Source organism: Hydrogenophaga sp., from assembly GCF_011772445.1.
Classification (GTDB): Bacteria; Pseudomonadota; Gammaproteobacteria; order Burkholderiales; family Burkholderiaceae_C; genus Hydrogenophaga.
In genome coordinates this window covers 1-98,765 of the sequence record NZ_WVZN01000008.1, presented here as the reverse complement: position 1 = coordinate 98,765, position 98,765 = coordinate 1, and the positions used below count along the sequence as shown (strand labels likewise).

Genomic DNA, 98,765 nt, shown 5'->3' with positions numbered 1-98,765 from the left:
TGCTCAAGGGCGGGGCGATCACCAGCACGCAGCTGGCCGTGGACGAGCAGCGCAATGACTTCGAGAGCGACGGCGGCCTGGAATTGGAAGACGTACACAACGAGGCGCGCTACAAGGCCAAGGCCAGCAGCGCAGGTGCGGGCGTGTACGTCTCCGACAAGAAGAACGGCGACGGCACAACGGCGCTGGGCCCGGATGGCCAGCCCTTGAAGGACATAAGCCGCCCCAGCGGCGTGGGCTTGGGCGACGACAAGGGCCATGCCAGCAGCACCACGCGTTCGGGCATCAGCGGCATCGCAGGCGACAAGGAGGCCCGAACGGGGGACGCCGAGACGGGGCTTGCGCCGATCTTCGATCAGAAGAAGGTCAAGGAAGACATCGGGGCCCAAGTGGTCATCACCAAGGGGTTCGGCCAACAGGGCAGCAAGGCGGTGGGTGACTTCGCCGCGCAGCAACTCCAAGACGCCCGCGAAAAACGCCAACAGGCCGAGCAGGCCGAAGCCGCGGGCGATGCGGCGCTTGCGGCCCAATTGCGTGGCGAAGCGCAGCAACTGCAGGACGAGTGGGGCGATCAGGGAACGATGCGCCTGCTGGCGCACACCGTCATCGGTGGGTTGACAGGCGGAGCCGCTGGCGCGGCGGGCTCCGCCATGGGCACGCTCAGCGCGCCCGTGGTGGCCGACGCGCTGCGAGACGCCGGCATCGATGGCGTGCTGGCCGATGGCCTGACGGCGCTGCTCATCACCGGCGTGGGCACAGCCGCCGGTGGTTCGGCGGGCGCTGCCGCTGCGTTCAACGAGGTCACGAACAACTACCTCAGCCATCAGGAGCGCGCGACCCTGAACAAGGCCGACAAGGCCTGCAAGACCTCAGGCCAGCAATGCGACACCGCAGCGGCGCTCAAATACAAGGACGAACTCAGCGATCGATTGCTGGCCAATGCCGTGGCCGCGTGTGAAGGCCAGGCGTGCAACGACGCGGTGAACTTCATCAACCAGCAGCTGGCGGCAGTGGGCTGCACCGCCCCGCAAGCCTGCCCCGACCAGACGACCCTGCTGGGTTACTGGAACGTCGCGCAACAAAAGGCGCAGGGGCTTGAAGGGGTCTACCCAGAGACCTGGCTGCTCGATGCCAAGGCCGTGCTGGACCTGGGCAAGCTCGGCATCCGGGTGTTGGCTGGCAGTGCCAAGGGTAGTCTGGATGCGCTCCATACGCTGAGCAAGGCGTCTGCCGATGATCTGGCCAAGGTCAACAACAATGCGCTTCGGGATGACTGGCAGCAGTTCGATCACTACCGGAAGCCCAGCTCGATGCGACCGGGGGGTGAGTGGGATTGGCAAAAGCAAGCACCCAACAACGGAGCCGTTCCGGGTACATCGAGAACATCAACCATCGAACAAGGCAGAACCCTCGATCGCTACGGCTCTCGAAGTGGCGAGTACTTATCCCCGGTCAACACGCCGCTTGAACAACGGGCATTGCCCCCAGGAAAGCAGGCCGATCCGTACGAACAGTACTCAGTGCTCAAGCCGTTCACAGTTGTGGAAGAGAAGATCGCGCCGGCATTCAATCAGCCGGGCGGCGGGGTGCAGATGCGCGCGAAAATTCCGGAAGTGCAGAACCGCTTTGCAACTATCGACGATCTAATTCGACACGGTTACTTTAAGGATCCAGCCAAATGAAAATTCAATGGAGCGAGGAATATGAGTTCGTGCAAACACCAGAGCCAACCCCTGACTGGGCGTTGCGCGAGTTGGCACTGGAGCTACAGCGCTTAAAGATCGATATCAATGTTCGCCTGCTGGGTGTCCCGGATGCATTCCCGGATGGCGGATGGTGCATCCACAAGGAGGACGACATCTGGCTCGTGTATCACAGTGAGCGGGGCCGACGTTCGGGGGCCGCCATATTCACCAGTTCGTTCGACGCTGCCAACTTCTATTTGTGGAGCCGAGTAGCGCACCCAAGGAATGACAACAGCGATGTGGGCATGTTGCCAAGGCTTAAAAAATGAAGGGCAAACGACAGATGCGAGGCATATGCCGACGGTGCAAGGTGGTCAGGAAATGATCAAGGACCTGATCTGGAACGGCTAAGTGAAGGACCCGTCAGATCGAAGTTGGCAAAGCCACCTACATCGAAGCCGACAACAACGCCTGGGTTGCATTCGCCCCACTCTACGCCAAGAGCAGCGGTGTGCTCGGCTTCAGCAGCACCGAGACACGCCGCCTGGACCGCCACACCTGCGCCCAGGTCAGCTCGCTCGGCGGGCGCCACGTGGCCGGGCCCTAAGCGCCGACGGCGACATCGAACTGCGCGGCTCCCACACCATCGCCGACGAAGACCTGAACATTTAAAGCAGTCAATGAACCTTCTACGAAATGACAGCCAGTCGCTTATGTTGGAGTTGGCAGAAACTGAACTACTTGTATTGAGGGTATGCCTTCGAGAGGCTTTTGCTACGCTGGATAAGCATGAATTTCCGCTTCGCGTCGGAGTTGTTTCGACTGAACCTCGCATTGGGGTGACGGGCGCTTCATCAACCAGCAGTTGGCCGCGCTGGGCTGCACCGCGTCGCAAGCCTGCCTCGACCAGAGCAGCGCGGCATTCCCGGTGCTGGCGGGCAGGGGCAAAGGGCAGCCCGGATGCGCTCATTGCGCTGAGCAAGGCGTCTGCCGTTGAACTGGACAAGGTCAACAACCATGCGCTTCGGGATGACTGGCGTCAGTTCGATCACCACAGAAACCCCGCCTCGACGCGTCTGGAGGGTGAGTGGGGTTGGCAGGATGAGCGCCCAACAGCGGTGCCGCGCCTAGTACATCAGGAGCCGCACCGGTCGAATCCGCCGCAGAGCGCAGGAGCTGGAGTACCTCGGAAGCAACGGCCATGTTCCAAGTCTCGATGGAACGCGACTAGTCAAACCGTAGTGCCATGATCAGCCTGATTGACATCGCTCCCGCATTTTTGTTCGTGCAGGGCAAGGATTTTTCTCCTGATTCCAAAACGGCGGACTACAGGCCAAATGAGTTTGGCAACGCAGTCCTTGTGATGGCGGGGCCGCAGTTTTCTCTTCGATTCGAGCGTGACCGAGGGCAAGTCTTTGTCGATGCAGGGAACGCAATCGCCGGATGGCACAAGCTCGAATATGTCTTGGAGTTCGTGAATCAATCGATCACGCAGCAACATCTTGGCGAGCCGCCAGATGCTGAGACCTTGGCCACTGTGCTTCTGCGGAACTGGGACGAAGTGACACGCGTGTTCTCCGATCGAAGGCTGGTGTCGCAGCTTCAGGACTTTTCCAAGGAGAGGACTGCCACCCTCCTGAGCAGGATATTCCGCACACCATGAGGCTTCGCGTCGAATCTCAAATCGCTGCGGAGAGGTGCAGGCCATGCAGGCGCGGTGGAGACGCTTGACGCCATCGGTCACACCGACAGCGCGCGCATGAAAGCCCTGGGCGCGGCCACGGCCGGGCTGCAGGTCCGCCAAGGCATCAACACCGTCGCCCAGGCGCAGCGCCAGGGCGACGCCAGCGGCGGCATGGCCATCAACTTCAGCATCGGCAGTTCCAGCAGCCGCAGCACCAGTGAGGCGAGCTCGGACAGCGCCCAGCGTCGGGGCAGGCACGTCGAGTTGAACCGGACGCAGCTTTGTTGACAGCGCTGACGAGCACGTGATGATTTTGTTACGCCTGCTTTGACGATCCCCCCGGAAATCGGATGGTCCCAGATACTTTGCCTCTTCACTGAATAGACCCCGCTGGCCGCTGCCGCCGAACCCTTCACGGGTCGTGCCGCAGTACCCAGCCGGCCTCATCCCTGCCAATCGGCAGCCCATGAAGCCATCGCCAGGTGACAGGCTTTCAGCCGCGCGCTGACGCCTCGCCCCTCGCGCTCCCTTCCCCCAGTTTGTTTGTCCAAGTGGCCGCCCGGCGGGGCCGGCTGCGGGGATGTTTCGTCTTGCCTCGCCGAAAAATCAAGAGAACTTGCACATGAACCCGTCCTATGCCTTGTTGGCCACTGCTTTCGCGTTGACGCTCACCGCCTGTGGTGGCGGTGGCGACGATGCCCCGCCGCCGGCTGCGGCGCCTGCCCAAACCTCCGTTTCACTCGCAGAATTCGAAGGCGTCTGGAAGCGCGACGCCGCGAACGACAGCTGCAACATTGATTTCGTCTACAACACGGCGTACGCGTCCCGCATACGCGACGTCACGTTGACGAATAAGGGCAATGGCGTCCTGGAAGTCGCCAACGCTGTGCTGGTCTACGGGGATGACACCTGCACCGTCAAGCAAGGCTTGGTGACGGAGAGGTACACCGTAAACGTTGCACAGGCGACTCGTGCTGGCCGGGACAACGTGATCAAAGGCGTGTTCACCCTGGTGGGTAGCACGATCTCAGGCGATGGGGGCTTGGGGGTCAACCTCAACGCAATGCCCGATGGCCGCATGAGCGGGATCATCACCAATACAAAGGTGATCGGCGATGTACACAACGCGCGCCTTCAGTTTGCAGATGCAGACGCTGGCGTGCCGGTCGACGCGGATGGCTATCCGAACGACTTCTACGCCGAAAACTACTTCGTTCGCTGAGTATTGCGCCGCTTCCGATTCATCCCATGTCCTTCATCCACCCCGTCGCCTTTCGCTGGGGCGCGGCGCTGCTGTGCGTCGCCTTCTTCCTGTCCGGCTGCGCCACAGGTCCTGCGCCCGGCATACCGCCCACACTGCCGGGTTCCGTCAAGGTGCAGTACTCGACGACTTTTGCTGACGGTTCCCGGCTCAAGGAGACGCCACAAGAAGTGCGCATGGTCAAACCGGAGACCACCGGCAAAGTGGTGGCCGCACAAGTGGCTCTCAACATTCTCATGCTGGCCACCGGCGTCGGTGGTGGGTTTCAAACGTTCAGCAAGAACGACTTGGTGGGCGACCGCATCGAATCGGCACAACGCGACAATCTGCGCAACCCCACTTCTACGGATTTCGTTCGGCGTCTGGATGACCGCGTGCAGGCGGCCATGAATGCCGACGAGACGCTGCGTCAGCGTGCATTCGAGCACCCACTGGTGGTGGCGGGCGGCAACGCCCGTCTGGTGTACGACGCCTTGGCAGGTACGGACGAGGAGAAGTTCGCGCTCAAGTCCAGGCTGCAGATATACAAGCGCAAGGAGGGCGCCAGTCTGTGGTCGCCCAGCGTCATCGTGGATTGCGCCGAGCCTTCAGGCGAGCCGCTGCCTCACGCCGAATGGGCCGCCGACGACTACGCTCTCGTGCGAACAAGCTTGCAGTCCATGCTCGACGCGTGCGAAGGCGCGGTCCTCGCGCGCTTACCGGAGCTGCTCAAGGAATAGTGAGGCTACGCGGGAACCGCATGGCGCAGGCGGCGCTTCTCTCCTTCGGCACCGTGGTTGCCATCAACCCAGGGTCGGACATGGGAGGGCCTTGGCCAGAAGAGGAAATGGGCTCGCGGCGAGAATCGCCGCCATCATGATGTCTTCTTCCTATTTGCGCATGGCCCTCATCCTGGGTCTGCTCTCGGCCATCGGGCCTTTCGCCATCGATATGTACCTGCCCGCGCTGCCGGCCATCGGCGCCGCGCTGGGGGCCGAGGTGGGCGCGGTGCAGTTGAGCCTGACGGCGTTTTTCCTGTCGCTGGGCGTGGGGCAGTTGTTGTACGGCCCGGTGTCCGACATGGTGGGCCGCAAGCCGCCGCTGTACTTCGGCCTGGTGCTGTTCACGCTGGCCAGCGTGGGCTGCGCGCTGGCCACCGATATCCAGACGCTGGTTGTCCTGCGTTTCCTGCAGGGGCTGGGCGCGGCGGCGGGGTCGGTCATTCCGCGCGCCGTGGTGCGCGACCTGCACACCGGCACCGAGGCCGCGCGCCTGATGTCGCTGTTGATGCTGGTGTTCAGCGTGTCGCCGATCCTCGCGCCGCTGGCGGGCAGTGGCGTGATCGCGCTGAGCGGCTGGCGCGGCGTGTTCTGGGCCGTGGGCCTGGCGGCGGTGGCGGGTCTGCTGCTGGTGCGCACCACCCTGAACGAGACGCGCCCGCCCGAGCAGCGGCTGGACAGCAGCGTAGGCAGCGCCCTGCGCGGCTACGGCGTGCTGCTGCGCGACTGGCACTACATGGGGCTGGTGGGCATCGGCAGCGCGGCGCTGGCGGGGTTTTTCGTGTTCCTGGCAGGCTCGCCTTTCGTGCTCATCAACCACTACGGCCTCAGCCCCACGCAATACAGCCTGGCCTTCGGCTTCAACGCCTTCGCCTTCATCGGCGCGTCGCAGTTCACCGCCCAGCTGGGCCGGCGCGTGGGCCTGGTGCCGATGGTGAAGTTCGCGGCCACGGCCTCGGGTCTGTTCATGGCGGCCTTGCTGGCCTACTACCTGCTCGGGGGCGACGACCTGCGCGTGCTGATCGCGCTGTTCTTCATCGCCAGCGCCTTCATGGGCCTGGTGATCCCCACCGTGTCGGTGCTGGCGCTGGAAGAGCACGGCCCCATCGCCGGTACGGCCTCGGCGCTGATGGGCACGCTGCAGATGCTGGTGGGCGCGGTGGCCATGGGGGTGGTGGGCCTGTTCGCCAACGGCCAGCCGCTGCCCATGGTGGCGGGCATGGCGATGGGTTCGCTCACCAGCGTGGCGCTCACCTGGCTCACCCTGGCGGGGCCGCCGCGCACGCGGCTCGCCACCTGAGCGTGCAGACAGTTGCCATTGGCAAGTAAAAACTTGACAATGGCAAGCATGTCGACCACCATTGATCCCTCGTCCGTGGCGCCCGCCGCCGTCAAGGCGGTGCGCCGCTTCAACCGCTTCTACACCCGCCGGGCGGGCGTGCTCTCGCCCTACCTGGGCGGCGATCTGTCGCTGACCGAGGTGCGCGTGCTCTATGAGCTGGCACACCACCAGGGCCTGGTGGCCGCCGAGCTCATCCGCGAGCTGGGCATGGACGGGGGCTATCTCAGCCGCATCCTCAAGCGCTTCGAAAACGCGGGCTGGCTGAGCCGCACGCCCAGCCCGACGGACGCGCGCCAGAGCCTCCTCACGCTCACCGAGGCCGGGTACGCCGCTTTCGCGCCCATGCAGCAGAAGTCGCGCGACGAGGCCGCTGCGCTGCTGGCCGCGCTGGCGCCGGGCGACCAGCAGGCGGTGGTGGAGGCGATGGCGCGCATCGAGCAACTGCTGGAGCCGGCTGCCGCGCCGCGCACGCGCGCGGCGGTGCTGCGCGACCCGCGCCCTGGTGACATGGGCTGGGTGGTGCAGCAGCACGGCGAGGTCTACGCACGCGAGTACGGCTGGAACATGGAATTCGAAGCCCTGGTGGCCGACATCGTGGCCAAGTACGTGCGCCACTTCCAGCCCGAGTGGGAGCGCTGCTGGATGGCCGAGCTCGATGGCGAGCGCGTGGGTTCGGTGTTCGTGGTGCGCAAGTCGGCCACCACGGCGCAACTGCGCATGCTGCTGCTGACGCCGGCCGCGCGTGGCCTGGGGCTGGGCGCGCGCCTCACGGACGAGTGCCTGGCCTTCGCGCGGGCCAAGGGGTACCGCAAGATGGTGCTGTGGACGAACAGTTGTCTGGGCGCCGCGCGCGACATCTACGCGCGGCGCGGCTTCGAGCTCGTGAAGTCGGAGCCGTACGAGGGCTTCGGGCAATCGCTGGTGGGCGAGACCTGGTCGCTCAAGCTCTGAGCATCCTCCGATCGGACCAGTGTTCCGCGGGCCCGTGGCGCATCGGCCTGTGATGGATCGCAGTAAGCATGCTGACTTCGATTCACCACCTCCGGTCTTGCCATGTTCGACATCCGTTCCGCCGCCACGCGGCGCTTCGTTCGCGCCGCGTCTTTCACTCTCGGCGCCATCGCCGCGGCCAGCGCGGTCCATGCCGCCTCGTCCAGCTTCGGCCTGGCCGTGCTGCCCGACACGCAGTTCTATTCGCGCTACTCCGTCGTGGGCAACCAGTTCATGCTGCGCTACGGCAGCGAGCCGTATGCGTCGCAGACGGCCTGGCTCGCGCAGCACGCGCGCTCGCTGAACATTCCCTTCGTGGTGCACCTGGGCGACGTGGTGGACCGGCCGGGCAATTCAGGCGAGTGGGGCGTGGCCGACCGCGCCATGAAGACGCTCGAAGACGCGGAGCTGCCGTACTCCATCCTCGCGGGCAACCACGACGTGACGGTGGGCTGCGGCTACGTGGGCCGCCAGGACGATTGCACCGACGCGCAACGCAACCCCGCCAACGAGCTTTACCTGCGCACCTTCCCCACCACGCGCGCGGCCACGCAGGCCACCTTCGGCGGGCGCGACCCTTCGGGCTTTCACGAGTACCACATCTTCGAAGCCGAAGGTCAGCGCTTCATGTCGCTGGCCATGTCCTGGCGCGCGTCCGACGCGGCCATCGCCTGGGCGCGCAACGTGATCGCCAGTCACCCCACGGTGCCGGTCATCCTGACCACGCACGACTACCTGGCCATCGACAGCGACGCCGTCACCGCCAAGGACACCCCGTACGGCGACTTCCTGTGGGAGCGCCTGATCAAGGACAACGACCAGATCTTCCTGGTGCTCAACGGCCACAACCACGGCTCGGCGCGCAAGTCCCGCGTCAACGACTTCGGCAACCGCGTGCACGAGGCCGTGTCCGACTACCAGATGGCCTACCAGGGCGGCAACGGCTACATGCGGATCTATGAGTTCGACCTGACGGAGAACAAGATCAAGGCGCTGACCTTCTCGCCCTGGGTGCCCATGAAGCCCAAGGCCACGCTCAACGCCTTCGACCGCGCGGTGCTCAACGAGCCCAACAACGAGTTCGAGATCGACATCGACTTCCGCGAGCGCTTCCGCCGCTTCGCGCCGGGCTTCGGCCCGGCCTCGCCCACGCGCGAGCAAGCCATCGTCGAGCAGGCGCGCGCCATGATCCTGGACGGCTACGAAGAGCCCACGCCGCCCGCGACCGCGCTGCCCTACGACAGCGAGGACTACCCCAGCCACCCCGACACCGTGGCCCACTGGCGCTTTCACCGCGGCGTGCCCGGCCAGCCGGTGGCGGCCGATGCGCAGGTGCGCGACGAGACCGGCGCCAACCCGCTGCGCCGTGGCCTGGCGGCCAGCGCGCCGCTCGACGGCGCCGTCTGGTCGGTCGAGCGCCACGCCCGCACCGCCGCCAATGGCAGCGTGTGCTTCACCTCACCGAACAACCCGAACGCGCACTACTTCGCCACGCTGGCTGGCGTGCCGATCAACAACGACTACCTCATGACGGGCTACACCGTCGAGGCCGTCATGAAGATCGACCGCAACTGGAGCGCGGCCAACAACGCCTGGATGAGCGTGATGACGCGCGGCGGCAAGCGCCTGTCGGTGCCCGGCTGGAGCGGCAGCTACGGCGATTCGAGCACCCTGCAGTTCGCCATCTCCAACCTGCGCGAGGTGCAGTGGGAGATCACCACGATGCCGTCGCCGGGACGCCTGCAGTCCAAGACCAACTGGTCGGGCGAGATCATGGCCGACCAGTGGGAGCACGTGGCCTTCGTGAACGACCCGCTCACGCACGACACCACCATGTACGTGGCCGGTGCGCCGGTGCTGCGCAACGTCACCAACGCCATCGGCATCGCGGGCGTGCCCGACCAGCCCTGGGTCGTGGGGGGCTCCATCAACGGCTCGGCCGGCAGCGGCTTCTTCGGTTGCATCAGCGAGATCCGCGTCACCCGCGCCGCGCTGACGCCCGCGCAGTGGTTGACGGCGCGCAAGCACCGCGTGGAGCCCACCGGCTCGCGCGTGGTGGTGCAAGGGACCGACGCCGACGACCAGATCTTCAGCACCGTGGGCGCCAACCGCGTCGTCGGTGGGGCGGGCAAGGACACCTTCGTCTACCGCAGCCTCCGCGAGGCGGGCGACACGATCGCCGACTTCTCGCCCGCGAACGACCACCTGAACCTGCAGGCCCTGCTGGCGTCGGTGGGCTACCGCGGCGGCAACCCCATGGCCGACGGCGTGGTGCGTGTCATCGACAGCCCCAACGGCGCCATCGTGCAGATCGACACCGACGGCTCGCAAGGCCCGGCCGTGGCACGCCCCTTGGTTACCCTGACGGGCGTGACCGCCCAGGACATGGGGGCCGAGCAGTTCCTGTTCTGAACCGATCCCGTCGCACCCCACTGATCAAAGCCGGGCTTCGCCCCGGCTGCCCTGGCGCGCCGCCGCCAGATCGCTCAGCGGATGAAGTACCCGATGACGCGCCAGGCGCCATCGGGTTCTTTCACGAGCGTGACCGTCTCGACCGCCGCGGCCTTGTTGGCGAAGGCGCTGTCATACGCCAGCACCGCGTACTGGCCATCGGGCAGGCCGGGCAGCGTCTGCTGCGCGTCGGCCGACTTGTCCTTGCGCTGGCGCAGGGCGCCGAGCGGGCCCCGCACCGCGCTGACCGAGCGGGTCCAGCGCTCGGCGTCCATCGCGCCCTTGAACAGGGCACCGGCCTGTTGCCAGCTGGCGGCGTAGTCGCCCACGTCCACCAGCGCCAGCCAGCGCTCGGCCGACAGGCGCGCTTCGGTCGTGGCGTCGGCCGCGTGGGATGCCGTCGCGCAGGCGAGGCTGGCCGCGCCGATCAGGAGTGTTCGTCGCAACATGGGTCGACCTAGAAGAGCAGGGCGATCAGGATGATCACCGGGATGGGAACGCCGAGAAAGAACAGCAGCAGTGAACGCATGGTGGGCTCCTGATCGGGTGGGAAGGTGCGGGGTCAGTCCGTGTCGCGTTGGCGCCCGCCAAACGTGGCGGCCAGACTGGCGAAGAACGCCCCCATCAGCAGCGAGACGAACAGCCAGAGCGCGCGGTGCGCCTGTTCGCTGTTGTCGGCGGCCACCGCGGCGGCGCTGGACGCCTCGCGCATGTCGGCGCCGAGGATGGTGCCGATCACCGTGGTCAGCAGGGCGGCCGTGGCCAGCGAGGCCACCGCCCACGCCAGAAAGCCGTGCGCGGTGTCGCGGAAGTAGACCTCGTCCCGCGGCGTGTCGGCCCAGCGCGTGCGCAGGCGGCCCGCCAGGTAGCCGCCCATGCCCGAGGCGATCACTTGCGTGAAGCAGATCCAGACCACCGCGGCGGTGCCGAACGGCCCTTCGTCCGGGCGGCCGACCACCCAGGGGGAGGCAGACGCCAGCCCCAGCCCGGTGCCGAGCACCAACAGAATGAGCGACAACGCGGCCGCGCCAGCGGCCCCGGCAAAGATGGCCGGCCAGGACACGGCGGGCGCGAAGGCCCCGTGAGCGGTGCTTGAGGGAAGGGCTTGCGCCATGGTGTGCCTCCTGTGTGGTTGTGCCGGGCCCATCTTGGGAATGAATGGTGCGCAAGGCTGTCGGCACACGGAGTGCCCGGCTGTAGGAGGCGTCCGGTACGGGTGCGTCGCGGCTGGCGTCGCGCAGTGGCGGGCACGCCGATTGCCGGAGCGTCCCTTGGCGTCCACCGCCAAGAGGAGGAGTCATGGTTCCGATCCGGCCTTTCCAGCGGGAGAACTGGTTGCGCTATGCCGTCTACTACGCGTCCCGCCTGCTGCCTCATCCCCGCCTGCGCAGCGGTGTCGTGGCCCTCATGAGGCGCTGGATCACGCTGCGGCACGGCCCGCCGAGCGCGCCGCACCTGGCCGAGACACCGCTTGTTCTGAAGTCCTTGCGTGAGCGGGGCGTGGCCCACCTGGGCAAGGCCTTCAGCCCGGCGCAGATCGATGACATCCTCGACTTCCTGGCCACCGCGCCCGTGGCCCGACCCGCGATGGCGGAGCCGGTGTCGGCAAGCACGCGCGGCCTGTCGTCCGCCGCCTACGGGCTGGCGACCATCCTGGCCTGTCCGCACCTGCTGGAGGTCATGAACCACCCCGGCCTGCTGGAGATCGCCGCCGGTTTCCTCGGCTGCAAGCCGACCATCTCGGGCGTGGGCCTGCGCTGGTCCTTCGCCTCGGACAGCCCGGCCAGCGAGGTGCAGAAGTTCCACCGGGACGCCGAAGACTGGAAGATTCTTCGCCTCTTCGTGTATCTGACCGACGTATTTGCCGACTGCGGCCCGCACCAGTTCGTGATGGGATCGCACCAGACCACCGGCCGCCTGCGCCTGCGGCCGTATTCGCCGGACGACATCGAGCGGCGCTTCGGCAGTGACCAGGTGTTGACCATCGGCGGCCCCAGGGGGACAGCCTTCGTGGGCGACATGTGGGGGATTCACCGCGGCGTGCCGCCCTCAGGGCGCGCGCGCCTGTTGTTCAGTTGCACCTACACGATGACCGCTACGCCGATCTACCGGTACGAGCCCGTCGAGCCCACGCCGGGCCGGGCGCACGACCGGTACATCAACCGCCTGCTGGTCCGTTGACGGCGGCCCCGGCCGAGGCCTCGTGCGACGGCCTACATCGGTGTCGGCCTCGTCCTACACGCCGTGCACGCCGATCGATGCGACAGTGGTGCCACGGCGCACGCCGAGCGGTCGCCGTTGAACAACTTTCACGAAGGAGGCTCCCCGCATGTCTTCAGAGTTTTCTCCCTGGTTCACCACCGACAGCAACGGCCCACCCGCGCGCGAAGGCGTGTACGAAACCACCGCCCTGGGCATTCCGGGCGAGAGCCACAGCGTGCTGCAACACGGCTTCCGCCACTGGGGCCGACACGCCGAAACGCGCGGCTGGGGCGACCTGGGTGCGACCCCGGACGCGGCCCTGGCCGCGAAGGACCATCGCCCGGTGTTCCCGTTCAACGTGCGGCACTGGCGGGGTCGCAGCGAGCCCGCCCAGTGAGGGCGCGCGCCGCAAATGGAAACGGGCCCGAAGGCCCGTTTGACTGATCGCTGGCGGAGAGGGCGGGATTCGAACCCGCGGTGGGGATTAACCCACACACGCTTTCCAGGCGTGCGACTTAAACCGCTCATCCACCTCTCCGCGAAGCGCGGGATTGTAGCCTACTCAGGGGCGCGCTCAGCCCGTGTGGCTGCCGTCTTCCGCCTTGCGCCACGCGTGGCGCTGCAGCACGTCCAGGCCCACGTGCTGCAGGGTGTTCTGGTGCGTGGCCTCCAGCACCACGGGCGGGGCCACGCCGGCTTCCAGGGCCTCCAGCCAGCGGTTCACGCAGAGGCACCAGCGATCACCGGCCTTCAGCCCCGCGAAGCGCAATTCCGGCCGGGGAGTGACGAGGTCGTTGCCGCGCTGCTCGGAGAAGTCGAGGAACTCGCGGGTGACGCGCGCACAGACCACGTGCGTGCCCTCGTCGTCGGCACCGGTGTGGCAGCAACCATCGCGGTAGAAGCCGGTCAGCGGGTCGAACGAGCAGGCTTGCAGCTCGCCACCCAGCACGTTGTGCGCGAGGTCGTCCATGTCAGGCTCCCGTCGTTTTCCCCGCCTGCACCATCTTCATGGCCGAGCCGATGAGGGCGGACACCTCGGTCATGTTGCTGGGCACGATGAGGGTGGTGGTGGCGTCGGCCGCCACGTTGCCGTAGGCCTCCACGGCTTTCTCGGCCACTTTCAGTTGCACCGCTTCCTGGCCGCCAGGCTGGCGGATGGCATCGGCGACCTGGCGGATGGCATTGGCCGTGGCCTCGGCGACCGCGATGATGGCCGCCGCCTCGCCCTGGGCCTTGTTGATCTCGGCCTGCTTCTCGCCCTCGGAGCGCGCAATGAAGGCCTCGCGTTCGCCGGTGGCGATGTTGATCTGCTCCTGGCGTCGGCCTTCGGAGGCGGCGATGAGCGCACGCTTCTCGCGCTCGGCCGTGATCTGGGCCTGCATGGCGCGCAGGATCTCGGCCGGCGGTGTCAGGTCCTTGATCTCGTAGCGCAGCACCTTCACGCCCCAGTTCAGCGCGGCCTCGTCGATGGCGGAGACCACCTGGGCGTTGATCATGTCGCGCTCTTCGAAGGTCTTGTCGAGCTCGAGCTTGCCGATGACCGAGCGCAGCGAGGTCTGCGCGAGCTGCGTGACGGCGACGATGTAGTTGGAGGAGCCGTAGCTGGCGCGCATCGGGTCGGTCACCTGGAAGTACAGGATGCCGTCCACCTGCAGCTGGGTGTTGTCGCGCGTGATGCAGACCTGGCTGGGCACGTCCAGCGGGATCTCCTTCAGGCTGTGCTTGTAGGCCACCTTGTCGATGAAGGGCACGAGGATGTTGAGGCCCGGCGCCAGCGAGGTGTGGTACTTGCCCAGTCGCTCCACGACCCAGGCACTTTGCTGGGGCACGATCTTGATGGCGCGCGTGACGAAGATGACCGCGACGACGATGAGCAGGATGGCGATTTCCATGGTCTTGAATTGTTCTGTTGGAGGGAGCTTGAGGGGCCAGGTTCAGGCTTTCTCGACGAGCAGCCGGTTGCCGACGAGTTCGGTGACGCGGTAGGCGCCCGGCGCGGGCGCATTGCCCGGGCGCTGGATCACCGTCCAGGCCGCGCCGCGGTATTTGACCGTGGCGGTGCCATCGTTGTTCCACTGGTCGATCTGGATGACCTCGCCGACGTCGAGGTTGACGCTGCGCAGGCTCCGTACGGAAGGGTCGCCCGGGCGGCGGCGCGAGTGCAGGTACCAGCCCGCCACGGCAGCCGCGCCGAGCACCGCCGCGGTGATGATCTGCCCGGTGAGCGGCAGCCCCAGGTGCGCTGCGATGGCGCCGGCGGCGGCGCCCAGCGCGAGCATGAGCAAATAGAACGTGCCGGTGAGCAGCTCGGCGCCCACGAGCGCGCCCGCCAGCAGCCACCACCAGGTCGAATCGGCCATGTGCCATGTCTCCGTGTGTCGATCCCCGGTCGGGACCGACTCGCATTCTGCGTCAAACCGGGTCCGACAAGACAGGACGGACATGTGTTTTCCGTACACTTGCGCGCTTCGCCAGGAGAGCCGCATGAAGTTCCGTTTCCCCATCGTCATCATCGACGAGGATTTCCGCTCCGAGAACACCTCGGGTCTGGGCATTCGCGCGCTGGCGCAGGCCATCGAGAGCGAGGGCATGGAGGTCGTGGGCGTCACGAGCTACGGCGACCTGTCGCAGTTCGCGCAGCAGCAAAGCCGCGCCAGCGCCTTCATCCTGTCGATCGACGACGAGGAGTTCAGCCACGGGCCCGACCTGGACCCCGCCGTGCTGAACCTGCGCACCTTCATCGAGGAAGTGCGCCGCAAGAACGCCGACGTGCCCATCTACATCTACGGCGAGACCAAGACCAGCCGGCACCTGCCCAACGATGTGCTGCGCGAACTGCACGGCTTCATCCACATGTTCGAGGACACGCCGGAGTTCGTGGCGCGCCACATCATCCGCGAGGCCAAGAGCTACCTCGAAGGCATTCAGCCGCCGTTCTTCAAGGCCCTGCTCGACTACGCGGAAGACGGCTCCTACTCCTGGCACTGCCCGGGGCATTCGGGCGGCGTGGCATTCCTCAAGAGCCCCGTCGGCCAGATGTTCCACCAGTTCTTCGGCGAGAACATGCTGCGCTCCGACGTGTGCAATGCGGTGGAGGAACTGGGCCAGCTGCTCGACCACAACGGCGCCATCGGCGCCAGCGAGCGCAACGCGGCGCGCATCTTCAACGCCGACCATTGCTTCTTCGTCACCAACGGCACCAGCACCAGCAACAAGATGGTGTGGCACCACACGGTGGCGCCGGGCGACGTGGTGGTGGTGGACCGCAACTGCCACAAGTCCATCCTGCACAGCATCATCATGACGGGCGCCGTGCCCGTCTTCCTCAAGCCCACGCGCAACCACTACGGCATCATCGGCCCGATCCCGCAGAGCGAGTTCGAGATCGAGTCCATCCAGGCCAAGATCCGCGCCAACCCGCTGCTCAAGGGGGTGGATGCCAAGGCCGTGAAGCCGCGCGTGCTCACGCTCACGCAGTCCACCTACGACGGGGTGCTCTACAACACGGAGGCCATCAAGCAGATGCTGGATGGCTACGTGGCCAACCTGCACTTCGACGAGGCCTGGCTGCCGCACGCGGCCTTCCACCCCTTCTATGGCAACTACCACGCCATGGGCAAGAAGCGCGCGCGGCCCATGGAGTCGGTGGTGTACGCCACGCAGTCCATCCACAAGCTGCTGGCCGGCATCAGCCAGGCCAGCCACGTGCTCGTGCAGGACTCGCAGAACGTCAAGCTCGACCGGCACCTGTTCAACGAGTCGTACCTGATGCACACCAGCACCAGCCCGCAGTACGCCATCATCGCCAGCTGCGATGTGGCCGCGGCCATGATGGAGCCGCCGGGCGGGCGCGCGCTGGTGGAGGAGAGCCTGCTGGAGGCGCTGGACTTCCGCCGCGCCATGCGCAAGGTGGAGGACGACTTCGGCACCGACGACTGGTGGTTCAAGGTCTGGGGCCCCGATCACCTGGCCGAGGAGGGCGTGGGCGAGGCCAAGGACTGGGTGCTCAACCGCCGCCGCGACGCCAATGCCGAGCAGCACACCGAGCGCGACTGGCACGGCTTCGGCGACATGGCGCCGGGCTTCAACATGCTGGACCCGATCAAGGCCACCATCGTCACGCCCGGTCTCAACATGGACGGCAGCTTCGGCGAGACGGGCATTCCCGCGTCCATCGTCACCAAGTTCCTGGCCGAGCACGGCGTGGTGGTCGAGAAGACCGGCCTCTACAGCTTCTTCATCATGTTCACCATCGGCATCACCAAGGGCCGCTGGAACACGCTGCTGACGGCACTGCAGCAGTTCAAGGACGACTACGAGAAGAACCAGCCGATGTGGCGGATCATGCCGGAGTTCTGCGCCAAGCAGCCGCGCTACGAGCAGATGGGCCTGCGCGATCTGTGCCAGCACGTGCACGCGCTCTACGCCAAGTACGACATCGCGCGCCTGACCACCGAGATGTACCTGAGCGACCTCACGCCCGCGATGAAGCCGACCGACGCCTTCGCGCACATCGCCCAGCGCACCACCGAGCGCGTGCCGATCGACGAGCTCGAAGGCCGTATCACCACCAGCCTCGTGACGCCGTACCCGCCGGGCATTCCGCTGCTGATCCCCGGCGAGGTGTTCAACCGCAAGATCGTGGACTACCTCAAGTTCAACCGCGAGTTTGCGCGGGAGTGCCCGGGCTTCGAGACCGATATCCACGGCCTGGTGGAAACGGCGGGCATCGACGGGCAGAAGGCGTATTTCGCGGACTGCGTGAAGGCCTGACAGGCCGGTGCGCCCCGCAAAAAAGGCCCCGCGTCGCGGGGCCTTTTGTATGGGCGGGTGCGGCGATCAGGCCTCGGCGTTCGCCGAATCGCCCACCACGTGGCTGAAGCCCCCGTCCACGTAGATGATCTCGCCCGTGATGCCCGAGGACAGGTCGGACAGGAGGAAGGCCGAGGCATTGCCCACGTCTTCGATGGTGACGTTGCGGCGCAGCGGCGACACCGTGGCCACCAGGTTCATGAGCTTGCCGAAGCCCTTGATGCCGCTGGCGGCCAGCGTCTTGATGGGGCCGGCGCTCACGCCGTTGACGCGCATGCCCTTGGGGCCCAGGGACTCGGCCAGGTAGCGCACCGAGGCCTCCAGGCTGGCCTTGGCCAGGCCCATGGTGTTGTAGTTGGGCACGCAGCGCTCGGCGCCCAGGTAGCTCAGGGTGAGCAGGGCGGCGCGCTCGTTCAGGTGGGGCAGGGCGGCCTTGGCCATGGCGGGGAAGCTGTACGCGCTGATGTCGTGCGCGATCTTGAAGGCTTCGCGCGACAACCCGTCGAGAAAGTCGCCCGCGATGGCCTCGCGCGGGGCGAAGCCGATGGCGTGCACGAAACCATCGAACTTGGGCCAGGTCCGGGAAAGGTCGCTGAACAGTTTCTCGATCTGGGCGTCGTCGCCCACGTCGCAGTCGAAGACCAGCGTGGAGCCGAAATCGGCGGCGAACTCGGTGATGCGGTCCTTGAAGCGCTCACCCACGTAGCTGAAGGCCAGTTCGGCGCCTTGTTCGTGGCAGGCCTTGGCGATGCCGTAGGCGATGGAACGGTTGGACAGCACCCCGGTGATGAGGAACTTCTTGCCAGCGAGAAAACCCATTGATCGGACTCCGGAAAAATATCACGCAGAATTGTCGCATGCACGTCATGAGCCGTCCGCACCCCCGCACGCTGCGCCGCTGGGCCGTGGCGGGCGCCTTGGCCCTGGCGGTACCGGCGCTGTGGGCCGCGCACGGCTACGCCATCTGGGGGGAGCTGAAGTACCCCGACGGCTTCACCCACTTCGATTACGTGAACCCGCAGGCTCCCAAGGGCGGCGAGCTTCGACTGGTGAGCAACCTGCGGGTCAGCACCTTCGACAAATACAACCCCTTCACGCTGCGCGGCAGCGCGCCGGCCTACCTCAGCGGCCTGATGTTCGACACCCTGCTGACGGGCGCGCTGGACGAGACCGGCGCCGGCTACGGCCTGCTGGCCGAGGACGTGCAGGCCGCGCCCGACGGCCTGTCGGTGGTGTTCCGCCTGCGCGACACGGCCAAATTCCACAACGGCGACCCGGTGCTGGCCGCCGATGTGAAGTTCAGCTTCGACACCCTGCTGGGGCCGCACACCTCGCCCGCCTACAAGACCATCCTGGCCGACGTGGCGGGCCTGGACGTGCTGGGCGAGCGCACCGTGCGCTTTCGCTTCAAGCTGCCCAACCGCGAGCTGCCGCTCACCGTGGGCGGCATTCCCATCTTCAGCCGCCAGTGGGGCAATGAGGTGGACCCCGCCACCGGCCAGCGCAAGACCTTCGACAAGGTGGTGATGGATCCCCCCATCGGCAGCGGTCCCTACAAGATCGGCCCGGTGAAGTTCGGCCGCGACATCACCTACGTGCGCGACCCGGGCTACTGGGCGCGCGACCTGCCGGTGCGCCGCGGCACGGCCAACTTCGACCGCATCACGGTCAAGATCTACAAGGACAGCACCGCGCGGCTGGAGGCGCTCAAGGCGGGCGAGTTCGACCTCATGCGCTTCTTCTCGGCCGGCGACTGGGCGCGCCGCGTCAATGGCCGCAAGTTCGACAGCGGCGAGCTGGTCAAGGGCGAGTTCACCCACAAGCTGCCCACGGGCTTCCAGAGCTACGTGCTCAACACGCGGCGCAAGCCGCTGGACGACATCCGTGTGCGCGAGGCCCTGGGCCTGGCGGTGGACTACGAGTGGATGAACCGCCAGATGTTCTACGGCGCCTACCAGCGCGTGCGCGGCCTGTTCGGCAACACCGAGTGCGCGGCCGACGGCCTGCCCTCGGCCGAGGAACTGGCCCTGCTGGAGCCCGGGCGTGCGCAGTTGCCGCCGGCCGTGTTCGGGCCCATGGTCTCGCCCCCGCGCACCGATGGCGAGAACTCGCTGCGCGGCAACCTGCGAAAGGCCCAGGCGCTGCTGCGCGAGGCGGGCTGGACGGTGCAGGACGGCGTGCTCAGGAACGCCGAAGGCAGGGCCCTGGAACTGGAGTACCTGGACAGCAACGAGACCGGCGCGCGCGTCGTCTCGCCCTGGATACGCAACCTGCAGAAGCTGGGCATCACGCTGCGCTTCCGACCGGCGGACTTCGCGCTCTACCAGCAGCGCCTGCGCACCTTCGACTTCGACATCATTTCGATCAACTTCCAGGGCACGCCCAATCCGGGCGCCGAGTACGCCGACCTGTTCGGCAGCCAGGCCGCCAAGACGTCCGATTCGGGCAACTTCTCCGGCATCGCCAACCCCGCGGTGGACCGCCTGCTGACGCGCATGGTGGGCGCCAGGACCAAGCCCGATTTCATCGCCGCCTGCCGCGCGCTGGACCGCGCCATCTCGCACAGCCACGTCCTCATTCCGCAGTGGTCGGCGTCCACGCACCGCATGGCCTACAACGCGTGGCGGCTGCAACACCCGCCGCAAATGCCACCGTATGCGCCTGGCGAAGCCTGGGCCATCGACAGCTGGTGGGCAGCCCCGCCCCGACAGGACTGACGCGCCATGTGGGCCTACATCCTCAAGCGCCTGCTGCTCATGCTGCCCACGCTGTTCGGCGTGCTGCTGATCACCTTCGTGGTGGTCCAGTTCGTGCCGGGTGGTCCGGTGGAGCAGTACCTGGCCGAGGCGCGCGCCGCTGGCGGCACGGGCGCCGAAGGCGGCTCGGTGTACCGCGGCGGGCAGGGCGTGGACCCGCAGCGCCTGGAGCAGATCAAGGCGCTCTATGGCTTCGACAAACCCGCGCACGAACGCTTCGTCGAGATGATCGGCCGCTTCGCGCGCTTCGACCTGGGCACCAGCTTCTTCCAGAACAAGCCGGTGGGCGATCTCATCCTCGAGAAGCTGCCGGTGTCCATCAGCCTGGGGCTGTGGACCTTCCTCATCAGCTACGGCGTGGCCGTGCCGCTGGGCGTGGCCAAGGCGGTGCGCGCGGGTACGCGCTTCGACCTGATCAGCACGCTGATCGTGCTGGCGGGCTACGCCATCCCCGGCTTCGTGCTCGGCGTGGCGCTGCTGGTGATCTTTGGCGGCCAGTTGCAGTGGTTCCCGCTGCGCGGCCTCACCTCGGCCAACTGGGACGAGCTGAGCTGGGGCGCGCGCATCGTCGACTACCTCTGGCACATCACGCTGCCGGTCACGGCCATGGTGCTGGGCAGCTTCGCCGTCACGGCCATGCTGACCAAGAACGCCTTCCTCGAAGAGATCCGCAAGCAGTACGTGATGACCGCGCGCGCCAAGGGCCTGGAGGAGCGCCAGGTGCTGTGGAAGCACGTGTTCCGCAACGCGCTGATCCCCATCGTCACGGGATTCCCGGCGGCCTTCATCGGCGCCTTCTTCACGGGCGCGCTGCTCATCGAAACCCTGTTCTCGCTCGACGGCCTGGGCCTGCTGAGCTACGAGAGCGTGATCCGCCGCGACTACCCGGTGGTGCTGGGCACGCTGTTCCTGTTCACCCTGATCGGGCTGGTCACCAAGCTGATCTCCGACCTCTGCTACGTGTGGGTCGACCCCCGCGTGAAGTTCGACTGATGGCCGCCGCATCCCTCAGCCCCGGGCGGCGCGCCTGGCTTCGCTTCAAACGCAACCGCCTGGGGTACTGGAGCCTGGTGCTGTTTTGCGCGATGGTGGTGGCCAGCCTGTTTGCCGAGGTGCTGTCCAACGACCGGCCACTGATCGTTCGCTACGAGGGCCAGACCTACTTCCCCATCGTCCACGAGTACCCCGAAACGGTGTTCGGCGGCGACTTCCAGACCGCTACCGACTACCTGGACCCCTTCATCCGCGAGCAGATCACCAAGGGCGACAACTGGGCCGTCTACGCGCCCAACCCCTACGGCTCGCAGACCATCAACTACTTCGCCGAAAAGCCCAACCCATCAGGCCCCAGCGCCGCCAACTGGTTCGGCACCGACGACCGCGGGCGCGACCTGCTGGCCCAGCTCATCTACGGCTTTCGGGTGAGCGTGCTGTTCGCGCTGGCGCTCACCGCCATCGGCGTGGTGCTGGGCATCGTCACCGGCGCCATCCAGGGCTTCTTCGGTGGCAAGACAGACCTGGCCTTCCAGCGCTTCATCGAGATCTGGGGCGCCATGCCCGAGCTCTACCTGCTCATCATCTTCTCGGCCGTGTTCGCGCCCAGCGTGGGGCTGCTGCTCATCCTGCTCAGCCTGTTCGGCTGGATGGGCCTGTCCGACTACGTGCGGGCCGAGTTCCTGCGCAACCGCCAGCTCGACTACGTGCGGGCCGCGCGCGCCATGGGCCTGTCCAGCGCCCAGATCATCTGGCGCCACATCCTGCCCAACAGCCTGACGCCGGTGGTGACCTTCCTGCCGTTTCGCATGAGCGCGGCCATCCTCGCGCTCACCTCGCTCGACTTCCTGGGCCTGGGCGTGCCGCCCGGCACCCCCTCGCTGGGCGAGCTGCTGAGCCAGGGCAAGAACAGCATCGACGCCTGGTGGATCTCGCTGTCCACCTTCGGCGTTCTGGTGCTCACGCTGCTGCTGCTCACCTTCATGGGCGACGCGCTGCGCGACGCGCTCGATCCGAGAAAGGCCGACCGATGAGCGACCAGGCCCTGCTCGAGGTCCGGGACCTGCGCGTCGTCTTCGGCGGGCAGGCGGTGGTGCACGGCATCGATTTCTCCATCGCCCCGGGCGAGAAGCTCGCGCTGGTGGGCGAATCGGGCTCGGGCAAGACGGTGTCGGCGCTGTCGCTGTTGCGCCTGGTGGTCAACGCCGAGGTCTCGGGCCGGGCCCTGCTGGGCGGGCGCGACCTGCTGGCGCTGAGCGAACGCGAACTGCGCGGCGTGCGCGGCGACGAGGTCGCGGTCATCTTCCAGGAGCCCATGACGGCGCTCAACCCCTTGTACAGCGTGGGCAACCAGATCGGCGAGGTGCTGCAGCTCAAGCGCGGCCTGACGCCGCGCCAGGCGCGCGCCGGGGCGGTGGAGCTGCTGGCGTCCACCGGCATCCCCGAGCCCGAGCGCCGCGTCGACGCCTTCCCGCACCAGTTGAGCGGCGGCCAGCGCCAGCGCGCCATGATTGCCATGGCCCTGGCCAGCCGGCCGAAACTGCTGATCGCCGACGAGCCCACCACCGCCCTGGACGTGAGCCTGCGCGGCCAGATCCTCGATCTGCTGTCCGACCTGCAGCGCCAGCACGGCATGGCGCTGCTGCTCATCACGCACGACCTGCCCCTGGTGCGGCGCGTCGCCGACCGCGTGGCCGTGATGGAGAAGGGCCACCTGGTGGAGCAGGGTGGCGTGGCGGAGGTGTTCGAGCGCCCGCAACACGCCTACACCCGCAAGCTGCTGGCCAGCGAGCCCGAGCGCGCCGTGGCCGAGCCCGCGACCGGCGGCGCGCCCGTGATGCGCGCCGAAGGCCTGCGCGTGAGCTACCCCGTTCCGCTGCCAGGCTTCAAGGGCTGGTTCCGCAAGGGGGCGTTCACGGCGGTGCAGGGCGCCGACCTGGCCGTGCCGGCCGGCGGCACCCTGGGGGTGATCGGCGAGTCCGGCTCGGGCAAGAGCACCCTGGCCCTGGCCGCGCTCGGCCTGCTGCCCTTCGAGGGGCGGCTGGACGTGGCCGGCAGCGGCTGGGCCGAGGCGAAGCGCGACAAGCGCCTGCGCGAATTGCGCCAACGCGTGCAGGTGGTGTTCCAGGACCCGTTCTCCTCACTTTCTCCGCGCCTGACCGTCGAGCAGATCGTGGGCGAGGGCCTGTCGGTGCACCGGCCAGACCTGCCCCCAGCCCAGCGCCGCGAGCGCGTGGTCGCGCTGCTGGCCGAGGTGGGCCTGGTGGACGACCCGCAGCGCGGTGCGGACTGGCTGCAGCGCTACCCACACGAATTCTCGGGCGGTCAGCGTCAGCGCCTGGCCATCGCACGCGCGCTCATCGTCGAGCCGCAACTGCTGGTGCTCGACGAGCCCACCAGCGCGCTCGACGTCACCGTGCAGAAGCAGGTGCTGGCGCTGCTGCAGCGCCTGCAGCGCGACCGGGGCCTGAGCTACCTGCTGATCACCCACGACGTGGGCGTAATCCGGGCCATGGCGCACGAGGTCATCGTCATGAAGGATGGCGCCATCGTCGAGCGCGGCCCCGCGCTGGCCGTGCTGGCCGCGCCCGAGCACCCCTACACGCGGCTGCTGGTGCAGGCGGCGGCCTGACGGCGCCCCGGGGCCGGCGGCGGCTTCGCCCTTGGGCACGAAAAGCTGGCTCGCGGCTTGCTAGGCCCCGTCGGGCGCGCTACAATGCGCGCTTCACGACCAATCGGGCGGGTAATTACCGGCCCTTTTTTTTTGGCCGGGCGGGAAACCGATGCCGGCCGGACGCACTTCATACATGGGCTGGCAAGACACCGTCGCGCAAATCGTTGCCGCACAAGGATTCGATCTGGTGGACCTGGAGCGGTCCGCCGGCGGCCTTCTGCGCGTGACGGTGGACTGGCCCTGGCAACCGCCGGCCGAAGGCCAGCCGCGGCCGCCCGAGCGCTTCGTCACGGTTGAGGATTGCGAGCGCATCACCCGCCAGTTGCAGTACGCGCTGGAAGTGGAAGGCATGGATTACCGGCGCCTGGAAGTCGGTTCGCCGGGCATCGACCGGCCGCTGCGGCAGGAAAACGATTTCCTGCGCTTCGAAGGGCAGGTGGTGGACATCACGCTCAAGGCCCCGCTGGGCGCCAACGGCGCGGTGGCGGCCAACCGCAAGAAATTCCGCGGCACGCTGGAGCGCGTGGCCGACGGGGGCTGGCAGATCGTCTGGAGCGACGCGCCCCCGGTGAAGCCCGGCCAACGCGTGAGCAAGAAGCGCGAGCCCGCGCCGCTGCAGGCGCTGGGCTTCACGCTCGACGAGATTTCACAGGCGCGGCTGGCGCCGATCGTGAATTTCAAAGGCCGGGGCGCCGCCAGCGAGGCGGGCGCCGAGGACGCCGACAGGACATAACAAACAGACCGTACTGGATTGGAAAGGTGGGCTGAACGATGAACCGCGAAATGTTGATGCTGATCGATGCCATCTCGCGCGAGAAGAACGTCGAGCGCGACGTGGTGCTGGGCGCGGTCGAGCAGGCGCTGGCCTCGGCCACCAAGAAGCTCTACAAGGGCGAGGTCGACATCCGCGTCGCCATGGACCCGGACACGGGCGCCTATGAAACCTTCCGCCGCTGGCTGGTGGTGCCCGACGAGGCCGGCCTGCAGAACCCTGACGCCGAGGAAATGCTCTCCGATGCGCGCGACGAGATCGCCGACATCGAAGAGGGCGACTACATCGAGAAGCCGGTGGAAAGCGTGCCCATCGGCCGCATCGGTGCCATGGCCGCCAAGCAGGTCATCCTGCAGAAGATCCGCGACGCCGAACGCGAGATGCTGCTCAACGACTTCATGTCGCGTGGCGACAAGATCTTCGTGGGCACCGTCAAGCGCATGGACAAGGGCGATCTGATCATCGAGAGCGGCCGTGTCGAAGGCCGCCTCAAGCGCAGCGAGATGATCCCCAAGGAGAACTTCCGCACCGGCGACCGCGTGCGCGCCATGATCATGGAAGTCGACCTGACGCTGCGCGGCGCGCCCATCCTGCTCTCGCGCTCGGCGCCCGAGTTCATGATCGAGCTGTTCCGCCAGGAAGTGCCCGAGATCGAGCAGGGCCTGCTGGAGATCAAGAAGTGCGCCCGCGACGCCGGCTCGCGCGCCAAGATCGCCGTGCACAGCTTCGACAAGCGCATCGACCCCATCGGCACCTGCGTGGGCGTGCGCGGCTCGCGCGTCAACGGCGTCACCAACGAGCTCGCGGGCGAACGCGTGGACATCGTGCTGTGGTCGGAAGACCCGGCGCAGTTCGTCATTGGCGCGCTGGCGCCGGCCAACGTGGTCTCCATCGTGGTCGACGAAGAGCGCCACGCCATGGACGTGGTGGTCGACGAGGAAAACCTCGCCATCGCCATCGGCCGCGGCGGTCAGAACGTGCGGCTGGCGAGCGAGCTCACCGGTTGGCGCATCAACATCATGACGGCCGACGAATCGGCCCAGAAGCAGGCCGAAGAGGCCGACTCGATCCGCTCGGTCTTCATGGCCAAGCTCGACGTCGACCAGGAGATCGCCGACATCCTGATCGAAGAAGGCTTTACCAGCCTCGAGGAAGTGGCCTATGTGCCGCTGCAGGAAATGCTGGAGATCGAGTCCTTCGACGAAGAGACCGTGAACGAGTTGCGCACCCGTGCCAAGGATGCGCTGCTGACCATGGAGATCGCCCGCGAAGAGAGCGTCGAGGAGGTGTCGCAGGACCTGCGCGACCTGAGCGGCCTCACGCCCGAGCTGATCGCCAAGCTGGCCGAGGCCGGCATCCACACCCGCGACGACCTGGCCGATCTCGCGACGGACGAACTCACCGAGATCACGGGCCAGTCGGAAGCGCAAGCCACCGAGCTGATCATGCAGGCGCGCGCGCACTGGTTCACCGGTGACGAAGCGCAGTCCCAGTCCTGATCACCCGGAGGCCCACGGAGCACAGAACACATGACCAGTAACACCGTCGCCGAATTCGCCGCCGAACTGAACAAACCCGCCGCCGTGCTGCTCGAGCAGCTGGCCGCCGCGGGCGTGCGCAAGGCCGCGCCGTCCGATCCCATCACCGAGCTGGACAAGCAGCAGTTGCTTGGCCACCTCAAGGCCGCGCACGGCAACACCGGCGGCGAGCGCAAGAAGATCACGCTGGTCAAGAAGTCCACGTCCGAGATCAAGCAGGCCGACGCCATGGGCCGTGCGCGCACCATCCAGGTCGAGGTGCGCAAGAAGCGCACCTTCATCAAGCGCGACGACGAACCCGTGGCCGCGCCCGCTGTGGCGGAAGAACCGGCCATGCCGGCCGCACCGGTGGTGGATGACGCCGAGCTCTCGCGCCGCGAGGAAGAGGCGCGCCGCCAGGCCGAGCTGATCCGCCGTCAGGAAGAAGAGCTGGCCGCCAAGCGCGCCGCGCGCGAGGCCGAGGAAGCCAAGGCCGCGGCCGCAGCGGCGGCCGCCGAAGCCGCCCGCCAGGAGCGCGAAGCCGCTGCGGCGGCGGCTTCGGCCGCCAGCGCCGCGCAGGAGCCCGCCGCCCCGGCGCCCGCCAAACCCCCGACCACGGCCGTGAAGGTCAAGGGTCCGGACAAGGAAGCCGCGGCGAAGGCCGCCGCCGACAAGGCCGCCGAGGAGCGCAAGGCCGAGGAGCAGCGCGCCGCCGAACTCCAGGAGCGCCGCCGCAAGGCCGAGGCCGAGGCCGCGAACATCCGCGCCATGATGGCCGCACCGGCCAAGACCCTCGTGGCCAAGAAGCCCGAGCCGCCGGCCGACGCCAAGGCGGGTCTCAAGGGCACGCTGCACAAGCCGGCGGGCACGCCCGCCAAGGCCCCCGCGGCAGCGCCGGGCAGCACCACCGCTGGCGCCGGCAAGAAAGAGGTCAAGTCCGAGAACCTGTCCTCCACCTGGAAGGACGACGCCGCCAAGAAGAAAGAGATCAAGACCCGCGGCGACACCAGCTCGGGCCGTGGCAACTGGCGCAGCGGCCCGCGCGGCGGCGGTGGCCGCCGCGGTGACCGTGACTCGCGCGACAGCCAGGGTTCGTTCCAGGCACCGGCCGAGTTCAAGCAGATCGAGGTGCACGTGCCCGAGACCATCACGGTCTCCGAGCTCGCGCACAAGATGTCGGTGAAGTCGTCCGAGCTGATCAAGCAGCTGATGAAACTGGGTCAGATGGTCACCATCAACCAGTCGCTGGACCAGGACACCGCGATGATCCTCGTCGAGGAACTGGGCCACAAGGCCGTGGTGGCCGCGCTGGACGACCCCGAGGCCTTCACCGCCGAAGAGGTGTCGCAACAGCAGGCCGAGGCCATGCCGCGCGCGCCCGTGGTCACCGTCATGGGCCACGTCGACCACGGCAAGACCTCGCTGCTCGACTACATCCGCCGCACCAAGGTGGCGGCCGGCGAGGCCGGCGGCATCACGCAGCACATCGGCGCCTACCACGTCGACACGCCGCGCGGCATGGTCACCTTCCTCGACACCCCGGGCCACGAGGCCTTCACGGCCATGCGCGCCCGCGGCGCACAAGCCACCGACATCGTCATCCTCGTCTGCGCGGCGGACGACGGGGTGATGCCGCAGACCAAGGAAGCCGTGAAGCACGCCAAGGCGGCGGGCGTTCCCATCGTGGTGGCCATGACCAAGGCCGACAAGCCCGAGGCCAACATCGAGCGCGTGAAGTCCGAGCTCGTGGCCGAGGAAGTCGTGCCCGAGGAGTTCGGTGGCGAATCGCCCTTCGTGGCGGTGTCGGCCAAGACCGGCATGGGCATCGACGACCTGCTCGAGCAGGTGCTGCTGCAGGCCGAGGTGCTGGAACTCAAGGCGCCCGTGGAAGCCATGGCCAAGGGCCTGGTGATCGAGGCGCGCCTGGACAAGGGCCGTGGCGCCGTGGCCACCGTGCTGGTGCAGAGCGGCACGCTCAAGGTGGGCGACGTGGTGCTGGCGGGCCAGACCTCGGGCCGCGTGCGCGCCATGCTCGACGAGAACGGCAAGGCCACCAAGGAAGCCGGTCCTTCCATCCCCGTGGAGATCCAGGGCCTGGCCGAAGTGCCGCAGGCCGGCGACGAGTTCATGGTCATGTCCGACGAGCGCCGTGCGCGCGAGATCGCGACCTACCGCGCGGGCAAGTACCGCAGCACCAAGCTGGCCAAGCAGCAGGCCGCCAAGCTGGAGAACATGTTCTCCGACATGGCCGCCGGCGAGGTCAAGACCCTGCCCATCATCCTCAAGGCGGACGTGCAGGGCTCGCAGGAAGCGCTCGCCGCCTCGCTGCTCAAGCTCTCCACCGACGAGGTGAAGGTGCAGCTCGTGTACGCGGGCGTGGGTGGCATCAGCGAAAGCGACGTCAACCTGGCCATCGCGGCCGGCGCCGTGGTCATCGGCTTCAACGTGCGGGCGGACGCCGGTGCGCGCAAGCTGGCCGAGGGCAACGAGGTCGACCTGCGCTACTACAACATCATCTACGACGCGGTGGACGACCTCAAGGCGGCCATGTCCGGCATGCTGGCGCCCGAGAAGCGCGAAGAGGTCATCGGCATGGCCGAGATCCGCACCGTGTTCGTGGCCTCCAAGATCGGCACGGTGGCCGGCTGCATGGTCACGCAGGGCTTCGTCACGCGCAACGCGCACTACCGCCTGCTGCGCGACAACGTGGTGGTGCACACCGGTGAGCTCGAGTCGCTCAAGCGCCTCAAGGACGACGTGCGCGAGGTCAAGGAAGGCTTCGAGTGCGGTATCAAGCTGCGCAACTACAACGACATCAAAGAGGGCGACCAGCTCGAATTCTTTGAGGTCAAGGAAGTCGCGCGCACGCTGTAAGCACCCAGGCAAGCGAGATCACCATGCCCCGCAAGGCGTCGTCCGTTCCCAACCGCGGTTTCCGCGTGGCCGACCAGATCCAGCGCGATCTGGCCGAGCTGATCGCGCGCGAGTTGAAGGACCCGCGTGTGGGCATGGTCACGATCAACGCGGTCGAGGTCACGCCCGACTACGCGCACGCCAAGGTGTTCTTCAGCCTGCTCACCGGTAACCCCGACGAAGCCACCGAAGGCCTCAACGCCGCGGCGGGCTTCCTGCGCAACGCGCTGTTCAAGCGCCTGCACATCCACACCGTGCCCACGCTGCACTTCGTGTTCGACCGCACCACCGAGCGCGCGGCCGACATGAACGCCTTGATTTCCAAGGCGGTGGCTTCGCGTTCCAAGAACGAGGACTGAGCATGGAGCGCCAACGCACGAGGGTGCAACGGCGCCCCGTGCACGGGGTGCTGCTGCTCGACAAGCCGCTGGGTCTCTCCAGCAATCAGGCCTTGCAGAAGGCCAAATGGCTGCTGCGCGCCGACAAGGCCGGCCACACCGGCACGCTGGACCCGCTGGCCACGGGCGTGCTGCCCCTGTGCTTCGGGGCCGCCACCAAGTTCAGCCAGTTGCACCTGGGCGCCGACAAGACCTACGAGACCACGGTGCGCCTGGGCGTGCGCACCAGCACGGCCGATGCCGAAGGCGAGGTCATCGACACCCGCCCGGTGAGCTGCACGGCCGGCCAGGTGGTGGAGGTGCTCGACCGCTTCATGGGCGAGATCGAGCAGGTGCCGCCCATGCACAGCGCGCTCAAGAAGGACGGCAAGGCCCTGTACGAGTACGCCCGCGACGGCGAAACCGTCGAGCGCGAACCGCGCCGCGTGAGGGTCCACGACATTGAGCTGCTCGACATGCGGTTGCAGGGCGAGGCACCGCAACTGCGCCTGCGCGTGGTCTGCAGCAAGGGCACCTACATCCGCACGCTCGGCGAAGACATCGGCGAAGCCCTGGGCTGCGGTGGCCACCTGATCGCACTGCGCCGCACGGCCACCGGCCCCTTCGACGTGAGCGATGCCGTCACCCTCGACGCGCTCGAGTCCATGTCCGAGGACGAGCGCCTGCAGGTCCTGCGGCCCGTGGAGGACTTGCTCGCAGGTCATGAGCGCGTCACGCTCGATGCGGAGCATGCCGGCCGGTTCCTGAGTGGTGTGCGCCGCCGCGGCGACTGGCCCAACCGCGAGCGCGTGGCCGTCTTCGGCCCGTCGCCCGCTGATCCGACACAGTCTGTTCTGCTGGGCACGGCCCACACGCAGGGCGGTGAACTCATTGCGGGGCGCCTGTTGAGCCCCACCGATATCCAGCAAATCCTCGAAGCCTGCGAGGCACAACCATGACCAGACCCATCCGCAACATCGCCATCATTGCCCACGTCGACCACGGCAAGACCACCCTGGTCGACCAGCTCCTGCGCCAGTCCGGCACCTTCGCCGAGCACGAGAAGGTCGTCGACACCGTGATGGACAACAACGCCATCGAACGCGAGCGCGGCATCACCATCCTGGCCAAGAACTGCGCCGTGAGCTGGAAGGGCACCCACATCAACATCGTCGATACCCCCGGCCACGCGGACTTCGGCGGCGAGGTCGAGCGCGTCCTGTCCATGGTGGACGGCGTGGTGCTGCTGGTCGACGCCCAGGAAGGCCCGATGCCGCAGACGCGCTTCGTCACCAAGAAGGCGCTCGCACTGGGCTTGAAGCCCATCGTGGTGGTGAACAAGGTGGACAAGCCCGGTGCCAACCCCGACAAGGTCATCAACGCCGCCTTCGACCTGTTCGACAAGCTCGGCGCCACCGACGAGCAACTCGACTTCCCCGTGGTCTACGCCTCGGGCATCAATGGCTGGTCCTCGCTCGAGGAAGGCCCGGCGGGCGAGCAGTGGGGCCCCGACATGTCGGCCCTGTTCGACACGGTGCTCAAGCATGTGCCCGTGCAGAAGGGCGACCCGAACGCGCCGCTGCAACTGCAGATCTCCGCGCTGGACTTCTCCACCTTCGTGGGCCGCATCGGCGTGGGCCGCATCAGCAACGGCACCCTGCGTCCCAATATGGACGTGCTGGTCATGGAAGGCCCGGACGGCAAGTCCTTCAAGGGCCGCGTCAACCAGGTGCTCACTTTCCAGGGCCTGGACCGCGTGCAGGCCACCGAGGCCGGTCCCGGCGACATCGTGCTGATCAACGGCATCGCCGACATCGGCATCGGCGTGACCGTGACCGATGTGCAGAACCCGCAGGCCCTGCCCATGCTCAAGGTGGACGAACCCACCCTGACCATGAACTTCTGCGTGAACACCAGCCCGCTGGCCGGGCGCGAGGGCAAGTTCGTCACCAGCCGCCAGATCTGGGACCGCCTGCAGAAAGAGCTGCAGAGCAACGTGGCCCTGCGCGTGAAGGAGACCGACGAAGACGGCGTCTTCGAGGTGTCCGGCCGTGGCGAACTGCACCTGACCATCCTGCTGGAGAACATGCGCCGCGAAGGCTACGAACTCGCGGTGTCCAAACCGCGCGTGGTCTTCAAGGAAGAGAACGGTGTGCGCCTGGAGCCGATCGAGATGGTCACCGCCGACATCGAGGAAGGCCATCAGGGCGCCGTGATGCAGGCCTTGGGCGAGCGCAAGGGCGAACTGGTCAACATGGACCCGGACGGCCGTGGCCGCGTGCGCCTGGAGTACCGCATCCCGGCGCGCGGGCTCATCGGCTTCACCAACGAGTTCCTCAACCTCACGCGCGGCTCGGGCCTGATCGCCAACATCTTCGACGGCTACGAGCCGCACAAGGGTGAGGTGGCCGGACGCAAGAACGGCGTGCTCATCAGCATGGACGACGGCGAGATCTTCAACTACGCCCTGGGCAAGCTCGACGACCGCGGCCGCATGTTCGTCAAGGCCAACGACCCGGTGTACGAGGGCATGATCGTCGGCATCCACAGCCGCGACAACGACCTGGTGGTGAACGCCACGCGCACCAAGCAGCTCACCAACTTCCGGGTCAGCGGCAAGGAAGACGCGATCAAGATCACGCCACCGATCCAGCTCACGCTGGAATACGGTGTCGAGTTCATCGAGGACGACGAGCTGGTCGAGATCACGCCCAAGAGCATCCGCCTGCGCAAGCGCTTCCTCAAAGAGCACGAGCGCAAGCGCGCCAGCCGAGACGCCTGATGCCTTTCCGCCTGCTGAGTCGCCTGACGCACACGCAGGCGGTTTTCCTGATGGTCGCGGTGACCCTGATGTGGTCCATCGCGGGCGTGGTCACGCGCCAGCTGGAATCGGCGGCGCGTTTCGAGGTGACCTTCTGGCGCAGCGCCTTCACCGCGCTGTCGCTGCTGCTCATCCTGCCCTTGTGGCGATCGGCCGACCGCGCGGCGGGTCGCCTCGCGGACGAATCGGGGCAGGGCCCGCTGCGGCGCCACTGGGGCGTGCTGGCCGGCTCGGCGGCTTTCTGGCTCAGCGGCGTGTGCTGGAGCGTGATGTTCACCGCCTTCATGCTGGCGCTGACCTTCACCACCGTGGCCAACGTGCTGATCATCATGGCGGTGGGGCCGCTGTTCACCGCGTTGCTGGCCCGCTTCACCATCGGACAGACGCTGGCGCCCCGCACCTGGGCCGCCATCGTGGCGGCGGGCCTGGGCATCGTCTACATGTATGGAAGCCAGTTCCTGCAGGCCTTCGCCACGCCCGACATCGACACCAGCGCGCTGGTGATCGGCTCGCTGGTGGCGCTTTGCGTGCCCATTGCCGGCGCCGTGAACTGGACGGTGGTGCAGCGCAGCCAGACCCAGGGCCAGAAGATCGACCTGGTGCCCTCGGTGCTGCTGGGCGGGCTGATCTCTTCCTTGCTGACGCTGCCCCTGGCCGTGCCTTTCCAGGCCACCGCCAGCGACATCGCCTGGCTCGCGCTGCTGGGCCTGGTGCAACTGGCCATTCCCTGCGCGCTGGCCGTCACCTGCGCGCGCTCGCTGAAAGCGCCCGAGGTGTCGCTGCTGGCGCTGCTGGAGGTGATCTTCGGCATCCTGCTGGCCTGGCTGGGCGCCGGCGAAAGGCCGGGCACCGAAGTGCTGATCGGTGGCACGCTGGTCATCGGTGCCCTGTTCGCCAACGAACTGCTGGGCTGGCGTTCGCGCAACGGCACCCCGCGCTTGCAGACCCTGGACGCCCGCGAATCGCGCGGGCGCTGAAGAAGATTCTCGAAGAACCGTCGCTGGAGGTAGTCGCATGTCATTGAACGAATCGCTCGTGATCGCCGAGGTGCAGGGCCGTGTGGGCCTGATCACGCTCAATCGGCCCAAGGCGCTCAACGCGCTGTCGCTCGGCATGATCCGTGACATCACGGCCGCCCTGCAGGCCTGGCGCGAGGACCCCGCCGTGTTCGCCGTGGCCATTCGCGGCATGGGCAAGGAAGGCCCCTTCGGTGCCTTCTGCGCGGGCGGCGACATCCGCTTCTTCCACCAGGCGGCGCTGGCGGGCGACCCCGCGCTCGAGGACTTCTTCACCGAGGAATACGCGCTCAACCACCTGATCCACACCTACCCCAAGCCCTACATCGCGTTCATGGACGGCATCTGCATGGGCGGTGGCATGGGCATCAGCCAGGGCGCCAGCCTGCGCGTGGTGACCGAGCGCAGCAAGCTCGCCATGCCCGAGACCAACATCGGTCTCTTCCCCGATGTGGGCGGCGGCTATTTCCTGAGCCGCTGCGCCGGGCACGTGGGCGAGTACCTGGGCCTCACCGGCCGCCTGCTGCAGGGGCGCGAGGCCCTGTCGGTCGGCCTGGCCGACGGCCACATCGAGGCCCAGCGCCTGCCCAAGCTGTGGGACAGCCTGGCCGCCACGCCCTTCGAGAACGGTGAGGCGGTGCAGCGCTGGGTCGAGAGTCACCTGCAGACCGCAGCGCCCGCAGCGCCCTGGCCCACGGCCGAGGTCAACGCGGTGTTCGGCCTGGACGACGTGAAGTCCATGGTCGCGGCGCTGGAAGCCAGTGGCAGCGACTGGGCGAAGGAGACGCTGCACACCCTGCGCCAGCGCTCACCGCTGATGCTGCACGTGGTGCTGGAGCAGATCCGCCGCGCGCGCGGCATGGGCCTGGCCGACGACCTGCGCATGGAACGCGACCTGGTGCACCACTGCTTCCACCTGCGCCCCGGCGCCGCGAGCGAAACCGTGGAAGGCGTGCGCGCCCTGGCCATCGACAAGGACCACGCACCGAAGTGGAACCCGGCGCGCATCGAGGACGTGACAGCCCAATCGGTGGCGGCGTTCTTCGAGTCGCCCTGGACGGCGCAGACGCACCCGCTGCGATCGCTGGGCTGACGGGCCAGACGTTCACGCGATCACGGCCCCATCTCGCCCAGGGACGTTGGCCGCGGACTGGAGCCGCCGGTGAAACGCTGAATGAACTCCAGGAAGCGCGGATCGGCCGCGTGCGCCACGTTGAAGCGCAGGTGGTGCTCGAACGCGCCGGTGGGGGAGAAGATGGAGCCGCGGGTGAGCAGGATACCTTCCTCATGCGCCTGCTGGTGCATCCGCTCCACGTCTACCGACGCCGGCACCTCGCCCCACAGGAACAGGCCTTGTGACGCGGTGGGATCAAAGCGCACACCGGCCCGGGACAGCGCCAGCCGCGACGCGTGATGCGATTTCGCCAACTTGCGTCGCAGACGATTGACGTGCATGCCGTAGCCACCCGAGCGCAGTGTGTGCGACACCACGCTTTCCTGCAGGGATGAACCCGTAAGCACCCCCAGGACCTTCTGTTCGATCAGGCCCTCCACATGACCGGGTGGGCCGACCACGAAGCCCACTCGCACAGCCGGGCTGAGCACCTTGGTGAAGCTGCCGACGTAGAACACGCGCCGGAAGGCGTCCAGAGCCGCCAGCCGAAGCGCCGTATCGGGCGCCAGATCGCCGAAGGCGTCGTCCTCCACCAGGAGGAAGTCGTGACGTTCTGCCAGTGATAGCAGGCCATAGCAATTGGCCGGGCTCGACGTCGTGCCCGTGGGGTTGTGCAGGGCACCTTGCGTGAACACCAGGCGCGGGCGGACCTCCCTTGCGATGCGTTCCAGTGCCTCCAGGTCGGGGCCGTCGTGCCGCCGCGGCACGGCGAACAGGCGCGCGCCCGCGTCGCGCAGCTGCGTCTGCTGCACCATGTAACTCGGGTCCTCGATGACCACGCTGTCGCCGGGCTTGAGCAAGTGCCGGCAGATGAGCTGGATGGCGTGCGTCACGCCGAAAGTGGTGACGATCTGCTCGGTGGGGGCATGGATGCCGGCCATCGACAGCTTGGTGCTCAGTTGCCGGCGCAGCTCCAACAGGCCGTGTGTGGGTGCCGGGGTGGTCATGAGCGGCTCGCGCAGCAGCCGGCCCACCACGGACGCGGGGATGGCCTTGTCCATCCAGCTTCGGGGAAGAAAGCCCGAGCCCACGGGCATGGCATGGCTGCCCGGGTCCACCGCGTTGCGAACGAAATTCACCGAGTTGACGGGCCGCAGCGGGCTGGAGTGCCTGGTCGGTGGGTCTTCGCCATCGCGCGAGCGCGCCGCCCGCGCGACGAAATAACCTGAGCCGGGCTGCGAGGTGATCACGCCCTGGGCCAGCAGGCGCTGGTAGGCCTCGCTCACCGTCCAGGCGCTGACCTGGATGGTGCTGGCGAGTTGCCGCACTGAAGGTAGCCGGTCACGCTCGAGCAGTCGCGAGCCGATCAGCTTGAGCAAACCCTCGCATACCTGGTCCGAAAGCGATTCGGTACGGCGTCTGTCGATCGTTATCACGTGATTTTCCCCGCCACTGTTCTGTAGATTTGCCGTGACAGTTTGGCAGCTAGTTGTTGAACTGTGCAGGGGTCATTTGTGATCCAGGTCTTATTGTTCGCGCCCAGTTGATCGCGTCGCTCATGCTGCGACGAGAAGGAGGCGCGATGGTGTTGAACGAGCAGCCCCGTACGGTGTGGGTCACCGGTGCCACGTCCGGCATCGGGCGGGCTTGTGTGCTCAAGCTGCTGGGCCTGGGCCATCGGGTGGTGGCGTTGGGGCGTCGCTGGGACAGGTTGCACCAGTTGAAGGAAAGTCTGCCCCACGCCCCCTTGTACGTGGCGGCCTGCGACGTGCAGGCGCACGAACAGGTGCGCCGCGTCTACCACGCCTTGCCGGTCGACTTCTGCGCCGTGGACACCCTGGTCAACAACGCGGGGCTGATGCTCGGTGCCGGCACCTTCGACACCCTGTCGGCCGATGCCATGCACACCATGGTGATGACCAACTGCCTGGGAGTGCTCAACAACACGTCGATCCTGCTGCCTTCCATCAAGGCCAGTACCCGGGGGCACATCGTGAACGTTACCTCGATCGCGGCGCGCTATCCCTATGTGACAGGGCATGTCTACGCCGCCACGAAGGCCTTCGTCGAACACTTCGGCGCCAACCTGCGCACGGAGCTGGCGGCCGAGCGAGTGCGCGTGACCAACGTGGCGCCCGGCCGGGCCGACACCGAGTTCCAGTCGGTCCGCATGGCCGGCAGCACCGGGACCGAGCCCGCGCCGGCGGCCATGGCCCAGGCGGTAACGCCACTGGCCGCAGAAGACGTGGCCGACACGATCTGCTGGGCACTGAGCCAGCCCTTGCACGCGAACATCAACGCGGTCGAGCTCGTGCCGTCGCGCCAGGCTTTGTCGTTTCGGTGACGCCGCCATGCATCTGAGTGCCTTCTCACGTCGAGGCAAGCTGACCGACCGGATGCTCAGCAAGGCCGTGCTCGCACCCATCGCCTGCGGCCATGCGCCGCCGGCGGCCCTGGTGGAGCACCTGGGCCTGCAGCACGACGTTCCGCGTTTCCTCGAGCTGTTTCACCTCCATGGTGGCGTGGCCATGGGGGGGCTGCCGAAGTACATGGCCTTCTACCAGGCCATCAAACCTCATTTCCCGGACAGTTTCGGTTGGCGCGTGACGCAAACCGGTGGGAAAACCCAGGTGCTGTTCGACAAGCCGTACATCAACTTCGTGCGGCCTTCGCTGCTCACGCTGCTGACCTGCTGCGTGCGCGGCCACACGCACACCACACCGGCCCTGATGGCTCGCTACCCCTCGCTGCGCGGCATGCCACAGGCGCTCGTTCGTGATCTGGAACGTCTGCTCGCGGCGTTGTCCTTCCATTTGCCCGACGACGAGTTCATCGCCGCCGTGGCCGATGTGCTGCTCAAGGGCCTGAACGGTGAGGAAGTCACCTTGGTATCGCCGGTGTGCCCGGACTACGGCTACGTGCCCTGCAAGGGCGGCTTTCGCTACACCTTTGATGGCCTGGGCGATGGCGTTGGGCTGGTCGCCGGGCGCGTCGTGGGGGTGCTGCCCCGCTTGCAGGACCTGCTCGCCCGGCACGGCATCCGCTCGCGCATTGTCATCGCGGCCGGCGATTTCGAGGGCATGGACGAAGCCACGGTGAGTCGGGTGGGCGAAACGCGCGGCTCGTTCCGCGACAAGCTCGAACGCAGCCAGCGGCGCGTCCTGCAGGCCCTGCAGCGGCCCGCGGCATCGGTGTTCATTGCCGAGCTCGCGGGCGGTGAAGCGGCCTGGAAGGCAATGGTCGACGCGGCCCACCACTCTCTGAGCGGCGATGATTTCGACGCGCTCATGCCCACCCGCGTGAACCTGGCCCAGGTGCTGGACGCGCGCATGCCGCTGTACCAGGCCTGGCACGAAGGCCGCTCGCGCAGCGAACTCGCCGACGTCCTGCTGCGCCAGGGCGCCGAATACGCGGCCATGGGGCGACTTTTTCATCGCCACTTTCCCCACGCGCTCGTGGTCGGCGGCGATCACAACCGGATGATGCCGTTCTACTGGCTGTACCAGCGCATCCCCGTGCTTTACCTCAAGAGGGTGTACTGAGGTGGGCGCGCGCGTGGTGTATTCGGCCTATGGTCCGCGCTTCAATGTGCGGCAGGACTATGACCGCCTGCTCGGCCAGCGTTTCTGGACCTGGCTCACCGGCAAGGGCCGGGTGCTCAATGCGTCGGAACGGGCGCATGCGATGCGGCCCCTCTCCAACGCACGCACGCTGGCCCACCTGTTCGGGTCCTGGGTGGCGATCGGTCTGGCGCTGTGGATCGGCGACCGCGCCGCGTCAAGCACATCCGCGATGCTTGCAGTGCTCGGCGTGGCGGCCTGCTGGCTGGTCGTGGTGAACCGGGGGCGCAGTCTGCAGGCCTGCTTTCACTACATGACGCATGGGGCCGCGATGCCCCATCGCGGGTTGGCGCAGCTTGTGGCCACGGTGCTCTTCACCGCACCGTTTCTTTACCAGAGCTGGCGCGCCTACAACGCCAGCCACGTGAAGACGCACCACCACTTGCGCGTGCTGTGCTCCGATGACGACCCCGACCAGTGTTTTATCGCGGCCAATGGCTTGCGCCCCGGCATGCCTGAATGGGCGTTCTGGCTTCGGGTCTGGCTTCGCCCCTTCGCGCCGTCCTTCATTCGAGGGCAACTGCGCGAAGGATTCCTCCATACGCTGATCGAGCCCGATTGGCCAGAGCGGCTCTGGCGCTTGCTGGTGCTGGCCGTGCCGCTGGGGCTGGCGTTGGCGCACGGCTGGTTGGACCGCTTCCTGCTGCTGTTCTGGCTGCCGGTGCTGTTGTTGCTGCCGCATTCCCTGTGGCTGCAACTGATCACCGAACACCTCTGGTTTGCGCCGCGCGACGCGCAGACCGGTACGGCCAGCGGCTACGGCCGCCTCACCTGGGGGCGCTTCCAGGGTCGACCCCTCCCGCGTGGTGGCTTGCTGGCCTGGGCCCGGTGGTGGGGCGCGGCGCTGGCGTTCGACGTGCCGGTGCGACTCTACGTCTATCCGCAGGACCTCCCCAACCACGACTTCCATCACCGCTTTCCCCTGGCGCCGTACCACGCGATCGCGGACCTGCGCCGCACCTGCGAACGCGAGGCGAGCCGTTTTGGTCCCGTCCGCGAGGTCTGGGGCTTCCTGGCGGGCCTGCGCATGCTCAGGGACCACCTGTGCCACGCCGATGCCGCCCCGTTCCGTTTTAGCGCTGTCACCCCTCCACTCCTTCGAAGAACCCACCATGAAAGACGTCATCCATACCGCCCGACACGATCTCGAGACCAAGGCCTACGCCCGACTGGATGGCAGGACACTGTTCTCGGAGCAGGACATCGCCTGCCTGCGCCAAGCCTGCGAAGCCGTCCCCAAAGAGCTGATACGGGTGGGCGACGTCGGTGAACACAACCACCTCGACGTCGGCCGCTTCATGGAAGACAAGAAGGAACAGACGCCCGTCTTCCGCAACGACCCGCTCGGCCGGGAGGTGATCGAGCGACTCAACCAGGGCCGTTGCCGGGAGCTGTTGTCGGCATTGATGGAGGGGGAGTTCTACATCCGCCGCTGCCAGGCCAACGTGTTGCGTGAAGGCGGCTTCATCGGCAAGCACATCGACACACACAGCAACCTGGACTATCGCTATTCGTGCGTCATCCAGTTCGGCGAGGCGTACGAGGGTGGAGAGTTCTTCATCGAGCACGAGGGCCGGGAGCATCAGATCCGAACTGGCTACGCCGACTTCCTCATCAACCGCTGCGAGATTCCCCATGGCGTTCGCACGGTGCGCGGCGGCAGTCGCACCTCACTTGTGTTCTTTCTGAGCAAGTCACCGCTGTCACAACCGAATCACCACCACAAGCAGATCTGATGCCATCGCGCGGGCGCCAAGGCCCGCGCGCCACGATGTTTTGCCAGAGAGCACACCCATGAACCAGTCCGCCTACGTTTCCGATTCAAGCCCCCATTCCACCGCTTCCGCAGAAGCCCAGGCCTACCTCCTGGGCATACTGTCGGTGGCGGCTTTCGCCCTGACCCTGCCGTGCGCGAAGATCCTGGCAGGGCACCTGAGCGCCATGCAGATCGGCCTGTTTCGTTCGGCGCTGGCCGCGCTGGCGGCGGTGCCTGTGGTGTGGCTGACCCGTTCGCCACTGCCCAACCTCTCCCAGATCAAGCGACTGCTGCTGATGTCCCTGGGGGTGGTGTACGGCTTCCCCGTGCTCACAGCGGTCGGCATGCAGCACGTGCCCGTGGGACATGGTGGGGTGGTGCTGGCGGCCTTACCCCTGTCCACTGCGGTCTTCGGCACGCTCATCACCAAGGACCGGCCGCCTTTGCTGTTCTGGGCGGCCTCCATGGCCGGCTTCGTGGCGGTGGCCGTGTTCGCCGCGCTGCGCAGCGACATGGGCGGTGGCTTTTACCTGGGTGACCTCGCCTTGTTTGGCGCCGTGGTGCTGGCCGGGTTCGGCTATGCCCAGGGCGGCGCCTTGTCCAAGGAGATGAAGGGCTGGGAGGTGATGTGCTGGGCGCTTGTACTGAACCTGCCGCTGCTGATGCCGCTGTCGCTGCTCAACTTCGACGCGGCCAGCTTCAGCGGCTTCGGTTCGGTGCAGTGGGGCGCGCTGGCCTTCCTGGCCTTCGTGAACTCGCTGCTGGGCTTCTTCTCCTGGAACCGCGCCCTCGCGCTCGGCGGCATCCAGCGCATCAGCCAGTTGCAGTTGCTGCAGCCCTTCTTCACCTACGCCTACTCCATCGTGTTGATGAACGAGGCCTTCGATCCACTGGCCATCGGCATCTGCGTGGCGGTGATCGGGCTGGTGCTGGTGTCCAAGCGCTCGCTCGCGCGGCGCTGAGCCCGCGCCGGTGGCAGACAAGGCCCATGGCGGGGGCCTTGTCCTGCCTCAGGCGCTCACCGCCATGCGCCCGAACCGACCGCTCTGGAAATCGTGGAAGGCCTGCACGATCTCCTCGCGCGTGTTCATCACGAACGGGCCGTGGCCCACCACGGGCTCCTCGATCGGCTCCCCGCCCAGGAACAGCAGCTTGGCGTCGCTGTTGGCTTCGATCTCCAGCGCCTCACCGTCGCGCTGGAACTGCACCAGTTGCGCCTCGCGCGCCACGGCCTCGCCGTTGACGAGCACGGTGCCCGCCAGCACCACCAGCGCGGCGGTGTGGCCTTTCACCAGCGGCAGGCGCACGGTCTTGCCCTGGGTCAGGCGCAGGTCCCACACGTCCATGGGCGTGTGCGTACGCGCCGGGCCCTTGTGGCCGTCGAAGGCGCCCGCGATCACGCGCACGCGGCCCGCGCCGCCAGGCAGGGCCACGCTCGGGATCTGCGCGTCGAGGATGTTCTGGTACCCGGGCGGCTCCATCTTGCTGCGCGCGGGCAGGTTCACCCACAACTGCACCATCTCCATGGCGCCACCGGTGCGCGTGAAGCCGGGCGAGTGGAATTCCTCGTGCAGGATGCCCGAGGCCGCCGTCATCCACTGCACGTCACCCGGGCCGATGAGGCCACCCGCGCCGGTGGAATCGCGGTGCGCCACCTCGCCCTCGTAGACGATGGTCACGGTTTCGAAGCCGCGGTGCGGGTGCACCCCGACGCCGCGCGGACGCTCGGCCGGCGGAAACTGCGCCGGGCCGGCGTAGTCGAGCAGCAGGAAAGGGCTGAGCTGGGCGCCGTGGTCGCCGTAGCTGAACAGGGAACGCACCGGAAAACCGTCGCCCACCCAGTGGGGGCGGGGGGCGCTGTAGACACCTTGGATCTGCTTGAGCATGGATTTCTCCTGAGGGGTCACCCCGGTGGGACGGGGAATGGCAGAAGCATATCCATGGAACAATCTCCCGAATAGACGGCAAAATCCGCCTTCACTGTTCTATAGGTGGAACAATGACCCTGCCCGATCTCAACGACCTGTCCTACTTCGCCCAAGTGGTCGAGCACGGTGGCTTTGCCCCGGCGAGCCGGGCCCTCGGCATTCCCAAGTCGCGCCTGAGCCGGCGCATCGCCCTGCTGGAAGAGCGCCTGGGCGCGCGGCTGATCCTGCGTTCCACGCGCAGCTTCTCCGTCACCGAGGCGGGGCGCGGCTACTACCAGCACTGCCGCGCCATGCTGACCGAGGCCGAAGCGGCGGAGGAGTCGATCGCCCTGGCGCGCGGCGAACCGCGCGGTGTGGTGCGCATGAGCTGTCCGGTGGCGCTGCTGGCCACGCGCATGGGCGCCATGCTCGGCGACTTTCTGGCGCGTTACCCGCGCGTCGACCTGCACCTGGAGGAAACCAATCGCCGCGTGGACGTGGTGGCCGAAGGATTCGACCTGGCGGTGCGCGTGCGCCCGCCGCCGCTGGAGGACAGCGATCTCGCGCTGCGCGTGCTGGCCGAGCGCAGCCAGTGCCTGGTGGCCAGCCCGGCGCTGATCGAACGCCTGGGCGCACCGCAAGGCCCCGGAGACCTGGGGCGCTTTCCCAGCATGGACCTGGGCCAGCCGCAGGAGGTGCACCAGTGGGTGCTGGAAGGCCCCAACGGCGCGCGCGCCGAGGTGCGGCACCGGCCGCGCTACGTCACGCGCGGCATGCTGGCGCTGCGTGCGGCGGCGGTGGCAGGCGTGGGCATCGTGCAGTTGCCGCGCATGATGCTCACGGCCGAGTTCGGGCCAGGCGAACTGGTGCCTGTGCTCGACGGCTGGGCGCCGCGCCGCGAGCTCATCCACGTGGTGTTCGCCTCGCGGCGCGGGCAGTTGCCGGCGGTGCGGCTGTTGATCGACCACCTGGTCGAGCGCTTCGCCGCGCTGCGCGAGGACTGAGCCCGGCGCCGCCTCAAGCGGTGGCGGTGGCCCGCGCCGCGGCCCAGGCCTGCACCGTGGTCGGCGCCAGCCAGGCGCCAGCGCCGGGCAGCAGCGAATCGGCCTGCAGCGGCGCGCCGAAGTAACCCGCGCTCTCGTCCGTCACCACCTCGCGCGCATCGCCGCGCTGCTGCAGCAGGCCGCGCAGCAGCTCGTCCATGCGGAAGGCCACGGGGCCGGCGATCTCGGTGAGGCCGTTCGCGGGCTCGGCGGTGGCGGCGCGCGCCACGCCCAGGGCCACGTCGGCCGAGGCGATCGGCTGAATGCCGGCCGAGGGCGCGTGCACGCGGCCCTCGCGCGTGGCGGCGTCGGCGATGGCACCGAGGAATTCGTGGAACTGCGTGGCGCGCACGATGGTGTGGGGCAGGGCGCTGGCGCGGATGAGCTGTTCCTGCGCCAGCTTGGCGAGGAAATAGCCGCTCTCCGGCAGCCGGTCGGTGCCCACGATCGACAGGGCCACGAGGTGGCGCACGCCGGCGGCCTGCGCGGCGTCGAGGATGTTGCGGGTGGAGGTCTGAAAGAAACCCATCACCGCCGCCGGCTCGAAGGAGGGCGAGTTGCTCACGTCCACCACCACCTGCGCGCCTTGCAGCGCCTGCGCCAGGCCTTCGCCCGTCAGGGTGTTCACGCCGGTGGACGGCGCGGCGGCCAGCACCTCGTGTCCGCCCGCGCGCAGCAGCGCGCCGACCTGTTGGCCAATGAGGCCGGTGCCTCCGATGATCACGACTTTCATGGGATGTCCTTCGTCAGATGGGGTTGGCGAGGACTCGCGGGATGCGACAGCGGCCGGTGGGCGCCCTCTTGCCTGACAAGACGCTGCACGCCCCCGATCTGTGACGCCACCCCGCGCGCGGCGACGAGCGGCGGCGCTACATCCACAACGCGCGCCACAGCAGCAAGGGCAGGTCGCCCTTGTCCACCGTGACGCGCTGCGCCCAACTGCGGTGCTGGATGGACTCGACGCGGTCGAGCACGCGCAGGCCGCCTTGCACCACCAGCCGCAATTCCCAGCCCGCGCGGCCATTCACCTGGTGCACCAGCGGCGCGCCCATCTGCATGAGGCCGCGCGCGTGCGCGCACAGCTCGGCCACCACCGCCTGGCGCGGGCGGTCGTGGGCGTCGGTGCCGGGGAAGAAGTCTTCCACCGCCACGCCGTGGCGGCGCAGCACGTCGGCGGGCAGGTACACGCGCTGGCGCGGCAGGTCGCGGCTCAGGTCCTGCCAGAAGTTGATGAGCTGCAGGGCGCTGCAGATGCGGTCGCTGCGCTCCAGCGCGGCGTGACCGTTCACGCCCCACAGGTGCAGCAGCAGCCGGCCCACGGGGTTGGCCGACAACTTGCAATAGCCGAGCAGCTCGGCCATGTCCGCGTAGCGGTGGCCACTGGCGGTGTACCGCACGTCCTGCTCGAAGGCGCTGATGAGCTCGTGCAGCAAGGCCACGGGCCAGGCGTGGCGGCGTTGGGCGGCGGCCAGGGGCGTGAAGACGGCCTGCCAGCGCGGCGGCACGGGCTGACCGGCGAAGGCGGCGTCCAGCGCGGCGCGGTAGGCGGCCAGTTCGGCCAGGCGCGTGGGCGCGTCGGCCTCGCCCTCGTCGGCGATGTCGTCGGCCGTGCGCGCGAAGCGGTAGAGCGCGGCCACAGCCGGGCGCAGCGGGGCGGGGCACAGCCAGCTGGCCACGGGGAAGTTCTCGTAGTGCGCCACCTCGGCACCGAAGGCCGCGGCTGCCTCGGGGCGAAGGCCCTCGCCGGGCGCGGCCGCCACGGCGGGCAGCGGTTTCTCCCCGTCCGTGGGATGGGTGGCGTCGGTACCGCTGGGGGTTTGCACTAGAATTTCTCTTACTAACCGGTCAGTCATTAATTTGCGGTGCCGCATCCGGCCCGAACGCGAGGGAATCCGATGAGAACGACGCTGATTGTCTGCGTACTCGCGAGTGCGGCCGCGCTGGCCGCCTGCGCGCGCCCCGAACCGGCGCCCGAGCCCGTGCGCTCGGTCAAGCTGCTCACCGTGGGGCCGTCGAGCCTGAACGCAGCCAGCGAGTACGCTGGCGAAGTTCGTGCCCGGGTCGAATCGCGCCTGGGTTTCCGCGTCGGCGGCAAGCTGGTGGAGCGTCCGGCCGAGGTGGGACAGCGCGTCAAAGCCGGCCAGTTGCTGGCGCGCCTGGACGCGCAGGACCTGGCGCTCTCCGGCCAGGCCGCACAGGCCGCCGCCACCGCCGCGCTCACCCAGCGCGATCTGGCGCGCGCCGACCTGGAGCGCTTCAAGGGCCTGCTGGCCCAGGGCTTCGTCAGCCAGGCCGAGATCGACCGTCGACAAGCCACGCTGGATGCCGCCGAGGCGACGCTGCGTCAGGCGCAGGCGCAAAGCGCCGTTCAGGGCAACCAGACAGGCTACGCGCGCCTCCTGGCCGACGCGCCCGGCGTGGTGACGGCGGTGCAGGCCGAGCCCGGCCAGGTGGTGCAGGCCGGCGGCCCCGTGGTGGTGCTGGCGCAGGACGGCGAACGCGACGTGGTGATCGCCGTGCCCGAGGACCGGCTCGCGCAGGTGCGGCCCGGCACCCCGGCCCGCGTGCGCCTCTGGGCCCAGGCCGATGGCCGCGCCGACCTCAAGGCCAGCGTGCGCGAGGTGGCGGCCAGCGCCGACCCGGCCACGCGCACCTACCAGGTGAAGCTGGCCCTGCCGGCCGACGCGAAGCTGCCCCTGGGCGCCACGGCCTACGTCACGCTGGACACGCCGCTCACCGGCCAGGCCGCGATCACCCTGCCCACCACGGCGGTGATGCAGTCCGCCGAGGGCGACCGCAGCGGCAGCGTGGTCTGGGTGTTCGACGAGGCCAGCGGCACCGTGCAACCGCGCCCTGTGCAGGTGGCGGGTGCCGACGGCAACCGCGTGGTGATCGCGGCTGGATTGAAGCCCGGTGACGAGGTGGTGGCGGCCGGTGGGCATGTGCTCAGCGCCGGTCAAAAGGTCACGCGCTTCGTCGCGCAGTGAGCCCGCCCATGCAGGACACCACCGACGCGAAGCCGGGCCCGTTCTCGCGCTTCAATCTCTCGCGCTGGGCGCTGGACCACCCCGCCTTCACGCGCTACCTCATGATCGTGCTGATGCTGTTCGGCATCGCCTCGTACTTCCAGCTCGGGCAGGACGAGGACCCGCCCTTCACCTTCCGCGCGATGGTGGTGCGTGTGTTCTGGCCCGGTGCCACCGCGCCCCAGGTGGCCGAGCAGGTGGTGGACCGCATCGAGCGCACCCTGCAGGAAGTGCCCTACGCCGACAAGATCCGCAGCTACGCCAAGCCCGGTGAAGCGCTGATCATCTTCCAGCTCGCGGATTCGTCACCGCCGGCCGAGGTGCAGGACATCTGGTACACGGTGCGCAAGAAGGTGGGCGACATGCGCGGCGAACTGCCGCAGGGCGTGGTGGGCCCCTTTTTCAACGACGAGTTCGGCGATGTCTACGGCGTCATCTACGCGCTGCAGGGCGAAGGCTTCTCCGACGCCGAACGCAAGGATGTGGCCGAGGCCGTGCGCCAGCAACTGCTGCGCGTGAACGACGTGGCCAAGGTCGAGCTCTTCGGTGTGCAGGACCAGAAGATCTATGTGGAGGTCTCGCAGAAGCGCCTGGCCACGCTGGGGCTGGACCTGAACGCCGTGCTCGACCAACTCGGCCAGCAGAACGCCGTGGCCTCGGCCGGCGCGGTGCAGACGCCGCTGGACGTGGTGCAGGTGCGCGTGGACGGCAGCTTCAACTCGGTGGACGACCTGCGCGCCATGCCCATCCGCTCCGCCGCCAGCGGGCGCACCATCCGCCTCGGCGACATCGCCGACATCGTGCGCGGCACCATCGACCCGCCCGAGATCCTGGTGCGCCACGACGCGCAGGACAGCATCGCGCTGGGCATCTCCATGGCCAAGGGGGGCGACATCATCGCGCTCGGCGAGGCCCTGAAGCTCGCGGTGGCCGGCATCGAGCGCACGCTGCCCGCCGGCATGAGGCTGGTGCAGGTGCAGGACCAGCCCTCTGCCGTGGCCGCCTCGGTCAACGAGTTCGTGAAGGTGCTGATCGAGGCCGTGGTGATCGTGCTCGCGGTGAGTTTCCTGGCCCTGGGCCTGCACCGGCGCCCCGGCGGCAAGGGCCTGCGCCGCTACGTGCTCGACATGCGCCCAGGTCTGGTGGTGTTCATCACCATCCCGCTGGTGCTGGCCATCACCTTCCTGGCGATGAACCATTACGGCATCGGCCTGCACAAGATCTCGCTGGGCTCGCTCATCATCGCCCTGGGCCTGCTGGTGGACGACGCCATCATCGCCGTCGAGATGATGGTGAGGAAGCTGGAGGAGGGCTACGACATGGTGCGCGCGGCCACCTTCACCTGGGACGCCACCGCCATGCCCATGCTCACGGGCACGCTCATCACGGCGGCGGGGTTTCTGCCCATCGGCCTGGCCAACTCCACCACCGGCGAATACACCTTCGCCATCTTCGCGGTCACCGTCATCGCGCTGCTCATCTCCTGGGTGGTGGCGGTGATGTTCGTGCCCTACCTGGGCGTGAAGCTGCTGAAGATCAAGCCCAGGGTGGAGGGTGAGCCGCACGAGGTCTTCGACGGGCCCTTCTACGTGCGCTTTCGCCGCACGGTGGACTGGTGCGTGCAGCACCGCTGGATCACCATCGGTGCCACCATCCTCACCTTCGTGCTCGGCCTGGCGGGCATGGGCAAGGTGCAGCAGCAGTTCTTCCCCGATTCGAGCCGGCCCGAGATCCTCGTGGACATCTGGCTGCCCGAAGGCAGCAGCATCCGCGCCATGGACGAGGTGGCGGGCCGCGTCGAGCAGCGCTTCATGAAAGAGCCCGGCGTGAAGGCCGTGTCCACCTGGGTGGGCTCGGGCGTGCCGCGCTTCTACCTGCCGCTCGACCAGATCTTTCCTCAGAGCAACGTGGCGCAGTTCATCGTGCTGCCCGGCAGCGTGAAGGAACGCGAGCGCATCCGCAAGGCACTGCCCGCCGTGCTGGCCACCGAATTTCCCGAGGTGCGCGGACGTGTGAAGCTGCTGCCCAACGGGCCTCCGGTGCCGTATCCGGTGCAGTTTCGCGTGGTGGGCGACGACCCCGTGGTGCTGCGCGGCCTGGCCGACGAGGTCAAGCGCACCATGGCGCAGAACCCCAACGCGCGCGGCGTGAACGACAACTGGAACGAGGCCGTCAAGCAGATCCGCCTGGAGGTGGACCAGGCCAAGGCGCGCGCGCTCGGCGTCACCAGCGCCAGCATCGCGCAGGCGGCGCGCACCATCCTGGTAGGCAGCACCGTGGGCCAGTACCGCGAGGGCGACGAACTCATCGACATCGTGCTGCGCCAGCCGCTGGACGAGCGCGACGCCATCACCGACCTGGCCAATGCGTACCTGCCCACGGCCAGCGGCCAGTCCATCCCGCTGCTGCAGGTGGTGCGCGTGAACTTCGGCTGGGAGCCGGGCGTGATGTGGCGCGAGAACCGCGAGTTCGCCATCACCGTGCAGAGCGACGTGGTGGAGGGCCTGCAGGGTGCCACCGTCACCGCCCAGTTGCAGCCGCAGCTCGATCAGATCCAGCGCCGCTGGCTGAGCGAAGGCCTCACCGGCTACCGCATCGAGGTGGCCGGCGCGGTGGAGGAGAGCAGCAAGGGCTCGGCCTCCATCGCGGTCGGCGTGCCGCTGATGCTGTTCATCGTGTTCACGCTGCTCATGGTGCAGCTGCAGAGCTTCAGCCGCTCGATGCTGGTGTTCCTGACCGGCCCCATGGGCATGGCCGGCGTGGCCGGCGCGCTGCTGCTGCTCGACCGGCCCTTCGGCTTCGTCGCGCTGCTGGGCGTCATCGCCCTCATGGGCATGATCCAGCGCAACTCGGTCATCCTCATCGACCAGATCGAGCAGGACCGCGCGCGCGGTGTGCCGGCCTGGGACGCCATCGTGGAAGCCGCCGTGCGCCGCATGCGGCCCATCGTGCTGACGGCCGCCGCGGCGGTGCTGGCGATGATCCCGCTGTCGCGCAGCGTCTTCTGGGGGCCGATGGCGGTGGCCATCATGGGCGGCCTGATCGTGGCGACGGTGCTGACGCTGCTGGCCTTGCCGGCGATGTACGCGGCGTGGTTCCGGGTGAAGCGGCCGCAGGGCAATTGAGGGCCGGGGTTCAGGCGGCGAGCCTTTGCTGCAATGCCTCCTGCGCCACCGTGTTGATGCTCTTGCCCTCGGCCTGCGCCACGATGGCCAGGCGCTCGTGCAGTTCGGCCGGTATGCGCAGGTTGAACCTGCCCGAGTAGCTGCGCCGGGGCTCGATGCCCTTCTCTCGGCACACTTCAAGGAACACGGCGAGGGATTTTCGGAACTCCGCCCGCAGTTCTTTCGGGTTGCGGCCAAAAAAGTCGGCGCCGCCGTTGAGCCCGAGGATCTCGCCGCGAAACTGGTCGGATTCAGCGTCGTACTCGATGCGGGCCTGATAGCCATCAACGGTCATGACGTTCATGCTTTGACTCCGTGTTGTTCCAGCCAGCGCCTGACGCTGGCAACCGCTCCCTTGTCTGTGTGCGGCGAAGGATGGGGCCGATGAAACACCTTCACTTCGCCAAAGAGCACCACGGCCACCCGGCTGCCTTCTCGTTCCGATACATCGGCACCCAAGGCTCGAAACAGCGCTTCGATGTCCTTCCACGCGAGGTTCGCGCTGACCGGATGGGCCCAAAGCTGCTTCAGCGTGCGTTCGTGGCTGCGCTTCACGTTGATCAAATGGTACCAAAAATTGGTACTTTATACGCCGCTCAGGCCCTGTACTCCGACAGGGTATTCGAAGCTGGCCGTGCTTGCCGCCAGGCCGCACGGCAGGTGTGAAGCGATCGCGCGCTACTTCACTCCCAGCCGCGCGCGCTGCAAATCCGCATCGAACACCAGGCTGGCGGGCCATTGCGGCCAGGCGGTGCCCAGGCCAGGGTGGTTCGGGTCGCCATGGTGGGCGAACGCGCCCACCGACTTCATCATCGCTGTCGACAGCGCCTCGCGCCCGGGCCGGTTGGCCCGGGTGAACGAGATGTTGGCGAACAGCGAGGGGCCGAAGTTGCCGAAGACGAAGGGCAGGTCGAAGGCGTGCGCCGCGCCGAAGATCCGGTCGAAAGGCACGGGCAACTCGTCCCAGTCGAAGCGGTAGTGCCACACCTGCGGCTGCTGCGAGCGCAGGGCGCCGAGCACGTCGTCGCGGATGGCGCCGAACCAGATGCGGTCCAGCTCGCGGCTGCGGGCGTCGAAGCCGGTGCCCGGCGCGTCCGTCGGCAGCAGGCTCTGCGGAATCCAGTCCTCGATGCGCGTGGTGGGCGCCGCCTCCGGGTCGTAGGTGTGGGCGATGCGAAAAACGGCCGCGTCGTCGATCAGGCGACCGCTCACGCCGCCGAGCGAATGGCGGATGGCCAGCAAGGTGGGAAAGAGCTTGGTTTCGTCGCGGGTGTTGCCCGCCAGTACCGGCCCCTTCACATAGCGCCCCGCGCGAATGGCCGCGATCGGGTCGGTCGCCACCACGTGGCCGTCGGGGATGGGGTTGGAGCCGGACAGCCGCGCGGGCACCAGGCGCTTCTGCACCGTCGTCAGGAGCTCGTCGGCCGATCGGGCGCGCAGGTATGTCGCCCAATCCTCGGGGCGGCGCGAGGACACTGCCGCCTTGGCCGCCGCCTCGTCCTTGGCGCTGCCGTCGGCGATCAGCGAATGCTCCAGCAAGCCCTGGCCGCGCTGCCGCCACACGGACCGTGGCAGAACGCCCGCGATCGAACCGGGCGGCAAGGTGGCGGCCGAGGAAATGCCGCCGCTCAAGGCGATCACGCGGTGGAACAGCTTGGGTTCGCGCTGGGCCAGCATGGGCGAGGCCAGCAGGGCATAGACGTTGACCGCGCCGGCGGACTCGCCCATCAGCGTCACCTGCGCCGGGTCGCCGCCGAACTGCGCGATGTTCGACTGCACGAAACCCAGGGCCTTCACGATGTCGAGCAGGGCGAAATTGCCCGAGTCCTCGTCGGCCTGGCCGGTCTTGAGCGCGTCCAGGTCGAGGAAGCCGAAGATGCCCAGCCGGTACTGCACGGACACCACCACCGCGTCGGCCGTGCGGGCCAGCGCCGCGCCGTCGTACACCGGGTCGGCCGCGTAGCCCGTGATGTTGCTGCCGCCATGCACCCACACGATGACGGGCCGCGGCCGGCTCGACGCGGCGGCGGGTTGCCAGATGTTGAGGTACAGGCAGTCCTCCGAGCCCAGCGTCTGGCCCAGGGTGCTGCCGATGGTGGCGTCGTAGCGGTTGTTCAGACCGGGGCCGTAGAGCCGGCCCGTCTGCACGCAGGCGGGGGCGAAGGCCGTCGCCGGACGCAGCGTGCGCCAGGCGACCGGGTCGGCCGGTGCCCGCCAGCGACGTTCGCCCACGGGGGGCGCGGCGAAGGGAATGCCTTTCCAGTGGTAGGTGCCCGTGGCCTGGCTGTCGTCGACACCGAGCACGGGGCCGTGGGTGGTGTTGCGCTGGGTGATGGTCGTGCCGCCCTGCATGGCGGCGCAGCCGGCAAGGCCGGCCAGCAACAGGCACAGCGCGGACGCGCGCAGTCTCGACATGGGTGTCTCCTCGTAGTGGATGGGCGCCCGCACCCGATCGCCGCGGGTGGCGGTGGGCGCACGATAGTGGGACTCACCCTATCGGACAAATGGCATTTTTCGAGCAACCTATCGCTTTTGCCGATAAGTCGCCCGAGCCATTGCCGAGGAGTCCGTCATGAGCATGCATGTCACGCTGCGCCAGCTGAACGCCTTCCTCGCGGTGGTGGACGCGGGCAGTTTTTCCGAGGCGGCCCGGGCGATGAACCTCTCGCAGGCCGCGCTCAGTGGACTGATCCGTGAGCTGGAGGACCGGGTGGGCGTGCGCCTGCTCGACCGCAACACGCGCAGCGTCTCGCTGTCCAGCGTGGGGCAGTCGTTCGAGCCGATGTCGCGGCGCGTGCTGGCCACCTTGGACGAAGCCCTCGACAGCCTGTCTGACCTCAAGGAGCTGCGCCGGGGTGTCGTGCGCGTGGCGGCGCCGGAGCCCTTGTCGTGCACGCTCATGCCCGAGCTCATCGCGCGCTACCAGGCGGCACAGCCCGGCATCGAGGTCTGCTTCGAAGACGTGCCCATCGAGCAGGTGCTGGCTGGCTTGCAGCAGGGCAGTGCCGATGTCGGGTTCGGGCCGGCTGGCGTCATGGGAGACGACCGGGTGCGGGAGCATCCCCTGTGGCCCGACCCGATGTGCGTGGCCCTGAACCCCGACGATCCCTTGAGCCGGCTGGAAGCGGTGAGCTGGAAGGCCCTGCGCGACGCGCCGCTGATCAACTACATGCCCAACTTCGCCACGCACGTGCTGAGCCACGTGCCGCCACGCCACCACCCGCGCCGCATCCAGCCCGTTCACCGGGTCAACACCGCGCTCTCCATGCTGCGGGTGGGCGCCGGCGCGGTGGTGAGCCCCGCCTTGACCGAACGCCTCGTGCAGGGCTTCGGCCTGGTGTTCCGGCCCTTGAAGCAACCGCAGGTGAACTGGCGGGCCGCGATGTTCGTGCGCGAGCGCCCGTCGGTGTCCCCGGCCGTGGAGAGCTTTGTGCGCTTCGCGCTTGGACACGCCAGGGCGTGGGCGGCGGCAGCGAACCGGAGAAATGCTCCATAATGAGAATAAATCTCATTTGCGACGAGGCCATCTCGCCCGCATCCTGTGGCCACCCACTACTACGCCGAACTGCTGAACTACTTCTCGCGCGCCTTGCAGAGTCGGGACGCCGCGGCCGACGTGGTGCAGGAGAGTTATGCCCGCGTGCTGGGCATGCAGACGCACGCGTTGGTGCAGGACATGCGCGCGCTGCTGTACCGCACGGGCAAGAACATCGTCATCGATGAGGCGCGCCGCCGCCGGGTGGAGGCCGGGATGCTGGACACGCTGGGTCTGTTGCTCCGCGACGAGGCGCCGGCGGCCGACCGCGTGGCCAGCGCGCGGCAGCAGCTTTCCCGATTGGCGTTGCGCCTGGCCCGGCTGCCCAGCCGCCGCCGCGAGGCCTTCATCCTCGTGCGCGTTTACGGCTACTCGCACGCCCAGGCGGCCGAGCACCAGGGCGTGAGCGTCGACGCGATCGAAAAGCACGTGGTGCGCGCGGTGTGCGACCTGATGGACCTGGCCAGCACCTACGCCGCCTGAACACGAGCCGACCATGCCGAACGCCCGCGCGCCCTCCACCGGCCCGATGCCAGCCTCGCCGCGCGCTCAGCTGGAACACGCGCTGCTGCTGATCGCGCGCATGAACGGCGGCGACGCCCACACCGCCGACACCGCCCGCGAGACCCTGGCCCGATGGCGCGCCGCCCACCCGGATCACGAGATCGCCTACGGCGCCGCGCGCGCCGGCTGGGACGCGACCTGCGCCGACGCCCTGCGCGGTGACGTGCCCGTGCCACCCCCGCAGCAGGAGCGCCTGCGCAATGGCCGGCGCAAGGCCTTGTCGGTGCTGGGCCTGGGCGCGCTGCTGGCGGGCACCGGCGTCCTGGCGCGCTGGCACTGGCGCCAGCCGCTGCACGAACTCGCGCTCGGCACCGAACGCGGGCAGATCCGCACCACCACGCTGCCCGACGGCAGTGGCCTGGCCGTGGACGCGCGCACGCGCCTGAGCATCGCCCTGTACCGCGACCGCCGCGAGGCCTGGCTGGACGAGGGCGAGGCGCGCTTCAGCGTGGCCAGCGACGCCAGCCGCCCCTTCGTGGTGGTGACGCCCTTCGGCCGCGTGCGCGTGCTGGGCACCGTGTTCACGGTGGAGGCGCGCCACGACCGCATGCGTGTGGCCGTCGCGGAGGGCCGGGTGGCGGTGTGGGCCGGTGCCCTGCCGGCGGGCGGCGTGCCCGCGACGCTGGGCGATCCGGCGCAGACCGTGCTGGAGGCTGGCCAGGCCGTACTCACGCAAGACGGCGCCCTGGCGCCCGTGCACGGCGTGCAGGCCGCCCAGGTGGGCGCCTGGCGCCAAGGCTGGCTGGTGTTCGACAACACCCCGCTGCCCGAGGCCGTGGCCCGCTGGAACGACTACCTGAACGCGCCGTTGCACCTGGCCGACGAGCCCGCGCTGCAGCGCCTGCGCCTCACGGGCAGCTTTCCGGTGCGCTCGCCCAAGGCTTTCGTCGAGGCCCTGCCGGGCATCCTGCCGGTGCGCACCGAGCGCGTGGCAGATGGCAGCGTGCGCATCCTCGCGCGCCGCTGAAAAATTTTTGTCCGGTGTTCGGGGCAGGCCGCGTCTTCACGGCAACCAAGCCGCTGAAAGGACGTTTCCCATGCCCCGTTCCCCCTCTGCTTCGCCCCGCCGCTGGCCCGCCACCGTGCTGGCCTGCGCCGCAGCGCTTGCCGCGCTGCAGGCTTCGCAGGCCTTCGCCCAGAGCGCCGCGCCCGACGCGGCCTTGTCCCGGCCTCAGGCCTTCTCGTTGAGCGCGCAGCCCCTGGGCCAGGCGCTCAACGCGCTGGCGCGTCAGGCCGGCGTGGCCATCTCGGTGAACGCCGACCTGGTGGCCGGCAAGACGGCGCCCGCGCTCAGCGGCACCATGAGCCTGCGCGAGGCCCTGCAGCGCCTGCTGGCCGGCAGCGGCCTCGCGGCCAGCGAGGAGGGCGGCGGCGTGGTCCTGCGCGCCGCGCCGCCCGCCTCCGCCGCACCGGCGTCCGATCGCACCCTGCGCGAGGTGAACGTGGTGGCCGAACACGACGCCCCCGGCACCTTCCGCCTCCGCGGTGAACCCGGGCCGGTGGAGCCCGGCATCGTCACCGCGCGCACCCTGGAGCGCACCGCCGCCAACGACCTGGAGGACATGTTCGCCGGCCAGGCCGAAATGGCCGTGGGCGGTGGCCATTCGGTGGCGCAGAAGATCTACCTGCGCGGCATCGAGGACACGCTGCTCAATGTCACCATCGACGGCGCCGGGCAGGCCGCGCAGGCCTTCCACCACACCGGTCGCGTGCAGCTCGAGCCCGAGCTCATCAAGCGAGTGGAGGTGCGCCCCGGCACGGGAGACGCCACCGCCGGCCCGGGTGCATTGGGCGGCGCGGTGCGCTTCGTCACCAAGGACCCGGAAGACCTGCTGCGCGATGGCCAGCGCGTGGGCGCCATGCTCAAGGGCAGCTATTTCAGCAACTCGGACGGCTTCAAGCTGCACAGCAGCGTCTACGGTCGTCTGACGGACGACTGGTCCGCCCTGGCCGCGCTCACCGACCAGGACTTCAAGGACTACGAAGACGGCGCCGGCCGCCGCGTGGCCACCACGGGCTCGGAACAGCAATTGGGCTTCTTCAAGCTCGTGGGCAGGCTCACCCCCGATCACACCGTGCGCCTGAGCTACGACCGCCACGAGGACGAAGGCGAGCGTTCGCAGCGCCCGCAGTGGGTGCCCAGCAGCTTCAACCGCGCCTACCCGCTGCAGAGCGAGCGCACCACCTGGAACCTGGGCTATGCCTGGCGCCCCGCCAACCCGCTGATCGACCTGACCTTCAACCTCTACCAGACCGACACCGATCTGGAGCAGAACGTCATCGGCCGCTGGGGCCGCTACCAGGGCAGCATCGCGTCCACCGGTGTCGACCTGCGCAACACCTTTCACACTGAGCGCCATCAGATCACCGTGGGTCTGGACCACCGCAAGGACCGCAGCACGGCCGGGCCCGCCACCGACCCGCGCTCGGAAGAGGAAAACGGCAAGGTCAGCGGCCTGTACGTGCAGGATCGCATCACGCTCACCCAGGCCCTCACCCTGGACGTGGGCGCGCGCCACGACCGCTACACGCTCAGGGACGCCAACGGCCTGTCGCTGGAGCACAGCGGCACCAGCCCCAACGCCAGCCTGCGCTACGCCGTGACGCCGCAATTCGCCCTGCTGGCCGGCCATTCCCGCGCCTTGCGCGGGCCCAAGATTCGCGACGCCTTCAAGCTCGATTCGATCACCAACGACCCCAATCTGCGCCCCGAGCGCGCGCGCACGTCCGAGATCGGCTTCGAGGCCGGGCAGGGCGCCTGGCGCCTGAACGGCAAGGTCTACGACACCACCATCCGCGACGCCATCGCCGACCCCATCGGCAACCCGGCCCGCTACCTCAACGTGGGCGAGTTGCGTTCGCGCGGCGCGCTGCTGCAGACCACCTACGACTGGAGGGCCGTGCAACTGGGCGCCAGCCTGCACCACAACCGCGCCATGCTCAACGGCGAGCGGCTCAACGTCTACGACCACAACGGCCTGGGCGCCAGCATCGGCAACACGCTCACCACCAGCGTGGACTGGCGGATCAACCCGCGCCTCGATGTCGGCTGGGCCGGCCGCTTCGTGCAGGGCATCGACTCGCTGGACACGCCCGTGGGCCGCGTGCGCAAGCCCGGCTACGCGGTGCACGACATCTACGCCACCTGGCGCCCCACGGGCAGCGAACGCTTCACGCTCAACTTCGTCATCGCCAACCTGTTCGACAAGGACTACCTGGACCACGCCAGCAACGAGGACTTTCAGCACATTCCCGGCTACGAAGGCATCGTCGGCTCGCGCGAGCCGGGGCGTGAGTTCCGCCTGACCGCCACGCTGCGCTTCTGATGCCCCCGCGCCTGCGCGCAGGCCTGGTGTGGCTGCACCGGTACGTGGGGCTGGTGATGGCGGCCTTCATCGTGCTGGCCGGCCTCACCGGCGCGGTGCTCGCCTGGTACCACGCCTTCGACGCCGCCATCAACCCGCAGTGGCTGCGCGTTCAGCCGCCGTCCGCCGACGCAAAGCCCTTGCCGGCGCTGACGCTGCGCGAACGCGTGCGCCAGCGGCACCCCGAGGCCGAGGTCAACTACGTGCCGCTCACGCACACGCCCGGCGCGCCGGCCGTGTTCTTCATCCTCGGCCCGGAAGACCCGGCCACCGGCGAGCACCTGCCCATCGAAGAGGACGAGGTCTTCGTCAACCCCTACACCGGGCAGGTGCTGGGCGGGCGCCGCTGGGGTGACATCACGCAGGGCTGGAGCAACCTCATGCCCTTCATCTACCGGCTGCACTACGAGGTGGCGCTGGGCGCGGTGGGCACCACCGTCTTCGGCGTGGTCGCGCTGCTGTGGACGCTGGACTGCTTCGTGGGTGCGGCGCTCACGTTGCCACGATCGGCAGCGCCCTCGTCGCCGGGCAAGGCCTCGTGGTGGCGCCGCTGGGTGCCGGCCTGGCGCTTGCGCTGGAGCCACGGCCGCTACAAGCGCTGGTTCGACCTGCACCGCGCGGGCGGCCTGTGGCTGTGGGCCTGGATGTTCGTCTTCGCCTGGTCCAGCGTGGCCTTCAACCTGGGCAGCGTTTACTACCCCGCCATGCACGCCATCGCCGGCACGCAGGAGCGCCCCGCCGCACCGGCCGTGAAGCCGGTGCCGCGCGACGAACCCGCCATGGGCTGGCCCGCCGGCCTTGAGCGCGGGCGCGAGCTGATGGCTGGCGTGGCGCGCGACAAGGGCTTCGAGGTGCTCAACGAGGAGCGCCTGTCTTACAGCCCGCACCGCGGCACGTTCCACTACCGCGTGCGCAGCGACCGCGACATCCGCGACCGCCGCGGCATCACCTCGCTGGACTTCGACGCCGCCACCGGCGCGCTGCTCGGCAGCTACGTGCCCACCGGCGAATCGGGCGGCGACACCTTCACCACCTGGCTGCTGGCCCTGCACATGGCCGACGTGTGGGGCCAGCCGTTCAAGGTGCTGGTCTTTCTGCTGGGCCTGGCCAGCGCGGGGCTCAGTGGCACGGGGGTGTACATCTGGTGGAAGAAGCGGGCGGGGCGGCGGGTGGCGGCGGCGCGGGGTCGCCGGGCCTGATGTCAATCTTTGACATTCCTTGATAGACTGCCTTTTCGCAGTAAAGGCGGGTTTGCCATGGGAATGAACGTCAATCTCACCCCTCAACTCGAGGAACTGGTGCGCTCCAAGGTCAGTTCGGGGCTCTACACGTCCGCGAGCGAAGTCGTTCGCGAGGCGCTTCGCCTCATGGAGGAGCATGACCGCCTTCGGCAGGCCAGGCTCGACGAGCTTCGCCGCGAAGTTCGCAAGGGCCTCGACAGTGGGCCCGCGAAAGCCTGGGACGCGAAAGCCGTCAAGAAGTCCGCTCGCGCGCGCCTCTCATCCAAGGCGGCCGGCCAGTAGATGCCGCGGGTCCTGTTGCGGCCACAGGCCGAGCTTGATGTCCAGGACATCTGGATGTTTATCGCCGAAGACAACGTGGTCGCCGCGGATGAATGGGTGGACCGACTCGACGGAAAGATGCGCCTTTGGGCGACGCAGCCCATGATGGGCCGTGCCAGGGACGAATTGGCGCCAGGCATTCGAAGCCTGGCGTTCGGACGGTATGCCGTCTTCTATCTGGCGCTGCCCGATGGCATTGATGTCGTGCGCGTGCTCCACGGTTCGCGCGACATCGACAGCTTGTTCGCGGAGTGAGGGTGGGCCCTGGGTGAGATCGCCCATGCCGCTGGGGTCGTCACGTGTCGTTCCTGGTTCTGTTGGCCTTGAGCACCGACAGCAAGGGAGGGTGGTCGGACGGGAAGGCCGGTCCCTTGTCGTGGTTGGCCAGCACGTACTGCCGCACCTGCTCGTTGTCTTCTTCGGCGCCTTGGGCGCCACTTCGGCGTGCCGCCGGGCGGTGTGCGCCAATTGCCGCCAGACTGGAGCCGGCCGCCAGCGGCGCAGACCCCCATCGAGGAGACCACATGAGCCAGGAAGCGTTTCAGCGTTCCGCCGCACCCGGTGGCGTGCACCACCAACTGGCGGCCATGGCCGGCGAATGGGAGGGCCGGTTTCGTCTGTGGTTCGAGCCCGGGCCACCGGCCGAGGACTCGGTGCAGCGCGGGCGCATCCGCCTGGTGGGCGGTGGCCGCTTCTTGCTGCACGAATACGAAGGCCGCTGCGGCGGCGAGCCCTTCGAAGGCGTCGCACTGTGGGCCTACCACCTCGACAACCAGGCCTTCGAATGCGCCTGGGGCGAAAGCTTCGGCACCGGCACGTCGATCATGTTCAGCACGGGCCCGGTGACCGATGGCCGATTCGCCGCGCTGGGCAGCTACCGAGACAGCGTCGGCGGCGAACGCTGGGGTTGGCGCACCGAGCTGTCGCAAGCCGACGCACAGCACCTGGACGTCCGCATGTTCAACGTCACGCCGGCCGGGGAAGAGGCGCTGGCCGTAGAGGTGAACTACCGCCGCGTATCCGCGTCGGCAGGGCAGGGCTGAACGGCCTTTACGTCGCCCGCGCGCCCGCCTTGCGGATCTCCCGCGCAAACGCCTGCAGCACCGGCGTTGCCTGGACCGCGCCTCGCCGCGTGAACAGGCCCAGCGGCGGCAACGGGATCTCGGGCAGCACCGACAGGCGCTTGACGCCGCCGCGCGCCACCTCGTCGCGCGCGTGTTCGAAGCGAACCGCGCAGAGCAGGGAAGGGTCCAGCCGCAGCACCGCGCCGATGGTGATGGAGGAGACCGCCTCGATCACGGGCACCGGTGGGTCCTGTCCTTCGTTCAGGAAGGCCGTCATGAAGGCCTGGCGCACCAGGGTCTGGCGCGGCGGCGCCACCCAGGCGGCTTCGCGCAAGGCCGTCCAGCGCAGGTGGCGGCGCCGCACCAGGGGGTTGTTGCTCGCGGCGAGCACGCACAGGCGGTCCTCCAGCAGCGCCTCGGATTGCAGCAGGCTCAGCCGCTCGCTCGTGAGCGTCTCGGTGGTGAGGGCGCCGAACACGCAGTCCAGGTCGCCATCGAGCAGGCGCTGGATCAGCTCGTTCACGCGGCCTTCGTGGAGATGAACCACCGCACCCGGCATTCGCTGGCGCAACTGCACCACCGCGGCGGGCACGGCCGCCGTCACCGAAAAGGCGCCCACGCGCAGCACCGCACTGGCGCCACGGTGGATGGCCTGCACCTCGTCGCGCGCGTGCGCGAGTTCGCCCAGCGCCACGCGCGCCCGGTGCACGGCGGCCGCGCCGGCCGGGGTCGGCAGCACGCCCTGAGGACTGCGTTCGAACAGGCGCGCGCCCAGCGCGTCCTCGGCCTCCGCCAGCATCTTGCTGATGGCGGGCTGGCTCAGGTGCAGGCGGCTGGCGGCGGCGCGCATGGTGCCCGCGTCGGCCAGGGCCAGCAGCAGCTCCAGGTGGCGCAGACGCAGGCGGCGAACGAGGTGGTCGACACCCTGGGTCATGGATCGGATCGCTTCAGAGAGGTGATCACCCGGCGTGATCACGGCATCAGCATTATTCAATTTTCAGGAATGCCGCTCTCACCTATCGTGCGGGCCACACAGGAGACAGGCACGACATGACCCAGACCGGCACATCCGCACCGGCCACCCCGCTTGCCGGCGTGCGCGTGGTGGACCTTGGCCAGTACATCGCCGGCCCCGGCGCCGCCATGGCCCTGGCCGAACTCGGGGCCAGCGTGATCAAGATCGAACCCATCGCCGGCGACCAGGCCCGCCACATCGGGCGCTACGGCGAATCCATGGTGCGGGCCTACAACCGGGGCAAGCGCTCGATCGCGCTCGACCTCAAGCGCGACGCGGGTCGCGAGGCCGCGCTGCGGCTCATCGCCCGCGCCGACGTGGTGATCCAGAACCTGCGCCCCGGCGCCATCGACAAGCTGGGCCTGGGCGCGCGCGAACTGCGCGAACACTTCCCACGCCTCATCTGCCTCGACATCTCGGGCTTCGGCCGGCGCGGCCCCTCCAGCGAACGGCCGGGCTACGACATCGCCGCCCAGGCCGAAAGCGGGCTCATGTCCGTCACCGGCGAGCCCGATCGTGCGCCGCAGAAGGTGGGCGTGCCCATCATCGACGCCGCCGCCGCGCACCTGGGCGCGCAGGCCGTGCTGGCGGCGCTGTATGGCCGCGAGAAAACCGGGCAGGGCGCCAGCATCGACACCTCGCTCTTCGACGTGGCCATGCACCTGCAGGCCGCCACCTGGGCCGACTACCTCGGCGGTGGCCCCGAGCCCACGCGCATCGGCGACGGCCAGCCCCACAACGCGCCCGCCGCCGAGGTGGTGCCCACGCGCGACGGCCACATCGTGCTCTCGGCCTACGCCGAGGAACACTGGCAACGCTTCTGCCGCGTCATCGGGCGGCACGAACTGGCCAGCGATCCGCGCTTCGCCAGCAACGAGCGGCGCGTGGCCCACCGCGCCGAGCTGCGCGCCGTGCTGCGCGAGTGCCTGTCCGAGCGCAGCAGCGAAGAGTGCGTGGCGCTGCTGTCGGGCCAGCAGATCGTGGCCGGCGCCGTGCGTGGCTACGCGCAGGTGCTGCACAGCCCGGACCTGGCGGCCAGCGGCCTCGTCGTGGACGCCGTGGGCGCCGACGGCACGCGCTACCAGGCCCTGGGCCTGCCCTACCGCATCGACGACGCGCCGCGCACGGCGCCTGCGGCCGCGCCCGCCTGCGGCGCCGACACCGACGCGCTGCTGGCCGAGGTGGGCTACAGCGCGCCCGACATTGCCGCGCTGCGCCGCGACGGTGTCATCGCCTGAGGCCCACCCCCATGACTTCAACCATCGACACCCCCGTGCGTCCAGCGCTGACCCGGGCCCTCATCCAGACCCTGCCGCTGTTCGAGATGATGCGCATGCGCGCCGCCACCACCGCGCGCCGCCACGCCACGCTGGGCTTCGCCAGCGAGGACCGCGACTCGGCCATGCGCTGGGTCAACCAGTTCACGCACACGCACCGCAAGCTCGGCCCCGACGACCGCGAGGTGGTGAGCCCCAACAACGACACGGTCTACAGCAACGCCTGGCTCGATCTCTCGCAAGGCCCCGTGCTCATCGACACGCCCGACATGGGTGAGCGCTACTGGACCCTGGGCCTGCTGGACGCCTGGACCAACCCCTTCGCCTACGTGGGCCGCCGCAGCACCGGCAACCGCGCCCAGCGCACGCTGGTGCACGGCCCGCGCTGGCGCGGCCCGGTGCCGGCCGGCGTGTCGCAGGTCATCGCCGCGCCGGGCGATGACGTGTGGCTCATCGGCCGCCTGCTGGTGGACGACACGCCCGGCGACATCGAGGCCGTGCGCGCGCTGCAGGCGCAACTGCGCATGACGCGCCTGGACGGCAGCGACGCCGCGCAGCGCTTCGACACGCGCCTGGACGGCCGGTCCACGGCCACGCCGTCGGCCGCGCTGTACCTGGACACCGTGAGCGCGGCGCTGGAACGCAACCCGCCGCCCGAGGGCGAATCGCTGGACTGGCCGCCGCCCGCCGACGAGGTGGCGAGCGAGTTGCCGCGCGTCTTCGAGATCCTTCGCGAGCGCGACCAGCCGCGCCAACTGGGCGGCGGCTGGTCCCTGCAACTGGAGGTGCGAACGCATTGGGGCGAGGACGTGCTGACCCGCGCGCGCGTGGCGCGCAACTTCATCGGCGCGCTCGGCATCGACGAGGCCATGTACCCCACGGCCGAAGTCGACTCGCAGGGGCGAACGCTCAGCGGCGCGCACGCCTACGAGCTGCGATTCGCGCCCGGCGCCGGGCCGAAGGTGGGTGCCTTCTGGTCGCTGACGATGTACCGCCGCAGCGACTGCCTCTTCGTCGCCAACCCCATCGGCCGCTACTCCATCGGCGACCGCACCCCCGGCCTGCGGCACGACGCCGACGGCAGCCTCGCCATCCGCCTGCAGGCCAGCGACCCCGGTCCCGGCCACAACTGGTTGCCCGCGCCCGAGGGCGAAGCGTTCTACGTGGTGCTGCGGCTCTATCAGCCGCAGGCCGAGCACCTGGAGCACCGCTACGCCTACCCCGCGCTGACGCGGCTCGACTGAAGACCCCGTTCCCTACCCACAACAGGAGACAAGCCATGAGCATCCAACGCCGCCACCTCATCGGTGCCAGCCTCGCTTCGCTGGGCCTCGCGCCCGTGGTGCACGCGCCCGCCTTCGCGCAGGCCTGGCCAGCCAAAGCCGTCCACCTCATCGCGCCCTACGGCGCGGGCGGCTCCAACGACATCTTCAGCCGCCTGCTCGGCGAGGCCCTGGCGCCGCGCCTGGGGCAGGCGCTGGTGATCGAGAACAAGGCGGGGGCGGGCACGCGCATTGCCAACGAGTACGTGGCGCGCGCCGCGCCCGACGGCTACACCGTGCTGCACGCGGCGGCGCCGATCGCCATTGGAGAAGCGCTATACCCCAAGCTGCCCTACGACGTGAAGAAGGACTTCGTGCCCGTGCTCAGCACGGCCATCGCGCCGCTGTTCCTCATCGTCAACGCCAGTGCCCCGTACAAGACGGTGGCCGAGTTCATCGCCTACGGAAAATCCAACCCCAAGGGCCTGACCTTCGGTTCGCCCGGCACGGGCTCCGCACCCCACCTCACGGCCGAACTGTTGATGCGAGCGGCCGGCGCTCAGGGCGTGGTGATCCAGTTCCGGGGCGACGCGCCGGCATACACCGAACTGCTGGGTGGCCGCATCGACGCGACGCTGACCGCCATCTCCACCGCGCTGCCGCACATCCAGAGCGGCAAGCTGCGCGTGCTGGCCGTGGCCAACGAAGAACGCACGCCCTTGTACCCGCAGGCGCCCACCTTCCGCGAATCGGGCCTGCCGACGGTGGTGGGTTACGGCTGGTACGGGCTGATGGTGCCGGCCGGCACGCCCGCGGCCGTGGTGCAGCGCCTCAACGCCGAGACCAACGCGGTGCTGGGCGACGCGGAGGTGCGCAAGAAGGTGGAGGCCGCGGGCCTGCAAGTGCGCGGCGGCACCTCGGCCGAGTTCGCGGCCTTCATCGCCAACGAGACGAAGAAGTGGTCGCAGGTGATCAAGGCGGCCAACATCACGCCGGAATAGCGCAAACACCCGACACAGACCGACACATCCGAGCCGGAACCCCGGGTTGGCCGGGGCCTCGTATCGGAATGTCGCGTCTGTTTCATCCCTCAGGCACCGGCCGCGCCCCTCGGCCTGTGACGCTCGCATGAACGGGCGGCGGCGTGGCCTTGTGTGGGCGGGCGCCGCGGTGGTGGCCTTGCTGGTGGGGCTCATGCTCGCCGAAATGAGTGGCTGGCCCTTCCTGCGCCAGCCCATCGAGAACGCGGCCTCGCGCAGCGCCGCGGTGCCCGTGCAACTGCAGGGCAGGTTTCGCGCTTACCTGCTGTGGCGCCCGCGCGTCGAAGTCGAGCGCCTCAACATCGCTTCCGCCGAACGCTTCGGCGCGCCCCACCTGCTGGACGCGCGCGGCGTGTCGCTGGCCTGGCGCTGGAGCGACGTGTGGCGCTGGCGCCGTGGCGAGCGCCTGCGCCTGCAGGCCTTGCGGGCCGACACCCTGGACGCGCGCCTGGTGCGCGTCGACGACGGCAGCGCCAACTGGCAACTGGGCGCGCGCGAACCCAAACCCGAAGAGGCCGAGGCCGAGCCGCTGGGTGGACTGCCGCGATTCGGTTCGCTGGTCATCGGCCAGGGGCGGATCGACTGGAAGGACCCCGTGGCCGACGTGGACCTGGACATCCGCCTGCGGGGCCGCGAAGGCGAGGCCGAGGTGGCCGCGAGCGCCGGCTACCAGGCCAGCGCCAACGGCCGCTACCGCGCCATGCCCTTGAAGCTGCAGGTGAATGCGGGCAGCACCTTGCCCTTGTTGCACGACCCGGACACCGCCACCGACGCGCCCTGGGTGCCGGTGCGCGTGGAAGGCACCGTGGCCTCGTCGCGCCTGCTGTTCGACGGCCAGGCGGCGGCCTTGCTCGGCACGCCCAGGCTGCAGGGCGGCCTGGAGTTGCAGGGCCGCTCGCTCGCCGCGGTGGGCGAGCCCCTGGGCATCACGCTGCCGCAGACACCGCCCTTCGATCTGCGTGGCACGCTGTCGCAAGACGGCGGGGTGTGGCGCCTGCAGGCCACGCGCGCCAACATCGGCACCAGCCATCTGGCCGGTGACCTGCGCTTCCACCAGCGCGAGCGACCGCGCCGCCTGACCGGCGAACTGACGGGAAAGAAGCTCGCCCTTGCCGACCTGGGCCCCGCCATCGGCGCGCGTGCCGGCGCGGGTGGCCAGGCGACTGGCGACGCGAAAGCCGAAGCGAAGCAAGCAGCGAAAGCCGCGGGCGCCGAACCCGCCGCCTCGCCGCGCCGCGTGCTGCCCCAGCGCCGCTTCGACCTGCCATCGCTCACCGTGATGGACGCCGACGTGCGCGTCGCCATCGAAACGCTCGACTTCGGCACGCCCGCGATGGCGCCTCTGCGCGACCTGTTGACCCGCGTGCGCCTGAACGCGGGCGTGCTGCGCCTGGACGAGCTGGAGGCCAAGGTGGCCGGTGGCCGCATCCGCGGCATGACCCGCCTCGACGCCAATGAGCGGCCCGCCCAATGGCAAGCCAGGCTCGACATCGCCGGCGTGGACGTGGCGAACTGGGTGCGCGGCCTGCGGCGCGAGCAGGCCTCGCCCTATCTCACCGGGGTGCTGCAGGCCAGGCTGGATGTGCGCGGCGCGGGCCAGTCGACGGCGGACATCCTCGCCTCGCTCGACGGCCCCATCGATGTCCGGCTGAGGGATGGCACCTTGTCGTACCTCGTCACCGAGGCCATGGGCCTGGACCTGGCGCAGGCACTGGGCGTGGTGATCGCCGGCGACAAGCCGCTGCCGCTGCGCTGCGCGCGTTTCGACCTGCTCGCCCGCAACGGCGTGGTCGAGCCCCGGCTGGCGGTGCTCGACAACCGCGACAGCACCGTGCGCATCAGCGGCCAGGTCGACCTCAAGGACGAGTCCCTGGCCTTGCGCGTGGTCACGCAGCCCAAGGACTGGTCGCCCCTGTCGCTGCGCACGCCTGTCACGGTCGCCGGCACGCTGGGCGATCCGGACATCGGCATCGAAGGCCGCAAGCTCGCCGGGCGCGTCATTGGCGCCATTGCCCTGGGCGCAGCGGCGGGGCCGGCGGCGGCGGTGATTCCCCTGGTGGAGCGGGGGCAGAAGGAAGAGGGGGATCCGTGCGATCCGAAGGTGGCGGCGCCGCTTGAGAAAAAACGCTGATCTGCGAGCATGGTGGTTTCGCGAACCGCAAGCCCTCCACCCGCCCCATGTCCGCGCTCACCCTTCACTACCACCCGCTGTCCTCGTACTGCCACAAGCTGCTCATCGCAATGGACCACCTCGCCATCGACGTGGACAAGCGTGTGCTGAACCTGGGCGACCCCGAAGAGCGCGCGGCTTTCCTCAAGCTGTGGCCCACCGGCAGGATGCCCTTGCTGATCGACCAGGGCCGGCCCATACCCGAGACCAGCATCATCATCGAGCACCTGCAGCGCCACCACGCCCGGCCGGGCCGCACGCTCATCCCGCACGACCCCGACCAGGCGCTGCAGGTGCGCCTGTGGGACCGTCTGTTCGACCTCTACGTGATGACGCCGATGCAGGCCTTCACGGCCAACCTGTTGCGTCCGCAGGCGCAGCGCGACCCGTCCGGCGTGGCCCGGGCCGGTGAGGCATTGAAGACGGCCTACGCCATGATCGACCAACACCTGGAAGGGCGCACCTGGGTGGCCGCCAACACGTTCAGCATGGCCGACTGCGCCGCCGCGCCAGCGCTGTTCTACGCCGTCACCTACGTGCCCCTGGCGCCCGAACACACCCGACTGGCCGCGTACTTCGAGCGGCTGATGGAGCACTCGTCCGTGGCGCGCACCATCGACGACGCGCGGCCGTACTTCCGCTTCTATCCCGGGCGCGCGGGCCTGTCGAAACGCTTCTACGACCCCGAGGTCGACTGAGGCGCGGGCGGGTCAGGGTGAATGGGTACCGCTGGCCGCGCCCGCTACCTTGGTGCCGGCGCGCACGCCGACGATCGTTGCGCCCTCTGTCACAAACCGATGGGCCGGGCCGTCTAAGGGGTGTTCCCATCCCTTTCACACCACAGGAGCCCCCCATGTCCGCACCGCGACTCGATTACCACGCACTCGCCCCCCACGCCGCCCGCGCCGGCGCCCAGTTCTCCCACGCCGCTGGCCGCACCCTGGACATGCGGCTGCGCGAAATCGTCAACCTGCGCATCAGCCAGATCAACGGCTGCGCGTTCTGCATCGATATGCACTGGGCCCAACTGCTCAAGGAAGGCATGGAGCCGCGCCACGTCAACGCCGTGGCTGGCTGGCGCGAGGCCACCCGCTTCTTCAGCGACGCCGAGCGCGCCGCCCTGAACTGGGCCGAGGCCGTGAATGCCGTGCCGCACCGAACGCCCAGCGACGAAGACTTCCGCGCCATCCGACAGCACCTGAGCGATGCTCAGATCGCGGACCTCACGTTCCAGGTCGGCGCGATCCGCTCGTGGAACATGCTCAATGCGAGCTTTCACATGCCCGTGCCCGAGACGCCCTACGCGGTGGAGTGAGCCGCACTACCAGCGCCGCACGGCGTCCACCAGGTAGTCCATCACGGCCTGCACGCGGGCCGGCAGCCGGCGGCGCGGCGCATGCACGACATGCGCCGTTTGCGCCGGCCCCGTCCACCGGGGCAGCAGGCGCACCAGCGTCCCCCGGCGCAAGGCCTCGTCCACCATCCAGCAGGGCTGCAGCGAAATGCCCGCGCCCGACTGCACGGCGTCCAGCAGCGCGATCGCGCTGTTGACGCGGTAGCGCGAAGCGAGTTCCAGCGCGGCGCTCTCGCTGCCGCTGCGCAAGTGAAGCACCTCGTCGCTCGCGGCGTAGCGCAGGTACTCGTGCGCGCTCAGATCGCCCGGCCGCCGTGGCCGCCCCTTGCGACGCACGTAGTCGGGCGAGGCCACCAGGTAGCGTGGCCAGACCGCCAGAGGCCGCGCGACCAGATCGGCGGGCAGCACGCCGCCGATGCGGACGGTGAGGTCGATGCGCTCCTCGACCGGATCGACGAAGCGGTCCTCCAGCAAGAGCTCCACCTCCAGCTGCGGCAGCGTCGACAACATCTCCAGCACCAAGGCGCTGAGACGCAATTCGCCCAACGCCACCGGCGCCGACAGGCGCACCAGCCCGCGGGGCTCGCGCACGCCACTCGCCATGTCGGCCAGCGCCTCTTCGTAGTCCTCCAGCAGTTGCTTCGCGTGCACGAGCAGGCGCGAGCCTTCCTCCGTGGGCAGAACGCGCTGGCTGCTGCGCTCCAGCAGCCTGGCGCCCACTTCCCGCTCCAGCCAGGCGACCAGCTTGCTGACGGTCGGTTGCGTGGTCGCCATCTCGCGCGCGGCGGCCGAGAGGCTGCCGAGTTCGACGGCGCGCACGAAGGCGCCCATGGCTTTGAGCCTGTCCATAGAGTCATTCCAATTCAGAAGAGGGCTTCTTCCATTTTCTCCACTTCGCATCTCATAGGGAATACCGGAAAGTCACTGCACTTCCATCCATCCACACGGAATTTCCATGAGACGTTTCGTCACACGCATCGGTCTCGCACTGCTTCTCGCAGGCGCTGCCGCCCTGTCGTTCGCCCGCCCGCCATTCACCGCTTCCACTGAGCCCGCGCAGTGGGCCACGAGCTGGATCGCACCCGCCCAGCCCCTGTGGGACAGCGGGTTCGCGCTGCCCCTGGGCATGCCCCGGCAATTGCAGGACGTCACCCTGCGGCAGCACCTGCGCATCAGCGTCGGCGGCGAACGCCTTCGCCTCGTGGTCAGCAATGAATACGGGCGCTCGCCCTTGAAGGTGGCGAGCGCGCATGTCGGGCTCGGTGCATCAGGCGCAGGGGCATACGCCCGCTTCCAGGGATCGAAGGAGATCTCCGTCGCGGCGCGCGCGAAGGCGGTCAGTGACCCGATCGCCGTGGCCGTGCCGTCGGGCGCGCGCCTGCAGGTGGACCTCTACCTGCCCGATCGCACGCCGCTCGCGGGCTTCCATTGGGACGCGCGCGATCAGACGCTGCTGTTGCCGGGCAACGTCGCCGGGCGTGCAGCCGCTGAAAGCGGCGAGCGTGGCGAGACGCTGGCAACGCGCGCCTTCCTCTCCGCCGTCATGGTCGAAGCCGCGCGCGCGCCGGTGGCAGTGGTCGCGCTGGGCGATTCGATCACCGACGGCAACGGGTCCACGCCCGGTGCGGATCGGCGCTGGCCCGACTTTCTGGCGCGCCGCCTCGCCCCGCAGGGCGTGGCCGTGTTGAACGCCGGCATTTCGGGGAACCGCCTGTTGCGCCCGGGCATGGGGGAGAGCGCGCTGGCCCGGCTGGAGCGCGACGCGCTGCAACACCCGGGCGTGCGCTCGGTCATCGTGCTGCTCGGCACCAACGACATCGGCTGGCCCGGCGGTGCCTTTGCACCCGACGAGGCGCTCCCGACCCTGGCGAGCCTCACCCAGGGTCTGCGCCAACTGGTGGAGCGGGCGCACCTGCGGGGCGTTCGGGTCATTGGCGCCACCCTCATGCCGTTCGAGGACGCCCTCAAGGGCACGCCGCTGGAAGGCCACTTCAGCCCCGAGAAAGACGCGCTGCGCCAACAGCTCAACGAGTGGATCCGGCACGCCGGCGCATTCGATGCCGTGGTCGATTTCGATCGGCTGGCGCGCGATCCGTCCCGCCCGACCCGCCTGCGCGCGGCCTTCGATTCAGGTGATCACCTGCATCCCGGTGACGACGGCTACCGCGCCATGGCCGACAGCATCGACCTGCGTGCGTTGCTCGGGCCTGCTCATGAGTGAACCCCTGATCCAAGGCATTTCCACCACCCCATCCAGAGAGTCCCCATGAACGTACTTGTCATCAACGCCAGCCCCCGCCGCGAGCGGTCCCTGTCACGGCAACTGGCCCATGCATTCGTCGCCCGCTGGCAGGCCCTGCGGCCGCGTGACGCGATCGTCGAACGCGACGTCGGCATCGAGCACCCGCCCTTGCTGACCGAAGCCTGGATCGCGGCGTGTTTCACCGCCGAAGGCCAGCGCACGCCCGACCAGCGCGCCGTGCTGACCTACTCGGACGCCGCCATCGACGAACTCGCGCAGGCGGACATCGTGGTCATCGCCACGCCCCGCTACAACTACGGCATGCCCGCCGCGCTGAAGGCCTGGTTCGACCAGGTGATTCGCATCAACCGCACGTTCCACTTCGACCGCAGCGAAAAGACCTGGCCACTGTCGCCGCTGTTGTCTGGCAAGAAGCTGGTGCTGCTGTCCGCCTCAGGCGAGTTCGCGTTCCAGGCCGGCGGCCTGCGCGAAGCGTGGGAGCATCTTGAGCCGCACGTGCGAACTTGCGCGCATTACCTCGGCGTCGCGGCGCACGACATGCACCACGTGGCCATTGAATACCAGGAGTTCGGCGATCAGCGACACCGCGATTCGCTGCAGGCCGCCACGGACGCCGCGAAGGCCTTGGCCAGCGAACTGGCCGTGGACGTGGCTCACGCGCACGCCTGAACCTTGGCCGTCTGCGGCGCCACTGGGCCGCTGCCTGAAAACACGGCGGCACCCAGGGTCTGCGCGGCCTGCAGTTGCGCCTGTTCCTGCACGTCCTCGCCAGCCAGCAGAAACGTGGACGCGGCGACGCGTGCGCCGCAGTAGTCAAAGATCCCGAGATCGATCTGCGTCTTCATGGCCTGGAAGTAGCCACGGCGCGTGTAGGTTCGCTCCGAGGCACCGCCGATGGCCACCAGGTGCACCGGCAGATGGCCCAATCGCTTCACGAGCCCGGTGTCTGCGCGCTCCTCATAAGCCCATCCGTTGGAGAAGACCCGGTCGATCCAGCCCTTCAGCAGCGCCGGGAAGGACCACCAGTACACCGGATACACCAGCACCAACGCGTCGGCTCCGTCGATGCGCTGCTGTTCGCGCAGAACATCAGAGGAGGGCGAGAGAAGGTCCTTGTGAACGGCGTGGTCGTGTGCGGTGAAGCGGGGGTCGAAGCCTTCCGCGGCCAGGTCGGCGATCTCGGACGTGTGGCCGGTCTGGGCGATGCCGTCGGCCACGCGGCGCGCGACGCGGTGGCTGAACGATCCGGGCTGCGGGTGTGCGACGACGACGAGGGCATGCATGTCTGGGCTCCTGCTGGTAAAGTTGCTTGCTACCTTTAGTATATTCATTAACCTACGTTTGGTATATAACCATGCAGAAACGCGGGATTCCTCGCGCCGACGGCCCTCGGCAGCGTCTGCCGCGGCAGGAGCGTTACCGCCAACTCATCGAGACCGCGTGGCGCATCGTGCGCGAGGCGGGCAGCGACGCACTGACCCTGGGCTCGCTGGCCGAGCAGGCGGGCGTGGCCAAACCCGTCGTGTACGACCACTTCGCCACGCGCAACGGTTTGCTGGCGGCGCTGTACGAAGAGTTCGACACGCAGCAACACGCACTCATCGACGCGGCGCTGCAGGCCAGCGAACCGAACCTGGACAGCCGCGCGTCCGTGATCGCCGGTTCTTACGTGGACTGCGTGCTGGCCCAGGGGCGCGAACTCCCGGGCGTGCGTGCCGCGCTGGCGGGCGCCCCCGAGCTGGAGGTGCTGAAGCGGGAGAGCGAGACCGTGTTCCTCGACAAATGCCGCGAGCTGCTGGCACCCTTCGCGCCTGGCAAGGACATCACCCCCGCAGGCCTGCGCGCCATGCAAGGCGCCGCCGACGCCTTGTCCTATGCCGCCGCCGTGGGAGACATCTCGCCGGCGCAGGCGAAGCAGGAGCTGCGCGACACCATCGAGGCGATGGTGATGCGGCAGCGGACAGGCACTCCCTCGTGAGGCGCTCCCCATTCGAGAGCATGCGCCCGGTTGACAAGAATTCGAACTTTACTTAGCCTACGGGCTAATTAGCCATTTGGAAAACTAAAAACACCATGCTCGATGACCCGCTGAGCCTGACTTTTGCCGCGCTTGCGGACCCTACCCGAAGGGCACTGCTGGCGCTGCTGTCGCAGGGGGAGGCCACGGTGAACGAACTGGCGGCGCCTTTCGACATGCGCCTGCCGTCGATCTCCAAGCATCTGAAGGTCCTGGAGCGGGCGGGGCTGGTCGAGCAGAGCCGTCATTCGCAGTGGCGGCCGCGCCGGCTGCAGGCCGCGCCGTTGGCGCAGGCCGCGGGATGGCTGGAGCACTACCGCCCATTCTGGGAAGACAGCTTCGACCGGATGGCCAACTACCTCGACGAATTGAACGTGACTGAAAAGGAGAAGTCTCATGGGCGCAAAGCCTGATCTGCAGTCCAGTGGGCAGTCCGTGGTGATCGAGCGCGTGGTGAAGGCGCCGCGTGCGCTCGCCTTCGAGGTCTGGACCTCGCCTCGGCATCTCGCACGATGGTGGGGCCCGCGCGACGAGCAGGGTCGCGACTTCAGCATGGCCTCGTGCGAGATGGATTTCCGACCGGGCGGCAGTTGGCGCATCTGCATCCGTTCGCCGGGCGCAGAGGACTATTGGCAGGGCGGACAGTACCGCGAGATCACGCCACCCGATCGCCTGGTGTTCACCTTCGCCTGGGAAAGGACCGGGGAAGCTTTCCCACTGACACTGGTGGAAGTTGACTTCCTGCAGGAAGGTCCCGACGCCACGCGCATCCGCTTCCGCCAGACAGGACTGCCGCCATCGGAACGTGATGGCCACGCGAGCGGCTGGGCCGAATGCCTGGATCGACTGGTGGAGTTTCTGGTGGCAGTTCAGGCGCGGGAGGCGCGGCCATGAGGCGGACCTACCACGGCAGCTGCCACTGCGGCGCGGTGCGCTTGCGTTGTGAGGTCGACCTGGACATCGGCACCAGCCGCTGCAATTGTTCGATGTGCTGGAAGGGACGTTTCTGGAAGGCGATCGTGCCTGCCACGGACTTCCAGCTGCTGGCCGGCGATACCTCGCTTGTCGAGTATCGGTTCGGCTCGGGCTCGATCCGGCATCGCTTCTGCGCGCACTGTGGCATCAAGCCGTTCGGGGAGGGGGAGCTCGCGGAGTTGGGTGGCCGCTTCTACGCGGTCAACGTGGCGTGCCTCGAGGACGTTCTGCTGGACGATCTGTTGGCTGCGCCGATGGTGCATGAGAACGGGCGACAGGATCGGTGGGACCAGGTGCCCGCGGAGGCGGCGCTGCTGTAAGCGCCGACGCATCTCCGCCGTTCGGCAGAAGAAAGCCAGGCCATCCCGGCGGCCCGCGCCCTGATGGGGGTCTGCGGCGCCCGCTCGCGTCGGGGCCCCTTCACCTCACGGCAGCACACGCGGCAGCAGCAGCCCGACCGTGCCCTCGAGCGTGGCGTAGAGGAACAGGATGCGCAGCGCCTCCAGCGTCTTGTTGGCCGGGCCGGGGGCCAGCCCGCGCATCCAGCGCAGCGCGTAGTAGAAGGCCGACAGCACCACCGCCACGACGACGCTGCCGTGCCAGGCCAACATGGCGTAGACCGACGCGCCCTGGCCGCTGGCATCACCGCGCAGGCCGGCCTGCCACCAGTCGCGCGCGTCCACGGCCAGCGCGGCGGCCAGGCACAGCGCGCTCAGCGCCATCGCCGCGGCGCTGGCGCCGCTGCCGCGCTTGAACCTGGCCATCAGCGGGCGGGCGGCGTAGGCGCTGCCGGCGGCCACGCCCAGCAGCGCCAGACCGGGCAGCAAGGTCCCGCGAGGCGCGGGGACGCGCCACCAGTCCGGGTGCGCGCCGTGCAGGTACAGGTAGCCGAAGACCGCCATCAGGAAAATCATGCCCAGCGTGACGCAGAGCAGCACGGCGCCCCACCAGCCGTGGGCCTGCGGGCCGGCCACGTAGGTGGGCAAGTGGATGCCGCCGCCCGCGTCGACGATGGGCGGATCGATGTGCCGGTCGTTGCTCCACACCCAGCGCATGAGGAACACCACGGCCAGCACCGCGCAGGCGGCGCTCAGGCTCAGCGCCTTCACGGTCAGCAGCAGGAAGGCGCCGGCCGTGAACAGGGCGCCCAGCAGCGGCCGCCAGGAGGGCCCCGGCATGAGCTGCACGTACTGCGGCTCGGCGCGCGTGGGGCTGGTGATGAGCGTCTCGCGCGCGCCGGTGGCGGTGCCGGGCAGGAAGTAGCGCCCCGCCTCCACATCGGCGGCCAGTTGCGGATCGGCCCACAGCGGCTCCAGGTCGCTCACCACCGGGATGGAGCGCAGGCCGTGGTTGCCGGCCGACAGCCATTCCAGCGTGCCGCCGTTGAAGGCGTTGCGCGCCCTGGCGCCGGCCGCGCCGCTGTGGCGCCAGTAGCAGCGCACCGCGTCCACGAGGAACAGCAGCACGCCGGCCGCCATGATGAAGGCGCCCACGGTGGAGATGAGGTTGGGCAGGTCCCAGGCGCGGCCGGGCAGGTAGGTGTCCACGCGCCGCGGCATGCCCATCAGGCCGGTCAGGTGCATGGGCAGGAAGGTCACGTGCACGCCGGTGAACACCAGCCAGAACACCCAGCGGCCGAGGCGCTCGGACAGGCGCTGGCCGTTGATCATCGGCGTCCAGTAGTAGAAGCCGGCAAGCAGGGGGAAGACCATGCCGCCGATCAGCACGTAGTGGAAGTGCGCGACGACGAAGTAGGTGTCGTGCGCCTGCCCGTCGAAGGCGACCATGCCCACCATGACGCCGGTGAGCCCGCCCATCACGAAGATCAGCACGCCGCCGATGAGGAACAGCGAGGGCACGTGGCGCTGCACCTTGCCAGCCGCCAGGGTGCAGATCCAGGCGAAGACCTGCGCGCCGGCCGGCACGGCCACCGCCATCGACGCCGCCGAGAAATAACCGGCCGACGCACCGGGCAGGCCCACGGTGAACATGTGGTGCGCCCAGACGCCGAAGCTGATGAAGCCGGTGGCGATCATCGCCAGCACCACCAGCTCGTGGCCCACCAGGGAGCGCTGCGCGACGGTGACGATCATGGTCGACACCATGGCCGAAGCGGGGATGAAGATGATGTAGACGTCCGGGTGGCCGAAGAACCAAAACAGGTGCTGGTACAGCAGCGGGTCGCCGCCGCGCGTGGCGTCGAACAGCGGCCAGTTGAAGGCGCGTTCGAGCTCGAGCAGGAAGGTCACCATGATCATGGCGGGGAAGGCCAGGATGATCATGACGCCGAAGATCAGGATGGCCCAGGCGTAGATGGGCATGCGGGCCAGCGTCATGCCCGGCGCGCGCGTGCGCAGCACGCCCACGATGAGCTCGATGGCCCCGGCGATCGCGCTGATTTCGATGAAGCCGATGCCCAGCAGCCAGAAGTCGGCGTTGATGCCCTTGGAGTACACGCCCGCGCTGAGCGGCGGGTACATGAACCAGCCGTCCGACGGCGCCAGGCTGAAGAAGATGGAGCAGAAGAAGACGGTGCCGCCGATGGCGTAGGCCCAGTACGAGTAGGCCGACAGGCGCGGGAAGGGCAGGTCGCGCGCGCCGATGATCTGCGGCAGCAGCAGCACGGCGATGGCCTCCACGGCCGGCACGGCGAACAGGAACATCATCACCGAGCCGTGCATGGTGAACAGCTGGTTGTAGGTTTCCTGCGGCACCACGCCGGCCAGGGGCGCCGCCAGTTGCACGCGCATCACCAGCGCCAGGACGCCCGCCGCCACGAAGAAGCCGAAGGCCGTGACGATGAACAGGAAGCCGACGAAGTTGTTGTTGACGGCACTGAACGCGCGCCAGCCACGGGGCGTTTCCCAGGCCTTCTGCAGTGCCTCCAGCTCGCCGGCCGGGCGGCCGCCCTGCGTGGGAAAGCGCTCGTAGAGGCGGGTGTCGAAGCCGGTCTCGGAGGCCCTGGGGTCGCGCACGGCGCCTTCCACGCCCGGGGTGGCGGTGCGTGTCATTTCAGGGTTTCCAGGTAGGAGGCCAATGCGTTCAGCTCATCCGCCGTCAGCGAGCGGTAGGCCGGCATGCGGTTGTTGGGCTTGATCGACTGGCTGTCGGCGATCCAGCCGATCAGCGTGGCGCGTGTGTTGGGCAGGATGCCGGCGCCCAGCGATTGCCGCGAGGCGATGTGCGTGAGGTCCGGCCCGGCGGTGCCTTGCGCGTCGGTGCCGGCCACGCGGTGGCAGGTGGCGCAGCCCAGTTCGTTGAACAAGCGTTGGCCATGCAGGGCTTCCACGCTGGACTGGGTGGGGGGCGGTTGCAGGCGCTGCTGCATCCACCGCTGCCAGTCCGCTTCCTCGTGTGCGATGACGACGAAACCCATCAGCGCGTGCGCGCCGCCGCAGAACTCGGCGCATTGTCCGCCGTAGCTGCCCGGCTCGTCGGCCTGCAGCTTGAGCCGGTTGGTGCGGCCCGGGATCATGTCCATCTTGCCGCCCAGCCGCGGCACCCAGAAGCTGTGGATGACGTCCTCCGACACCATCTCCACGACGACCGGCCGGCCCGCCGGGATGTGCAGCTCGTTGGCGTCCGCGTGGATCTCGCGCCCCTCGGCGTCGAGGTAGGACACACGCCACCAGTAGAGGTTGCCGGACACGCGCAGGCGCAGCTCGTCTCCCTGAATGGTGGAGAGGCCGCGCACCATCAGCAGCCCCCACACCAGCAGCACCAGCAGCACACCGGCCGGGATGATGAGGCCGAACCACTTGACCACGCGTTCGCCGCCGAGCTTCGCGCGCAAGGCGTCGCTGCCATACAGCGCCACCCACATCGCCGCGCAGACGCCGATGAAGATCAGCGTGACGAGGCCGATCAGCACCCAGGACAGCGTGGTGACCGAGTGGGAGAACGGGCCGGCCGGGTCAAGCACCGGCGGCGGCCAGCCGTACAGGGCCTCAGCGAGGCTCGAGCTGGAGGAGGTAGGCGGCGACATCGCGGGCTTCCTGGTCGGTCATGGGGATGGCCGGCATGGCCGTGCCGGGCAAGTGGTCGGGTGCGTTGCGCACGAACCGCATCAGCACGCCGGGCTGGTTGGGCAGGCGCCCGCCTATCAGGCCCTGGCGGCCGAAGTGCTCCAGCGACGGTCCGAGGCCGCCGCGCGGCCACTTCACATCAGGGAAGCTGTGGCAGGCGACACACCCCTTGTCGGTGACGAGCTGGCGGCCGCGCTGGACGTCGGCGTCGCTGAGCGTCGGCGTGCGGTCCGGCGGACCGTCGCAGGCGGCGAGCAGCACCGCGAACAGGCCGCTCAGGCCCAGGGTTGGCGCGCGCCTTGCCATGAAGTCAATTGCCATGCGCCACCCGTCTCTCTGCGTTCTGCTGCTCACGCTGCTCGCCGCCTGCACCGACCGGATGTCGCCCAGCGACGATCGCTGGGGCCGCAGCGGCGAGTTGATCGCGATGAGCGGCGGTGAAGGCGGGGCGCGCTATGCCTGCGTCAGCTGCCACGGCGCGCGCGGCGAGGGCAACGGCTTCGATGCGCCGCGGCTGGCCGGTCTGCCGGCCGGCTACCTGCAAAAGCAATTGGAGGACTACGCCCTCGGCCTGCGCCCGCACGCGGTGATGCGCGACGTGGCGCGCTTCCTGGACAGCCACGAGCGCGTGCGGGTGGCGAACCACTACGCGGCCCTGCCCGTCCCGCTGGGGCCGGCGCCCGCCGCGCAAGCCCCCGCGCTGTACGCGCGCACCTGCCAGCAATGTCACGGCGCCGATGGCACCGGCACGCCGCAGGGGCCGCCGCTCGCCGGCCAGCCTGCCTTCTACCTGGCCCAGCAGTTGCAGGACTGGCAGGTGTCGAAGCGGCGCAATGACGGGAACCATGAGATGTTGAAGGTGGCGCAAGCGCTCAGCGGGACGGAGGTGGAGGAACTGAGCCGTTTTCTGGCGCGGCTCCCACCACGCCCGGCGCCTGCGGTCCATTGAGGTCCAGCATGGAAGGCAGCACGCGGTCGCGCTTCACCACGTAGTGCAGCACCGCGGCGCCCGCGTGACCGGGAATGGCCAGGGCCGTGATCCAGACGATCCATTCGTGTGCCCGGGACGCGCCCTGCATCAGCGTGAACTGCAACTGCTCGGAGAGCTGGTCGAAGGGCAGCCTGGGAAACGGAATGACACCCGCGATCGATAGCGGCAGGTCGCTGGGCAGCGTGGACCACATGACCCAGCCGCTGATCGGCAGCGCGAAGAAGCTGAAGTAGAACCACACCTCCATGGCGTGGCTGGCGCGCCCGGCGAACGAGTGCTCGTCGACGTTTTCCGGCGTGCCGATCTGGCTGCGCCACAGGAAGCGCAGGGTGCCCAGCAGCATGATGGTGAGGCCCACCTCGGTGTGCGTCTGGTAGCCCAGGTACTTGTCGCCACCCACGGGCTGCCAGCCCAGGTACCAGCCATAGCCGAGCTGGAAGATCATCAGCGCCGCCATCACCCAGTGGAAGGCCACGCCGATGGGCGTGTACAGCCCGCGCCGGTGGTGGCCCTCGGCCCATTCGATGGCCTGGACGAGGTTCATGCGGCACGCAGCCCACGTTCGGCCTGCAACCAGCGCCAGCCGATGCCGATGGCCGCGGCCAGGTAGGCCAGGCTGCCCGGCGCCCACATCAGCAGGCCGGCGAGCTGCTGGTCCTCCAGCGGCGACACGCCCCAGGCCAGCGTGGACGCGAGGTGCGGCTCGTACAGCGGCTGCCCGGCGAACAGGATCAAGGCGCCCAGCAGGCCCATCAACACCATGGCCACGAGGATGGCCGCGATCGCGGCGGCGGGCGGTGCGCGGCGCGCCGCGAGCCAGAACAGGGTGGCGCTGCCCAGCAGCGACAACTGCATCAACGCATACACCGCGTCCGACGACAGCGCCGCGGCGTAGGGCGCGGGCGCATGCCAGAGCCAGAACACCGTGGTGGCGATGGCCGTGCTCGTCCACAGGGGCGCCCGCAACGCCATCCCCTGTGGTGCCAGGCCGTGCGCCAGCAGCGGGGCAATGGCCAGCACCAGCGCCATGTGGTGCACCACGCGCACCGTGAAGAAGGCCGAGCTGAGCGCGCACAGCGGCGAGACGTACAGCAGCACCGTCAGCCACCAGGCCCGGCGCAGCGCCGTGCGCGGCCGGGTGCTGGGCCACCACAGCGCGATGGCCAGCAGCGCCAGCGCCACCAGCAGAACCGGGTCGAGGTTCCAGCGGCCCAGCCACGCGTCCGGGCCGGGCGCCTCGCCGCAATAGGGAATCCAGCGTTGCCTTGCGTCCATGCGTTCGCATGGCACGCGGCTTGCCCGCCCTCTGCGCCCCTGGCGCGGCGCCCGTGGGAACGCGTTTTGCCGCAACTTTTACATGCCGCGCTGCCTCGGCGCCCCTGGCGCCGGGAACCGCACTTGCCAACAAGGCCGCATGCACGCCGTCATCGCCACCTCTGCGCTGCCGCTGTTTCTCGGGGCGCTCCTCAGCGACTGGGCTTACAGCCGCAGCTTCCAGCCCCAGTGGATCAATTTCTCGTCCTGGCTGATCGCCGGTGCCCTGGTGCTCGTCGGCCTGGCGATGCTGTGGGCCCTGGTGCTCCTGCTTCGAGGGCGCGAAGGCCTGGTCCACTGGCTGCTCCTGCTCGCCACCTTCGTTGTGGGCTTCATCAACGCCCTGGTGCACGCCCGCGACGCCGCGGCCACCATGCCCACCGGCCTGGCCTTGTCGGCCGTGGTGCTGGTGCTGGCGGCCGTCGCCGGGGGCATGGGACTGGCGGGCTGGCGCCGGAGCAACGCATGAATGCCGCACTGATCGCCGGCGGCGCCGTGGTCACCCTGGTCTCCGCTCTGGGGTATGTCATGGCGCAAACCCTGCCGGGCCCGGGCCAGTATGGGCCCAACCCCGAGTTGCCGGCGCCGCAGCGGGGCCTGCTGCCCGACATGGGGATCGCGGAGCCTGCGGGCTGGGAGGGCCGCCAGCCTGGCGTGCCGCAAGGCTGGACCATCAAGGCCATCGCCACCGACCTGAAGATTCCGCGCCAGACGCTGGTGCTGCCCAATGGCGACATCCTCGTCGCCGAAGGGCGGGGCGGCAACGCACCCAAGCTGACACCCAAGGACTTCATTGCCGGCATCCTGAAGGCCAGGGGCAACACATCTGTGAAGGGCGGCGACCGGCTCACGCTGCTGCGAGACGCCGACGGCGACGGCACCTACGAAGGCCGCTGGGTCTACGCGGAGAACCTCGACGCCCCCTACGGCCTGGCCTTCGCGGGCGGCAGGATCTACGTCGCCAACCAGGACGCGCTGGTGCGCTTCGACTACACCGACGGCCAGACCCAGGCCGCTGCGGCGCCCACCACCGTCGCGCCGCTGCCCTCGGCCGTGAACCACCACTGGACCAAGGCGCTCGCCATCGATGCCGAGGGCCGGTTCCTCTACGTGGGCATCGGCTCCAACAGCAACATCGGCGAGCGCGGCATGGCCGTCGAAGAAAACCGCGCCCTGGTGTGGCAGGTGGACGCCGCCACCGGTGCCGTGCGGCCTTACGCCACCGGCCTGCGCAACCCCACGGCCCTGGCCTTCGAGCCCAACACACGGCAGCTGTGGGCCGTTGTCAACGAACGCGACGAGCTGGGCCCCAACCTCGTGCCGGACTACCTGACCTCCGTGCGCGAAGGCGCCTTCTATGGCTGGCCCTATGCCTACTGGGGACCTAACGTGGACCCGCGCATCCGGCCGGGTGACGACGAGAAAGTGCAAGCCACCGTGAAGCCGGACTACGCACTGCAGTCGCATTCCGCGCCGCTGGGCCTGGCGTTCTCGCAGGCGGGCCTGCCCGCCCCGTTCGCCGAAGGGGCCTTCATCGGCCTGCACGGCAGCTGGAACCGCCAGGCGCCGGTGGGCTACAAGGTCATCTTCGTGCCGTTCTCGGGCGGCAAGCCCAGCGGCCCGCCGGTGGATTTCGTCACCGGCTTCCAGGCGAACGGCAAGACCATGGGACGCCCCGTGGGCGTGACGCTCGATCCCAAGGGCGCCGTCATCGTCGCCGACGATCTCTCCAACACCGTATGGCGGGTGAGGCCGCCGGGGCGCTAGCGGGCGGCGCTCCTTCCCGACGATCACCGCGTTGTTGCCATTCGCTGGAGCGAGGCTGTGGCCGGATTCGGGGTGGGTGCCGCTGTCCCACCTAGAATGAATGCTTTCCCCAGCAGAGGCCAACATGACCACCAAGAAAGATTCCGCATTCAACCGCACCCTGACCCCGAGCCCCGAACTCGCCGCGGTGATCGGCTCCACGCCCTTGCCCCGCACCGAAGTGGTCAAGAAGATGTGGGACTACATCAAGGCCAACAACCTGCAGAACCCCAAGAACAAGCGCAACATCCTGGCCGACGCCAAACTCAAGGCCGTGTTTGGCAAGGATGAGGTGACCATGTTCGAAATGACCGGGCTGGTGAGCAAGCACTTGACCTGAGCGTTTCGAGGGTTCGAGCCGGGTCGCGCGGCCCGGTGGTGAGTTTGATTCGTCGGCCGACCTGTTTGATCAGGTCGGCCGACGCTGCATTTGCGGGTGGCTCACTGATCTGGCGGCAGCAATGTTCTGCGGCATGCCAACTTCAGGGCGCCTGTCAGAGGGACGAGATGCCCGTCTCTCTCTTTGAGCTTGGCATGGACCCGAAGCACGAGCATCAACGCCGGCCTTGTCTGTCTTGCTGAAAGGCAAGCAGGTAGCCATTGCAGTCGACGATGGCGAATTCGCGGCTTCCGTAGGGCATATCCTGCAGCGTCCAGGCTACCGTGACGTGCTCTTTTATTGCTGCAAAGTATGAATCGATATCACCAACTGTGATGTAAATCGTCCCTGAAAGCACGGGCCCGAGCTTCCACAAATCCTGCGACGTGAAGACCAAGCTCGCGCCATCTTTCCTCGCAGTGAGTGTGTTCTCCAGGGTGGCCGCACAGTCAAACCCGAGAACCGACTGGTAGAAATCTCTGGTTGACTGAAGGTCAACGCAATGCAACAGGATTGTCAACGGCATCTGATTTCCCTCTGCCTCATGGTCGGCTCTTGGCCGATTGCGGCAGTCTAGCCCTGGCATCGCTACATGCAAGCGGTCGACATCAACGACCAGCATCCGAAGGTCTGCGACATAGCGCAGATCGACGTTCAAGGCGCCGACTCAGCCGAACGCACCCGGTCTTGAGCCGCCCCCAGCGCTCACCCCCCTTCAATCACCACCCGCTTCCTCCGCCCACTCGCCCCCGTCTTGATCCCCACCCCGGCCTTCGCGCACCCAAACCGTTTCGCCACCAGCCCGATCAGTTCCTCATTCGCCTTTCCATCCACCGGCGGCGATTTGAGTCGGGCGGTATAGGTGCCATCGCCGTTCTCCACCAACTCGCTCACGCGCGCGTTGGGCTTCACCAGCACCTCGATGATCCGGGTCGCCACGGTGCGGTGATGAATTCTCAGACCGTGCGGTTGCGCGCCAGCGGCGGGTTGGCCTCGAAGTACTTCACGATGCCGCGCATCAGCGCATCGGCCAGGTCGTCCTGGTACTTCGGGTCGCGCAGGCGGCGTTCTTCGTCGGGGTTGCTGATGAAGGCCGTTTCCACCAGCACGCTGGGGATGTCGGGGGCGCGCAGCACCGCAAAGTTGGCGTGCTCCACGCGGGGCTTGTGCAGCTTGCCCAGGCGGCCCACCTCGCCGAGCAGGTTGGTGGCGATCTTGCGGCTGTCGTTGATCTGGGCGGTGGTGCTCATGTCGAGCAGGGCGCGCTGGATGGTGGCGTTCTGTGCGCGCACGTTCAGGCCGCCCACCAGGTCGGCCTGGTTTTCCTTGTCGGCGATCCAGCGCGCCGCGGCGGAGCTGGCGCCGCGCGTGCTGAGGGCATAGACGCTGGCGCCCTGCGGCCGGGCGTTGTAGAAGGCGTCGGCGTGGATGCTGATGAAGAGGTCGGCGCGCACGCGCTGGGCCTTGGCCACGCGCGTCTGCAAGGGCACGAAGAAGTCGGCGTCGCGCGTCATGAAGGCGCGCATGGGGTTGCCATTGACCGTGGTGGCGTTGATGCGGTCGCGCAGTTTGCGCGCGATCTGCAGCACGACCTGTTTCTCCTGCGTGCCCTTGGGGCCGATGGCGCCGGGGTCTTCACCGCCGTGGCCGGGGTCGAGCGCGACGACGATGAGGCGCTCGGTGGGCCTGGGCTTGCCGATAGCACCGCCGCCACCGGGGCGCTGTTTGCTGGGGCCGGGGGGCAGTGGGGCTTTGGCCACGGCCGAAGGTTCGGTCGGCGGGGCGGAGGGTGTGTCGGCCGGGGTCTCGGGCGGGGGCGCGGTGCCGCGCTGGCTGCGCTCGATGAGGTCGCCCAAGGGGTCGTGCGGCTGGGTCCGGGCCAGGCCTTCGGTCTCCAGGCCCAGCAGGCGCGCGGCGCGCTCGCTGGCGGCGGCGTCGGCCTGGGTGCGCTGGGCCACCATTTGCACCAGCGGGTCGGGCGGCGCGGCGGGGTAGAGGTCGAACACCAGGCGGTGCTGGTAGGCGGCCACGGGTTGCAGGTTGAAGATCTGCGGCTTGATGTCGTGCTTGAGGTCGATCACCAGGCGCACGATGGTGGGTGCGTTCTGCGCGACGCGCAGGCCGGCGATGTTGGGGTCGTCGGACTTGAGCTGGCCCACCAGTTCGCGCAGGCCGGGCAGCAGGTCCACGCCCTCGATGTCCACCGCCAGGCGTGGCGGGTCCTTCACCATGAAGGAGTTGGTCTTGAGCAGCGCGTCGCTTTCGATGGTGACGCGGGTGTAGTCCTCGGCGGGCCACATGCGCACGGCCACCACGTTGGCGCCGCGTGCGATGTGGGCCTTGCCGAGCAGCAGCACCAGGGTGCCGGCCTGCAGCAAGCTGCGGCGGTGAAGAGCGATGCCTGACCCAGAGACACCGCCGGGCCGGCTTTGCTGGACGGCTGGTGTCGCCCCCTGGAGGGGGTCGCGCGAAGCGCGGCGGGGTTGGCTCATAGAACCGCTTCCAGCAGAAGTCGGCCCGCGGGGGTGCGGGCCTCTGCGCGCACCAGGCGCGCGTCGTCGTGCTCGGGGTCGTTGATCATCGGGTCGGGGTCGATGTGCAGGTCCAGGTCGATGGGGGGCAAAAATCCCGCGGCGCGCTCGGGCCACTCGACCAGCTTGAGGCCCGCGCTGGCGAACAGTTCCCGAAAACCCGCCTCTTCCCATTCGCGCGGGTCGCTGAAGCGGTAGAAGTCGAAGTGCCAGATGGACAGGGACTCACGCGCGGGCATCAGGGGGCAGTCGACGGCGGTGTGCGGCTCGACCACGGCGTAGGTGGGGCTCTTGATGCGCCCGCTGACGCCGAGCGCGCGCAGCAGGTGGCGCACGAAGGTGGTCTTGCCGGCGCCGAGGTCGCCATGCAGGGCAATGGTGGCGTGGGCGACGGCCGGGCACTGGGCCAGGCGCTGGGCGAAGGCCTGCGTGTCGGCCTCGTGGGCCCAGCGGCCCTGCCAGGTGGCGGGGGCCGTTGCTACCATCGGCGCCCCATGAAGGCTGTGTTGGATGCTGCTCAACTCGTCTCGCAGTTGCGTGCTTGGGGACGACAGCTCGGATTCTCCCAAATCGGGGTGGCCGGGGTGGATCTGCGGGCCGCTGAAGCGGGATTGATGGCCTGGTTGTCGGCTGGATGCCACGGTGAGATGGCCTATATGGCCGCGCACGGCCTCAAACGCGCCCGCCCCGCGGAGCTGGTGCCGGGCACGCTGAGCGTGATCACCGCGCGAATGGACTACCTGCCGCGCGACACGCCGCCCGATTGGGTGGACCAGGAATGGGCGCGCCTGCAGCGCCCTGGCGAGGCCATCGTGTCCGTTTACGCCCGGGGGCGGGACTACCACAAGGTGCTGCGGGCGCGCCTGCAGCAGCTGTCCGAGCGCATCGCCGAGGCGATCGGCCCCTTCGGCCACCGCGTGTTCACCGACTCGGCGCCCGTGCTGGAGGTGGAGCTGGCCTCGCGCAGCGGCATCGGCTGGCGCGGCAAGCACACGCTGACGCTGCACCGCGAGGCGGGCTCGATGTTCTTCCTGGGCGAGATCTATGTGGACCTCGAACTGCCGCCGTCCTCGCCCGTCACCGACCATTGCGGCAGTTGCAGCGCCTGCATCGACGTGTGCCCGACGCAAGCGATCACCGGCCCGCAGCGCGTGGACGCGCGGCGTTGCATCAGTTACCTCACCATCGAACACGTGGGGCCCATTCCCACGGAGTTGCGCCCGGCGATGGCCAACCGCATCTACGGGTGCGACGACTGCCAGCTGGTGTGCCCCTGGAACAAGTTCGCGCAGCGCGCCACCTTGCCCGACTTCGATGCGCGCCAGGGCCTGAGCGGCGCCACGCTGGTCGAACTCTTCGCATGGAGCGAGGAGGAGTTCCTGCGTCGCACCGAAGGCAGCGCGATCCGCCGCATCGGGCACGAGCGCTGGCTGCGCAACCTGGCCGTCGGCCTGGGCAATGCCTTGCGGGTGTCGGGTGATGAGGCGATCAGGCGGGCCCTGCAAGGCCGCGCCGGGCACCCGAGCGAGCTGGTGCGCGAGCACGTGGCCTGGGCGCTGGCGCAAGGCTAGGCGCGCTTCAGCCACTGGGCAGGTTGCCCTCCAGGCGGTCCAGCAGGGCGAGCAGGGTGCTGCGCTCCTGCGCGCTGAGGCCGGCGGTCAGGGTCTTCTCGAAGCGCGCGCGGTGCTGTTGCAGCCGGCGGTGCAGGGCCAGGCCGGCGGGGGTGGGGCTCACGCGCAGCACGCGGCCGTCGGCCGGGTCGGGCCGGCTCAGCAGCAGGCCGCGCTCGTGCAGGCTTTTCACCAGGCGGGCGATCTGCGCCTTGTCGCGCCCGGCGTGCTGCACCAGGTCGCTCTGCGTGTGGCCGTCGTGGTGCGCGAAGTAGTTCAGGCAGCGGGCCTCCATGGGGCCCAGGCCGTCGGCGTCCTCGCGCAGGGCCTGCTGCAGGTGTCGGCGCAGGCCGTGCATGACGGCGTGCAGCCGGTCCATCACCTCGGTGTTCGTGGGGCGGGGCATGATGTCCACATGGTTGATGTGGTCAACCAGTTTGGGGAATGATGGTTGTTATTGTCAACCAAAATGAAGACCATGAACAGTGACACCCCTTCCCATCTGAGCGTGGAGCGCGTGCGCCACGCCCTCAAGCGGCGCCGCGTGCGGGTGCAGGGCATCCAGCGCCTCGGCGCCCACTTCCTTCGCCTGCGCTTCGCGGGCGATGATCTGCGCGATTTCATCAGCGCGTCCTTCGACGATCACCTCAAGCTCATGCTGCCCGCGCGCGTTGGTGCGCCGCTGGTGCTGCCCGAGACCGGGCCCGATGGCCTGGTGTGGCCCGAGGGCGCCGAGCGCCCGGCGATGCGCGACTACACCCCGCGCGCCTACGACACGGCCGAGGGCTGGCTCGACATCGAGTTCCTGCTGCACGGCGAAGGCGCGGCCAGCGAATGGGCCGCGCGCGCTCAGGTGGGCGACGAGGTCGGCATCGGCGGGCCGCGCGGCTCCTTCGTGGTGCCCACGGGCTTCGACTGGCACCTGCTGGTGGGCGACGAGACGGCGCTGCCCGCCATCTCGCGGCGGCTGGAGGAATTGCCCGAGGGGGCGCGCGTGATCGTGGTGGCCGAGACGGCGGACGAGGCCGACCGGCGCACCTTCAACGGCCGCGCGGCGGTGGAGGTGCGCTGGATCCAGGCCGGCGAAACCGACGCGCTGGCGCGCGAAGTGGCCGCGCTCACACTGCCCGCCGGCGAAGGCTTCGCCTGGGCCGCCGGCGAGGCCGCGAGCATGGCCGCCGTGCGCCAGGCCCTGGTGGGCGGCCATGGCCTGGACAAGTCGCGCGTGCGCGCCTCGGCCTACTGGAAGCGCGGCAGCACGGGCCACCACGAGACGCTGTGAGCTGGCCGCCGCGGCGGCTTCAAGCCGAGGCGTAGCGCAAGCGCAGTTCCCGCTTGAGCAGCTTCCCGCTGGGGTTCTTGGGCAGCGCGTCGGTGAAGACCACGCGCTTCGGCGCCTTGAAGCCGGCCATGTGGGCGTTGCAGTGGGCGATGACCTCGTCCTCGGTGAGCGACTGGCCGGCCTTCACGACGACCACCGCCGTCACCGCCTCCACCCACTTCGGGTCGGCCAGGCCGATCACCGCCACCTCGCTCACCGCGCCCAGGCGGTAGATCATCTCCTCCACCTCGCGGCTGGCCACGTTCTCGCCGCCGGTCTTGATCATGTCCTTCTTGCGGTCGACGATGGTGATGTAGCCCTCGTCGTCCAGCGTGGCCAGGTCGCCGCTGTGGAACCAGTCGCCGGAGAAGGCCGCCTCGGTCTTCTCGGGGTCGTTGAAGTAGCCCAGCATCAGGTGCGGCGAGCGGTGCACCACCTCGCCCACCTCGCCGGGCATCACGTCTTCCATCAGGTCGTTGACGACGCGCGTTTCCACGTTGAGCACCGCCTTGCCGCAGGAGCCGGGTTTGCGCAACTGGTCGTCGGGACCGAGCATGGTGGCCAGCGGCGCGATCTCGGTCTGGCCGTACAGGTTCCACAGCCGCACGGCCGGCAGGCGCGAGGCCAGCTCCTTCAGCACCTCCACCGGCATGATGGACGCGCCGTAGTAGCCCTTGGCCAGGGTCTTCAGGCGCGCGGCGTCGAAGGCGGGCGAACGCAGCAGCGCGATCCACACGGTGGGCGGCGCGAAGAAGCTGGTGATGCCGTGTTTTTCGAGCAGGTTGAGCAGGTGGTCGGGCACGGGCTTGCCGGTGATGACGTTGGTGCTGCCCATGTAGATGGCCGGGCCGAAGAACACGTCGAGCTGGGCGCAGTGGTACAGCGGCAGGGCGTGCAGGGCCACGTCGGCCTCGGCGATCTCGGCATTGATCACGCAGCTCACGTACTGCCACAGCACCGCGTCGTGCGTGAGCATGGCGCCCTTGGGGCTGGACTCGGTGCCGCTGGTGTAGACGATCTGCGCCAGGTCGGTGCTCTGCAGCGTCACCTCGGGCAGGGGCTCGGCGCAGGCGGCCAGGTGGTCGAAGCGGTGCATGGACGCGTCGGGCTCGGTGGCGTCCTCGCTGGGCAGCCAGATGAAGCGTTCCACGGCGGTGTCCTGCGCGGCGGCGGCGCGGGCCAGTTCGCTCAGGCCGCTGTCGGTGGCCAGGGTCTTGGCGCCCGCGTGGCGCAGGATGTAGGCCACCTCGTCGGCCTTGAGCATGAAGTTGATGGGCACCAGCACCGCGCCCCGGCGCGCGATGGCGAAGCGCAGCGCCGCGAAGCCATGCGAGTTGCGCGCCAGCACGGCCACGCGGTCGCCTTCCTCCACGCCCAGGTGGGCCAGGCCGGCGGCCAGGCGTGAGACCAGGGCATTGAAGTCGGCGTAGGTCCAGCGCGTGTCGCCGCAGGCGATGGCGAGCTTGTCGGGCAGGCGCAGGGCGGTGCGGTGCAAGGCGTCGGCGATGGTCTGGCGGCGCACCACGGGTGCGAGGGGGGTGGTCATTCGAATGTCTCCAGGTTGGGTCTCCAGACAGATATGGTGCCCTATCATGCGCCGCATGCGTGGCATCACCTCCGACATGGACCAGGGCTTGCGGCGCCAGACCCGGCGGCGCCGCGCCCAACTGGTGGCCTGGTGGCACACCCTGCAGATGGGCGCGCAGATCACGGTGCTGATGCTCTCGCCGCGCAGCTACACCGGCGGGCGGGCGCGCACCGTGCTGTCGCATCAGGTGACGGCCGTGCTGCCGCTGCTGCCCTGGTTCGTGGTGTTGTCGGCGCTCATCAGCCTCGTCATCATCCGCATCGTCACGGCCACGGCCAGCAGCTACGGGCTGTCGCAATACGCGCTGGAGCTGCTGGTGCGCACCCTGGTGCTGGAGCTGATTCCGCTCTTCGCGGCCCTGTTCGTGGCGCTGCGCCATGCCATGCCGGGGGCCGAGCAGCTGCGCCACCAGCTCGACGTCCGCCAGCGCGCGGGCGGGCACATCCCGGGCATCGCCGGCCTGGCCGGCACCCTGTTGCCGCGCGCCATGGCAAGCATGCACGCCGTGGTGCTGCTGGCGGCGCTGGCGGGCGTGGTGGCCCTGGTGATCACCTACCTGGTGGTGCACGGGCTGTCGCCCTGGGCGGTGCCGTCCTACACCTACGACGTGGGGCGTGTGTTCAACTCCGTGGTTTCGCTGATCTTCCTGCTCAAGACGCTGTTCTTCAGCCTCGCGGTGGCCACGGTGCCCCTGGCCGGCGCGGCCGAACCCGACGAACACGGACGCTACGTTCCCCGCAGCGACATGGCCGAGTTCGCGCGACTGTTCTCCGTGCTGTTGATGGTCGAGATCGCCTCCCTGGTGGGCAACTACTACTAGACGCACATGAGCGAAAGAGAGCCGACACCCGAACGCGAGCAACCCCTCGTGCCCGAGCCGCCTCCCGTGCGCGGCCTGGAATTCAAGGCCGCCCTGCTGATGGCATTGACGCTGCTGCTGGTGGTGGGTTCGGTGGTGTTCGTGATGTTCGCCCGCGGTGTGTTCGAGCCCACGCAGCGCGTGGTGCTCATCGCCGACGACGCCGAAGGGGTGAACGTCGGCATGGACATGACCTTCGCGGGCTTTCCCATCGGCCGCGTGGCGCGGGTGGAGCTGGGCGCCGACGGCAACGCCCGCATCCTCATCGACGTGCGCGACAGCGACGCCAAATGGCTGCGCACGTCCAGCGTGTTCACCATGGAGCGCAGCCTGGTGGGTGGTACGCGCATCCGCGCCTTCAGCGGCGTGCTGGACGACCCGCCCCTGCCCGACGGCGCCGAGCGCACCGTGCTGCGCGGCGATGCGGCGGCCGAGATCCCGCAGATCACGGCCGCGGCGCGCTCGCTGCTGGACAACCTCAACGCCATCACGCGCGAAGACGCGGCCCTGCAGAGCACGCTGGCCAACCTGCGCGCCACCACCGAAAAACTCAACGGCCCCCAAGGAGCCATGGGTGTGCTGGTGGGCAACGAGGCCGACGCGAAGCAACTGAGCCAGGCCATCGAACGCAGCAACGCGCTCATCGCCCGCGCCGACGGCCTGGCCGCCCGCCTGGACAGCCTGGTGGCCAACGCCGACCGCCAGGTGTTCGGCCAGGGCGCCAAGCCGGGCGAGGGCAGCGTGGTGGGCGACGTGCGCGCCACCGTGGTGCAGATGAACGGCCTGCTGGAACAGGCGCGGGGCAGCCTGCAGAAGCTGGACGCCGTGCTGGTGGAAGCCCAGGGCGCGGCCCGCAACGCGCGCGAGGCCACCACCGACCTGGGCCCGCTGCGCGCCGACGTGGAAAGCAGCTTGCGCAAGATCGACGGCCTGATCGACGAGATCAACCGCAAGTGGCCGTTCGCGCGCGACACGGAGATCAAGCTGCCATGAGACGACTTCCGATGAGCCGCCCCGTGAGTGGCGTTCTCGCCTCAGTGCTTCTCTCGCTCGCGCTGGCCGCGTGTTCCAGCGGCCCGCCCACGCCGGCCTGGCAGATGAGCGCGCGCAGCTCGCTCGATGCGGCGGCCGTGGCCTGGCTGGAAGGGCGTGACGCGGTGGAAGCCGCCGAGTTCACCCGCGCCCGCGCAGCCGTGGCGCGCACCGGCCAGCTCGACCTGATCGCACGCACCGAACTGCACCGCTGCGCGCTGCGCGTGGCCACGCTGGTGTTCGCGCCCTGCGCGGGCTTCGACGCCCTGGCGACCGACGCCACGCCCGAGGACGCCGCCTACGCGCGCTACCTGGCCAACCGCCTGCAGCCGGGCGATGCTGAGCGTCTGCCGCCAGCCCACCGCGCGGCGTTGACGGCCACCGACCCGGCCGCTGCCCTGCGCGGCGTGGAAGACCCGGTGACCCGGCTGGTGGCCGCTGGCGCGGCCCTGCAGCGCGCGCAGGCCAGCCCGGCGCTGGTGCAGCTCGCGGTGGACACGGCCTCGGTCCAGGGCTGGCCGCGCCCCTTGCTGGCCTGGCTGCTGGTGCAGCAGCGCACCGCGCAGGCGGCAGGCGACACGGCCACCGCCGAGCGCCTGCAGCGGCGCATCGACGCCGTGGCGCCGCGCGCCACCGTGCGCTGAGGGCCTGGCATGAATGAAAGACCGCAAGGGCCGATCCGGTAATGCCTGAGCACCGACCACGGCGAACCATCCTGAGCGTCGACGACCACGAACTGGTGCGCGTGGGCCTGCGCCAGGTCATCGGCCAACACTTTGCCGACCGCTTCCACGTGGCCGAAGCGCACAACCTGGAGCAGGCCCTGCGCTTTCTGGACGAGCGCGCGGACGAGGTGTTCCTGCTGCTGCTCGACCTGAACCTGGGCGACACGCGTGGCCTGGCCGGGCTGCGCTTGCTGGGCCAGCGCCACCCGCGCCTGCCCATCGCCGTGGTGTCGGGTTCGAACGACGAGCGCGTGCGCGATGAGGTCCGCGCCCACGGCGCGGTGGGGTACTTCTGCAAAACCGGTGACACAGACGACCTGAAGGGCCTGCTGGACACCATCGAACGCGCCGCGACGGGCACCGACGGTGCAGGGGCCGACGCGCCAGCGGCACCGCACGACGCCTTGGCCCGCAGCCGGCGCCTGCGTCCGGGCATCCGCCTCAGCGACCGCCAGGTCCAGGTGCTGGAGCTCATCCTGGGCGGCCTCGACAACCAGGCCATCGCCACCGAAACCGGGCTGGCGCTCGGCTCGGTGAAGAACTGCGTCTCCACGGTCTTCCTCGCCTTCAACGTGCGGTCCCGCGCCGAGTTGATCGGGCTTTTTTCGTGAGCCGGCCGTGAGCGAGGGGGCGTCGACCCGCGTGGCCGTGCAGCGCATCCGGCTCGAGCTGCTGCTGCAGAAAACCGGGCCGGTGCGCATCCTCTCGCCCATTCCCTTCGCCACACCGCTGGCGGTGGTCTTCTACTTGAAATGGGCCTCCGTGCTGGCGCTGGTCTGGCTCGGTCTGTTCTATGCCGTCGTCGCCGTCACCTACCTGCGACGAAGAACGCTGCAGGCCCGCGGGCCGCTGCCGGACCACGAACTGCCCGACATCCTCCGCGGCCGTGTGCGCGACATCCTGCTGCTGGGCAGCATGTGGGGCCTGGCGCCCTGGATGCTGAGCGCCCACCGCAGCACCGACGACACCGTGCTGATCTCCATCTTCATCATGGGCGCGGTCTCGCTGGGCTCCGCGATCGTCTCCACCCACCGCCAGACCATTGCCGCCTTCAGCCTGCCGGCCGGCGCGGGCATGGTCAGCGCCTGCCTTTGGCACGGTGGCCTGGTCGGCTGGGTGCTGGCCGCCTGCATGGCGCTCTTTCTGGTGATGACGCTCAAGTGGACCTTCCAGCAGGCCGACCTGCTGGAGCAATCGCTCACGGTGCGATTCGAGAAGGAAGACCTGGCCCGCCGCCTGGCGCAGCAGGTGGAGCTGGTGGAAAACGCCAACCGCGAGAAGAGCCGCTTCCTCGCGTCCGCCAGCCATGATTTGCGCCAACCCCTGCACGCCATCTCGCTGTTCACCTCGGTGCTGGCGCGTTCGCGGCTGGACCCGGACAGCGCGCAGACCGTCACCCGCCTGAGCCATTCGGTGCGCCTGCTCAACCAGTCCCTCGACACCATGCTCGACATCTCGCGGCTGGACGCGGGTGCGGTGCAGCCCTGCGTCGAGGCCGTTCGCGTGCACGGGCTGTTTCTCTCGCTCAACCACACCTTCGCCGGCAGCGCGCAGGCGCGCGATCTGCAGATCCGCTTCCGCGCGCCGGGCGAGTTGGCCGTGATGAGCGACGCCTTGCTGCTCACGCGCCTGCTCGGCAACCTCATCGACAACGCCATCAAGTACACGCGCAGCGGCGGCGTGCTGATCGCGGCCCGCACGGGGGCACCGGCGGCGCACCCCGGCTGGGTCTGCTTCGAGGTCATCGACACCGGCATCGGCATCGCCCGCGAGCACCAGGCGCGCGTGTTCGACGAGTTCTACCAGTTGGACAACCCGCAGCGCGACCGCGCCGCCGGCCTGGGCATCGGCCTGTCCATCGTCAAGCGCCTGTCGAGCCTGCTGGAGCACCCCGTCGAACTCTCGTCCACGCCAGGGCGCGGCACGCGATTCCGGGTGTGGGCGCGGCAGGCCGTCGAGGGAGCGGCCGCGCTGGGCGCGCCCGCGCCCGCCGACCCCGTGGTGAGCGAAGGGCGCCTGCCGCGCCACGTGCTCATCGTCGACGACGAGCGGGTGGGGCGCGAGGCGCTGACGTTGCTGCTCTCGTCGTACGGTTGCACCGTGCACGGCGCGAGCGACCTGCCGCAGGCGCGGCAACTGCTCGACGCGCACCCGATCGAGGCCGTCGTGTCCGACGACCGCCTGCCGGGCGACAGCAACGGGCTGGCGTTTCTGCTCGCGCTGCGCGGCAGCGCGCCGCAGCTGCGCACCCTGCTGGTGACGGGCGAGACCGCGCCGCAGCGCATCAGCGAGATCAAGGCCAGCGGCGTGCCCTTCCTGCACAAGCCGGTGCTGGCGCAGCAACTGCTGGACGCGCTGGCGCGCTGACAGGCAATGGCCCGCGCATGTGACCCGGGTCACTTACGCCGGGCGGGACGCACATCGACACTCGGTGCCGTCTGTTCAATCCACGTCCCAACCCACGTCACGATCGGAACCTGTCTCCATGCCCCGACCGCTCCTCGCCCTGACCCTGTACCTCGTGGCCACCGCCGCCTTGGCGGCCAATGACGCGCCCTGCGCCGAGCACGAGAAACTGCGGGCCCAACGCGACAGCGCCTTGCAGAAGAAGGACTTCAAACAGTACTGCGCGGCCTTGTCCGGCCTGATCCGGCTGATGCCGCAGAAGCCGCCCGCGCCCGCGCACCTTCAATGCGAAGCCGACGCCAACCGCATGAAGGCCGAGGCCTGGCTCAAGGTGCGTCCCACGGTGATCGACACCATGACGACGACCTTCGATCAGAACTGCCGCTGACGCGCCCTCATTGGGCCGCGCTCCGGATGCACGACCGCGGGCCGTGGGCTCGCGATCTGTCACAACGCGCGGGTGTGATCCGTCTGGGGTGGGACAAGCCGAGTTTCCGGCTGTCAACAACCCTGACTTGAAAGGATCGAACATCATGGCCCGCGCGAACTGGTTTGCGGTTTCTCCCGAAGGGGCAAAGGCAATCGGTGTCCTGCATCACTACGTCGTCAACGACACGAACCTGTCCAGCGCCCTTGTCCACCTGGTCTTCCTGCGTGTGTCGCAAATCAACGGGTGTGCACATTGCATCGACATTCACACCCGCGACCTGCTCAAGGAGGGGGTGTCTGTCGACAAGGCGGTGCTGGTTCCAGTCTGGCACGAAGTCGAGCATCTGTTCACGGAGCGGGAGCGTGCCGCGCTGGCGTGGTCAGAGGAAGTCACGCGTGTGAGCGAAACGCACGCTTCCGACGAAGCCTACGCAGCCGCGCTGGCGGTGTTCGGCGAGAAGGACCTGGTGGACCTGACCTTGACCATCGCGGCGATGAATGCGATCAACCGGCTCGGCGTGAGTTTCCGTCTCAAGCCACGCGCCAGGAGTTGAGCCATGGCGACGGCTGTCGATCGAAACTGCCGCTGACGCGGGTTCATTGGGTTGCATCCATCGCGGCCTTCACTTCCGACAGCTTGCAGCCTTTCTTGAGGAACAGGTCCACCAGGTGCTCGCTGCGCGCCTGCACGTGTTCCAGCGCCTGTTCCGCATTCACCAGGCGCGTCTGCGCCTGCATCATCGTGTTGGTGCTGTCCTGCATGCCGGCCCGGCGCGCCTCAGCCGCCGCCTGCATGGCATAGCCCTGCATCTGGGCGCCACCGGGTATCAGCCCCAGCAAGCTGCCGCCGATGGCGGACCCCACGCCGCCCCGGCCTTCGCTGGCGAGCTTCATCATCTCGTTCTGCGTGTCCGTCATGGCCTGCTGCGCCTGCGCCGCTTCGGCCTGGTGCGCCTGCCCGGCTTTCTCCAAGGTCTGGGTTTCCGCATGGATCTGCGCGCAGCTCAAGTCGCCGTCTCCCAGTTGCCGCACGCTGCGCATCGGCTCCGTGGTGAGCAAGGGGCCGATCTGCGCGCTGGCGAGCACGGGCATCAGCGCAAGGCAGCCGTGCAGGGGGAGGCGCTTGAAAGTGGCGGAAAGCATGCAGGACCTCGTCTCGACATGAAGGTGGGCAACGCGCGCCGGTGCGGCGACACGGTCCTGCAAGTGTCGAAGGCGGGCGGTGGAGCGGGAAGTGACCGGGGTCATGTCACTCCGGGACGCGGTCGTTCAGCGCGCTGTGTCAGTCAGGAGTGCTCAGCCGGTCGGCAATGAACTGAAGCGCTCGCAGAGCGCTCGCCGGATCACCGCCGTACTTTTGACGGCCATCGCATCGCTGTCCGGTTTGCGTACGAATGGCACGACGACGCCGGCAACCATCCCGGGCTCACGTCATTGGGGCTGTGAGGTGAACGCCCCTCCCGGCGGCCGCTGTCGCTCGGTGGACAGCCAGCCGCAACGGGGTGTTCTATTTTCCAGGCACACCATCTGCCTGGAGCTGCACCATGGACGAGGATCCGACCGCGCTGGTACGACGCATCAATGCATCGGCCGAGTTCAACCGATGGTGCGGCTTTGACGTGGTGTCCTGCGCGCCGGGTGCGGTGGAGTTGGCGATGCCCTGGCGCAAAGAGGCGGGACAGTACGCCGGCTTCCTTCACGCGGGGCTGGTGGGCGCGCTCATTGATACCGCCTGTGGCTTTGCGGCGGCAACGTTGGTGGGCCCGCGCTTGCTGGCGGCCCACTTCTCGGTCAACTGCCTGCGACCCGCTGCCGGGCAGCGCTTTCTTGCCAGGGCCCGTGTCGTCAAGCCGGGCCGGCAGCAGGTGTTTACCGCCTGCGAGCTGTACGCCATCGAGGACGGCGTCGAGAAATTGGTCGCCACCGGCGAGACGCTGCTGACTGTGCTGGCCAAGGAGGCCTGACTTCAGCACCGGGGCATCGGCATGTCCTCGCACTGCACACAGCCGGCGTTGTTTCTTCGGCCACTCCTGCCGATGTGTTTGCCGCAGGCGGCAAAACATTCCGTGCTGGCTCGAAACGCGGCCCACTTCGCCTGACAGCTGTCTTGCCGTTGCGCGGCAACGCCGGGTTTGGGTATCGGTTCGGGCGGGGAACCAGCACCTTCTTCGCCCCCTGTGCTGCCGCGGCATCAGGCCGGTCTCCGAAATGGACCCGGCCCTGGCTGTCTGTCCAGCGGTACACCTCGGACTGGACACCGCTGCCGGCGAGTACCAGAGCGATCGCCAGCAGAAGACGGACCCTTCGAGCAACGCCCATATGGCTCTCCCTGATGTCTTGAAGCCAACGGGCATGGTAGTGCAGCGCAGCTGCGCGGCGACGCGGCCATCATCGAACTGAGCGGCGCGCGCTTTCCGGCCTGAACGGTTCGGGCCGGCCAGCGCGCCGCGCTCAGTTCACCTTGCCGATGCGCTGCACCACGCTCTTCATCGCCGCCGCGTCGGCTTTCACGAAGGCGTCGAACTCGGCCGCGTCCTGGTACTGGAACTGCGTGCCGGCGGTGGTCATCACCTGGATGGTGCGCTCGTCGCGCGCGGCGGCGCGCGCGGCCTCGCGCAGCTTGTCGATGGCCGCCTGCGGGGTGCCCGCCGGCGCGAACAGGCCGGCCCACTGCGAGTAGCTGATGTTCACACCCAGTTCCTTGAAGCTGGGCACGTCGGGCAGCAGGGCCAGGCGGCCTTCGCCCCAGTGCGCCAGCGCGCGCATGCGCCCGCTCTTGATGTGACCGACGACGCTGGCCGGGCCGCTGGCCAGGGCCTCCACCTGGCCGCCGAGCAGGCCCACGATGGCCGGCCCCGCGCCGGTGTAGGGCACGTGCAGCATGAAGGTGTTGGTGGCGGCCTTGAGCTGCTCCATGGGCACCTGCATGGTGCCGTAGTTGCCCGAGGAGCCGAAGGTGATGCGCCCGGGGTTGGCCTTGGCGTAAGCGATGAACTCGGCGTAGGTTTTCCAGGGGCTGTCGGCGCGCACCACCAGCACGGTGGGGTCGGCCGTCATGCGCGCGATGGGCGCGAGCTGGTTCACCTCGAACTGCGCGGGCCGATTGAGGATGCGGTCGGCCTCGGGCAGGACCACCAGCGACGACAAGGCCATGAGCACCGTGTAGCCATCGGCCGGGGCCTTGGCCACAGCCGCCATGCCGATGGCACCGCCCGCGCCGCCGCGGTTGACGACCACCACCGACTGGTTCAGGTGCCGGCCCATGGCCTCGGCCACGGGGCGGCCCACGGTGTCGGCCACGCCACCGGGCGGGAAGGGCACGACCATGGTGATGGGCTTGCTGGGGTACGGGTCCTGCGCGAAGGCGGGGGCCAGGCCGGTGAGGCCCAGGGCCGCCGAGGCGCCGAGCAGGCGGTGGAAGTCGCGTCGTTGCATGGCGTGTGTCTCCTGTCTGTTGTGGTGTGCGCGAAAAAAAAGCGGAGAGAAAGGTTCAGGCGAAGCGGTTCTCGATCTGGCCGATGCCATCGATCTCGATGCGCACCACGTCGCCGGCCTTGAGGAACTGCGGCGGACTCAGACCCATGCCGACGCCGGCGGGCGTGCCGGTGGCGATCACGTCGCCGGGGTGGAGCGTGATGCCGCGCGAGATGGTCTCGATCAGCGTGGGGATGTCGAAGATCAGGTCCTCGGTGCGGCCATCCTGCCGAGGCTCGCCGTTGACCCAGCAGCGCACGCGCGTGTGCTGGCCGTCGAGTTCGTCGGCCGTCACGATCCAGGGCCCCATGGGGCAGAAGGTGTCGAAGCTCTTGCCCATGTCCCACTGCTGGTGGCGCATCTGCACGTCGCGCGCGGTGACGTCGTTGACGATGGTGTAGCCCCACACATGCTTCATCGCGTCGGCCTTGGCGATGTTCTTGCCGCCGGTGCCGATGACCACGGCCAGTTCGGCCTCGTAGTCGATCTGCGGGGAGATGGCCTCGCCGGGCAGCCGCACCGCATCGGTGGGGCCGACCACGCACTCGGGCACCTTGGTGAAGACGATGGGCCACTGCGCCGGGTTGGCGTTGTTGTTCTTGAAGACCGAGCCCTGCAGCTCCTTCGCGTGCTCGTGGTAGTTGCGGCCCACGCACCAGAGGTTGCGGCGGGGCAGGGGGATGGGCGCCTGCAGTTGAACGGCCGACAGGGCGATGGCTTGGCCCTTGGTGCCGGGCAGTGGACGGCCAGCGGCGGCAGCTTCCACCAGCGGCAGCGCGCCGCGCTGCGCGTCGGTGGGGGACAGGTCGAAAGGGGTGACGGTCTGGCCGTCGGCCGAGACGAGGCCGACGCGGCGTTGGCCCTCATGGGCGAAGGTGGCGATGCGCACGAAATCTCCTGGTGGTTCATGTCAGGTACCAAAAAATACCAATTGGTACCAGAGCGGCAATGGTAGGCCGTCATGGAGCGGATCCACTGCGGGAATACCCTGGGGCACGCTCACTGAGCGCAATTGGTCTGATTTGGTACAGTGCCGCGCATGAGCCTCGCCACCCACCTGCGCCAGATCCTGCTCGACCAGTTCCAGTCCGGGCACTGGCGCGCGGGCGACCGCCTGCCCACCGAGCGCGAACTGTCGGATCAGCACGGCGTGAGCCGCACCACGGTGCGCAAGGCCTTGCTGGAATTGAAGCAGCAGGGCCTGATCGAGCAGACCGTGGGCAGCGGCACCTACGTGAGCGAGCGTGCGGGCGACCAACTCGGCCGCCGCGTGGCGCAGGATTCGTCGCGCTACACCAGCCCGGCCGAACTGATGGAGGCGCGCCTGGCGATGGAGCCGGCCATCATCGACATGGCCGTGCGCAACGCCAACTCGGCCGATCTGCAGCGCATGGACCACTGCTGCGACGAGGCCGAGCGCGCGAGCACGCTGGAGGCCTTCGAGCACTGGGACGCCGAGCTGCACCAGGCCATCGCCGACGCGGCGCACAACAGCTTCGTGGCCAATGTGTTCGAGCTGATGAAGACCGTGCGCGCGCAGGGCGACTGGGGCCAGCTCAAGAAGAAGAGCGTGACGCCCGAGCGGCGCCTGGCCTACCAGGCCGAGCACCGCGAGATCGTGAAGGCCCTGCGCGACCGCGACGCGGCGCGCGCGAAGAAGGTGACGGTGGCGCACCTGCTGCGGGTGCGGCAGAACCTGCTGGGCCATTGAGCCGCGGTGAACCGCGCCGCACCTGTCGGTGGGGCAGGGCGCTTCGATTTTGATGAACGCATGAGGCTTGCCTGAATCCGGCCCCAAACCGGCTCAACTACTGCCTTCGCGGTATGGGCCTCTCTCGTCCTCGCTGATGTGATCGCGCGCGCCGTGCATGTGGCACGGCGTTGGGTTCAACATCAGGGAGTAGCGAGTGAAGAAGAAGCACAANNCCGCGCGCGGGCTGGCGTGTTCTGTGCAATGGGCCGTGGCCCTGGCCGTGAGCAGCCCGCTCTCCAGCCCGCAGGCCTGGGCGCAGATCGTGGCCGATCCGTCCGCCCCCGGCAATCAGCGCCCCACGGTGCTGACCGCCCCCAACGGCGTGCCCCTGGTCAACATCCAGACGCCCAGCGCCGCCGGTGTCAGCCGCAACACCTACCGCCAGTTCGACGTCGGCTCCCCCGG

General features: G+C 68.7%; 99 protein-coding genes, 1 tRNA gene and 1 pseudogene. 69 read left to right on the top strand and 32 right to left on the bottom strand.

Annotated elements, in window-relative coordinates; genetic code table 11:
* The 9 genes from GTO19_RS03550 to GTO19_RS03510 all read left to right on the top strand — a co-directional run.
* A partial coding sequence (locus GTO19_RS03550) for a TNT domain-containing protein (protein WP_291018675.1) occupies positions 1-1,682 on the top strand: 1,682 nt, incomplete at its 5' end.
* Positions 1,679-2,014, top strand: a complete 336-nt coding sequence (locus GTO19_RS03545) for a hypothetical protein (protein WP_291018672.1) — start codon at positions 1,679-1,681, stop codon at positions 2,012-2,014. The genes GTO19_RS03550 and GTO19_RS03545, both read left to right, overlap by 4 nt.
* Before the next feature lie 917 nt (positions 2,015-2,931).
* Positions 2,932-3,348 carry a hypothetical protein gene (locus tag GTO19_RS03540; protein WP_291018669.1) on the top strand — a complete coding sequence of 139 codons (417 nt, stop codon included), beginning with the start codon at positions 2,932-2,934 and terminating at the stop codon, positions 3,346-3,348.
* A 54-nt stretch (positions 3,349-3,402) separates the two neighbouring features.
* Positions 3,403-3,657 carry a hypothetical protein gene (locus GTO19_RS03535; RefSeq protein WP_291026613.1) on the top strand — a complete coding sequence of 85 codons (255 nt, stop codon included), beginning with the start codon at positions 3,403-3,405 and terminating at the stop codon, positions 3,655-3,657.
* Positions 3,658-3,991: 334 nt separating this feature from the next.
* Complete coding sequence (locus tag GTO19_RS03530) at positions 3,992-4,591, top strand: hypothetical protein (RefSeq protein WP_291018663.1); 600 nt, start codon at positions 3,992-3,994, stop codon at positions 4,589-4,591.
* Positions 4,592-4,617: 26 nt separating this feature from the next.
* Complete coding sequence (locus tag GTO19_RS03525) at positions 4,618-5,349, top strand: hypothetical protein (RefSeq protein WP_291018662.1); 732 nt, start codon at positions 4,618-4,620, stop codon at positions 5,347-5,349.
* 136 nt (positions 5,350-5,485) lie between these two features.
* Positions 5,486-6,688 carry a multidrug effflux MFS transporter gene (locus GTO19_RS03520; RefSeq protein ID WP_291018660.1) on the top strand — a complete coding sequence of 401 codons (1,203 nt, stop codon included), beginning with the start codon at positions 5,486-5,488 and terminating at the stop codon, positions 6,686-6,688.
* A 39-nt stretch (positions 6,689-6,727) separates the two neighbouring features.
* On the top strand, positions 6,728-7,681 hold the full coding sequence (locus tag GTO19_RS03515; protein ID WP_291018658.1) for a bifunctional helix-turn-helix transcriptional regulator/GNAT family N-acetyltransferase: 954 nt from the start codon (positions 6,728-6,730) through the stop codon (positions 7,679-7,681).
* A 102-nt stretch (positions 7,682-7,783) separates the two neighbouring features.
* Positions 7,784-10,132 (top strand): LamG-like jellyroll fold domain-containing protein, encoded by a 2,349-nt coding sequence (locus tag GTO19_RS03510; RefSeq protein ID WP_291018656.1) that lies wholly within the window; start codon positions 7,784-7,786, stop codon positions 10,130-10,132.
* A 74-nt stretch (positions 10,133-10,206) separates the two neighbouring features.
* On the opposite strand, the gene GTO19_RS03505 is transcribed toward GTO19_RS03510, so the two are convergent.
* On the bottom strand, positions 10,207-10,620 hold the full coding sequence (locus GTO19_RS03505) for a DUF4019 domain-containing protein (protein ID WP_291018655.1): 414 nt from the start codon (positions 10,618-10,620) through the stop codon (positions 10,207-10,209).
* Between the two features lie 113 nt (positions 10,621-10,733).
* On the bottom strand, positions 10,734-11,285 hold the full coding sequence (locus GTO19_RS03500; protein ID WP_291018654.1) for a hypothetical protein: 552 nt from the start codon (positions 11,283-11,285) through the stop codon (positions 10,734-10,736).
* A 185-nt stretch (positions 11,286-11,470) separates the two neighbouring features.
* On the opposite strand from GTO19_RS03500, the gene GTO19_RS03495 reads away from it, so the two are divergent.
* Together GTO19_RS03495 and GTO19_RS03490 are read left to right on the top strand one after the other, a co-directional pair.
* Entirely contained in the window at positions 11,471-12,352 is an 882-nt protein-coding gene (locus GTO19_RS03495; protein WP_291018652.1) for a hypothetical protein, read from the top strand.
* A gap of 148 nt (positions 12,353-12,500) precedes the next feature.
* Positions 12,501-12,770 (top strand): hypothetical protein, encoded by a 270-nt coding sequence (locus GTO19_RS03490; protein ID WP_291018650.1) that lies wholly within the window; start codon positions 12,501-12,503, stop codon positions 12,768-12,770.
* Positions 12,771-12,821: 51 nt separating this feature from the next.
* Here GTO19_RS03490 and GTO19_RS03485 read toward each other — a convergent pair.
* The 4 genes from GTO19_RS03485 to GTO19_RS03470 form a co-directional block, all read right to left on the bottom strand.
* Positions 12,822-12,911: transfer RNA gene (locus GTO19_RS03485), tRNA-Ser, on the bottom strand.
* 36 nt (positions 12,912-12,947) lie between these two features.
* On the bottom strand, positions 12,948-13,343 hold the full coding sequence (locus GTO19_RS03480; protein ID WP_291018648.1) for a DUF2237 domain-containing protein: 396 nt from the start codon (positions 13,341-13,343) through the stop codon (positions 12,948-12,950).
* Between the two features lies 1 nt (position 13,344).
* On the bottom strand, positions 13,345-14,265 hold the full coding sequence (locus GTO19_RS03475; RefSeq protein ID WP_291018646.1) for an SPFH domain-containing protein: 921 nt from the start codon (positions 14,263-14,265) through the stop codon (positions 13,345-13,347).
* Between the two features lie 42 nt (positions 14,266-14,307).
* Positions 14,308-14,733: an NfeD family protein gene (locus tag GTO19_RS03470; RefSeq protein ID WP_291018645.1), complete on the bottom strand. Its 426-nt coding sequence runs from the start codon at positions 14,731-14,733 to the stop codon at positions 14,308-14,310.
* Positions 14,734-14,857: 124 nt separating this feature from the next.
* Here GTO19_RS03470 and GTO19_RS03465 point away from each other — a divergent pair, with 124 nt between their 5' ends.
* Positions 14,858-17,146, top strand: coding sequence for an arginine/lysine/ornithine decarboxylase (locus GTO19_RS03465; protein ID WP_291018643.1), 2,289 nt, complete (start codon positions 14,858-14,860; stop codon positions 17,144-17,146).
* A gap of 66 nt (positions 17,147-17,212) precedes the next feature.
* Here GTO19_RS03465 and fabI read toward each other — a convergent pair whose 3' ends face one another.
* The gene (gene fabI, locus GTO19_RS03460) at positions 17,213-18,004 is read right to left on the bottom strand and encodes an enoyl-ACP reductase FabI (protein ID WP_291018642.1); all 792 of its coding nucleotides are present in this window, start codon (positions 18,002-18,004) and stop codon (positions 17,213-17,215) included.
* 47 nt (positions 18,005-18,051) lie between these two features.
* Between fabI and GTO19_RS03455 the strand changes: the two genes are divergently transcribed.
* The 12 genes from GTO19_RS03455 to GTO19_RS03400 all read left to right on the top strand — a co-directional run bounded on the left by GTO19_RS03455 (position 18,052) and on the right by GTO19_RS03400 (position 34,117).
* On the top strand, positions 18,052-19,902 hold the full coding sequence (locus GTO19_RS03455; protein ID WP_291018684.1) for an extracellular solute-binding protein: 1,851 nt from the start codon (positions 18,052-18,054) through the stop codon (positions 19,900-19,902).
* Positions 19,903-19,908: 6 nt separating this feature from the next.
* Positions 19,909-20,934 carry a microcin C ABC transporter permease YejB gene (locus GTO19_RS03450; RefSeq protein WP_291018641.1) on the top strand — a complete coding sequence of 342 codons (1,026 nt, stop codon included), beginning with the start codon at positions 19,909-19,911 and terminating at the stop codon, positions 20,932-20,934.
* Positions 20,934-21,968 (top strand): ABC transporter permease, encoded by a 1,035-nt coding sequence (locus GTO19_RS03445; protein ID WP_291018638.1) that lies wholly within the window; start codon positions 20,934-20,936, stop codon positions 21,966-21,968. The genes GTO19_RS03450 and GTO19_RS03445 overlap by 1 nt, the downstream gene beginning before the upstream one ends.
* Positions 21,965-23,566, top strand: coding sequence for an ABC transporter ATP-binding protein (locus GTO19_RS03440; protein ID WP_291018636.1), 1,602 nt, complete (start codon positions 21,965-21,967; stop codon positions 23,564-23,566). Before GTO19_RS03445 ends, GTO19_RS03440 begins: the two co-directional genes overlap by 4 nt.
* 175 nt (positions 23,567-23,741) lie before the next feature.
* Positions 23,742-24,341, top strand: a complete 600-nt coding sequence (gene rimP, locus GTO19_RS03435) for a ribosome maturation factor RimP (RefSeq protein WP_291018635.1) — start codon at positions 23,742-23,744, stop codon at positions 24,339-24,341.
* Between the two features lie 38 nt (positions 24,342-24,379).
* Complete coding sequence (gene nusA / locus GTO19_RS03430; protein ID WP_291018632.1) at positions 24,380-25,879, top strand: transcription termination factor NusA; 1,500 nt, start codon at positions 24,380-24,382, stop codon at positions 25,877-25,879.
* A gap of 30 nt (positions 25,880-25,909) precedes the next feature.
* The gene (gene infB / locus GTO19_RS03425) at positions 25,910-28,771 is read left to right on the top strand and encodes a translation initiation factor IF-2 (protein ID WP_291018630.1); all 2,862 of its coding nucleotides are present in this window, start codon (positions 25,910-25,912) and stop codon (positions 28,769-28,771) included.
* Between the two features lie 23 nt (positions 28,772-28,794).
* The gene (gene rbfA, locus GTO19_RS03420) at positions 28,795-29,169 is read left to right on the top strand and encodes a 30S ribosome-binding factor RbfA (protein WP_009520281.1); all 375 of its coding nucleotides are present in this window, start codon (positions 28,795-28,797) and stop codon (positions 29,167-29,169) included.
* 2 nt (positions 29,170-29,171) lie between these two features.
* On the top strand, positions 29,172-30,146 hold the full coding sequence (gene truB, locus GTO19_RS03415) for a tRNA pseudouridine(55) synthase TruB (protein WP_291018627.1): 975 nt from the start codon (positions 29,172-29,174) through the stop codon (positions 30,144-30,146).
* On the top strand, positions 30,143-31,969 hold the full coding sequence (gene typA / locus GTO19_RS03410; protein ID WP_291018624.1) for a translational GTPase TypA: 1,827 nt from the start codon (positions 30,143-30,145) through the stop codon (positions 31,967-31,969). Before truB ends, typA begins: the two co-directional genes overlap by 4 nt.
* Positions 31,969-32,985, top strand: coding sequence for a DMT family transporter (locus GTO19_RS03405; protein ID WP_291018622.1), 1,017 nt, complete (start codon positions 31,969-31,971; stop codon positions 32,983-32,985). The genes typA and GTO19_RS03405 overlap by 1 nt, the downstream gene beginning before the upstream one ends.
* A gap of 37 nt (positions 32,986-33,022) precedes the next feature.
* On the top strand, positions 33,023-34,117 hold the full coding sequence (locus GTO19_RS03400; RefSeq protein ID WP_291018620.1) for an enoyl-CoA hydratase/isomerase family protein: 1,095 nt from the start codon (positions 33,023-33,025) through the stop codon (positions 34,115-34,117).
* 20 nt (positions 34,118-34,137) lie between these two features.
* On the opposite strand, the gene GTO19_RS03395 is transcribed toward GTO19_RS03400, so the two are convergent.
* The gene (locus tag GTO19_RS03395; protein WP_291018617.1) at positions 34,138-35,574 is read right to left on the bottom strand and encodes a PLP-dependent aminotransferase family protein; all 1,437 of its coding nucleotides are present in this window, start codon (positions 35,572-35,574) and stop codon (positions 34,138-34,140) included.
* 146 nt (positions 35,575-35,720) lie between these two features.
* Here GTO19_RS03395 and GTO19_RS03390 point away from each other — a divergent pair, with 146 nt between their 5' ends.
* The 5 genes from GTO19_RS03390 to GTO19_RS03370 are packed head-to-tail and all read left to right on the top strand — an operon-like array spanning position 35,721 to position 40,476.
* Positions 35,721-36,482 (top strand): SDR family NAD(P)-dependent oxidoreductase, encoded by a 762-nt coding sequence (locus GTO19_RS03390; protein WP_291018616.1) that lies wholly within the window; start codon positions 35,721-35,723, stop codon positions 36,480-36,482.
* 7 nt (positions 36,483-36,489) lie between these two features.
* Positions 36,490-37,680, top strand: a complete 1,191-nt coding sequence (locus GTO19_RS03385) for a hypothetical protein (protein WP_291018615.1) — start codon at positions 36,490-36,492, stop codon at positions 37,678-37,680.
* A gap of 13 nt (positions 37,681-37,693) precedes the next feature.
* Positions 37,694-39,028 carry a fatty acid desaturase gene (locus GTO19_RS03380; protein WP_291018614.1) on the top strand — a complete coding sequence of 445 codons (1,335 nt, stop codon included), beginning with the start codon at positions 37,694-37,696 and terminating at the stop codon, positions 39,026-39,028.
* Complete coding sequence (locus tag GTO19_RS03375) at positions 39,012-39,494, top strand: 2OG-Fe(II) oxygenase (RefSeq protein ID WP_291018611.1); 483 nt, start codon at positions 39,012-39,014, stop codon at positions 39,492-39,494. The genes GTO19_RS03380 and GTO19_RS03375 overlap by 17 nt, the downstream gene beginning before the upstream one ends.
* 58 nt (positions 39,495-39,552) lie before the next feature.
* Positions 39,553-40,476: a DMT family transporter gene (locus GTO19_RS03370; RefSeq protein ID WP_291018608.1), complete on the top strand. Its 924-nt coding sequence runs from the start codon at positions 39,553-39,555 to the stop codon at positions 40,474-40,476.
* 48 nt (positions 40,477-40,524) lie between these two features.
* On the opposite strand, the gene GTO19_RS03365 is transcribed toward GTO19_RS03370, so the two are convergent.
* Positions 40,525-41,400, bottom strand: coding sequence for a pirin family protein (locus GTO19_RS03365; protein WP_291018605.1), 876 nt, complete (start codon positions 41,398-41,400; stop codon positions 40,525-40,527).
* 113 nt (positions 41,401-41,513) lie between these two features.
* Here GTO19_RS03365 and GTO19_RS03360 point away from each other — a divergent pair, with 113 nt between their 5' ends.
* A complete protein-coding gene (locus tag GTO19_RS03360) occupies positions 41,514-42,425 on the top strand; it encodes a LysR family transcriptional regulator (protein ID WP_291018602.1) in 912 nt (303 codons plus the stop codon).
* Positions 42,426-42,438: 13 nt separating this feature from the next.
* Here GTO19_RS03360 and GTO19_RS03355 read toward each other — a convergent pair whose 3' ends face one another.
* Entirely contained in the window at positions 42,439-43,197 is a 759-nt protein-coding gene (locus GTO19_RS03355; protein WP_291018599.1) for an SDR family oxidoreductase, read from the bottom strand.
* Positions 43,198-43,333: 136 nt separating this feature from the next.
* On the bottom strand, positions 43,334-44,335 hold the full coding sequence (hpnC, locus tag GTO19_RS03350) for a squalene synthase HpnC (RefSeq protein ID WP_291018596.1): 1,002 nt from the start codon (positions 44,333-44,335) through the stop codon (positions 43,334-43,336).
* A gap of 24 nt (positions 44,336-44,359) precedes the next feature.
* On the opposite strand from hpnC, the gene GTO19_RS03345 reads away from it, so the two are divergent.
* Positions 44,360-45,451 (top strand): efflux RND transporter periplasmic adaptor subunit, encoded by a 1,092-nt coding sequence (locus tag GTO19_RS03345; RefSeq protein ID WP_291018593.1) that lies wholly within the window; start codon positions 44,360-44,362, stop codon positions 45,449-45,451.
* An 8-nt stretch (positions 45,452-45,459) separates the two neighbouring features.
* The gene (locus tag GTO19_RS03340) at positions 45,460-48,615 is read left to right on the top strand and encodes an efflux RND transporter permease subunit (RefSeq protein ID WP_291018590.1); all 3,156 of its coding nucleotides are present in this window, start codon (positions 45,460-45,462) and stop codon (positions 48,613-48,615) included.
* A gap of 10 nt (positions 48,616-48,625) precedes the next feature.
* Here GTO19_RS03340 and GTO19_RS03335 read toward each other — a convergent pair whose 3' ends face one another.
* From GTO19_RS03335 to GTO19_RS03325, 3 genes are all read right to left on the bottom strand, one after another.
* Positions 48,626-48,958, bottom strand: coding sequence for a type II toxin-antitoxin system HicB family antitoxin (locus tag GTO19_RS03335; protein ID WP_291018587.1), 333 nt, complete (start codon positions 48,956-48,958; stop codon positions 48,626-48,628).
* Positions 48,955-49,209, bottom strand: a complete 255-nt coding sequence (locus GTO19_RS03330; RefSeq protein WP_291018681.1) for a type II toxin-antitoxin system HicA family toxin — start codon at positions 49,207-49,209, stop codon at positions 48,955-48,957. Before GTO19_RS03330 ends, GTO19_RS03335 begins: the two co-directional genes overlap by 4 nt.
* A 123-nt stretch (positions 49,210-49,332) precedes the next feature.
* Positions 49,333-51,069, bottom strand: coding sequence for a carboxylesterase family protein (locus GTO19_RS03325; protein ID WP_291018585.1), 1,737 nt, complete (start codon positions 51,067-51,069; stop codon positions 49,333-49,335).
* 157 nt (positions 51,070-51,226) lie between these two features.
* Between GTO19_RS03325 and GTO19_RS03320 the strand changes: the two genes are divergently transcribed.
* From GTO19_RS03320 to GTO19_RS03285, 8 genes are all read left to right on the top strand, one after another.
* A complete protein-coding gene (locus GTO19_RS03320) occupies positions 51,227-52,150 on the top strand; it encodes a LysR family transcriptional regulator (RefSeq protein WP_291018582.1) in 924 nt (307 codons plus the stop codon).
* A 45-nt stretch (positions 52,151-52,195) separates the two neighbouring features.
* Positions 52,196-52,672 carry a sigma-70 family RNA polymerase sigma factor gene (locus GTO19_RS03315; protein WP_291018579.1) on the top strand — a complete coding sequence of 159 codons (477 nt, stop codon included), beginning with the start codon at positions 52,196-52,198 and terminating at the stop codon, positions 52,670-52,672.
* Positions 52,673-52,685: 13 nt separating this feature from the next.
* Positions 52,686-53,720 carry a FecR family protein gene (locus GTO19_RS03310; protein ID WP_291018576.1) on the top strand — a complete coding sequence of 345 codons (1,035 nt, stop codon included), beginning with the start codon at positions 52,686-52,688 and terminating at the stop codon, positions 53,718-53,720.
* A gap of 70 nt (positions 53,721-53,790) precedes the next feature.
* Entirely contained in the window at positions 53,791-56,079 is a 2,289-nt protein-coding gene (locus GTO19_RS03305) for a TonB-dependent receptor (RefSeq protein WP_291018573.1), read from the top strand.
* Complete coding sequence (locus tag GTO19_RS03300) at positions 56,079-57,317, top strand: PepSY domain-containing protein (RefSeq protein ID WP_291018571.1); 1,239 nt, start codon at positions 56,079-56,081, stop codon at positions 57,315-57,317. The genes GTO19_RS03305 and GTO19_RS03300 overlap by 1 nt, the downstream gene beginning before the upstream one ends.
* A gap of 57 nt (positions 57,318-57,374) precedes the next feature.
* Entirely contained in the window at positions 57,375-57,641 is a 267-nt protein-coding gene (locus tag GTO19_RS03295; RefSeq protein WP_291018568.1) for a type II toxin-antitoxin system ParD family antitoxin, read from the top strand.
* Entirely contained in the window at positions 57,642-57,935 is a 294-nt protein-coding gene (locus tag GTO19_RS03290) for a type II toxin-antitoxin system RelE/ParE family toxin (RefSeq protein ID WP_291018566.1), read from the top strand. It begins immediately after the preceding gene.
* A gap of 269 nt (positions 57,936-58,204) precedes the next feature.
* Positions 58,205-58,723, top strand: coding sequence for a DUF1579 domain-containing protein (locus tag GTO19_RS03285; protein ID WP_291018564.1), 519 nt, complete (start codon positions 58,205-58,207; stop codon positions 58,721-58,723).
* A gap of 7 nt (positions 58,724-58,730) precedes the next feature.
* Here the strand turns inward: GTO19_RS03285 and GTO19_RS03280 are convergent, their stop codons facing one another.
* Entirely contained in the window at positions 58,731-59,678 is a 948-nt protein-coding gene (locus GTO19_RS03280; protein WP_291018562.1) for a LysR substrate-binding domain-containing protein, read from the bottom strand.
* Positions 59,679-59,794: 116 nt separating this feature from the next.
* On the opposite strand from GTO19_RS03280, the gene GTO19_RS03275 reads away from it, so the two are divergent.
* From GTO19_RS03275 to GTO19_RS03250, 6 genes are all read left to right on the top strand, one after another.
* Positions 59,795-60,997, top strand: coding sequence for a CaiB/BaiF CoA-transferase family protein (locus tag GTO19_RS03275; RefSeq protein WP_291018560.1), 1,203 nt, complete (start codon positions 59,795-59,797; stop codon positions 60,995-60,997).
* An 11-nt stretch (positions 60,998-61,008) separates the two neighbouring features.
* Positions 61,009-62,280, top strand: a complete 1,272-nt coding sequence (locus GTO19_RS03270; RefSeq protein WP_291018558.1) for a DUF1254 domain-containing protein — start codon at positions 61,009-61,011, stop codon at positions 62,278-62,280.
* A gap of 35 nt (positions 62,281-62,315) precedes the next feature.
* Positions 62,316-63,299, top strand: coding sequence for a tripartite tricarboxylate transporter substrate binding protein (locus tag GTO19_RS03265; RefSeq protein ID WP_291018556.1), 984 nt, complete (start codon positions 62,316-62,318; stop codon positions 63,297-63,299).
* A gap of 193 nt (positions 63,300-63,492) precedes the next feature.
* The gene (locus GTO19_RS03260) at positions 63,493-65,469 is read left to right on the top strand and encodes an AsmA family protein (RefSeq protein ID WP_291018554.1); all 1,977 of its coding nucleotides are present in this window, start codon (positions 63,493-63,495) and stop codon (positions 65,467-65,469) included.
* Positions 65,470-65,516: 47 nt separating this feature from the next.
* On the top strand, positions 65,517-66,206 hold the full coding sequence (locus GTO19_RS03255) for a glutathione S-transferase family protein (RefSeq protein WP_291018552.1): 690 nt from the start codon (positions 65,517-65,519) through the stop codon (positions 66,204-66,206).
* Between the two features lie 155 nt (positions 66,207-66,361).
* Positions 66,362-66,823, top strand: coding sequence for a carboxymuconolactone decarboxylase family protein (locus GTO19_RS03250; protein ID WP_291018551.1), 462 nt, complete (start codon positions 66,362-66,364; stop codon positions 66,821-66,823).
* A gap of 6 nt (positions 66,824-66,829) precedes the next feature.
* Here the strand turns inward: GTO19_RS03250 and GTO19_RS03245 are convergent, their stop codons facing one another.
* Complete coding sequence (locus GTO19_RS03245) at positions 66,830-67,711, bottom strand: LysR family transcriptional regulator (protein WP_291018549.1); 882 nt, start codon at positions 67,709-67,711, stop codon at positions 66,830-66,832.
* Positions 67,712-67,817: 106 nt separating this feature from the next.
* Here GTO19_RS03245 and GTO19_RS03240 point away from each other — a divergent pair, with 106 nt between their 5' ends.
* Positions 67,818-69,083, top strand: a complete 1,266-nt coding sequence (locus tag GTO19_RS03240; RefSeq protein ID WP_291018547.1) for an SGNH/GDSL hydrolase family protein — start codon at positions 67,818-67,820, stop codon at positions 69,081-69,083.
* A 45-nt stretch (positions 69,084-69,128) separates the two neighbouring features.
* Positions 69,129-69,794, top strand: a complete 666-nt coding sequence (locus GTO19_RS03235; RefSeq protein WP_291018545.1) for an NAD(P)H-dependent oxidoreductase — start codon at positions 69,129-69,131, stop codon at positions 69,792-69,794.
* Here the strand turns inward: GTO19_RS03235 and GTO19_RS03230 are convergent.
* On the bottom strand, positions 69,779-70,408 hold the full coding sequence (locus tag GTO19_RS03230) for an NAD(P)H-dependent oxidoreductase (protein ID WP_291018542.1): 630 nt from the start codon (positions 70,406-70,408) through the stop codon (positions 69,779-69,781). The two genes, GTO19_RS03235 and GTO19_RS03230, sit on opposite strands and share 16 nt — an antisense overlap.
* Positions 70,409-70,479: 71 nt before the next feature.
* Between GTO19_RS03230 and GTO19_RS03225 the strand changes: the two genes are divergently transcribed.
* From GTO19_RS03225 to GTO19_RS03210, 4 genes are all read left to right on the top strand, one after another.
* A complete protein-coding gene (locus GTO19_RS03225) occupies positions 70,480-71,103 on the top strand; it encodes a TetR/AcrR family transcriptional regulator (RefSeq protein WP_291018540.1) in 624 nt (207 codons plus the stop codon).
* 95 nt (positions 71,104-71,198) lie between these two features.
* Positions 71,199-71,555 (top strand): helix-turn-helix transcriptional regulator, encoded by a 357-nt coding sequence (locus tag GTO19_RS03220; RefSeq protein WP_009515320.1) that lies wholly within the window; start codon positions 71,199-71,201, stop codon positions 71,553-71,555.
* Positions 71,539-72,036, top strand: a complete 498-nt coding sequence (locus GTO19_RS03215) for an SRPBCC domain-containing protein (RefSeq protein ID WP_291018530.1) — start codon at positions 71,539-71,541, stop codon at positions 72,034-72,036. Before GTO19_RS03220 ends, GTO19_RS03215 begins: the two co-directional genes overlap by 17 nt.
* A complete protein-coding gene (locus tag GTO19_RS03210; RefSeq protein WP_291018527.1) occupies positions 72,033-72,437 on the top strand; it encodes a GFA family protein in 405 nt (134 codons plus the stop codon). Before GTO19_RS03215 ends, GTO19_RS03210 begins: the two co-directional genes overlap by 4 nt.
* A 105-nt stretch (positions 72,438-72,542) precedes the next feature.
* On the opposite strand, the gene GTO19_RS03205 is transcribed toward GTO19_RS03210, so the two are convergent.
* From GTO19_RS03205 to GTO19_RS03195, 3 genes are read right to left on the bottom strand one after another with little or no spacing between them, the layout of a single operon-like run.
* Positions 72,543-75,128 (bottom strand): cbb3-type cytochrome c oxidase subunit I, encoded by a 2,586-nt coding sequence (locus GTO19_RS03205; protein ID WP_291018525.1) that lies wholly within the window; start codon positions 75,126-75,128, stop codon positions 72,543-72,545.
* Positions 75,125-76,102, bottom strand: coding sequence for a cytochrome c oxidase subunit II (coxB, locus tag GTO19_RS03200; RefSeq protein WP_291018523.1), 978 nt, complete (start codon positions 76,100-76,102; stop codon positions 75,125-75,127). Before coxB ends, GTO19_RS03205 begins: the two co-directional genes overlap by 4 nt.
* Entirely contained in the window at positions 76,065-76,463 is a 399-nt protein-coding gene (locus tag GTO19_RS03195) for a c-type cytochrome (protein ID WP_291018521.1), read from the bottom strand. The genes coxB and GTO19_RS03195 overlap by 38 nt, the downstream gene beginning before the upstream one ends.
* Here GTO19_RS03195 and GTO19_RS03190 point away from each other — a divergent pair.
* A complete protein-coding gene (locus GTO19_RS03190; RefSeq protein ID WP_291018518.1) occupies positions 76,447-77,091 on the top strand; it encodes a c-type cytochrome in 645 nt (214 codons plus the stop codon). The genes GTO19_RS03195 and GTO19_RS03190 overlap by 17 nt on opposite strands.
* On the opposite strand, the gene GTO19_RS03185 is transcribed toward GTO19_RS03190, so the two are convergent.
* The gene (locus tag GTO19_RS03185) at positions 77,015-77,677 is read right to left on the bottom strand and encodes a cytochrome b/b6 domain-containing protein (RefSeq protein WP_291018516.1); all 663 of its coding nucleotides are present in this window, start codon (positions 77,675-77,677) and stop codon (positions 77,015-77,017) included. The genes GTO19_RS03190 and GTO19_RS03185 overlap by 77 nt on opposite strands.
* Positions 77,674-78,408 (bottom strand): cytochrome c oxidase assembly protein, encoded by a 735-nt coding sequence (locus GTO19_RS03180; RefSeq protein WP_291018514.1) that lies wholly within the window; start codon positions 78,406-78,408, stop codon positions 77,674-77,676. Before GTO19_RS03180 ends, GTO19_RS03185 begins: the two co-directional genes overlap by 4 nt.
* A 139-nt stretch (positions 78,409-78,547) precedes the next feature.
* On the opposite strand from GTO19_RS03180, the gene GTO19_RS03175 reads away from it, so the two are divergent.
* The 3 genes from GTO19_RS03175 (at position 78,548) to GTO19_RS03165 (ending at position 80,593) form a co-directional block, all read left to right on the top strand.
* Positions 78,548-78,916: a hypothetical protein gene (locus tag GTO19_RS03175; RefSeq protein ID WP_291018512.1), complete on the top strand. Its 369-nt coding sequence runs from the start codon at positions 78,548-78,550 to the stop codon at positions 78,914-78,916.
* Positions 78,913-80,214 (top strand): sorbosone dehydrogenase family protein, encoded by a 1,302-nt coding sequence (locus GTO19_RS03170; protein WP_291018510.1) that lies wholly within the window; start codon positions 78,913-78,915, stop codon positions 80,212-80,214. The genes GTO19_RS03175 and GTO19_RS03170 overlap by 4 nt, the downstream gene beginning before the upstream one ends.
* 100 nt (positions 80,215-80,314) lie before the next feature.
* Positions 80,315-80,593, top strand: coding sequence for an SWIB/MDM2 domain-containing protein (locus tag GTO19_RS03165; RefSeq protein WP_291018508.1), 279 nt, complete (start codon positions 80,315-80,317; stop codon positions 80,591-80,593).
* 214 nt (positions 80,594-80,807) lie between these two features.
* On the opposite strand, the gene GTO19_RS03160 is transcribed toward GTO19_RS03165, so the two are convergent.
* The 4 genes from GTO19_RS03160 to tsaE form a co-directional block, all read right to left on the bottom strand.
* Positions 80,808-81,290, bottom strand: a complete 483-nt coding sequence (locus tag GTO19_RS03160) for a VOC family protein (protein WP_291018506.1) — start codon at positions 81,288-81,290, stop codon at positions 80,808-80,810.
* A gap of 47 nt (positions 81,291-81,337) precedes the next feature.
* On the bottom strand, positions 81,338-81,571 hold the full coding sequence (locus tag GTO19_RS03155) for a DUF167 domain-containing protein (protein WP_291018504.1): 234 nt from the start codon (positions 81,569-81,571) through the stop codon (positions 81,338-81,340).
* Positions 81,572-81,588: 17 nt separating this feature from the next.
* Positions 81,589-83,010 carry an N-acetylmuramoyl-L-alanine amidase gene (locus tag GTO19_RS03150; RefSeq protein ID WP_363302932.1) on the bottom strand — a complete coding sequence of 474 codons (1,422 nt, stop codon included), beginning with the start codon at positions 83,008-83,010 and terminating at the stop codon, positions 81,589-81,591.
* Between the two features lie 110 nt (positions 83,011-83,120).
* Positions 83,121-83,648: a tRNA (adenosine(37)-N6)-threonylcarbamoyltransferase complex ATPase subunit type 1 TsaE gene (gene tsaE / locus GTO19_RS03145; RefSeq protein ID WP_291018502.1), complete on the bottom strand. Its 528-nt coding sequence runs from the start codon at positions 83,646-83,648 to the stop codon at positions 83,121-83,123.
* 9 nt (positions 83,649-83,657) lie between these two features.
* Here tsaE and queG point away from each other — a divergent pair, with 9 nt between their 5' ends.
* The gene (gene queG, locus GTO19_RS03140) at positions 83,658-84,734 is read left to right on the top strand and encodes a tRNA epoxyqueuosine(34) reductase QueG (RefSeq protein WP_291018500.1); all 1,077 of its coding nucleotides are present in this window, start codon (positions 83,658-83,660) and stop codon (positions 84,732-84,734) included.
* 7 nt (positions 84,735-84,741) lie between these two features.
* Here the strand turns inward: queG and GTO19_RS03135 are convergent, their stop codons facing one another.
* Positions 84,742-85,179, bottom strand: a complete 438-nt coding sequence (locus GTO19_RS03135; protein ID WP_291018497.1) for a MarR family transcriptional regulator — start codon at positions 85,177-85,179, stop codon at positions 84,742-84,744.
* Positions 85,180-85,251: 72 nt separating this feature from the next.
* On the opposite strand from GTO19_RS03135, the gene GTO19_RS03130 reads away from it, so the two are divergent.
* Positions 85,252-86,055, top strand: a complete 804-nt coding sequence (locus GTO19_RS03130; protein WP_291018495.1) for a siderophore-interacting protein — start codon at positions 85,252-85,254, stop codon at positions 86,053-86,055.
* 19 nt (positions 86,056-86,074) lie between these two features.
* Here GTO19_RS03130 and GTO19_RS03125 read toward each other — a convergent pair whose 3' ends face one another.
* Positions 86,075-87,640 carry an acyl-CoA synthetase gene (locus GTO19_RS03125; RefSeq protein WP_291018493.1) on the bottom strand — a complete coding sequence of 522 codons (1,566 nt, stop codon included), beginning with the start codon at positions 87,638-87,640 and terminating at the stop codon, positions 86,075-86,077.
* Positions 87,641-87,695: 55 nt separating this feature from the next.
* Between GTO19_RS03125 and GTO19_RS03120 the strand changes: the two genes are divergently transcribed.
* The 7 genes from GTO19_RS03120 (at position 87,696) to GTO19_RS03090 (ending at position 93,687) form a co-directional block, all read left to right on the top strand.
* Positions 87,696-88,502, top strand: coding sequence for an ABC transporter permease (locus tag GTO19_RS03120; protein WP_291025872.1), 807 nt, complete (start codon positions 87,696-87,698; stop codon positions 88,500-88,502).
* 6 nt (positions 88,503-88,508) lie between these two features.
* Positions 88,509-89,534: an MlaD family protein gene (locus GTO19_RS03115; protein WP_291018489.1), complete on the top strand. Its 1,026-nt coding sequence runs from the start codon at positions 88,509-88,511 to the stop codon at positions 89,532-89,534.
* 23 nt (positions 89,535-89,557) lie between these two features.
* A complete protein-coding gene (locus GTO19_RS03110) occupies positions 89,558-90,217 on the top strand; it encodes a hypothetical protein (protein WP_363302930.1) in 660 nt (219 codons plus the stop codon).
* 41 nt (positions 90,218-90,258) lie between these two features.
* Complete coding sequence (locus GTO19_RS03105) at positions 90,259-90,909, top strand: response regulator transcription factor (RefSeq protein WP_291018485.1); 651 nt, start codon at positions 90,259-90,261, stop codon at positions 90,907-90,909.
* A 7-nt stretch (positions 90,910-90,916) separates the two neighbouring features.
* A complete protein-coding gene (locus tag GTO19_RS03100; RefSeq protein ID WP_291018482.1) occupies positions 90,917-92,665 on the top strand; it encodes an ATP-binding protein in 1,749 nt (582 codons plus the stop codon).
* 118 nt (positions 92,666-92,783) lie between these two features.
* On the top strand, positions 92,784-93,092 hold the full coding sequence (locus tag GTO19_RS03095) for a hypothetical protein (protein WP_291018479.1): 309 nt from the start codon (positions 92,784-92,786) through the stop codon (positions 93,090-93,092).
* 145 nt (positions 93,093-93,237) lie between these two features.
* Positions 93,238-93,687 (top strand): carboxymuconolactone decarboxylase family protein, encoded by a 450-nt coding sequence (locus tag GTO19_RS03090; protein ID WP_291018476.1) that lies wholly within the window; start codon positions 93,238-93,240, stop codon positions 93,685-93,687.
* Positions 93,688-93,730: 43 nt separating this feature from the next.
* On the opposite strand, the gene GTO19_RS03085 is transcribed toward GTO19_RS03090, so the two are convergent.
* Positions 93,731-94,276, bottom strand: a complete 546-nt coding sequence (locus tag GTO19_RS03085; protein WP_291018473.1) for a hypothetical protein — start codon at positions 94,274-94,276, stop codon at positions 93,731-93,733.
* A 213-nt stretch (positions 94,277-94,489) separates the two neighbouring features.
* Here GTO19_RS03085 and GTO19_RS22375 point away from each other — a divergent pair.
* Both GTO19_RS22375 and GTO19_RS03080 read left to right on the top strand, forming a co-directional pair.
* Positions 94,490-94,579, top strand: a pseudogene (locus tag GTO19_RS22375) (DUF1348 family protein); the annotation flags it as partial.
* 98 nt (positions 94,580-94,677) lie between these two features.
* Positions 94,678-95,097, top strand: coding sequence for a PaaI family thioesterase (locus GTO19_RS03080; protein WP_291018470.1), 420 nt, complete (start codon positions 94,678-94,680; stop codon positions 95,095-95,097).
* Here the strand turns inward: GTO19_RS03080 and GTO19_RS22370 are convergent.
* From GTO19_RS22370 to GTO19_RS03070, 3 genes are all read right to left on the bottom strand, one after another.
* Positions 95,003-95,452 (bottom strand): DUF4124 domain-containing protein, encoded by a 450-nt coding sequence (locus GTO19_RS22370; RefSeq protein WP_363302926.1) that lies wholly within the window; start codon positions 95,450-95,452, stop codon positions 95,003-95,005. The genes GTO19_RS03080 and GTO19_RS22370 overlap by 95 nt on opposite strands.
* A gap of 132 nt (positions 95,453-95,584) precedes the next feature.
* Entirely contained in the window at positions 95,585-96,568 is a 984-nt protein-coding gene (locus GTO19_RS03075) for a tripartite tricarboxylate transporter substrate binding protein (RefSeq protein WP_291018467.1), read from the bottom strand.
* Positions 96,569-96,623: 55 nt separating this feature from the next.
* Positions 96,624-97,496, bottom strand: a complete 873-nt coding sequence (locus tag GTO19_RS03070) for a fumarylacetoacetate hydrolase family protein (RefSeq protein ID WP_291018464.1) — start codon at positions 97,494-97,496, stop codon at positions 96,624-96,626.
* A gap of 150 nt (positions 97,497-97,646) precedes the next feature.
* Between GTO19_RS03070 and GTO19_RS03065 the strand changes: the two genes are divergently transcribed.
* Together GTO19_RS03065 and GTO19_RS22365 are read left to right on the top strand one after the other, a co-directional pair.
* Positions 97,647-98,318 carry a FadR/GntR family transcriptional regulator gene (locus GTO19_RS03065; RefSeq protein ID WP_291018461.1) on the top strand — a complete coding sequence of 224 codons (672 nt, stop codon included), beginning with the start codon at positions 97,647-97,649 and terminating at the stop codon, positions 98,316-98,318.
* Positions 98,319-98,514: 196 nt separating this feature from the next.
* On the top strand, positions 98,515-98,765 hold a 251-nt coding region (locus tag GTO19_RS22365), incomplete at its 3' end, for a hypothetical protein (protein WP_363302924.1).

What these genes read in the sequence shown, in the direction of transcription:
- GTO19_RS03405 (WP_291018622.1), top strand. Translation starts at nt 31,969, where the DNA reads ATGCCTTTCCGCCTGCTGAGTCGCCTGACGCACACGCAGGCGGTTTTC.
- GTO19_RS03385 (WP_291018615.1), top strand. Translation starts at nt 36,490, where the DNA reads ATGCATCTGAGTGCCTTCTCACGTCGAGGCAAGCTGACCGACCGGATG.
- GTO19_RS03275 (WP_291018560.1), top strand. Translation starts at nt 59,795, where the DNA reads ATGACCCAGACCGGCACATCCGCACCGGCCACCCCGCTTGCCGGCGTG.
- GTO19_RS03545 (WP_291018672.1), top strand. Translation starts at nt 1,679, where the DNA reads ATGAAAATTCAATGGAGCGAGGAATATGAGTTCGTGCAAACACCAGAG.
- GTO19_RS03475 (WP_291018646.1), bottom strand. Translation starts at nt 14,265, where the DNA reads ATGGAAATCGCCATCCTGCTCATCGTCGTCGCGGTCATCTTCGTCACG.
- GTO19_RS03295 (WP_291018568.1), top strand. Translation starts at nt 57,375, where the DNA reads ATGGGAATGAACGTCAATCTCACCCCTCAACTCGAGGAACTGGTGCGC.
- GTO19_RS03065 (WP_291018461.1), top strand. Translation starts at nt 97,647, where the DNA reads ATGAGCCTCGCCACCCACCTGCGCCAGATCCTGCTCGACCAGTTCCAG.
- GTO19_RS03255 (WP_291018552.1), top strand. Translation starts at nt 65,517, where the DNA reads ATGTCCGCGCTCACCCTTCACTACCACCCGCTGTCCTCGTACTGCCAC.
- infB (WP_291018630.1), top strand. Translation starts at nt 25,910, where the DNA reads ATGACCAGTAACACCGTCGCCGAATTCGCCGCCGAACTGAACAAACCC.
- GTO19_RS03230 (WP_291018542.1), bottom strand. Translation starts at nt 70,408, where the DNA reads ATGCATGCCCTCGTCGTCGTCGCACACCCGCAGCCCGGATCGTTCAGC.
- GTO19_RS03210 (WP_291018527.1), top strand. Translation starts at nt 72,033, where the DNA reads ATGAGGCGGACCTACCACGGCAGCTGCCACTGCGGCGCGGTGCGCTTG.
- GTO19_RS03115 (WP_291018489.1), top strand. Translation starts at nt 88,509, where the DNA reads ATGAGCGAAAGAGAGCCGACACCCGAACGCGAGCAACCCCTCGTGCCC.
- GTO19_RS03105 (WP_291018485.1), top strand. Translation starts at nt 90,259, where the DNA reads ATGCCTGAGCACCGACCACGGCGAACCATCCTGAGCGTCGACGACCAC.
- GTO19_RS03540 (WP_291018669.1), top strand. Translation starts at nt 2,932, where the DNA reads ATGATCAGCCTGATTGACATCGCTCCCGCATTTTTGTTCGTGCAGGGC.
- GTO19_RS03490 (WP_291018650.1), top strand. Translation starts at nt 12,501, where the DNA reads ATGTCTTCAGAGTTTTCTCCCTGGTTCACCACCGACAGCAACGGCCCA.
- GTO19_RS03440 (WP_291018636.1), top strand. Translation starts at nt 21,965, where the DNA reads ATGAGCGACCAGGCCCTGCTCGAGGTCCGGGACCTGCGCGTCGTCTTC.
- GTO19_RS03205 (WP_291018525.1), bottom strand. Translation starts at nt 75,128, where the DNA reads ATGACACGCACCGCCACCCCGGGCGTGGAAGGCGCCGTGCGCGACCCC.
- GTO19_RS03080 (WP_291018470.1), top strand. Translation starts at nt 94,678, where the DNA reads ATGGACGAGGATCCGACCGCGCTGGTACGACGCATCAATGCATCGGCC.
- GTO19_RS03135 (WP_291018497.1), bottom strand. Translation starts at nt 85,179, where the DNA reads ATGCCCCGCCCCACGAACACCGAGGTGATGGACCGGCTGCACGCCGTC.
- GTO19_RS03195 (WP_291018521.1), bottom strand. Translation starts at nt 76,463, where the DNA reads ATGGCAATTGACTTCATGGCAAGGCGCGCGCCAACCCTGGGCCTGAGC.
- GTO19_RS03120 (WP_291025872.1), top strand. Translation starts at nt 87,696, where the DNA reads ATGCGTGGCATCACCTCCGACATGGACCAGGGCTTGCGGCGCCAGACC.
- GTO19_RS03130 (WP_291018495.1), top strand. Translation starts at nt 85,252, where the DNA reads ATGAACAGTGACACCCCTTCCCATCTGAGCGTGGAGCGCGTGCGCCAC.
- GTO19_RS03470 (WP_291018645.1), bottom strand. Translation starts at nt 14,733, where the DNA reads ATGGCCGATTCGACCTGGTGGTGGCTGCTGGCGGGCGCGCTCGTGGGC.
- GTO19_RS03355 (WP_291018599.1), bottom strand. Translation starts at nt 43,197, where the DNA reads ATGAAAGTCGTGATCATCGGAGGCACCGGCCTCATTGGCCAACAGGTC.
- GTO19_RS03220 (WP_009515320.1), top strand. Translation starts at nt 71,199, where the DNA reads ATGCTCGATGACCCGCTGAGCCTGACTTTTGCCGCGCTTGCGGACCCT.
- GTO19_RS03175 (WP_291018512.1), top strand. Translation starts at nt 78,548, where the DNA reads ATGCACGCCGTCATCGCCACCTCTGCGCTGCCGCTGTTTCTCGGGGCG.
- GTO19_RS03225 (WP_291018540.1), top strand. Translation starts at nt 70,480, where the DNA reads ATGCAGAAACGCGGGATTCCTCGCGCCGACGGCCCTCGGCAGCGTCTG.
- typA (WP_291018624.1), top strand. Translation starts at nt 30,143, where the DNA reads ATGACCAGACCCATCCGCAACATCGCCATCATTGCCCACGTCGACCAC.
- GTO19_RS03280 (WP_291018562.1), bottom strand. Translation starts at nt 59,678, where the DNA reads ATGACCCAGGGTGTCGACCACCTCGTTCGCCGCCTGCGTCTGCGCCAC.
- rimP (WP_291018635.1), top strand. Translation starts at nt 23,742, where the DNA reads ATGGGCTGGCAAGACACCGTCGCGCAAATCGTTGCCGCACAAGGATTC.
- GTO19_RS03400 (WP_291018620.1), top strand. Translation starts at nt 33,023, where the DNA reads ATGTCATTGAACGAATCGCTCGTGATCGCCGAGGTGCAGGGCCGTGTG.
- GTO19_RS03125 (WP_291018493.1), bottom strand. Translation starts at nt 87,640, where the DNA reads ATGACCACCCCCCTCGCACCCGTGGTGCGCCGCCAGACCATCGCCGAC.
- GTO19_RS03455 (WP_291018684.1), top strand. Translation starts at nt 18,052, where the DNA reads ATGAGCCGTCCGCACCCCCGCACGCTGCGCCGCTGGGCCGTGGCGGGC.
- GTO19_RS22370 (WP_363302926.1), bottom strand. Translation starts at nt 95,452, where the DNA reads ATGGGCGTTGCTCGAAGGGTCCGTCTTCTGCTGGCGATCGCTCTGGTA.
- GTO19_RS03340 (WP_291018590.1), top strand. Translation starts at nt 45,460, where the DNA reads ATGCAGGACACCACCGACGCGAAGCCGGGCCCGTTCTCGCGCTTCAAT.
- GTO19_RS03170 (WP_291018510.1), top strand. Translation starts at nt 78,913, where the DNA reads ATGAATGCCGCACTGATCGCCGGCGGCGCCGTGGTCACCCTGGTCTCC.
- GTO19_RS03320 (WP_291018582.1), top strand. Translation starts at nt 51,227, where the DNA reads ATGAGCATGCATGTCACGCTGCGCCAGCTGAACGCCTTCCTCGCGGTG.
- hpnC (WP_291018596.1), bottom strand. Translation starts at nt 44,335, where the DNA reads ATGCGGCACCGCAAATTAATGACTGACCGGTTAGTAAGAGAAATTCTA.
- GTO19_RS03310 (WP_291018576.1), top strand. Translation starts at nt 52,686, where the DNA reads ATGCCGAACGCCCGCGCGCCCTCCACCGGCCCGATGCCAGCCTCGCCG.
- GTO19_RS03530 (WP_291018663.1), top strand. Translation starts at nt 3,992, where the DNA reads ATGAACCCGTCCTATGCCTTGTTGGCCACTGCTTTCGCGTTGACGCTC.
- GTO19_RS03335 (WP_291018587.1), bottom strand. Translation starts at nt 48,958, where the DNA reads ATGAACGTCATGACCGTTGATGGCTATCAGGCCCGCATCGAGTACGAC.
- GTO19_RS03085 (WP_291018473.1), bottom strand. Translation starts at nt 94,276, where the DNA reads ATGCTTTCCGCCACTTTCAAGCGCCTCCCCCTGCACGGCTGCCTTGCG.
- GTO19_RS03265 (WP_291018556.1), top strand. Translation starts at nt 62,316, where the DNA reads ATGAGCATCCAACGCCGCCACCTCATCGGTGCCAGCCTCGCTTCGCTG.
- GTO19_RS03500 (WP_291018654.1), bottom strand. Translation starts at nt 11,285, where the DNA reads ATGGCGCAAGCCCTTCCCTCAAGCACCGCTCACGGGGCCTTCGCGCCC.
- GTO19_RS03450 (WP_291018641.1), top strand. Translation starts at nt 19,909, where the DNA reads ATGTGGGCCTACATCCTCAAGCGCCTGCTGCTCATGCTGCCCACGCTG.
- GTO19_RS03235 (WP_291018545.1), top strand. Translation starts at nt 69,129, where the DNA reads ATGAACGTACTTGTCATCAACGCCAGCCCCCGCCGCGAGCGGTCCCTG.
- GTO19_RS03290 (WP_291018566.1), top strand. Translation starts at nt 57,642, where the DNA reads ATGCCGCGGGTCCTGTTGCGGCCACAGGCCGAGCTTGATGTCCAGGAC.
- GTO19_RS03245 (WP_291018549.1), bottom strand. Translation starts at nt 67,711, where the DNA reads ATGGACAGGCTCAAAGCCATGGGCGCCTTCGTGCGCGCCGTCGAACTC.
- GTO19_RS03390 (WP_291018616.1), top strand. Translation starts at nt 35,721, where the DNA reads ATGGTGTTGAACGAGCAGCCCCGTACGGTGTGGGTCACCGGTGCCACG.
- GTO19_RS03190 (WP_291018518.1), top strand. Translation starts at nt 76,447, where the DNA reads ATGAAGTCAATTGCCATGCGCCACCCGTCTCTCTGCGTTCTGCTGCTC.
- GTO19_RS03270 (WP_291018558.1), top strand. Translation starts at nt 61,009, where the DNA reads ATGACTTCAACCATCGACACCCCCGTGCGTCCAGCGCTGACCCGGGCC.
- GTO19_RS03185 (WP_291018516.1), bottom strand. Translation starts at nt 77,677, where the DNA reads ATGAACCTCGTCCAGGCCATCGAATGGGCCGAGGGCCACCACCGGCGC.
- GTO19_RS03180 (WP_291018514.1), bottom strand. Translation starts at nt 78,408, where the DNA reads ATGGACGCAAGGCAACGCTGGATTCCCTATTGCGGCGAGGCGCCCGGC.
- GTO19_RS03095 (WP_291018479.1), top strand. Translation starts at nt 92,784, where the DNA reads ATGCCCCGACCGCTCCTCGCCCTGACCCTGTACCTCGTGGCCACCGCC.
- GTO19_RS03305 (WP_291018573.1), top strand. Translation starts at nt 53,791, where the DNA reads ATGCCCCGTTCCCCCTCTGCTTCGCCCCGCCGCTGGCCCGCCACCGTG.
- truB (WP_291018627.1), top strand. Translation starts at nt 29,172, where the DNA reads ATGGAGCGCCAACGCACGAGGGTGCAACGGCGCCCCGTGCACGGGGTG.
- GTO19_RS03445 (WP_291018638.1), top strand. Translation starts at nt 20,934, where the DNA reads ATGGCCGCCGCATCCCTCAGCCCCGGGCGGCGCGCCTGGCTTCGCTTC.
- nusA (WP_291018632.1), top strand. Translation starts at nt 24,380, where the DNA reads ATGAACCGCGAAATGTTGATGCTGATCGATGCCATCTCGCGCGAGAAG.
- fabI (WP_291018642.1), bottom strand. Translation starts at nt 18,004, where the DNA reads ATGGGTTTTCTCGCTGGCAAGAAGTTCCTCATCACCGGGGTGCTGTCC.
- GTO19_RS03520 (WP_291018660.1), top strand. Translation starts at nt 5,486, where the DNA reads ATGATGTCTTCTTCCTATTTGCGCATGGCCCTCATCCTGGGTCTGCTC.
- GTO19_RS03505 (WP_291018655.1), bottom strand. Translation starts at nt 10,620, where the DNA reads ATGTTGCGACGAACACTCCTGATCGGCGCGGCCAGCCTCGCCTGCGCG.
- queG (WP_291018500.1), top strand. Translation starts at nt 83,658, where the DNA reads ATGAAGGCTGTGTTGGATGCTGCTCAACTCGTCTCGCAGTTGCGTGCT.
- GTO19_RS03260 (WP_291018554.1), top strand. Translation starts at nt 63,493, where the DNA reads ATGCTCGCCGAAATGAGTGGCTGGCCCTTCCTGCGCCAGCCCATCGAG.
- GTO19_RS03240 (WP_291018547.1), top strand. Translation starts at nt 67,818, where the DNA reads ATGAGACGTTTCGTCACACGCATCGGTCTCGCACTGCTTCTCGCAGGC.
- coxB (WP_291018523.1), bottom strand. Translation starts at nt 76,102, where the DNA reads ATGTCGCCGCCTACCTCCTCCAGCTCGAGCCTCGCTGAGGCCCTGTAC.
- GTO19_RS03300 (WP_291018571.1), top strand. Translation starts at nt 56,079, where the DNA reads ATGCCCCCGCGCCTGCGCGCAGGCCTGGTGTGGCTGCACCGGTACGTG.
- GTO19_RS03465 (WP_291018643.1), top strand. Translation starts at nt 14,858, where the DNA reads ATGAAGTTCCGTTTCCCCATCGTCATCATCGACGAGGATTTCCGCTCC.
- GTO19_RS03480 (WP_291018648.1), bottom strand. Translation starts at nt 13,343, where the DNA reads ATGGACGACCTCGCGCACAACGTGCTGGGTGGCGAGCTGCAAGCCTGC.
- GTO19_RS03285 (WP_291018564.1), top strand. Translation starts at nt 58,205, where the DNA reads ATGAGCCAGGAAGCGTTTCAGCGTTCCGCCGCACCCGGTGGCGTGCAC.
- GTO19_RS03370 (WP_291018608.1), top strand. Translation starts at nt 39,553, where the DNA reads ATGAACCAGTCCGCCTACGTTTCCGATTCAAGCCCCCATTCCACCGCT.
- GTO19_RS03090 (WP_291018476.1), top strand. Translation starts at nt 93,238, where the DNA reads ATGGCCCGCGCGAACTGGTTTGCGGTTTCTCCCGAAGGGGCAAAGGCA.
- GTO19_RS03075 (WP_291018467.1), bottom strand. Translation starts at nt 96,568, where the DNA reads ATGCAACGACGCGACTTCCACCGCCTGCTCGGCGCCTCGGCGGCCCTG.
- GTO19_RS03360 (WP_291018602.1), top strand. Translation starts at nt 41,514, where the DNA reads ATGACCCTGCCCGATCTCAACGACCTGTCCTACTTCGCCCAAGTGGTC.
- GTO19_RS03325 (WP_291018585.1), bottom strand. Translation starts at nt 51,069, where the DNA reads ATGTCGAGACTGCGCGCGTCCGCGCTGTGCCTGTTGCTGGCCGGCCTT.
- GTO19_RS03345 (WP_291018593.1), top strand. Translation starts at nt 44,360, where the DNA reads ATGAGAACGACGCTGATTGTCTGCGTACTCGCGAGTGCGGCCGCGCTG.
- GTO19_RS03510 (WP_291018656.1), top strand. Translation starts at nt 7,784, where the DNA reads ATGTTCGACATCCGTTCCGCCGCCACGCGGCGCTTCGTTCGCGCCGCG.
- GTO19_RS03515 (WP_291018658.1), top strand. Translation starts at nt 6,728, where the DNA reads ATGGCAAGCATGTCGACCACCATTGATCCCTCGTCCGTGGCGCCCGCC.
- rbfA (WP_009520281.1), top strand. Translation starts at nt 28,795, where the DNA reads ATGCCCCGCAAGGCGTCGTCCGTTCCCAACCGCGGTTTCCGCGTGGCC.
- GTO19_RS03165 (WP_291018508.1), top strand. Translation starts at nt 80,315, where the DNA reads ATGCTTTCCCCAGCAGAGGCCAACATGACCACCAAGAAAGATTCCGCA.
- tsaE (WP_291018502.1), bottom strand. Translation starts at nt 83,648, where the DNA reads ATGGTAGCAACGGCCCCCGCCACCTGGCAGGGCCGCTGGGCCCACGAG.
- GTO19_RS03215 (WP_291018530.1), top strand. Translation starts at nt 71,539, where the DNA reads ATGGGCGCAAAGCCTGATCTGCAGTCCAGTGGGCAGTCCGTGGTGATC.
- GTO19_RS03495 (WP_291018652.1), top strand. Translation starts at nt 11,471, where the DNA reads ATGGTTCCGATCCGGCCTTTCCAGCGGGAGAACTGGTTGCGCTATGCC.
- GTO19_RS03525 (WP_291018662.1), top strand. Translation starts at nt 4,618, where the DNA reads ATGTCCTTCATCCACCCCGTCGCCTTTCGCTGGGGCGCGGCGCTGCTG.
- GTO19_RS03365 (WP_291018605.1), bottom strand. Translation starts at nt 41,400, where the DNA reads ATGCTCAAGCAGATCCAAGGTGTCTACAGCGCCCCCCGCCCCCACTGG.
- GTO19_RS03250 (WP_291018551.1), top strand. Translation starts at nt 66,362, where the DNA reads ATGTCCGCACCGCGACTCGATTACCACGCACTCGCCCCCCACGCCGCC.